Annotated in this window: 95 protein-coding genes and 7 pseudogenes (2 of these 102 cut by a window edge); 52 read left to right on the forward strand and 50 right to left on the reverse strand. The window is 69.6% G+C overall.

Annotated elements, in window-relative coordinates; all coding sequences use genetic code 11:
- On the forward strand, positions 1 to 375 hold the 3' portion of the coding sequence (locus tag ACXKR8_RS24295) for a bifunctional phosphatase PAP2/diacylglycerol kinase family protein (RefSeq protein ID WP_458266686.1). Its footprint begins 1,128 nt before the window's first position; 375 of the gene's 1,503 nt are visible here — the last part of the coding sequence; its start codon lies beyond the left edge, outside the window; it ends in the stop codon at positions 373 to 375.
- Between the two features lie 42 nt (positions 376 to 417).
- Here ACXKR8_RS24295 and efeB read toward each other — a convergent pair whose 3' ends face one another.
- Both efeB and efeU read right to left on the reverse strand, forming a co-directional pair.
- Positions 418 to 1,734 carry an iron uptake transporter deferrochelatase/peroxidase subunit gene (efeB, locus tag ACXKR8_RS24300; protein WP_458266687.1) on the reverse strand — a complete coding sequence of 439 codons (1,317 nt, stop codon included), beginning with the start codon at positions 1,732 to 1,734 and terminating at the stop codon, positions 418 to 420.
- Positions 1,734 to 3,779, reverse strand: a complete 2,046-nt coding sequence (gene efeU, locus ACXKR8_RS24305; protein ID WP_458266688.1) for an iron uptake transporter permease EfeU — start codon at positions 3,777 to 3,779, stop codon at positions 1,734 to 1,736. Before efeU ends, efeB begins: the two co-directional genes overlap by 1 nt.
- 91 nt (positions 3,780 to 3,870) lie before the next feature.
- On the opposite strand from efeU, the gene ACXKR8_RS24310 reads away from it, so the two are divergent.
- The 8 genes and pseudogenes from ACXKR8_RS24310 (at position 3,871) to ACXKR8_RS24345 (ending at position 10,555) form a co-directional block, all read left to right on the forward strand.
- Positions 3,871 to 4,614 carry a phosphatase PAP2 family protein gene (locus tag ACXKR8_RS24310; protein ID WP_458266689.1) on the forward strand — a complete coding sequence of 248 codons (744 nt, stop codon included), beginning with the start codon at positions 3,871 to 3,873 and terminating at the stop codon, positions 4,612 to 4,614.
- Positions 4,615 to 4,732: 118 nt separating this feature from the next.
- Positions 4,733 to 5,392, forward strand: coding sequence for a response regulator transcription factor (locus tag ACXKR8_RS24315; RefSeq protein WP_458266690.1), 660 nt, complete (start codon positions 4,733 to 4,735; stop codon positions 5,390 to 5,392).
- Entirely contained in the window at positions 5,389 to 6,249 is an 861-nt protein-coding gene (locus tag ACXKR8_RS24320; RefSeq protein WP_458266691.1) for a sensor histidine kinase, read from the forward strand. Before ACXKR8_RS24315 ends, ACXKR8_RS24320 begins: the two co-directional genes overlap by 4 nt.
- 294 nt (positions 6,250 to 6,543) lie before the next feature.
- Positions 6,544 to 7,734 (forward strand): IS110 family RNA-guided transposase, encoded by a 1,191-nt coding sequence (locus ACXKR8_RS24325; protein WP_458266618.1) that lies wholly within the window; start codon positions 6,544 to 6,546, stop codon positions 7,732 to 7,734.
- Positions 7,735 to 7,782: 48 nt separating this feature from the next.
- Complete coding sequence (locus ACXKR8_RS24330; RefSeq protein WP_458266692.1) at positions 7,783 to 8,634, forward strand: IS5 family transposase; 852 nt, start codon at positions 7,783 to 7,785, stop codon at positions 8,632 to 8,634.
- A gap of 88 nt (positions 8,635 to 8,722) precedes the next feature.
- A pseudogene (locus ACXKR8_RS24335) lies at positions 8,723 to 8,896 on the forward strand (IS701 family transposase); the annotation flags it as partial.
- 198 nt (positions 8,897 to 9,094) lie between these two features.
- Positions 9,095 to 10,081 (forward strand): annotated as a pseudogene (locus ACXKR8_RS24340) (IS701 family transposase); the annotation flags it as partial.
- A 54-nt stretch (positions 10,082 to 10,135) separates the two neighbouring features.
- Entirely contained in the window at positions 10,136 to 10,555 is a 420-nt protein-coding gene (locus ACXKR8_RS24345) for an ATP-binding protein (protein ID WP_458275075.1), read from the forward strand.
- Positions 10,556 to 10,572: 17 nt separating this feature from the next.
- Here ACXKR8_RS24345 and ACXKR8_RS24350 read toward each other — a convergent pair whose 3' ends face one another.
- On the reverse strand, positions 10,573 to 12,183 hold the full coding sequence (locus ACXKR8_RS24350; RefSeq protein WP_458266693.1) for a phospholipase D family protein: 1,611 nt from the start codon (positions 12,181 to 12,183) through the stop codon (positions 10,573 to 10,575).
- Between the two features lie 362 nt (positions 12,184 to 12,545).
- Here ACXKR8_RS24350 and ACXKR8_RS24355 point away from each other — a divergent pair, with 362 nt between their 5' ends.
- Positions 12,546 to 13,622: a sodium-dependent transporter gene (locus ACXKR8_RS24355; RefSeq protein ID WP_458266694.1), complete on the forward strand. Its 1,077-nt coding sequence runs from the start codon at positions 12,546 to 12,548 to the stop codon at positions 13,620 to 13,622.
- Here the strand turns inward: ACXKR8_RS24355 and ACXKR8_RS24360 are convergent.
- Positions 13,594 to 15,606, reverse strand: a complete 2,013-nt coding sequence (locus ACXKR8_RS24360) for a hypothetical protein (protein ID WP_458266695.1) — start codon at positions 15,604 to 15,606, stop codon at positions 13,594 to 13,596. The two genes, ACXKR8_RS24355 and ACXKR8_RS24360, sit on opposite strands and share 29 nt — an antisense overlap.
- 221 nt (positions 15,607 to 15,827) lie before the next feature.
- Here ACXKR8_RS24360 and ACXKR8_RS24365 point away from each other — a divergent pair, with 221 nt between their 5' ends.
- Positions 15,828 to 16,628: a COG4705 family protein gene (locus ACXKR8_RS24365; RefSeq protein WP_458266696.1), complete on the forward strand. Its 801-nt coding sequence runs from the start codon at positions 15,828 to 15,830 to the stop codon at positions 16,626 to 16,628.
- 73 nt (positions 16,629 to 16,701) lie between these two features.
- On the opposite strand, the gene ACXKR8_RS24370 is transcribed toward ACXKR8_RS24365, so the two are convergent.
- From ACXKR8_RS24370 to ACXKR8_RS24380, 3 genes are all read right to left on the reverse strand, one after another.
- The gene (locus ACXKR8_RS24370; protein WP_462099833.1) at positions 16,702 to 18,285 is read right to left on the reverse strand and encodes an alkaline phosphatase family protein; all 1,584 of its coding nucleotides are present in this window, start codon (positions 18,283 to 18,285) and stop codon (positions 16,702 to 16,704) included.
- An 807-nt stretch (positions 18,286 to 19,092) separates the two neighbouring features.
- Entirely contained in the window at positions 19,093 to 19,302 is a 210-nt protein-coding gene (locus ACXKR8_RS24375) for a hypothetical protein (RefSeq protein WP_458266698.1), read from the reverse strand.
- Positions 19,302 to 20,060 (reverse strand): COG4280 domain-containing protein, encoded by a 759-nt coding sequence (locus ACXKR8_RS24380; protein ID WP_458266699.1) that lies wholly within the window; start codon positions 20,058 to 20,060, stop codon positions 19,302 to 19,304. The genes ACXKR8_RS24375 and ACXKR8_RS24380 overlap by 1 nt, the downstream gene beginning before the upstream one ends.
- Before the next feature lie 315 nt (positions 20,061 to 20,375).
- Here ACXKR8_RS24380 and ACXKR8_RS24385 point away from each other — a divergent pair, with 315 nt between their 5' ends.
- Together ACXKR8_RS24385 and ACXKR8_RS24390 are read left to right on the forward strand one after the other, a co-directional pair.
- Entirely contained in the window at positions 20,376 to 21,704 is a 1,329-nt protein-coding gene (locus ACXKR8_RS24385; protein ID WP_462099834.1) for a putative hexosyltransferase, read from the forward strand.
- 97 nt (positions 21,705 to 21,801) lie between these two features.
- On the forward strand, positions 21,802 to 23,511 hold the full coding sequence (locus ACXKR8_RS24390; RefSeq protein ID WP_458266701.1) for an MFS transporter: 1,710 nt from the start codon (positions 21,802 to 21,804) through the stop codon (positions 23,509 to 23,511).
- A 157-nt stretch (positions 23,512 to 23,668) separates the two neighbouring features.
- Here the strand turns inward: ACXKR8_RS24390 and ACXKR8_RS24395 are convergent, their stop codons facing one another.
- Together ACXKR8_RS24395 and ACXKR8_RS24400 are read right to left on the reverse strand one after the other, a co-directional pair.
- Positions 23,669 to 24,523: a DUF1206 domain-containing protein gene (locus ACXKR8_RS24395; protein WP_458275076.1), complete on the reverse strand. Its 855-nt coding sequence runs from the start codon at positions 24,521 to 24,523 to the stop codon at positions 23,669 to 23,671.
- A 144-nt stretch (positions 24,524 to 24,667) separates the two neighbouring features.
- Entirely contained in the window at positions 24,668 to 25,813 is a 1,146-nt protein-coding gene (locus ACXKR8_RS24400) for a hypothetical protein (RefSeq protein ID WP_458266702.1), read from the reverse strand.
- A gap of 341 nt (positions 25,814 to 26,154) precedes the next feature.
- Here ACXKR8_RS24400 and ACXKR8_RS24405 point away from each other — a divergent pair, with 341 nt between their 5' ends.
- Positions 26,155 to 26,553 carry a hypothetical protein gene (locus tag ACXKR8_RS24405; protein WP_458266703.1) on the forward strand — a complete coding sequence of 133 codons (399 nt, stop codon included), beginning with the start codon at positions 26,155 to 26,157 and terminating at the stop codon, positions 26,551 to 26,553.
- Here the strand turns inward: ACXKR8_RS24405 and ACXKR8_RS24410 are convergent.
- The 5 genes from ACXKR8_RS24410 to ACXKR8_RS24430 form a co-directional block, all read right to left on the reverse strand.
- Complete coding sequence (locus ACXKR8_RS24410; protein ID WP_458266704.1) at positions 26,550 to 26,933, reverse strand: BlaI/MecI/CopY family transcriptional regulator; 384 nt, start codon at positions 26,931 to 26,933, stop codon at positions 26,550 to 26,552. The two genes, ACXKR8_RS24405 and ACXKR8_RS24410, sit on opposite strands and share 4 nt — an antisense overlap.
- Positions 26,934 to 27,391: 458 nt before the next feature.
- On the reverse strand, positions 27,392 to 27,718 hold the full coding sequence (locus ACXKR8_RS24415; protein WP_458266705.1) for a hypothetical protein: 327 nt from the start codon (positions 27,716 to 27,718) through the stop codon (positions 27,392 to 27,394).
- A 310-nt stretch (positions 27,719 to 28,028) separates the two neighbouring features.
- Positions 28,029 to 28,241: a hypothetical protein gene (locus tag ACXKR8_RS24420; RefSeq protein ID WP_458266706.1), complete on the reverse strand. Its 213-nt coding sequence runs from the start codon at positions 28,239 to 28,241 to the stop codon at positions 28,029 to 28,031.
- Position 28,242: 1 nt separating this feature from the next.
- Positions 28,243 to 29,016 carry a hypothetical protein gene (locus tag ACXKR8_RS24425; RefSeq protein ID WP_458266707.1) on the reverse strand — a complete coding sequence of 258 codons (774 nt, stop codon included), beginning with the start codon at positions 29,014 to 29,016 and terminating at the stop codon, positions 28,243 to 28,245.
- A gap of 213 nt (positions 29,017 to 29,229) precedes the next feature.
- Complete coding sequence (locus ACXKR8_RS24430; protein ID WP_458266708.1) at positions 29,230 to 29,424, reverse strand: hypothetical protein; 195 nt, start codon at positions 29,422 to 29,424, stop codon at positions 29,230 to 29,232.
- 227 nt (positions 29,425 to 29,651) lie between these two features.
- On the opposite strand from ACXKR8_RS24430, the gene ACXKR8_RS24435 reads away from it, so the two are divergent.
- The 5 genes from ACXKR8_RS24435 (at position 29,652) to ACXKR8_RS24455 (ending at position 35,255) form a co-directional block, all read left to right on the forward strand.
- Positions 29,652 to 30,002 (forward strand): DUF3159 domain-containing protein, encoded by a 351-nt coding sequence (locus tag ACXKR8_RS24435; RefSeq protein ID WP_458266709.1) that lies wholly within the window; start codon positions 29,652 to 29,654, stop codon positions 30,000 to 30,002.
- A 25-nt stretch (positions 30,003 to 30,027) separates the two neighbouring features.
- Positions 30,028 to 30,603: a PadR family transcriptional regulator gene (locus tag ACXKR8_RS24440; RefSeq protein ID WP_458266710.1), complete on the forward strand. Its 576-nt coding sequence runs from the start codon at positions 30,028 to 30,030 to the stop codon at positions 30,601 to 30,603.
- Complete coding sequence (locus ACXKR8_RS24445; RefSeq protein ID WP_458266711.1) at positions 30,600 to 31,328, forward strand: ABC transporter ATP-binding protein; 729 nt, start codon at positions 30,600 to 30,602, stop codon at positions 31,326 to 31,328. The genes ACXKR8_RS24440 and ACXKR8_RS24445 overlap by 4 nt, the downstream gene beginning before the upstream one ends.
- Complete coding sequence (locus ACXKR8_RS24450; protein ID WP_458266712.1) at positions 31,325 to 33,721, forward strand: FtsX-like permease family protein; 2,397 nt, start codon at positions 31,325 to 31,327, stop codon at positions 33,719 to 33,721. Before ACXKR8_RS24445 ends, ACXKR8_RS24450 begins: the two co-directional genes overlap by 4 nt.
- Positions 33,722 to 33,956: 235 nt before the next feature.
- Complete coding sequence (locus ACXKR8_RS24455) at positions 33,957 to 35,255, forward strand: COG4705 family protein (RefSeq protein ID WP_458266713.1); 1,299 nt, start codon at positions 33,957 to 33,959, stop codon at positions 35,253 to 35,255.
- A gap of 346 nt (positions 35,256 to 35,601) precedes the next feature.
- On the opposite strand, the gene ACXKR8_RS24460 is transcribed toward ACXKR8_RS24455, so the two are convergent.
- From ACXKR8_RS24460 to ACXKR8_RS24475, 4 genes are all read right to left on the reverse strand, one after another.
- Positions 35,602 to 36,987, reverse strand: a complete 1,386-nt coding sequence (locus ACXKR8_RS24460; RefSeq protein ID WP_458266714.1) for an ABC transporter permease — start codon at positions 36,985 to 36,987, stop codon at positions 35,602 to 35,604.
- Positions 36,984 to 37,928, reverse strand: coding sequence for an ABC transporter ATP-binding protein (locus ACXKR8_RS24465; RefSeq protein ID WP_458266715.1), 945 nt, complete (start codon positions 37,926 to 37,928; stop codon positions 36,984 to 36,986). The genes ACXKR8_RS24460 and ACXKR8_RS24465 overlap by 4 nt, the downstream gene beginning before the upstream one ends.
- 125 nt (positions 37,929 to 38,053) lie before the next feature.
- A complete protein-coding gene (locus tag ACXKR8_RS24470; RefSeq protein WP_458266716.1) occupies positions 38,054 to 40,774 on the reverse strand; it encodes a PKD domain-containing protein in 2,721 nt (906 codons plus the stop codon).
- 262 nt (positions 40,775 to 41,036) lie between these two features.
- Positions 41,037 to 41,270 (reverse strand): hypothetical protein, encoded by a 234-nt coding sequence (locus ACXKR8_RS24475; RefSeq protein WP_462099835.1) that lies wholly within the window; start codon positions 41,268 to 41,270, stop codon positions 41,037 to 41,039.
- 366 nt (positions 41,271 to 41,636) lie between these two features.
- Between ACXKR8_RS24475 and ACXKR8_RS24480 the strand changes: the two genes are divergently transcribed.
- The 3 genes and pseudogenes from ACXKR8_RS24480 to ACXKR8_RS24490 all read left to right on the forward strand — a co-directional run bounded on the left by ACXKR8_RS24480 (position 41,637) and on the right by ACXKR8_RS24490 (position 44,203).
- Positions 41,637 to 41,993 (forward strand): PRC-barrel domain-containing protein, encoded by a 357-nt coding sequence (locus tag ACXKR8_RS24480; RefSeq protein ID WP_458266718.1) that lies wholly within the window; start codon positions 41,637 to 41,639, stop codon positions 41,991 to 41,993.
- A gap of 119 nt (positions 41,994 to 42,112) precedes the next feature.
- Positions 42,113 to 42,829, forward strand: coding sequence for a hypothetical protein (locus tag ACXKR8_RS24485; RefSeq protein ID WP_458266719.1), 717 nt, complete (start codon positions 42,113 to 42,115; stop codon positions 42,827 to 42,829).
- A 203-nt stretch (positions 42,830 to 43,032) separates the two neighbouring features.
- Positions 43,033 to 44,203, forward strand: a pseudogene (locus ACXKR8_RS24490) (IS3 family transposase).
- Here ACXKR8_RS24490 and ACXKR8_RS24495 read toward each other — a convergent pair.
- The 5 genes from ACXKR8_RS24495 to ACXKR8_RS24515 all read right to left on the reverse strand — a co-directional run bounded on the left by ACXKR8_RS24495 (position 44,146) and on the right by ACXKR8_RS24515 (position 50,613).
- Positions 44,146 to 44,712, reverse strand: coding sequence for a DUF1996 domain-containing protein (locus tag ACXKR8_RS24495; protein ID WP_458266720.1), 567 nt, complete (start codon positions 44,710 to 44,712; stop codon positions 44,146 to 44,148). The pseudogene ACXKR8_RS24490 and the gene ACXKR8_RS24495 sit on opposite strands and share 58 nt — an antisense overlap.
- A 68-nt stretch (positions 44,713 to 44,780) precedes the next feature.
- The gene (locus ACXKR8_RS24500; protein WP_458266721.1) at positions 44,781 to 45,032 is read right to left on the reverse strand and encodes a hypothetical protein; all 252 of its coding nucleotides are present in this window, start codon (positions 45,030 to 45,032) and stop codon (positions 44,781 to 44,783) included.
- A 261-nt stretch (positions 45,033 to 45,293) separates the two neighbouring features.
- Positions 45,294 to 47,813 carry a discoidin domain-containing protein gene (locus ACXKR8_RS24505; protein WP_462099836.1) on the reverse strand — a complete coding sequence of 840 codons (2,520 nt, stop codon included), beginning with the start codon at positions 47,811 to 47,813 and terminating at the stop codon, positions 45,294 to 45,296.
- Between the two features lie 1,045 nt (positions 47,814 to 48,858).
- Positions 48,859 to 48,981, reverse strand: a complete 123-nt coding sequence (locus tag ACXKR8_RS24510; protein WP_462099837.1) for a hypothetical protein — start codon at positions 48,979 to 48,981, stop codon at positions 48,859 to 48,861.
- A 546-nt stretch (positions 48,982 to 49,527) separates the two neighbouring features.
- A complete protein-coding gene (locus ACXKR8_RS24515) occupies positions 49,528 to 50,613 on the reverse strand; it encodes a LacI family DNA-binding transcriptional regulator (RefSeq protein WP_458266724.1) in 1,086 nt (361 codons plus the stop codon).
- An 87-nt stretch (positions 50,614 to 50,700) separates the two neighbouring features.
- Between ACXKR8_RS24515 and ACXKR8_RS24520 the strand changes: the two are divergent.
- Positions 50,701 to 51,099: pseudogene (locus tag ACXKR8_RS24520) on the forward strand (IclR family transcriptional regulator domain-containing protein); the annotation flags it as partial.
- A 108-nt stretch (positions 51,100 to 51,207) separates the two neighbouring features.
- On the opposite strand, the gene ACXKR8_RS24525 reads toward ACXKR8_RS24520, so the two are convergent.
- Positions 51,208 to 51,822, reverse strand: coding sequence for an NIPSNAP family protein (locus ACXKR8_RS24525; protein WP_458266725.1), 615 nt, complete (start codon positions 51,820 to 51,822; stop codon positions 51,208 to 51,210).
- Positions 51,823 to 51,868: 46 nt separating this feature from the next.
- Positions 51,869 to 54,225: pseudogene (locus tag ACXKR8_RS24530) on the reverse strand (transketolase-like TK C-terminal-containing protein).
- A gap of 192 nt (positions 54,226 to 54,417) precedes the next feature.
- Here ACXKR8_RS24530 and ACXKR8_RS24535 point away from each other — a divergent pair.
- The 3 genes from ACXKR8_RS24535 to ACXKR8_RS24545 all read left to right on the forward strand — a co-directional run bounded on the left by ACXKR8_RS24535 (position 54,418) and on the right by ACXKR8_RS24545 (position 56,714).
- Positions 54,418 to 55,110 (forward strand): GntR family transcriptional regulator, encoded by a 693-nt coding sequence (locus tag ACXKR8_RS24535; protein WP_458266727.1) that lies wholly within the window; start codon positions 54,418 to 54,420, stop codon positions 55,108 to 55,110.
- Between the two features lie 125 nt (positions 55,111 to 55,235).
- The gene (locus ACXKR8_RS24540; RefSeq protein WP_458266728.1) at positions 55,236 to 56,081 is read left to right on the forward strand and encodes a fumarylacetoacetate hydrolase family protein; all 846 of its coding nucleotides are present in this window, start codon (positions 55,236 to 55,238) and stop codon (positions 56,079 to 56,081) included.
- A 63-nt stretch (positions 56,082 to 56,144) separates the two neighbouring features.
- A complete protein-coding gene (locus tag ACXKR8_RS24545; RefSeq protein WP_458266729.1) occupies positions 56,145 to 56,714 on the forward strand; it encodes a VOC family protein in 570 nt (189 codons plus the stop codon).
- A 100-nt stretch (positions 56,715 to 56,814) separates the two neighbouring features.
- Here ACXKR8_RS24545 and ACXKR8_RS24550 read toward each other — a convergent pair whose 3' ends face one another.
- On the reverse strand, positions 56,815 to 58,020 hold the full coding sequence (locus ACXKR8_RS24550) for an amidohydrolase family protein (RefSeq protein WP_458266730.1): 1,206 nt from the start codon (positions 58,018 to 58,020) through the stop codon (positions 56,815 to 56,817).
- Positions 58,021 to 58,427: 407 nt separating this feature from the next.
- Between ACXKR8_RS24550 and ACXKR8_RS24555 the strand changes: the two genes are divergently transcribed.
- The 4 genes from ACXKR8_RS24555 (at position 58,428) to ACXKR8_RS24570 (ending at position 63,248) form a co-directional block, all read left to right on the forward strand.
- The gene (locus ACXKR8_RS24555) at positions 58,428 to 59,339 is read left to right on the forward strand and encodes an alpha/beta hydrolase (RefSeq protein ID WP_458266731.1); all 912 of its coding nucleotides are present in this window, start codon (positions 58,428 to 58,430) and stop codon (positions 59,337 to 59,339) included.
- Complete coding sequence (locus ACXKR8_RS24560) at positions 59,332 to 60,900, forward strand: FAD-dependent monooxygenase (protein WP_458266732.1); 1,569 nt, start codon at positions 59,332 to 59,334, stop codon at positions 60,898 to 60,900. The genes ACXKR8_RS24555 and ACXKR8_RS24560 overlap by 8 nt, the downstream gene beginning before the upstream one ends.
- A gap of 216 nt (positions 60,901 to 61,116) precedes the next feature.
- Positions 61,117 to 62,256, forward strand: a complete 1,140-nt coding sequence (locus ACXKR8_RS24565; protein ID WP_458266733.1) for an amidohydrolase family protein — start codon at positions 61,117 to 61,119, stop codon at positions 62,254 to 62,256.
- Positions 62,253 to 63,248 (forward strand): amidohydrolase family protein, encoded by a 996-nt coding sequence (locus tag ACXKR8_RS24570; protein WP_458266734.1) that lies wholly within the window; start codon positions 62,253 to 62,255, stop codon positions 63,246 to 63,248. The genes ACXKR8_RS24565 and ACXKR8_RS24570 overlap by 4 nt, the downstream gene beginning before the upstream one ends.
- Before the next feature lie 68 nt (positions 63,249 to 63,316).
- Here the strand turns inward: ACXKR8_RS24570 and ACXKR8_RS24575 are convergent, their stop codons facing one another.
- Together ACXKR8_RS24575 and ACXKR8_RS24580 are read right to left on the reverse strand one after the other, a co-directional pair.
- Complete coding sequence (locus ACXKR8_RS24575; RefSeq protein WP_458266735.1) at positions 63,317 to 63,688, reverse strand: nuclear transport factor 2 family protein; 372 nt, start codon at positions 63,686 to 63,688, stop codon at positions 63,317 to 63,319.
- Positions 63,685 to 63,885 (reverse strand): nuclear transport factor 2 family protein, encoded by a 201-nt coding sequence (locus tag ACXKR8_RS24580; RefSeq protein ID WP_458266736.1) that lies wholly within the window; start codon positions 63,883 to 63,885, stop codon positions 63,685 to 63,687. Before ACXKR8_RS24580 ends, ACXKR8_RS24575 begins: the two co-directional genes overlap by 4 nt.
- Before the next feature lie 103 nt (positions 63,886 to 63,988).
- Here ACXKR8_RS24580 and ACXKR8_RS24585 point away from each other — a divergent pair, with 103 nt between their 5' ends.
- Positions 63,989 to 64,615: a TetR/AcrR family transcriptional regulator gene (locus ACXKR8_RS24585; protein ID WP_458266737.1), complete on the forward strand. Its 627-nt coding sequence runs from the start codon at positions 63,989 to 63,991 to the stop codon at positions 64,613 to 64,615.
- Between the two features lie 31 nt (positions 64,616 to 64,646).
- Here the strand turns inward: ACXKR8_RS24585 and ACXKR8_RS24590 are convergent, their stop codons facing one another.
- Both ACXKR8_RS24590 and ACXKR8_RS24595 read right to left on the reverse strand, forming a co-directional pair.
- Positions 64,647 to 66,101, reverse strand: coding sequence for an aldehyde dehydrogenase family protein (locus tag ACXKR8_RS24590; RefSeq protein ID WP_458266738.1), 1,455 nt, complete (start codon positions 66,099 to 66,101; stop codon positions 64,647 to 64,649).
- Between the two features lie 74 nt (positions 66,102 to 66,175).
- The gene (locus ACXKR8_RS24595; protein ID WP_458266739.1) at positions 66,176 to 67,135 is read right to left on the reverse strand and encodes an amidohydrolase family protein; all 960 of its coding nucleotides are present in this window, start codon (positions 67,133 to 67,135) and stop codon (positions 66,176 to 66,178) included.
- Between the two features lie 128 nt (positions 67,136 to 67,263).
- On the opposite strand from ACXKR8_RS24595, the gene ACXKR8_RS24600 reads away from it, so the two are divergent.
- Positions 67,264 to 68,778: a bifunctional 3-(3-hydroxy-phenyl)propionate/3-hydroxycinnamic acid hydroxylase gene (locus ACXKR8_RS24600; RefSeq protein WP_458266740.1), complete on the forward strand. Its 1,515-nt coding sequence runs from the start codon at positions 67,264 to 67,266 to the stop codon at positions 68,776 to 68,778.
- 39 nt (positions 68,779 to 68,817) lie between these two features.
- On the forward strand, positions 68,818 to 69,609 hold the full coding sequence (locus ACXKR8_RS24605; RefSeq protein ID WP_458266741.1) for an IclR family transcriptional regulator: 792 nt from the start codon (positions 68,818 to 68,820) through the stop codon (positions 69,607 to 69,609).
- A gap of 100 nt (positions 69,610 to 69,709) precedes the next feature.
- Here ACXKR8_RS24605 and ACXKR8_RS24610 read toward each other — a convergent pair whose 3' ends face one another.
- The 5 genes from ACXKR8_RS24610 to ACXKR8_RS24630 form a co-directional block, all read right to left on the reverse strand.
- Positions 69,710 to 69,874 carry a hypothetical protein gene (locus tag ACXKR8_RS24610; RefSeq protein ID WP_458266742.1) on the reverse strand — a complete coding sequence of 55 codons (165 nt, stop codon included), beginning with the start codon at positions 69,872 to 69,874 and terminating at the stop codon, positions 69,710 to 69,712.
- A 587-nt stretch (positions 69,875 to 70,461) separates the two neighbouring features.
- Positions 70,462 to 70,878: an SRPBCC family protein gene (locus ACXKR8_RS24615; RefSeq protein WP_458266743.1), complete on the reverse strand. Its 417-nt coding sequence runs from the start codon at positions 70,876 to 70,878 to the stop codon at positions 70,462 to 70,464.
- Between the two features lie 63 nt (positions 70,879 to 70,941).
- On the reverse strand, positions 70,942 to 71,703 hold the full coding sequence (locus tag ACXKR8_RS24620) for an SDR family NAD(P)-dependent oxidoreductase (RefSeq protein WP_458266744.1): 762 nt from the start codon (positions 71,701 to 71,703) through the stop codon (positions 70,942 to 70,944).
- A 68-nt stretch (positions 71,704 to 71,771) separates the two neighbouring features.
- A complete protein-coding gene (locus ACXKR8_RS24625; RefSeq protein WP_458266745.1) occupies positions 71,772 to 72,389 on the reverse strand; it encodes a QsdR family transcriptional regulator in 618 nt (205 codons plus the stop codon).
- 7 nt (positions 72,390 to 72,396) lie between these two features.
- On the reverse strand, positions 72,397 to 73,881 hold the full coding sequence (locus ACXKR8_RS24630; RefSeq protein ID WP_458266746.1) for an aldehyde dehydrogenase family protein: 1,485 nt from the start codon (positions 73,879 to 73,881) through the stop codon (positions 72,397 to 72,399).
- Positions 73,882 to 74,038: 157 nt separating this feature from the next.
- On the opposite strand from ACXKR8_RS24630, the gene ACXKR8_RS24635 reads away from it, so the two are divergent.
- From ACXKR8_RS24635 to ACXKR8_RS24675, 9 genes are all read left to right on the forward strand, one after another.
- Positions 74,039 to 74,482: a hypothetical protein gene (locus ACXKR8_RS24635; protein ID WP_462099838.1), complete on the forward strand. Its 444-nt coding sequence runs from the start codon at positions 74,039 to 74,041 to the stop codon at positions 74,480 to 74,482.
- Entirely contained in the window at positions 74,479 to 75,111 is a 633-nt protein-coding gene (locus ACXKR8_RS24640; RefSeq protein WP_458266748.1) for an SDR family NAD(P)-dependent oxidoreductase, read from the forward strand. The genes ACXKR8_RS24635 and ACXKR8_RS24640 overlap by 4 nt, the downstream gene beginning before the upstream one ends.
- A 25-nt stretch (positions 75,112 to 75,136) precedes the next feature.
- Positions 75,137 to 77,245, forward strand: a complete 2,109-nt coding sequence (locus tag ACXKR8_RS24645; protein ID WP_458266749.1) for an MFS transporter — start codon at positions 75,137 to 75,139, stop codon at positions 77,243 to 77,245.
- 101 nt (positions 77,246 to 77,346) lie between these two features.
- Positions 77,347 to 78,396: a phosphotransferase family protein gene (locus tag ACXKR8_RS24650; protein WP_458266750.1), complete on the forward strand. Its 1,050-nt coding sequence runs from the start codon at positions 77,347 to 77,349 to the stop codon at positions 78,394 to 78,396.
- Positions 78,397 to 78,766: 370 nt separating this feature from the next.
- Positions 78,767 to 80,314, forward strand: a complete 1,548-nt coding sequence (locus tag ACXKR8_RS24655) for a long-chain-fatty-acid--CoA ligase (protein WP_458266751.1) — start codon at positions 78,767 to 78,769, stop codon at positions 80,312 to 80,314.
- Positions 80,315 to 80,640: 326 nt separating this feature from the next.
- Complete coding sequence (locus tag ACXKR8_RS24660; RefSeq protein ID WP_458266752.1) at positions 80,641 to 80,853, forward strand: hypothetical protein; 213 nt, start codon at positions 80,641 to 80,643, stop codon at positions 80,851 to 80,853.
- Between the two features lie 465 nt (positions 80,854 to 81,318).
- The gene (locus ACXKR8_RS24665) at positions 81,319 to 82,491 is read left to right on the forward strand and encodes a zinc-binding dehydrogenase (protein WP_458266753.1); all 1,173 of its coding nucleotides are present in this window, start codon (positions 81,319 to 81,321) and stop codon (positions 82,489 to 82,491) included.
- A complete protein-coding gene (locus tag ACXKR8_RS24670) occupies positions 82,488 to 83,123 on the forward strand; it encodes a hypothetical protein (protein ID WP_458266754.1) in 636 nt (211 codons plus the stop codon). The genes ACXKR8_RS24665 and ACXKR8_RS24670 overlap by 4 nt, the downstream gene beginning before the upstream one ends.
- Positions 83,123 to 83,563 carry an AMP-binding protein gene (locus ACXKR8_RS24675; protein WP_458266755.1) on the forward strand — a complete coding sequence of 147 codons (441 nt, stop codon included), beginning with the start codon at positions 83,123 to 83,125 and terminating at the stop codon, positions 83,561 to 83,563. Before ACXKR8_RS24670 ends, ACXKR8_RS24675 begins: the two co-directional genes overlap by 1 nt.
- Before the next feature lie 119 nt (positions 83,564 to 83,682).
- Here the strand turns inward: ACXKR8_RS24675 and ACXKR8_RS24680 are convergent, their stop codons facing one another.
- Together ACXKR8_RS24680 and ACXKR8_RS24685 are read right to left on the reverse strand one after the other, a co-directional pair.
- Positions 83,683 to 84,723, reverse strand: a complete 1,041-nt coding sequence (locus ACXKR8_RS24680; RefSeq protein ID WP_458266756.1) for an NAD(P)-dependent alcohol dehydrogenase — start codon at positions 84,721 to 84,723, stop codon at positions 83,683 to 83,685.
- Between the two features lie 34 nt (positions 84,724 to 84,757).
- On the reverse strand, positions 84,758 to 85,048 hold the full coding sequence (locus ACXKR8_RS24685) for a DUF3533 domain-containing protein (protein WP_458266757.1): 291 nt from the start codon (positions 85,046 to 85,048) through the stop codon (positions 84,758 to 84,760).
- A gap of 35 nt (positions 85,049 to 85,083) precedes the next feature.
- On the opposite strand from ACXKR8_RS24685, the gene ACXKR8_RS24690 reads away from it, so the two are divergent.
- Positions 85,084 to 85,395, forward strand: a complete 312-nt coding sequence (locus tag ACXKR8_RS24690) for a hypothetical protein (RefSeq protein WP_458266758.1) — start codon at positions 85,084 to 85,086, stop codon at positions 85,393 to 85,395.
- Here ACXKR8_RS24690 and ACXKR8_RS24695 read toward each other — a convergent pair.
- From ACXKR8_RS24695 to ACXKR8_RS24720, 6 genes are all read right to left on the reverse strand, one after another.
- The gene (locus ACXKR8_RS24695) at positions 85,392 to 85,967 is read right to left on the reverse strand and encodes a YhgE/Pip domain-containing protein (RefSeq protein WP_458266759.1); all 576 of its coding nucleotides are present in this window, start codon (positions 85,965 to 85,967) and stop codon (positions 85,392 to 85,394) included. The two genes, ACXKR8_RS24690 and ACXKR8_RS24695, sit on opposite strands and share 4 nt — an antisense overlap.
- 216 nt (positions 85,968 to 86,183) lie before the next feature.
- Positions 86,184 to 87,620, reverse strand: coding sequence for an MmgE/PrpD family protein (locus ACXKR8_RS24700; protein ID WP_458266760.1), 1,437 nt, complete (start codon positions 87,618 to 87,620; stop codon positions 86,184 to 86,186).
- Between the two features lie 31 nt (positions 87,621 to 87,651).
- On the reverse strand, positions 87,652 to 88,149 hold the full coding sequence (locus tag ACXKR8_RS24705; protein ID WP_458266761.1) for a flavin reductase family protein: 498 nt from the start codon (positions 88,147 to 88,149) through the stop codon (positions 87,652 to 87,654).
- A 15-nt stretch (positions 88,150 to 88,164) separates the two neighbouring features.
- Complete coding sequence (locus tag ACXKR8_RS24710; protein WP_458266762.1) at positions 88,165 to 88,491, reverse strand: DUF4387 domain-containing protein; 327 nt, start codon at positions 88,489 to 88,491, stop codon at positions 88,165 to 88,167.
- The gene (locus ACXKR8_RS24715; RefSeq protein WP_458266763.1) at positions 88,488 to 89,864 is read right to left on the reverse strand and encodes an acyclic terpene utilization AtuA family protein; all 1,377 of its coding nucleotides are present in this window, start codon (positions 89,862 to 89,864) and stop codon (positions 88,488 to 88,490) included. Before ACXKR8_RS24715 ends, ACXKR8_RS24710 begins: the two co-directional genes overlap by 4 nt.
- Complete coding sequence (locus ACXKR8_RS24720) at positions 89,861 to 91,243, reverse strand: LLM class flavin-dependent oxidoreductase (RefSeq protein WP_458266764.1); 1,383 nt, start codon at positions 91,241 to 91,243, stop codon at positions 89,861 to 89,863. The genes ACXKR8_RS24715 and ACXKR8_RS24720 overlap by 4 nt, the downstream gene beginning before the upstream one ends.
- Before the next feature lie 148 nt (positions 91,244 to 91,391).
- Between ACXKR8_RS24720 and ACXKR8_RS24725 the strand changes: the two genes are divergently transcribed.
- Positions 91,392 to 92,243: an IclR family transcriptional regulator gene (locus ACXKR8_RS24725; RefSeq protein WP_458266765.1), complete on the forward strand. Its 852-nt coding sequence runs from the start codon at positions 91,392 to 91,394 to the stop codon at positions 92,241 to 92,243.
- A 279-nt stretch (positions 92,244 to 92,522) separates the two neighbouring features.
- On the opposite strand, the gene ACXKR8_RS24730 is transcribed toward ACXKR8_RS24725, so the two are convergent.
- The gene (locus tag ACXKR8_RS24730) at positions 92,523 to 93,410 is read right to left on the reverse strand and encodes a LysR substrate-binding domain-containing protein (RefSeq protein WP_458266766.1); all 888 of its coding nucleotides are present in this window, start codon (positions 93,408 to 93,410) and stop codon (positions 92,523 to 92,525) included.
- Between the two features lie 81 nt (positions 93,411 to 93,491).
- Here ACXKR8_RS24730 and ACXKR8_RS24735 point away from each other — a divergent pair, with 81 nt between their 5' ends.
- Positions 93,492 to 94,079 carry a nuclear transport factor 2 family protein gene (locus ACXKR8_RS24735; protein WP_458266767.1) on the forward strand — a complete coding sequence of 196 codons (588 nt, stop codon included), beginning with the start codon at positions 93,492 to 93,494 and terminating at the stop codon, positions 94,077 to 94,079.
- A complete protein-coding gene (locus ACXKR8_RS24740; RefSeq protein ID WP_458266768.1) occupies positions 94,076 to 95,104 on the forward strand; it encodes an amidohydrolase family protein in 1,029 nt (342 codons plus the stop codon). The genes ACXKR8_RS24735 and ACXKR8_RS24740 overlap by 4 nt, the downstream gene beginning before the upstream one ends.
- Positions 95,105 to 95,183: 79 nt before the next feature.
- Here the strand turns inward: ACXKR8_RS24740 and ACXKR8_RS24745 are convergent, their stop codons facing one another.
- From ACXKR8_RS24745 to ACXKR8_RS24755, 3 genes and pseudogenes are all read right to left on the reverse strand, one after another.
- Positions 95,184 to 95,987, reverse strand: coding sequence for a ricin-type beta-trefoil lectin domain protein (locus ACXKR8_RS24745; RefSeq protein ID WP_458275077.1), 804 nt, complete (start codon positions 95,985 to 95,987; stop codon positions 95,184 to 95,186).
- Positions 95,988 to 96,026: 39 nt separating this feature from the next.
- Positions 96,027 to 98,369 (reverse strand): annotated as a pseudogene (locus ACXKR8_RS24750) (AbfB domain-containing protein); the annotation flags it as partial.
- A gap of 303 nt (positions 98,370 to 98,672) precedes the next feature.
- The gene (locus ACXKR8_RS24755; protein ID WP_458266769.1) at positions 98,673 to 101,426 is read right to left on the reverse strand and encodes a ricin-type beta-trefoil lectin domain protein; all 2,754 of its coding nucleotides are present in this window, start codon (positions 101,424 to 101,426) and stop codon (positions 98,673 to 98,675) included.
- 870 nt (positions 101,427 to 102,296) lie between these two features.
- Here ACXKR8_RS24755 and ACXKR8_RS24760 point away from each other — a divergent pair.
- From ACXKR8_RS24760 to ACXKR8_RS24785, 6 genes and pseudogenes are all read left to right on the forward strand, one after another.
- On the forward strand, positions 102,297 to 103,409 hold the full coding sequence (locus ACXKR8_RS24760) for a ricin-type beta-trefoil lectin domain protein (RefSeq protein ID WP_458275078.1): 1,113 nt from the start codon (positions 102,297 to 102,299) through the stop codon (positions 103,407 to 103,409).
- A gap of 130 nt (positions 103,410 to 103,539) precedes the next feature.
- Positions 103,540 to 104,967: pseudogene (locus ACXKR8_RS24765) on the forward strand (RICIN domain-containing protein); the annotation flags it as partial.
- A 163-nt stretch (positions 104,968 to 105,130) separates the two neighbouring features.
- On the forward strand, positions 105,131 to 105,493 hold the full coding sequence (locus tag ACXKR8_RS24770; RefSeq protein WP_462100698.1) for a ricin-type beta-trefoil lectin domain protein: 363 nt from the start codon (positions 105,131 to 105,133) through the stop codon (positions 105,491 to 105,493).
- Positions 105,494 to 105,703: 210 nt separating this feature from the next.
- Entirely contained in the window at positions 105,704 to 107,746 is a 2,043-nt protein-coding gene (locus ACXKR8_RS24775; protein WP_458266771.1) for a ricin-type beta-trefoil lectin domain protein, read from the forward strand.
- A gap of 172 nt (positions 107,747 to 107,918) precedes the next feature.
- Complete coding sequence (locus tag ACXKR8_RS24780; RefSeq protein WP_458266772.1) at positions 107,919 to 108,575, forward strand: TetR/AcrR family transcriptional regulator; 657 nt, start codon at positions 107,919 to 107,921, stop codon at positions 108,573 to 108,575.
- Positions 108,576 to 109,603: 1,028 nt separating this feature from the next.
- Positions 109,604 to 110,557 (forward strand): transposase family protein, encoded by a 954-nt coding sequence (locus tag ACXKR8_RS24785; protein WP_458266773.1) that lies wholly within the window; start codon positions 109,604 to 109,606, stop codon positions 110,555 to 110,557.
- A gap of 437 nt (positions 110,558 to 110,994) precedes the next feature.
- Here ACXKR8_RS24785 and ACXKR8_RS24790 read toward each other — a convergent pair whose 3' ends face one another.
- The 3 genes from ACXKR8_RS24790 to ACXKR8_RS24800 form a co-directional block, all read right to left on the reverse strand.
- A complete protein-coding gene (locus tag ACXKR8_RS24790; RefSeq protein ID WP_458266774.1) occupies positions 110,995 to 113,115 on the reverse strand; it encodes an MFS transporter in 2,121 nt (706 codons plus the stop codon).
- A gap of 412 nt (positions 113,116 to 113,527) precedes the next feature.
- On the reverse strand, positions 113,528 to 114,565 hold the full coding sequence (locus tag ACXKR8_RS24795; protein WP_458266775.1) for an alpha/beta hydrolase: 1,038 nt from the start codon (positions 114,563 to 114,565) through the stop codon (positions 113,528 to 113,530).
- Positions 114,562 to 114,837: the final stretch of an MmgE/PrpD family protein gene (locus ACXKR8_RS24800; protein ID WP_458266776.1), read on the reverse strand. 1,110 nt of this gene lie beyond the right edge of the window; 276 of the gene's 1,386 nt are visible here — the last part of the coding sequence; its start codon lies off the right edge, out of view; its stop codon occupies positions 114,562 to 114,564. The genes ACXKR8_RS24795 and ACXKR8_RS24800 overlap by 4 nt, the downstream gene beginning before the upstream one ends.

The following is a 114,837-nucleotide window of genomic DNA, read 5'->3' on the forward strand; positions in this document are numbered from 1 at the left end:
AGGCCCACCCGCGCGGTCATCGACGGCAAGGAGCGCAGCCTGTGGCTGCTGTTCGCGGGCAACGGACGCTACGACCCGCCCGGCTTCGCCCCCAGCTTCCGCCGCAGCCTGGACGACGGAACCCTCGACATCCGCGTGGTCGACGGCAGCCATCCCATGGCCCGTACCCGGCTGGTGGCGGCCTTCCTCACCGGCACCCTGGCCCGGTCCCGGGTCTACCAGGCCGCCGCCGTCTCCCAACTGCGTATCGACGGCATCCACGACACCGAGCACTACGCCCGCGACGGAGAGATAGACCCCGCCGCCGAGACCCTGATCCTCGACAAGGCACGCCACGCCCTGACCGTCTACCTCCCGCACCACGACGAGGGCTGACACTGCGTCCAGCGGTCCTGGTGGCCGTCGTGGCAGTGGCCGTTAGGCGGTGAACAGTCCGCTTCCCAGCCAGTCCGCGTCGTCGGTGACGCCGGGCAGGACGTAGAAGTAGCCGCCGCCGGTCGGGGAGATGTAGTCGACCAGCGGTTCGTCGATCAGGCGGGTCTGCACGGCTTCGAACTGGCGCTTGACGTCCTGCTGGTAGCAGCAGAAGGCCAGGCCCATGTCGAGGTTGCCGACCGTATCGATGCCGCGGTCGTAGTTGAAGCCCCGGCGCAGGATGCGGGAGTCGTCGGTCCTGGCGGTGCGCGGGTTGGCGATGCGGATGTGGGCGTCCAGCGGGATCGCGTTGCCCTGGGGGTCCTTGGTGTAGTCGGGGATGTCGGTCTCGTTGGCGCCGTCCAGAGGGGCGCCGGTGTCCTTGCGGCGGCCGAACATCTTCTCCTGCTCGGTGAGCGAGACCCGGTCCCAGAACTCCACCAGCATCCGGATGATCCGGATCACCTGGTAGGTGCCGCCGGTGGCCCAGGCGGGCTCGCCGCCGCCCGCGTCCACCCACACGAGTTTGTCCATCTCGCGGGCGGAGGTGGTGTCGGGGTTGGTGATGCCGTCCTTGAACCCGAGCAGGTTGCGTTGGGCCCCGGTGGGGCGCGGGGTGTTCTGGAAGCCGTCGATGCGCCACTTGATCTGCATCTGGCCGCGGGTGTGCTTGGCGATGTCGCGCAGGGCGTGCAGCACGGTGTCCTGGCGGTCGGCGCAGATCTGCAGCGAGAGGTCGCCGTGCGACTGTGCGGCCTGGAGGTTGTCGTTGGGGAACGTCTTCATCGGGGTGAGCCGGCGTGGCTTTCGCGCAGCGAGTCCGAAGCGGTCGTCGAACAGGGATGCGCCTGCGCCGACCGTGACGGTCAGGCTGTCGGTGGGCACGACCGGGCCCAGGATGCCGTTGTCGGACGGGGGTGCGCCGACGCCCAGGTCGGGTGGGGTGCCGCCGGAGGTCAGGAAGCGGATCCGCTCGGTGAGGGTTAGCAGCAGCTTCTGGAGGTCTGCCCGGTCGGTGGCGATGACGTCCAGGGCGAGGAAGGCGGCGAAGCCCGGGGCGGGGGTGGTGATCCCGGCTTGGTGGATCCCGTGGAAGGCCACTGAGCCGTTGCCGGGCGCGGCCGATGCCTGTGCGGTGGCGGCCGAGGCGGAGCCGCCGCCGAGGGTGAGTGCGCCAGTCGCTATCGCCGCTCCGGCTGCTCCCGCGCCGAGCGCGGACTTGACCACGGTGCGGCGTGAGGTCCCGGCCGCGGTGGCGGAACCGAATCCGAAGGGGCAGCTGCCCGTCGAAAGCGTCGAGGGCTGGTGCTGATCAGTCATCAGGCGGACTTCCGGATCTCAAGGAGGTCGGGGACGGGGGCGAGGTCTTCCAGGAGTTGACCGGTGGCGCCGTTGATCGCGGCGTGGGTGGCGGGGGCCAGTTGCTCCACGGGGGTCCAGGTGCTGCCCCGGTGCTGGGTGTTCAGCAGTATCGAGAGCCGGTCGCTGTCGGCGTCTACGGTGCTGATCAGGGCCGGGTTGCGCTGGATGATCAGGGGGCGCAGTGCCGAGAGCAGTTCCTTTGTGCCGGCCAGGTTGGCCCCGGCGGTGGCCAGGTTGGTGCCGCTGCCCTGGTCGGTGTCCGCGGTCAGTTCGAACTGGAGGGTGTTCTCGAGGATCTCGTGGGTGCGCAGCGGCAGGTTGGTGGGGTCGAAGTCCTGGGTCGGGAAGGCCTTGCGCAGTCCGGCCGTATCGGCGGAGAGCGTGTCGGCGACCGGGGCCAGGCTGGTGGCCGGTTCGCTGTGCCACAGGCCGTATTCCAGGCGGTGGAAGCCGGTGAAGTCCTTGTCGTGGACGCCGTCGGGTAGTCCGTCGGCGCGTCCGTTGATCTTCTGGTCGAAGTCGGCGAAGGTCCCGTAGGCGGCGCCCAGCGAGGAGTACTGCAGGTGCGCGGTGAGCCAGTCGGTCCTGGCCTGGGCCAGGCTGCCGCTGTGCAGGTCGGCCTTGAGCTTGTCCGTGTCGGTGACCAGCACGGCCAGGCCCGTCTCGACGTAGGCCTTGTAGGCGGCCAGCGGTGCGTCGAGGTCGGCTGCGGCGAGCGGCAGCACGGGCTTGGCGGCGGCTCCCCTGCCGGTGACGGTGACGGCTGCGGAGGTGACGGCGGTGCCGCCGGTGGGTACGCAGCGCCAGGCGTAGCTGCCGCTGCCGATGGTGGCGGTCAGGGCGCGGGTGGTGCCGGGTGCCAGGCCTTCGATCTCGCCGAAGACGGCGTTGCTGGCCGGGTCGATGAGGTAGACCTCGGAGGTGGCGTTGCCGGTGTTGTGCATCTGGAAGGTCTGCTGGCCCAGCTTGGGCGCGGTGAAGCCCGTGCCGCAGGCGGTGGGCGAGACGCTCACTGTCGCGGCGGCCGCAGGTTTCCCGCCGCCTGCGGCGATCACCGTACCGGCGACAGCGGCGGGCACGGCCACCACGGCGACGGGTACCAGCCAGCGGCGTCGCCTGCCCCGGGACTCGTGCGGTGTGGTCATCGGGGCAGGGGCTGCTGCATGCGGCTCGGCGGCCGGCTCGGCCTTGGGTGCGCGGACCCCGCGCAGGAACAGGGCCATCACCGCGGCCAGGTAGACCACGTAGGCGGTGATCTGAAGCCAGGTCCTTTGGGTCGTCAGGTTGAAGACGCCCTGGATCAGGGTGGCGTACCAGGAGTTGGCGTCGATGCTGCCGCTGAGGTCGACGGCGAAGGCGTGGACGCCGGGCAGGACGCCGCCCTCCTGGAGGTCGCGCAGGCCGTAGCCGAGCACTCCGGCGGCGATCACGATCAGCCCGGCGCCGGTCCAGGTGAAGAAGCGGGTCAGGTTGATCTTCCGGACCCGCCGGTAGAGCGCCAAGCAGAGCACCGCGGCCAGGACCAGTCCCAGGGCCGCGCCGATCAGCGGGCCGGTGGACTCCCCCGCTGTCTGCGCGGTGGTCCAGATGAACAGCGCCGTCTCAAGGCCCTCGCGCCCGACGGCGAGGAAACTGGTGAGGACGAGCATGCCGGAGCCGACGGCCAGCGCGGCTCCGACCTTCTCCTTCAACTCCCCGGACAGGTTGCGGGCGTTGCTCCGCATCCAGAAGACCATGGCCGTGACGAAGGCGACCGCGATCGCGCTCAGTGTGCCGCCGAACGCCTCCTGGGCGGTGGCGGAAAGACTACGGGCGGTGAAGGTGAGCACCGCGCCGAAGCTGAGCGACAGCGCGATCGCGGCCAGCACTCCGGTCCACAGCGCCGGCAGGCGGGACTTCTGCCCGCTCCTGACCAGGGTGGCGACCAGGATGGAGACGACGAGGCCGGCCTCAAGGCCCTCTCTGAGCCCGATCAGGAAGCTCGGGAATGCGTCGTCCCACATGGATAGTCCTTCAGATCGGCCGACTTAGCTTAGGCATACCTTATCTGGCCCGGTCGGTCTTATTGTCTACAACGGAGTAGACAATGGGGGCATGGCATCGAGCGAGCGAGCCCGGCGCAGTGCGCCGGGTGCACGGATCATGGTGGGACTGCTCGCAGCGGCCCTGCTGGCAGCACTGGCGGTCGCCGTGCTCGCCCACGGCGGAAGGCCGTTCGGCCTCGACCGTGCGCTGCACCACTGGGCGCTCGTCCACCGCAGCAGCGCGCTGACCGATGCCGGGGTCGCCCTGGCGGACACCGGCACCGGAGCTCCCGCCTACGCCCTGGCGGCACTCACGGGGGCCGCGGCGACCGGCAGCCGGCTCTGGTGGTGGCGCGGCGCACTGGTGGGAGTGGTCGCACTGGCATTGGCGGAGGCACTGCGGATCTCCCTGTCCACGGTGATCGGCCGCGCCCGTCCGCCCCGGGAGGACTGGGCGGCCTCGGCTTCCGGCTATGCGTTCCCGTCCGGGCACACCACCGCATCGGCACTGATCGCCATCGCCCTGGCAGCCGCCCTGCTGGCCCGGTTCCGCTCCCCGGTGGTGCGCATCGTCGCTGTGGCCGTGCCGGGTCTGTGGGCGCTGGGCGTCGGGGTCGACCGGGTGTATCTGCGAGTGCACTGGCCCACCGACGTCCTCGGCGGATGGCTCCTGGCCGCGGCGCTCGCCTCCTTCCTGCTCCCGGCGCTGGGCCGGTTGCTGCACGGGCTCAGCCAGTCGCCTGCCCAATGGCCCCCCAGGCGATGGCGACCACGACAGGGGGCTGCCGAACCGGCACCGGATGCAGACCGGTGACCACCAACTCGGCACCTGTTCCCGACGGGAAGGACCCGATGGCGTGGCCCGGTCCATCACGCGTCAGAACCGCCCTGGTCGCGGCTTCTGCCGCCGGGCGTCAGCAAGGATGGGGATCATGAGGATCCTGGTAGTGGAGGACGAGGTACGGCTGGCGGCGCGGATCGCCGAGGGACTGCGCGACCAGGGCATGGCGGTGGACGTCTGCCACGACGGCGCCCAGGCCCTGGCCAAGATCGCCGCCACCTGCGGCTACGACGTCCTGGTGCTGGACCGCGACCTGCCCGGGCGCAGCGGGGACCAGGTCTGCCGGGAGCTGACCGGGGTGTCCGGGGCGCCGATGGTGCTGATGCTGACCGCGTTGTCCGGCCTTGATGACCGGATCGACGGGCTGTCCTCGGGTGCTGACGACTACCTGGGCAAGCCGTTCTCCTTCGCCGAACTTACCCTGCGGATCCAGGCCCTGGGTCGCCGGGGCCGCTCGCATGCGGCCGTGCTGACGTCCGGCGACCTGACCATGGACACGCTGCGTCGAACCGTGCATCGCGACGGGCGGCTGGTGGCGCTGACGGCCAAGGAGTTCACGGTGCTGCAGATCCTGCTGGCCGCCGACGGGGCGGTGCTCAGCCAGGAGCAGTTGCTGGAGCGGGCCTGGGACGAGCACGCCGATCCGTTCACCAACACCGTGCGGGTGACGGTGAACCGGCTGCGCCGTAAACTGGGGCCGCCCGAGCTGGTGCAGACCGTGGTCGGCGCCGGCTACCGGATCAGCGCGTGAGGGCTCTGCGCGGGCCTGCGCTGACGATCCGGGCCCGGCTGACCCTGACCTTCGCGGCGCTGTTCACGGTGGGCGGCGGCGTCCTGGTCCTGGGTCTGACCACCGCGTTCTACCACTTCATCTTCCAGCCCCTGCCCGATGACCAGATCCCGAGCAGCCTGGATCCGGACCACGGCCACTTCGTCGGACTGAGCGACCAGATCCGCGACGCCGCCGCCTCCCACCTGCTCCAGGTCGCGCTGGTGCTCCTGGTCGCGGTCGTGGCGACCTCCGCGCTGGTGGGCTGGTGGGTGGCCGGCCGACTGCTGCGGCCGATCGCCGCCATCACCGAAGCGGCACGCGGGGCCGGCCGGACCACGCTGCACCGGCGGCTGAACCTGACCGGGCCTCCGGACGAGCTGAAGGAACTCGGCGACACCTTCGACCGGATGCTGGAGCGCCTGGACGCCGCCTTCGCCGCCCAGCGCCGCTTCGTCGCCAACGCGAGCCATGAGCTGCGCACCCCCCTGGCGCTGACCCGGGCCGCCGTCGAGGTCACGCTGGCCAAACCGGAGCCGGACCAGGGCCAGTGGCGCAGCATGGCAGCCGATGTCGCCGATTCCACCGCGCGGGCCCAGCGGTTGATCGACGCCCTGCTCACCCTCGCCCGCTCCGAGCAGCGGGTCATCGATCCGCAGGAGGACGACTTGGCCGACATCGTTGCCGAGGCGATGGACCGGATCTCCGTCCGCTGCCGTGAGCGGCAGCTGCGGGTGGAGGCGACGCTGGGCGCCGCGCCGTTGCGCGGCAATCTCGAGCTCTTGGCCATCGCCGTGTCGAGTCTGCTGGACAACGCCGTTAAGACCGACCGGCAATAGGCAGTCGCTGTCGAGTGATCGGGTGGGGTGGATGCAGTGCGGGCACGGGTCCAGGTGATCATGGAGTCCTACTTTTCAAGAGGGTTCGAACTGGTCACTCGTAAGATCGGTGGGCCCGGGGGCTCTGGGTATGGCTGTCATGGAGGAGCCGATCGGATGGCTCAGAGAACATGGCCGCCCGGAGCCCCGCGACGACCCGACCGCCAATTGGGATGTGCGACTTGATCGCTCTGTAGGACTACGTCGGCGAGGTCGTCTGCGGGATTTGTTGACGACAAGCTGACGGAGGTAGCTGTGCCGCAGGTCTGGGCCGGAGTGGACATCGGCAAGGAGCATCACCACTGCGTGGTGCTCAACGAGCGGGGCGAGCGGCTGCTGTCGCGTCGTGTCCTGAACGACGAGCCGGCTCTGCTGGAGTTGATCCGCGACGTCCTGGGCATCGACGGGGATGTGCTGTGGGCGGTGGACATCAACCACGGCGGCGCCGCGCTACTGATCGGCCTGCTGCTCAACCACGACCAGCCGATGGCCTACCTCACCGGTCTGGCCGTCCACCGTGCCACGGGCACCTACCGCGGCGAGGGAAAGACCGACGCGAAGGACGCCTTCGTCATCGCCGACCAGGCCCGCATGCGCCGCGACCTGGGCCGGCTGCGGCCCGGCGACCCGATAGCGGTCGACCTGCGCATCCTCACCACCCGCCGCACCGACCTGGTCAGCGACCGCACTCGCCAGATCAACCGGCTGCGTGCCCAACTGCTGGAATACTTTCCCGCATTGGAACGCGCACTGGACCTGACGAACAAGGGTCCGATCGTCCTGCTGACCGGCTACCAGACCCCGGCCGCCATCCGCCGCACCGGGGCCAAGCGCATCGAGTCCTGGCTGCGCAACCGCAAGGTCCGCAGCTCCGAGTCGTTGGCGAAGACCGTGCTGGAGGCGGCCCAGGCCCAGCAGACCGCACTGCCCGGCGAGAAGCTCGCCGCCGCGATGGTGATCCGGATGGCCAAGGCTGTGATGGCCCTGGACGAGGAGATCGCCGAGCTCGACGCCCTCACCGAGGCGAGGTTCCGCGAGCACCCGCACGCCGAGGTGATCCGCAGCCTGCCCGGGATGGGCAGCCAGCTCGGGGCCGAGTTCCTTGCGGCCACCGGCGGTGACATGGATGCCTTCGCCAGCGCCGACCGCCTGGCCGGCTACGGAGGCGTGGCCCCAGCTCCCCGGGACTCCGGACGGGTCAGCGGCAACCTGCACCGCCCCCGCCGCTACCACCGCGGCTTGCTGAGGGTCTTCTACCTCTCCTCGATGGCCAGCCTGAAATCCTGCGCGGCTTCGCGGATCTTCTACGACCGAAAGCGCGCCGAGGGCAAGGGGCACAAGCAGGCCCTGATCGCGCTCGCGCGACGACGGGTGAACGTGCTGTGGGCGATGCTCCGCGACGGAGCGTGCTACCAAGCAATACCGGCAGTCACGGCGGCTGGTTGACAACGGCATTGGGATGTTCTCTACGCTCAGTGATCACGAAGGACGGCCGTGCCCGCGTTGCCATCTTGCCTGCTCGAACCCCTCTGGGACCAGTTCGCTGCGCTCCTGCCCGCCCGTGGCGAGTTCGCCGCGGACCATCCGCTGGGCTGTCACCGACGCCGGGTCCCGGACCGGACGGTCTTCGAGCACATCGTGCTCGCGCTGGTCCACGGCTCGGGCTACGAGCGGATCGCCACGCCCGGATGCTCCGACCGTACGATCCGACGCCGCGTCAAGGAGTGGGCCGGACTCGGGATCGCTGAACAGGTGCACGCCCTGGCCCGGGAGGCGTACGACCGCATGATCGGTCTCGGGCTGAGTAAGATCTCGGTGGACGGCTGCATCACCAAGGCCCCGTCCGGCGGAGACAAGGCGGGGCGATCGCCGGTCGACCGGGGAAAGCAGGGATTGAAGCGCTCCGTCGCCTCCGACGCTTGCGGTGTTCCGCTCGGGATCGTGTCCGACGGGGCCAACCGGCACGACTCGCCCCTGCTCGGACCGACCCTGGAAGCGGCGAAGGAGCAGGTTGGCGCGCTACCGGAAGCGGTCAACGTCAACCTCGACCGTGGCTACGACAGCGCCAAGTCCCGCGCACTGATAGCCGAGTTGGGGTTCACATCCGAGATCGCACGCAAGGGTGTGCCGGCACCGATCCAGGCCGGAAAGCGCTGGGTGGTCGAGCGCACCCACTCATGGATGAACGCCTACGGCAAGCTCCGGCGCTGCACGGAGAAGAGCGGCAGCGTCGTGGACTTCTACCTCTACCTCGCCGCCGCACTCGTCACGCTCCGCATGCTGATCCGCCGAGCGGCGAGCCGCTATCGCTGGGACGGACGCCCAACCACCCGTCGCCTCAAGTGATCCATTTGCCGGTCGGTCTAATACTGCAACCGCATCTGGGCGTGACTTTGAGCGTGGGTGCTCGTTGGTCTGACTGTGTGCCAATGAGTTGACGGTTGAGCAGGTCGAGTCGTGGTCCGAGGGGATAGCCGGGTTTCATGCCCGGTTCGCCCGTCATTTCGGTAGGTCGGAGCCCCGCGAGCGGGCGTTGGACTACCTGAACGGGTTGCTCGCGCCCCTGGAGCGGAAGAACGGCTGGACGGTGGCCGAGCAGGTCGGGCAGGTGCGTCCCGACGATGGTGTCCCACCGAGTGGTGTAGCCGATCTTGAGGTCCGAATCGGCAGGTCGCAGGCGGTCTGATGCCCCATCGGACCGTCAGACCCCCGCCACCAGCGGGGAACCGGCCCCGAGCCGTCCGGGCTGTCGCGCGTACCCAAGATCCAGCCCGCCGGGCTGCATGATCGGCTACACCACTCGGAGGGACATGACCGTCCCGACGGCGTCCAGCGGTTGCTCAACCACTCCGAGTGGGACGCGGATGCGGTGCGCGATGACGTGCGCGGCTTCGTTGTGGAGAGCATCGGCGCCAGGGACGCCGTGCTGATCGGCGACGACACCGGATTCCTGAAGAAGGGCACGAAGTCCGCAGGCGTCCAGCGCCAGTACACCGGAACCGCGGGCCGCACCGAGAACAGCCAGATCGGGACGTTCCTGGCCTATGCCTCGAGCAGGGGGCGGGCGTTGATCGACCGCGAGCTCTACGTCCCCGTCTCGTGGACTGATGACCGCGCACGCTGCCGGGCCGCGGGGATCGGGGACGAGGTCCCCTTCGCGACCAAGAACGAGCACTTCAAGTGGATGCTGCAGCGCGCCATCGACGCCGGCATCCCCTTCGCATGGGTCACCGCCGACGAGGCGTTCGGGCAGGTGAGGCACCTGCGCGCCTGGCTGGAGGAACGATCGGTGGCGCACGTGCTGGCCACGAAGGTCAACGACATCGTGACCACCGCCCACGGCAGGGCCGCGCAAGTGGACCAACTGATCGCCGACCTGCCCCGGCAGGCGTGGAAGCGCCTGTCGGGGGGCCGGGGCGCACACGGCGAGCGGATCTACGACTGGGCCAGGGTCGCTGTCCGCGAGACCTGGGAGAACGGGTTCGGGCACTGGGTCCTGACCCGTCGCAGCGTCAGCGACCCGAGCGAACTGGCCTACTACGTCTGCTACGGACCGGTCGCCACCCGACTGAAAGACCTGGTCAAGGTGGCTGCGGCCAGGTGGGCGGTGGAGGAGTGCTTCCAGACCGCGAAGGGCGAGTGCGGCCTGGACCACTACCAGGTACGGCTCTACCGGGCCTGGTACCGCCACATCACCCTGTCCATGGCCGCCCTCGCCTACCTGACCGCCGTCCGCGCCGAAGAAGCCCAAAAAGGGGAAGCGCCGACAATGCGGACGAGCTCATACCGCTGAGCGTCCCGGAGATCCGCCGGCTGATGGGGCACATCGTCGTTGCAGCCCACCACCATGCCACCGAACACCATCTGCACTGGTCACGCTTCCGACGACGAAGCCAGGCCCGCGCCCGCAACTCCCACTACAAACGCCGAGGACACAACCCCCAGATGCGGTTGCAGTACTAAGTACTCCGCTCTGGGTGGGCTGGTGCAGGTCACCACCGCGCAAGTGTCTCCCGGCTGGGTTTCGCTGATCGTGGGCAACGGCGGCGAGGTGCTGACCGCGGACCAAGTTGAGCTCTTGTTCGAGCCCTTCCAGCGTGGCAGGCGCACCCGTACCGGCTCAGCTGACCCCGCTGCTGTGGCCGGTGCCGGGCTGGGGCTGTCGATCGTTCGCGCAGTGACCACGGCCCACGGCGGCCGCGCCACCGCCACGGCCCGTCCCGGTGGCGGCCTGACGCTCAGCCTGCTCCTGCCAGCCAGTGGCTGATACGGGCTGGTGCGGTTTCAGAAGGCGTCCGTACGGCGCATCGCGCGTGGGCGGCCGTCCGGGTCGGCGATCAGCCGTTGCAGCGGAGTGCTCAGCAGGGTTGTCGTGCGTGACAGGGCCGGCGTGCGGTAGCGACGCAACCGTCCGGACGGGCGCGGGCCCGCGCGCCCGGCGGTGTGCCACGCGTCCAGCGCTGCGGCCGATTCGTCGAAGGCGCGAAAGGCTGCGGCAGGGTCGCACAACACTCCGGCTGCCTCCGTATCACTGTCCAGATCAAGGTGTTCGCGGCCCAGAGTGAGACGCAGGTCGCGTGCGTAGATCCTGGCTCGGTCACCCAGGCCCCCTGGGTCCTGCGGCTGGCGCAGGTCGGGGGCGTCGTCGAGGACCGCGCAGCTGAGTTCGGAGTCGTGGGTCCAGGAGCGGCGGTTGACGTTGTCGGAGCCCACCGTCGCCCAGACGTCATCGATCACGCAGACCTTGGCGTGGACATAGACAGGGGTGCCCGCGTGGTTCTCCACCCCGTAGACCGCGAAACGGTCACCGCCCGCCTCGCGCAGCAGCCGCAGCGCCTCGATCCGGCCCAGTACGTTCATCGGTCCGGCCAGCCTGCCGTCCTGGTCGGGGTGAAGCGGGACGACGGCGACCATCCGCAACTGCGGCCGTGCAGTCAGGGCCTCGGCGAAGCTCGCCACGATGGGTGCGGACCACAGGTACTGGTCCTCCAGGTAGACCAGCGCCCTGGCCCGGGCCAGGGCCTTGCGGTAGGCGCGGGCGATACTGCGCTCGCCCTGCGGGGCGAAGGGGTAGCCGCGGCGCATCGCCGGGTAGGTGCGCAGCAACTGCACCGTGTGGGTGCCGCCGGGAACCGGGGCGGGGTCGGCGGGCTGCGGCGGGAGCGGGCCGGCGACGATGTCCTGGCGGTGGATCAGCTGGCGCAGGCGACCTGGAAAGCTGCGGCTGAGCGGGGCGGGGTCCTGCCAGCGTTCGCGGAAGACGGCCTCGACGTCGCCGACGGCGGGGCCGCAGACCGCGAGTTGCAGGTCGTGCCAGGGTGGTCGGGGGCCGTAGGCGGCGGACATCGGCTGGGCATGCGGGTCTCCGGCGTGGTCGGCGTCGTCGCGGCGGCTGTGGCACAGGTCGATGCCGCCCACGAACGCGACATCGTGTTGCGGGCGGCCCGGGTGGCGCAGCACCACGAACTTCTGGTGGTGCGAGCCGCCGGGCCGCACCCGCATGTCGAGCAGGCACTCGCCGCCCGCGTCCTCGATCTCCTCGCCGAGGTGGCGGTTCTCGCGCTCGCTGAACTGAAGCCGGTCCAGGTGCGAGCGCCAGACCAGGCCCTTGACCACCACCCCGCGCTCCGCCGCCCGGCACAGCACCTCGCCCACCGAGTCCTCCTCGTCCAGGGGCTCGTCCGGGTCGCCGCGCCAGTCCGTGAAGAAGAGGAGGTCACCGGCCTGCTGGCGGCGTACGGTGGCGATCAGCTCAGCGAAGTAGCTGCGGCCGTGCACCAGCGGGCGCACCAGGTTGCCCTCGGACCACGCTGCCCCGTCGGCGTGCCGGGCGTCGATCAGCGTCGCCGGATTGCCCCGCTCGGCAGCGGTCAGCAGCCAGTCCTCGCGTCTCATCCCTTGCCCCTTCCCCGTCCCGCTGGGGGCAGGCGCTCAGGAGGGCCAGCTCGCCCAGAACCACAGGACGACGGCCTGCGCCAGGAAGAGCACGGCCTCCTCACCCCGCGGCGAGCACAGCCAGGACCACGCCTGCTTGGTGTGTTGCATGGGCCGTCCCCTTCCATTCGTCTACAAGAGTGTAGACATGCCTCGGTAGGGGACGCATAAACCACCCCGTCAGGTGATCATCCGCTCTGTGACGTGACATCAGGACCGCAGCCGTGATGCGGTCGTAGCCCTCTGCGGGAATCGGCGCCGACGAACGGGGGCCAACCGTGGCCGCGCAACCAGACCACCGAAACAGCCCTCTCCAGCAGGTCGTGAGGGCGCTTCAGCGCCAACTGCTGTGGATCATGATGGGGGCGTATCTGCTCGCCGGACTACTTCCAGGCCCCGGCCAAGTGCTGCGCGCGGTGCCCCTGGCCCGCTTCGGCACGGCCGACTTCCCCCTCCAGGCCGGCCTGTTGTCCCTGGTGGTGTTCAACGCCGGGCTCACCGCCAAGGCGGAACACCTGCCCGCGCTGCTTCGCCGGCCCGGACCGCTGGCCCTGGGGGTGGCGATCAACGCCCTGCTGCCCACGCTGCTGCTGGCCTTGGCCTCGGTCGGCGCCCAGGGCTGGCACAGTGCGCGCGAGGCGCAGAGCCTGCTGGCCGGACTGGCGCTGGTCGGGGCGATGCCGGTAGCGGCGGGGGCCACCGTCTTCGCCCAGGGCAGCGAGGGCAGCACCACGCTCAGCCTGGGCCTGGTCCTGGGCTCCACCCTGCTCAGCCCCTTGACCATCCCGCACGGCCTGGGCCTGGGTGCCCTGCTGACCACCGGCTCCTACGCGGCCGAACTGCAGGGTGCCGCGCAGTCGGCCGGGAGCGTGTTCGCCGTCCTGGCGGTCGTGCTTCCCTGTCTGCTGGGCCTGGTGGTCGGCCGACTGCTCAGCCTGCGCGGCGACCTTCTGGCACCGGCCCTGCCGGTGATCCGACTGGCCAACCTGGCTGTGGTGGTCACCCTGAGCTACACCAACGCCTGCGGCGCGCTCCAGCAGGTCATCAGCAAGCCCGACCCGGACTTCCTGCTGCTGGTCGTACTGGCGGCCGCGCTGATGTGCTCCTTGTCCTTCCTGTGCGGGTGGGTCATCGCGGGGCGGCTGAACTGCGGCCGCGCGGACGCCGTTGCCGTCACCTACGCCTCGGGGATGAACAACAGCAGCGCCGGCGGCGTCCTGGCGGCGACCCGGATAGCGGACCACCCGGCGGTGCTTCTGCCGATCCTGGCCTACAGCCTGCTCCAGAAGATCCTGGCCGGCTCCGTGGGCCGGGTCCTGCCACCCGAGCGGGCGGCAGGACCTGAACAATTCGTCGACCGGCCGGTGCCGGTCAGCGGGTCCACTGGGGACGCAGGGTGACGCTGAGGATGGTGCGGTATTCGGCCCGCTGCGCGGCCGGGACGGTGTAGAGGCCGGCGGGATCGGTTCCCTGGACTGAGCCGGTGACCGGCAACGGCTTGGGCGTGGAGTAGCCGGCGAACAGCATGGTCAGCGTGCCGTTGCTGTTCTGGACCACGGTCGGGTCGTAGACCCGGCCCGAGTAGTAGCCCGACAGGCCCAGTGCACCGCCGCCGGTGGCCTGCTGGGCCAGGGCGGAGAAGGTGTAGTCGGTGCCGATGAGCTTCTGCGGGGCGCTCCAGTTCTTTCCGTCCCTGGAGGAGGAGTAGAAGATCTGGTTGAAGGCGTCGCTGTCGCCGTCAGAGGCGTAGGCGCCGGACAGGAACAGTCCGTAGCTGCCGTCCGGGTTGGTGATGATCGTGCCGCGCGAACCGACCCACCGCAGCACCGAGTCGCTGGTGGAGGCCGGGCCGTTCAGGCCGGAGACCTGGCCCAGGTCGGTGAAGTGCACCCCGTCGTAGGTGTAGGCGGCGCGCACCACGGAGTAGTCCTCGTTGTTGCCGTACAGCGACTTGGGCTTGTTCTTGCCCTCGCCGATCGCCGCCAGCTGCGCGTAGGGGACGGTCGCCGCGCCGGGGGCGCCGACGTTGCTGCCCTTGGCCACCGCACCGGTCCCGCCGGTGCAGCCGGTCAGGTCGGTCGCGTCCGCGCCGGTGCAGCTGACCTGGACGATGCCCGCAGCGGTGCCCAGGCTGACCGTCACCGCGCCGGTGGCCGTCTTGAGGCCCGAACTGTCCGCCACCGGGATCGTGGCAGCGGGCAGCGTGACCGCTGCGGTGGTGGTGGTCGGGGTGAAGTAGTTGACGATCTTCTCGGTGTAGAGGACGGCGACGCTGCCGCGCGGCGCCCCCTGGTAGTGCGGCAGGGTGCTGATGATGCCGTCCGGGGCGATCAGACCCGAGGTCTGCGCGGCGGCGGTCGCCGGGATGACGGCATCGGCCTTCACCGCGTCGCCGACGGCCACCTGCACGCCGGCCGCGTCGCGGGTGGTGCAGCCGGTCAGCGCGGTGGTGGTCGCGGCCGCGTCGTTGCAGTCAACGGTGTGGCCGTCGACGGTGAAGTGGCCCGGCTGCTCGAAGTTCGCGGTCGAGCCGACGCTGACGGTGACGCCGGCGCCGGTGGGGCCGGCCGGGATGCTGACCGCGGCGGTCGCTGTGCTGCTGCCGCCCATGCCGACCGGCTCGACGGCCGGGAGCCCGGCCAGCGGGTTCCCGCCCTTGGGGGTGAGCTTGTGGACGATCATGTTGACGCCCAGCGCGTCCCCGGTGGGACGGCTCAGGGTGTAGAGGACCTGGGCCCGCTTGCCGCTGCCCGCCTGCCCGTTGCCCCCGTAGCCGGGGACCGTCAGCACGAAGGCGTGGCCCTGGCCGTCGTCGTCGGTATTGCCCGTCGCGCACAGCCCCGGGTTCTGCTCCAGCGCCTCGCCGGTGTACTTCCAGGTCCGGCCGTGGTCGGTCGAGGTGGCCGAGACCACCGCCTCGTCGGTGTCCTTGGGCCGGTAGTCGAACAGCCCGGTCAGCGTGCGGCCGCCGTCGTCACTGGTGACGAAGGGGAAGTAGTAGGGCTGCATCGGCAGCACACTGCCCTTGGGCTGGCGCAGCACCGTGCCGGTGGCGGGGCCGGTGCCGTTGTCGGTGGAGCAGTAACCGGTCAGCGGCCCCGGCGTGCCGGTCACACCGCTCTGCGCGGGGACGGCCCCGGTCCCGGCGGGGTCGACGGCCGCGTTGGGGTAGGTCACCCCGCCGACGGAGATCGAGGAGCCGAACGCGGAGTCGCCCTGGGCGAGGGTCCACGGGCCCCCCTTGACCTGGTCCACGACCGGGGTCCCGATCGAGTAGGTGAGGTGCCCGCGCGGGTGCCAGTGGCTGCTCTGCGGGACGGCGGCGACGCAGGAGAGCGCGGCCACGCCGACAGCTGCTGCCGTCGCGATACGGCGACGAGTCATGGGGAGCCCTTCGAAGGGGGGTCGGAACGGGGAGTCGGCGTGATCCTGACCCCTGCGCGGGGCCGGCGGCAGGGCCCGCAGACAGTGTTCACCGCGTGTTCCGGGGAACGACGGCATCCCGGCACCGGGGCGCTGACAAGTTGAGCGTGTTACCTGGGTGTTAGGTCCCTCATGCGAGGCTGGGACGGCCTATACCAGCGCGAGAACGGTCTCCTGCCCCCATGTCCTTGTCGACAGGCCAGATGTCCCACCGCAGGACAGGAGTGCCCGCCCGGCACGCCCTGAGCAAGGTCCCCGAGGTGACCCTGTTCTTCTGGATCACCAAGGTCCTGACCACCGGCATGGGCGAGACCACCTCCGACTTCCTCGCCTCGCACATCGACCCGGTGATCGCCGTGGGCCTGGGCTTCCTGGCCTTCGCCGCCGCGATGGCCCTGCAACTGCGCGCCCGCGCCTACAGCGCCGCGATCTACTGGACCGCGGTGGTGATGGTCAGCGTCTTCGGCACCATGGCCGCTGACGTCCTGCACGTCCAGTTCGGCATCGCCTACACGGTCTCCACCGCGTTCTTCGCCGTGGTCCTGGCCGTGGTCCTGGTCGCCTGGTACAAGGTCGAGGGGACGCTGTCGATCCACAGCATCCACACCCGCCGCCGTGAACTCTTTTACTGGGCCACCGTGCTGACCACGTTCGCGCTGGGCACCGCGGCCGGCGACTGGACCGCGATGACGCTGCACCTGGGCTACTGGGCCTCCGGGGTGCTGTTCACCGTGCTGATCGCCGTTCCCGCGGTGGCCCACTGGCGCTTCGGCCTCAATCCCATCACGGCGTTCTGGTTCGCGTACATCATCACCCGCCCGCTCGGCGCCTCCTTCGCCGACTGGATGGCCGTCTCCCACTCCCGCGGCGGCCTGGGCTGGGGCACCGGGCCGGTCAGCCTCGCCTGGGCGGCGGCCATCCTGGGCTTCGTGGTCTACCTGGCCGCCTCCCGCAAGGACGTGGCGCAACCCGAACCCTCCTGACTGACGGGGTGAAGTACGGCGGAGCCGGGCCCGCGAGGGGCCCGGCTCCGCCGTACCTGCGTGTTCCCTGGCGTCAGCGCACCGGCAGGACCTGGGTGCCCTCCTCGCGCACGGCCTTGAGCTGCCGCGGGTTCAGACCGAGCAGGGCCAGGATGGTCGGGGCGATCTGTGCGGTGTGCACCGGTGCGGCGTCGGTGACCTGGCCCGGAGTGCCCGCGCCGGAGACTACCAGCGGCACGTTCAGGTCGTCGCCGTGGTCCCCGCCATGCTCGGCGACCTTCTTGGTGCCGCCGGTGTACACCACGCCGTACTGGGCGATGCCGAACAGGTCGGGCACCCGCGCGTCGCCGGGCTTGACGCCGAAGTAGCCGGCCGCGTCCGCGCCGGCGTAGAGCTTGGCCAGGCCGCTGTGGTCGTACGGCTTGGCGGCCTTGTTGATGTCGGTGCCGGTGCCGCTCTGGGCCAGGAGGTACTTCTTGGCGAAGTCGCTGGCGGCCTTGGAGCGGTCGGAGAGCCAGATCAGCATGGCGTCGTCGTCCACCGCGTGCACCACCAGGGCAGGGGCCTTGGGGTGGAGCTTCTTCCAGGCCGCGTCCAGGCCGTCCAGCAGCGGCCCGTCGTCGATCCGGTTCAGGGCCTTGGGGTCGGTGGGTGACTGGCCGTGCTTGGCGGAGAGAATGACGGTGGTGCTGGCGTCCAGGTGCTGCTTGTGGATCTCGGCGGTCAGCGCGCCGATCTGGGCGTTGACGTAGTCCAGGTTGTTCTGCAGCAGCGGCCCGGGGACGCTGCTGGCGGTGTAGCCGCCGGCCAGTCCGTCCGAGCTGGGCAGCTTCTCGGCGGTGGAGACCGACTGGAAGTTCAGCCCGAAGATCCCGGGGGTGCCGACCTTGTGGGTGCGCGCGTGGTCGTAGCCGTCGATCTCGTTGAGGACGGCCTGGACCTTGTAGGTGTCGTACTGCTGGGTGGCCTTGTTGTCGGTGGTCCAGTCGTTGCCGGCCGGGTAGCCCAGCGCGTCGGAGTTGATCTCGGGGGTGAACAGGTCCTGGACGCCGGTGCCCGAGGGGCCGTCGAGGATGTCGTAGGCGGCGTGCTTGTCGGACCAGGCGGTGCGCAGTCCGGCCTGGCGGGCGACCTCGAAGATGGTGTTCACCTGGAGGTACTGGTTGGGGTAGACCGGCTTGCAGGTCTTCGGGTCCACCGGCAGCTTGGCCGGGTCGATGAGCTTGGTGGGGTTGCCGGTCATCGACAAGATGCCGCCGGGAAGGTTCTTCAAGCCCTGGCCTGCGTCGATGGACGCCTTGTTGAGGTCCAGGTCCTCGGTGAGGTCCACCTCCACGCCGGGCTTGGCGCCCTTGCAGTCGGTGGTGCCGGCCGGGAGCAGGGCGGCGTTGTAGGTGTCGTCGTAGTAGATGCCGGTGGTGCCAGGGCCGCCGCCGGTGGCCTGGGCGACCATGCCGGGGAAGCTGTCGGAGGGGTTGGTGGTGGCCGCGTCGGTGTACTGCACACCACCGCGCACCAGCCTGGCCAGCGCCGACTGCGGGTGCCGGGCGGTGTACCAGGCCAGGTCGGACTGGTGCAGGCCGTCGACCGAGATCAGCAGGACGTGCTTCGCAGCGGCGGTCCTGGCCGGCGCCGGGGGTGTGCCGGGGAGCCGCACCGGCCTGAGCGAGAGCAGCTCCGCTGAGCAGCCCGGTGGCGCTCAGGACGGCGGCAAGACGGAGGTGGCGACGCTTCACGGGTACTCCAGGGGTAGGGGCAGCGACCCCGCTTGACGAAGGGGACGCCGCGATCCTGTCCCCGCAGGAACGCCAATGGCACAGCCCGGCGGGACAGTTCACGCGCTGTTGGGAGTTCCGACACGGCCAGGCCACCGCCGCGCTGACAAGTCGCGCCTGTTATCCGGGCGTTAGGTGCCCTCGTGCATAGTGGTCTGATCGCACAGGCCACTCGCAGGCTCGGTGAGACCCAATGAGACCGGATCGAGAAGCGGGACCCCGATGGTTTGCCCGGGCATCGCTGGGGAGTAGGGAACGGCCGACGCGGACGAGGTGTTCGCGGGTCACTGCACTGGCCCAGGCCCAGCATCGCGGCTGCAGTAGATCATCCAGCTGGTGCGCAGACACTTCATGGAATGCCCGCTGTCGCCCGGGCGACGACGGACACGCACACGACGATGTGCTCAGGGCGGCGACGGCGAAGACGACGGCGCGGAATTCGTCAGCAGGTGGTGGCCGGCGCTGGGACGAGCTGGCGATGCACATCTGACGAAAGGACCGGACATGCCTCAGTTCGCGCTCGCTGATCACCCGGCCCCGTTGGGCGTACTCCTGATCGTGCCGCTGCTCATCGTCATCGTCGCCATCGGCTTCTACTGGAACCGGCAGCCGTGACGCCTGCCGCCATTCCAGCAGGACCGCGCCAGCGGTCGGTAGGACCGGCTGGTCCTACCCGACCGCCCTGTCCTTCAACTGCGGCGGTGGACGGACAGGGCCCGTCGCAGAGAAAGCCCCAGAAGAACGGCGGCCACGGCCGGAGGCAGCCACCAGGCGTTGATCCCGGTGTGGGCGAGTGCGCTGGTGGCAGCCAGCGCCAGGACCACGCCCACCGCGACGCGCCAGTCGTCGCCGACGACGAAGTCGTACCAGAACGCGGCCAGGGCGCGCAGGCGGGTCATCACGGGTTTCCTTTCGCAGGGCCGAGCGGCGTCGGGGCTGTGCGTCGGAGCAGGGCGGTGAAGGCCAAGGCAGTCAGGACCACGGCGGGCACCAGCGCCAGCAGTGCGGCGTCCGAGCCGGGCCAGTGGGCTCCTGCGCCCTCCGTGGACCAGAACAGCCCGAAGGCGGTGAGCATGGCGCCCACCGCGAACTTCAGTGTGTTCTCCGGGACGCGTGCCAGCGGGGTCCGGATTGCGTAGCCGGCAGCGGCGACCAGGACGACGGCCGCGGCAGCCCCGAGGGCGGCTGCGGGCAGGTCGCGCTGACCGTTGCCGAAGGTGACCACGATGAACACGACTTCGAGCCCCTCGAGCAAGACCCCCTTGAAGGAGAGCGTGAAGGCGTACCAGTCCCGCACCCGGCCCCGGCCTCCGGCCGGGGCCGCGGCGGCTGCCGCGACCTCCCTGTCATAGGCGCCGGCCTCGTCGTGCCGGGCTTTGATCCCCGAGGCGCGAAGGACTGCTTTGCGCAGCCACTGCAGTCCAAAGACCAGCAGGAGCGCGCCGACGATCAGCCGCAGCGCACCTAGGGGAATCACGCCGATGGCCGGACCCAGCGCCACGACGGTGACAGCGAGAGCGGCCAGGGCGACCAGGGCGCCCTGGAGGGTGGATCCCCAGTGCCGTGCAGTACCGGCGGCCAGGACGATGGTAAGGGCTTCGACGGCTTCCACGGCACTGGCCAGGAACACCGTGGTGAACAGGACCCAGGCGGTCATGCCGCGGTGCTTGCGCGCGGTGAGGTGTGGGCGGCTGTGAACGCGTCGTGCGGGTGGGTGCCGTGGAGTCGCCGAACGCGACTGTCTACATTCATGTAGACGTCATAACCGGAAACCGGGTCCTGCCGCAAGGGCGGCCGCTAGGTTGCTGCAGTGGCCACCGCGTTCCAGCCCACTGGCCGCCGCACTGGCACGCGCACGATGAAGGGGAACCATGTGACGGCCTCTGGCGCCGCCGCTTCGGAGCATCACTGGGTCGAGCCCACTGACCATGCTCCCCCTGTTCTCGATGGGCCCTTCACTTGGCGTCTGCGTGTGCCGGCTCCGCGGCGCGCCGGGCGGTACGTGGAGTTCTGCGCAAGATCGGTGGGCCGCCCGGTCGTCGCGGTCCCACTCGCCGTGCTGGGCGTGGTCCTGACGGCCCTGGTCGGTGCATGTGCGCCGAACGATCACACCGTTGCGGTGCGGCTGCCGCTGTCCGTGCTGCCGCCGCTGTCGGCGGGGGCTTCGACGCTGGTGATGTGCGGTTCCATCGCTGCGCAGGCGCTGGGTCTGCTGGGCATGCTCGTAGCCCTGCGCCGAGGATGGCAACCCGGTGTCCCGCGGTTGTTCGCAGCCGGCACCGCAGCTGTGCTGCTGTGCAGTTCCTTGACGCCAACCGGCTCGGCGGATGTCGCGAGCTATGCCGCTTACGGACGCCTGGCCGCACTGGGCGCCGATCCCTACCGCGCCGACCCGGCGGCCGTGGGTGCAGCTTACGCGCGCCTGGTCAGCCCGAGCTGGCTGCACACCCCGTCGGTGTACGGGCCGGTGGCGACCTGGCTGCAGGAGGCGGCTGCCGCGCTCGGCGGCGACCGGCCCTGGCTGACGATCTGGCTGCTGATGCTCGCCAACGGCGCCGCGTTCCTGGCCACCGGGCTGCTGCTGGTGCGCGTGGCCGGCGACAGGACCCGCGCTGCCGTCCTGTGGGTGGCCAACCCCGTGCTGGTGGCCCAGCTGGTCGCCGGCGGTCACCTGGACACCTTCGTGGCCGGGCTTGCCATGGCGGCCGTGGCGCTCTCCGTCCGGGCGGGCACCTGGCGTCGGGATGCGGTCGTGGGCGTGCTGATCGGGCTGGCCTGCGGGGTGAAGGTGAGCGCGGGCCTGGTCGGCGCGGGTCTGGTTCTCGTGCTGCTGCGCGAGCACGCCTGGGGCCGGGCGCTTCGCCAAGGCGCCGCCGCGCTGGCCAGTATCGCGCTGCTGTACAGCGGATACGGCGTCCACGCCCTCGCGCCGCTGGGTACTGCTGCCCGCCTGGTCTCCGTTCCTTCGCTGTGGCAGGCCGTCCGCTACCTGGGAGACGCGACCGCGGGTGCGACCGCGACGCAGGCCGGCATCGGGCTCACCTGGCCCCTTGCGGCCCTGGCCATCGCCTGGCGGCTTCGGGGCCGCCTTCCGCGGGTGGCGCCTGCCGTCCTGGCCATCCCCTTCGTCCTGACGCTGGCCTGGGTGCTTGCCGCTCCGTGGACGATGCCCTGGTACTGCGCCGTCGGGTGGTCCTGCGCAGCCCTGCTCCCGCGCAGTGCTCTGGTGGGCTGGCTGCTCGCCGCCACGACCCTGCTGGCCCTGGTGCACAACACCAGCGGCCGGGGATGGGCCTGGTGAGGCCACAGCACAGCACCCGACTTCCTGTCACCACTCCCCCTTCTTCCCGGGGCGCTGCACCGGCGTCGACCGACGATCAAGAACCGAAGCAAGGCTGATGATCCAAGAGCTGCCCGCGCTGATCGCCCCTCACCCGTGTCCGCGCCCGGAGGGGACCGCCGAGGCGCCAGGCGCCCCGCCTCGGCGCGAACGCACCCGCCGGCTGCTGTCCTCGCTGTATCGGCATCCGGTGGTGGTGTCCGCCCTGCTCGCGGCCCTGCTCCAGCTGGGGTGGGCCTTGTGGCTGGCCACCAACGGCGGCGACATGGCTGCCCAGTACGCCTGGGCGCAGTTCGCCGCCGCCCACCCTGGTTCGGCCTACGACCTGGCCTGGTACGGGGGCATGCACCCGGTCTCCTACAGCGTGCTCACCCCCTACCTGATGGCCTTCGCCGGGGTGCGCGCGACCGGAGTAATCGCCGGCACCCTCGCCGCGGCCCTGTTCGCCAGGCTGCTGACGCGCTCCGGCGTCTCCCGGCCGATGCTGCCGGCGCTCTGCGGTGCGGTGGGCCTGGCCTGCAACACGGCCTCGGGGCGCATCACCTTCGCGGTCGGCACCGCCCTGGCACTCGCAGCCGTCCTCGCCGCCCTCGGAACAACTGGACGTTCCGCGCGCAGGGCCACCGCGGTCGGAGTACTCGCCGTCCTGGCGACGCTGGCCAGCCCCGTGGACGGATTGTTCCTGCTGGCCCTGGCCCCCGCACTGTTCGTGACCGGACGCCGGGCGGCCGCCTGTGTGCTGGTCGCAGGGCCCGCCCTGGTGGTGGGGAGCACGGCCCTGCTGTTCCCCTTCTACGGCGTGCAGCCCTACACCCTTATCCAGATCTTCCTGGTCCTGGCCACCACGCTGCCGGTCGCGCTGCGCGCACCGGCCACCTGGCGCGCGGTGCGGATCGGCGCGTGGACCTACGCCTTCGGCAATCTGCTCACCGTCCTGATCCCCTCGCCCATCGGCAGCAACGTGGAGCGGCTCGCGCTGCTGTTCGCCGCATCGGTCCTGCTGGCCGCGGCCAAGGCCACCGCAGGGCGCCGGGCCCGTGCGCTGTGGGTGGCGTTCGTTGTCGCACTGTCCTGGCAGGGCGTCCAACTGCTCATCGACACCGCCGTCTCCGCGCCCGCTGCAGGCTGGACGCAGTACGCCAAGCCCCTGGCCTCTGAACTGGTCCAGCTAGGCGCCCAACACGGCCGCGTCGAGGTCGTCGGGACGCGATCACACGTCGAGGCATCGAGCCTGGCCGCCACTGTGGAGCTCGCGCGCGGATGGAACCGCCAGGCCGACCTCTCCCGCGATCCACTCTTCTACCAGGCCACCATGGCCGCAAACGCTTACCACGCCTGGCTCCGGGACTGGGCCGTGGGCTACGTCGTGCTGCCCGACACGCCGTTCGACTACGCCTCAGCCGCCGAGGCCCGCATCGTGGCAGCCGGTCAGCCCTGGCTCACACCCGTGTGGAGCGATGCGCACTGGAAGGTCTACCGGGTCACGGACCCCCTCCCGCTGGCTGATGCACCGGCCGCGGTGATCGACGCGGGGCAGGCCGAGCTGACGCTGCGTGTTCCCTCGGCCGGCACCGTGCTGGTGCGGATCGCCTGGTCACCGTGGCTGTCGGTACTCGGCGCCAACGGGGGGTGCCTGGCCCCCAGCGGCCCCTGGACCCAGCTGACCGTGAACGCCCCGGGAACAGTGCGCATAGGCACCAGTTACGCCCGCTCGCCAGGCAGCTTGTGCCCAGGAACCCGTGCGCACAACGCACAGAATCCGCCGTGATGAGCTCATCGACGACTCGGCCAACGAGCCTGTCCCTATGGCGAATGGGACGGCCATCTCAGTGGGGCGAGCACGCCCCGGCACCGATGGACGTGGCGGACAGGGCGAGACATCCGTCCCGCCTCGCCCCGGTGTCGCAGGACGTAGGAGCAATCGATCAGAGCTTGCGCCAGCGGGCGGAGGCGAAGGAAAAGGCTCCGAAGAGCACCAGGCCCAGCGCGATCAGTACGAGCAGCCAGGGGCCGACGGGGGTGTGGGCGAAGCTGCGCAGGGTGGCGTCCATCCCCTTGGCCTGGTGGGGGTCGAAGCGGATGGCGGCGATGACGATGAAGACTCCTGCGCCGGCGAAGACGGCGCCGCGGGCGGTGTTGCCCCCCATGCCCAGTGCGGTCACCGTCTTGCGGGTGCGCGCGCTCATCGTCGCAGTGTCCAGCTTCTTCAGGAACTTGCGCCGGATCGCGCTGACCGCGATACCCACCCCGACGCCGAACAGCACGACGCCGGCGATCGCCACCAGCACCTGGCCGCCCGGGAGCTTGAGCGCGGACGAAGTCCAGTCCTGGGACTTGGCGTTGCTGCCCGACTGGCCCCCGTTGCCCGCGGCGTAGGCGGCGGTGCCCCAGCACACGGAGGCGTAGAACACCGCGCGTGCGGCACTGAGGACCCGGCTGCCGGTCTTCTTCCTGCCGCCCTCGCCGAACACCGCCAGCGAAGCGCGCCACAGGGTCATGCAGGCGAAGCCAACCACCAGGATCCACAGCATCGCCAGGCCGAAGGGCTGGGCGGCTACCTGGTGCAGGGCTCCCTGGCGGTCCGCCTCCGCACCGCCCTTGCCGAACGCTATCTCCATGGCGAGCACGCCGATCAGGACGTAGACCACCCCTCGCGCCACGAACCCCGCCCGCCCCGCGGTCCGCAGCGCACCCTTCTCACTGGGGCGCGGAACTGATGAGGACGGCGTGCGGCTCGCCGCCCCGGTCCGCCCTCGGCTCGCTTGCGACGAAGCCACGATGACCCTCCCTCAGACACGGGTGCGCCGCGCGCACCGCCTCCCCTCCCGCCTGCCCACAGGCCTGCGGCGCACGCCGGTTCCACCGTCCGCGTATTCGATCCCGGTGGGAGGATCCAGCACTCAGGGTGGACACCGGTGACACGGTTACGCCTGCCCTGTCTCGGAGCCTGCCAGTTCGGCGCACCACCGCTGTGGTAGCAGGAGCACCCCCCCAACCAGCACGAGGACCAGCCATAGGCGAAGATTCCCCAACAGCGCCGCGTCGTTGGTCAGGCGCGGTGCCAGGTAAAGGGCGACGAAGCAGCCGAGCGTCCAATAGGGGGTCGGGTGCCGCAGTCCGAGCAGTTCCCAGCACAGGGCGCCGAAGAGGATCCCGGCCGTGTAGTAGTCGTAGACGCCGGGGTCCAACACGATGCGCGCACCGATGCCCAGCAGCAGCACGGCGGGCCAGCGGTGGCGCAGCACCGCCAACAGGCCCAGTGAGCAGCCCAGCACCAATTGGGCCATGCGGTCCCAGGAGGGTGTCCCCGCCGTGGCCACGCCCAGCGCCCGCAGCGCGGAGGAAGGTTCGTTGACGATGGCGTACTGCGCCGCCCCCAGCGTGCCCGGGTCGGCGACCACGAAGGGCAGCCACGACAGCAGCACCGCGGCCAAGGCATAGACGGCCACATAGCGGCGCCGGGTGCGGCCGGCGACCAGGACCAGCGGCAGGAAGACCAGGGCCCAGGGCTTGGAGTCCGCGGCCAGTCCCAGGCACAGTCCGCACAGCGCCGGCGAGTCAGCGGCCAGGGCCCGCACGGCGAGGGCGGCGAAGAGCAGCGCCAGCACATCGTCGAGGTGCCCGTAGTGCACCGCCAGGGACTCCCACAGCACAAGGAACGCCGCACCGGCTACCAGCAGGGTGCGCAGCAGCGGCTGCGGCCTACGCGCCAGGTCCGGGTTCAGCAGCACCGCGGAGCGCTCCAACAGGTGCAGGACCATCAGGCCGCAGGCCGACATTGCGAGTTGGGCGGCCAGGAGTCCGTTCGCGGGGCCCACCATCCGCAGAGCCTGTGCGCAGACCAGGGCTACCGGGCCTATCTGCAGGTCGGGGTAGTTGGCGTAGAGGTGCATCCCTCCCGGCGGCAAGGCTCTCGAGCCGTCGAACAGCAGGGCGCTGCCGTGGGCGAAGTAGTGCCAGGAGTAGCCGCCTCCAAGCAGGTCCAGCAGGAACCACAGCCCCGCCCATCCGGCGAGCACCCAGCGGTACTTGTGGCCGAGGCGCGGTTCCTGGGTCGCGGGGTTCCCCATGCCTGCCTCTCCGTGCGGTTGCCGTTGGTCCGTCGCAAGGCAGGGACGCGTCGGACGGAGGTCGGGTTGCCGTCTTTGTACGGGAACAGCATGAATGGTGCTCTTACTGGCCTCTTTCTTTGCTTTCCGGCCCGGGGAGGGAACCTCCCGGAACTCTACAGCGTGTAGTAGTTTGAGTGGGGCGGTCGCCGCTCCACAGCCCGCCGTTCCGTGCGATGTTCGCCCTTCCCCAGGGCGCACCGCCACGAGCGGGGCGAGCGGCGGCCGCACGACCGCGGTTGATGCCGCTTTACGGCTCAGGAAGGAACCCATGCCGTACCTGCGCAGCACCAAGGTGAGCTATGACTGATCGTGTATCCCTGCGCCCCGGTGGACACATGGAGCGCCTGACACAGGAGCTTGAATCGGCAGTCCGTAGCGGCCGCACCGACGGGCTTCTCGCGCTGACCAGCACTAGCGCGAGCGGGCACGGTCGGGCGGCACGCCTGACCACTGCGGTCTCAGCACTGGCGCAGGGCATGGAGCACGCCCGGGAGCATGAGCGCCGGTCAGCCTCGTTCGCAGCCCAGGGACTTCGCGAGGTACTCACCGCGATCAGGGCACACATGCAGGTCCTGCAGCAGGTGCCCGAACTGCCGCAGCAGGCGCGCACAGCACTATTGGCGGACCTGGACGGCGAAGTCGCCCGGCTCTCGGAAAGGCTCGACGCCTTCGCCGCTTCTATCGACAGAACGGGCTAACGGCCCTCGACGCCTCGCAGCAATCGCTGCAGCAGCATCTCGTCCTCACCACTGAGAGTGGAGACGAACCGGGCCAAGACGGCTTGGCGATCAGTACCTTGATCGAGCAGGGAAACCATCCGCTGGGCGGTGTCGGAGGCCTGGTCACGCACCGGCGCGAAAGCATACCCCCGCCCGCACCGCTCCCGGGTCAACTGCTCCTTCCCCACCAGTCGCGACAAAATGGTCAGCACCGTGGTGTACGCCAGCTCACCGTGCAACCGCTCACCGACCTGCGCTGCCGTCAACGGGCCGCCGGCGGCCCACAGCACAGCCATCACATCCGACTCCAATGCGCCGGCCGGCCGCCGACCTGTCGTGCTGCGCCCGACATGCGGCACCCTGAGCCCCTTCCCGTATGCGGAGGTACGCCGGACGACTCTTCCGGAAGTCCAAGTCGCCCACCGATCCCAAACTACTACGTGGTGTAGCAGCAGTAGGAGTGCTCCGTTGGCACCGCGGGGTCGCGGGACTACGCGAACAGCGACGCACCAGTGCGCCCGGGCCGCTCAGCATCGGTCGGACCAGCGGCGTCCCCTCCACGGAGGCGAGGCCGTAGGCGAATCGCGGCGCCCGCCAGAACACCACCCCGGGCCGGCCCCGCAGCACGCCCTGGGCCCGGCGGTACCGCGCTACTCGCCCTGATCGCGCGGACCGCGCGCTGCGATGAGAGCGGCCCCGACGGCGAGGGCTGCCCCCGCGCACAGGGAGGCGCCCAGGTCGTGGCCGGGGCGCGCGGGCCAGATCCACGGTGTACGCCAGGCCTGCATCAGGGCGAACTCGGCGACCACGGTATGGCTCAGCGGCCCGACCCAGGCGAGTGCGCCGCCGAACAGGACGGCCGACAGCAGGCCGATGCCGCACAGGCCCGCGACGCCGCGCAGCAATTGTCCCGGACCCCTGGGAGTTCTCCGCCGGTCGCCCCGACAGCCAGTGCACCGACCGCGACCGCCGTCAGGGCCAGGGCGGTGAGCAGCCGCAGATACGCCAGCCGGCTGCCGGTGCTGCGTTCGCTCTCGCCGAAGGGACTGCGGGCCGCGACCGCGACCACCGAGGCGGCCGCCGCCTGGACCAGCAGCACCAGCTGCTCGGCGGTCGCGCCGTCGCCCCTGGCCCAGGGCAGCACGGGACGACCCGCAGCGCGATCCCGCAGCCGGCCAGCGCCGCCAGCGCTCCTGGGACCTGGCGGCTGAGCAGGTGCAGCAGGACCAGCCGGGCAGCGCTCCCCCAACGCCGGTCACGGCCGACGGTGGGGCCCGCGGTGGTCAGTGCGGTCACGGCAGCTGCTCCAGGGTGATCCGGCCGGCGCGGAGGTCGGCGAGGTGGGCGGCCAGCCAGGCGTGCCGGGCTGCGGCCGGCAGGGCGGCGAAGCGCTGCCCCGCGGCGTAGACCAGGCCACCGGGGCCGGGCAGGTCGGCCGGTGCGGTGTGGACGGCCTACAGCACGGCCAGGCTCTCGGCAGAAACGCCGGCCGCTGCCAGCAGGCCCTCGGACACCGCCTGCTGTGCCTGCCCGGCATGGCCGATCAGGCTGTCGACCACCGGCGCCGCCACCAGCGGCAGCACCTCCGCGCCGAGGTGCGCGGTGCTGGACCACAGCTGGGCCGAGGAGCAGCAGGATCCGGGCGGCCCCTGGGGGGTCCCAGCCACATCACGCCGTCGTAGCCGATGTCGAAGGAGACCTGCGCCACCGGGGGCGTCCCGGTGATCTGGACCGTGGCCAGGTCGGTGTGCTGTCCGGAGTCGGCGACCTGGCTGAGTCGTACGGGCGCGCCCGGCAGCCCGGAGACTTCGCGCAGCAACGGGTCCAGGGCTGCGCTGATCGCCGGGAGGTAGCGGCGGTAGACCGGGTGGAGGCAGACCGGGACCTGGGTGACGGAGCAGAGGGGGGTGTAGCGATGGGACGGTCATCAGCGGCGTCGTGCAGGGCCGGGACGGACACTCCGGTGGCGGTCGCCTTCGCGGTGGCGACCAGGACGGAGGCGGTCGCAGAGGCGGCCAGGCCGACCGCGACCAGAACGGCTGCCGCCCGGCGCAGCCCCGGGCTGCCGCACACCCGCTGCACCCCCAGTAGTCCCAGCGCCACCACGGTCAGGCCGCCCAGGAACAGGATCCTGGTGATCGACAGATCAGGCAGGTACGGGGAGAAGACACCCGCGTCGGGCCGGAGCGCCTCCAGCGAGTACGCGGGCGAGGTGGTCGGCGACAGCAGGGCGTAGGTGCCGCCGTTTCGTAGGGTCTGCCGCAGCACCAGGGCGACCACGATCGCCGCGAGTGGCGCCGTGAAGCGGCTGGGCCGCAGCACCCCGGCGGTGAACCCCACGGCGCCGAGCGCGACCACGGCGACCTCGCTCACCGCGACCGGCCACCACTGTGGATCGCCCGACGCCCCCTGTGCGGCGGTCACCGCGTAGAGCACGCCCACGCAGAGCAGGTTGCCCAGCAGCGCTCAGCAGATGCTGGCCGCGCAGGCGGTGAGCCGGGCCGCCCAACGTGGCAGCGCGGTGATGTCCACCTGCTCGGCGTCGTCGTCCATCACCACCCCTATTGCGCCGTAGCCGCATTCGGTTCACCACTACACGACGAAGCCGGACTCCTGAGGAAGTCCGGCTCCAGCAATGATGCGGTGCGAGCTGAGTCAGTGCACCGGCAGCACTTTGACGTCATCCACGCGGACGGCATTCAGCGACTGGGGGTTGAGGCCGAGCAGGGCCAAGAGGGTGGGCGCGATCTGAGTGGTGCGGACCGGGGTGGAGTCGGTGACCTGGTCTGGGATGCCGGCGCCTGAGACGACCCGGGAGACGTTCAGTCGCCGCCGTGGTCGCCGCCGCACGCGGCGCCCCTGCCGATGCCGCCGGTGCAGACCACCCCGCACCCCGAGCGCCACCTGGGCTTGACGCCGGAGTAGTGCACCAAGACCGCGCTGGCGTCGACCTGGTCAGGCCGCCGAGGGTCTAGGACTGACCGCCTTGTCGATGTCGGCGCCGGTGCCACTCCGAGCCGCCGGATGCCTCTTGGCGAAGTCGGTGGCGGCCTTGGACGGAGTCTGCAGAGGTAACTGTGTTCGACCACCCCGTATACGTGCTGTGGGAGCGGTCGACCCGGTTCCGGCGGATCTGGCGGGTGTCCACCGCGATCTGGGCTGCGGCGATGCTCCTCGACGGCGCGGCCCGGGTGGTGATGGCCTACACCCTGCCGGTGGACGCCGTCCCCGCCCTCGGAGCAGTGCTGTGGCCGGTCACCCTGGTCCTGCGCCAGGTGGTCAACGGGGTGTACTACGAGGTGGCGGGGCTGTGGCAGATCACTCGCCCGCAGCCGCTGGCCCCCCGACATCCGGAGCCTGACCCGTCTTTTCCGGCGCTTCCTGTCAAGGCCTTGCCGGGCTCACTGTTATACCCAGTATATTACTGAGTATACAATCAGATGGAGGGGAGTCATGAGCATCCGGCACGCCCTGTTGGCCCTGCTCAGCGAAGGGCCGAAGTACGGCCTCCAGCTGCGTCAGGAATTCGAGGACAGAACCGGCGACGTCTGGCCACTGAACGCCGGTCAGGTCTACACGACCGTGCAGCGCCTGGAGCGCGACGGCCTGGTCGAGTCGGAGGACGACGCCGAGCCCGGCCCGCAGAAATGCTTCCAGATCACCGCCGGGGGGCGGCAGGAGCTGTCCACCTGGCTGCGCACCCCGCCGGACGACGGTCCCCCGCGCGACGAACTGGTGATCAAGGTGCTGGTCGCACTGCGCGTCCCGGGCGTCGACCTGGCCGAGGTCTTCCAGGTCCACCGCCGCCACCTGATCGAGACGATGCGCCAGTTCTCCCGCCTGAAAGAGGACGCCGCCGAGAACGACGTCAGCCTGCTGCTGGTCGCCGACGCGGAACTGTTCCGGCTGGAGGCCGCCGTCCGGTGGCTCGACGCCGCCGAGGCCCGCCTGGGCCGGCTGGAGCTGCCGGTCACCGCTCCGGCTCCTGCAGCTCCCTACGCACGACCCGTCAGGAAGGCGAGAAGATGAGCACCGTTCTGGAACTGAGGGACGTCACCAAGGTCTACGGCACCGGCCCGGGTCAGGTCCGCGCGCTGACCGGGATCGACCTGGCGGTGCGCACCGGCGAGATGATCGCCGTGATGGGCCCCAGCGGCTCGGGCAAGAGCTCACTGCTGACGATAGCGGGCAGCCTGGAGGAGCCCACCAGCGGCGAGGTCCTGGTGGAGGGCCGCTCCCTCGCGGGCACCTCCCGCGACGAGCGGGCGGGCCTGCGCCGCCGCAGCATCGGCTACGTCTTCCAGGACTTCAACCTGCTGGCCGGGTTTACCGCGCTGGAGAACGTCGCCCTCCCGCTGGAACTCGACGGCCGCAGCGTGAGGAAGGCCCGCGCCGCCGCCCTGGAGGCGCTGGCGGGCATGGACCTGGCCGACCGCGCCGCCTCGTTCCCCGACGAGCTGTCCGGCGGTCAGCGTCAGCGAGTGGCCATCGCCCGCGCCCTGGTCGGGGAGCGCCGGCTACTGCTCGCCGACGAGCCCACCGGCGCCCTGGACTCCCTCAGCAGCGAGTCGGTGATGCGGCTGCTCAAGGCCGCCTGCAAGCGCGGCGCGGCGGCGGTCGTGGTCACCCACGACGCCCAACTGGCCTCCTGGGCGGACCGAGTGGTCTTCCTGCGGGACGGCACGATGATCGACCAGACCTCGCCCCTGGCCGGCCCCGAGTCGCTGATCAACGGAACACAGGCCCGCTCATGAGCGCGGGCGGCGGCCTCGGCGCGCGCCGGGTGGTGCTGCGCTGGGCCTGGCGGATGTTCCGCCGCGAGTGGCGTCAGCAGATCCTGGTCCTTGTGCTGATCTCCGTCACCTCCACGGCCACGGCCTTCGGCGTCAGCGCCGTCTACAACGCGGCCGCCTCTGACACCGCCGCCTTCGGCACCGCCACCGAGTCGACCACCCTGACCGGCCAGCGGCTGCGCGACCTGGCCACGACCATCGCCGACTTCCGCGCGCACCTGGGCGCCACCGAGGCCGTCGGGCACCGGCCGATCCCGATCCCCGGCGCGGTCAACACCCTGGACCTGCGGTTCCAGGACCCGCACGGGCCCTTCGGCGCCCCGCTGCTGCGACTGCGCTCCGGCGCCTACCCCACCGGGGCCGCGCAGGTCGCCCTCACCCGCGGCGTCGCCAGCGCCCAGAACGCAGCCGTCGGGTCGAAGGTGGAGCTCGACGGGCACTCCTACACCGTCACCGGGATCGTCGAGAACCCGCAGAAGCTGAACGACCAGTTCGCCCTGGCCCCGCCCCAGGACATGGCCGCGGCGACCTCCGTGACCCTGCTGACCGCAGCCCCCGTCGCGGTGTTCGAGGCGTTCCGCAGGGGCAAGAACCTCCAGTACAGCGAGCGCGGCACCGACACCCGCCCGCTGGCCGCCCTGGGCACCCTGGGCTTCGCGACCGTGGCCATGCTGCTGGTCAGCCTGGTCGCGGCGGCCGGCTTCGCCGCCGTCGCCCACCGGCGGCTGCGCCAGATCGGCATGCTCGCCGCCGTCGGCGCCCGTGACCGCCACCTGCGGCTGGTCCTGGTCGCCCACGGCGCCATCGCCGGAGCCCTGGCCGCCGCCGTCGGCACCGTCGCCGGCCTGGGGCTGTGGCTGGCCACCGCCTCCAGCTTCGAGACCCACGCCGGCCACCGCATCGACGCCTGGAACATCCCCTGGCCGCTGATCGCCCTGACCGCCCTGGTCACCATCGCCACCCCGGCCCTCGCAGCCTGGTGGCCCGCACGCGCCATCGCCCGGATCCCGACCACCCAGGCGCTCTCGGACCGCCCCCCACGTCCCACCGCCCCGCGCCGCTCCGTCGCCGGAGGACTGCTCCTGCTGACCGGCGGCGTGCTGGCCCTTGTCTTCTCCTCCCGCGACAGGCCCGCCCTGATCGTCACCGGCATCGTCGCGCTGGTCGCCGGCATGCTGCTGGTCAGCCCCGGCGCCATCCGTGCCGTCGCCGTGCTCGCCGCACACACCCCGGTGGCCCCGCGCCTGGCGATGCGCGACCTCGGCCGCTACCAGGGGCGGTCCGCGGCCGCGCTCGCCGCGATCAGCCTGGCGCTGGGCATCCCGGTCGCCGTCATGGGCGTCTCGGCCATCGCCCAGGCCCATGTCGGCGCGGGGACGCTGCCCGCCACCCAACTGCTGATCAGCACCGGCATCGACCCGGGACTCGTCCACGACACCACCCCGGACCAACTCGCCCGGATGCAGCAGGCCGTGACCACCTACAGCGCCACACTGGACCACGCCACCACCGTCCCCCTGCAGGTCGCCTACGACCCGGGCGCCCCGATCGAGTCGGGCCAGGCCGGCGGACCGGGCGGCCGACCCGCCGTCCAACTCGGCGCCCGCACCGGGTCGAACACCTACAAGGGCTACGTCCTGTACGTCGCCACCCCCGCCACCGCCGCCCACTTCGGCCTGCACCTCTCCCCCAGCGACAAAGAGGTCCTGACCCCGCACACCGGCACGCTGTACCTCATCGGCACCACCGCAGGCATCCCGGTCGCACGGACCCAGGCCATCCCGCGACCGGTCTACAGCTCCGACCCCGACTCCTTCCTCACCGAGGCGGCAGTGGCGCAGCACGGCTGGCAGACCGCCCAGACGGGCTGGCTGCTGCAGAACTCCCAGCCACTGACCGCCGCCCAGATCAACGCCGCCCGCGCCATGGCCATCGACGCGGGACTGGTCATCGAGTCCCGCGACATCGCCGGCTCACTGCTGCCGCTGCGCCTGGGCGCGGTCGGAGCCGGAACCCTGCTCGCGCTGGCCGTGCTGGGCATGACCGTCGGCACCATCCGCGGCGAAGCCACCGCCGACCTGCGCACCCTGACCGCCACCGGCGCCTCCCGCCGCATCCGCAGGCAGCTGACCGCCACCACCTCCGGCGCCCTGGCCGGGACGGGAACCGTGCTGGGAACCGCCTGCGCCGCCCTGGGCCTGCTCGGCGTCTACCACGACGACCTCGGCTCACTGCGCCAGGTCCCGCTCGGCACACTGGCCGCCTTCGCCGTGGGCGTCCCCCTGCTGGCGCTCCTGGCCGGCTGGCTGCTGTCCGGCCGCGAACCGGACACCATCGCCCGCCGGTTCGAATGACCCCCCTCCGCCCAACTCCGTCCGCCGGGGCGGAGGACGGGACGCCCTCCGCCGGGGAGGAGTCCGGTGAGAGTCGACTCGCGCGCGGTGCGGCCCACTGCTTCCGGCCGCACAGGCTTCCCCGCTGGTAGTGCGCGCAGGCCAGGGGCCTGTGCCGTGGTCGGCACGGTATCCAGAGACCAGGAGGCTGCGGTTCCGCCACTGTCTACATGCTTGTAGACGATAGTCTCCCGGCATGACGACATCGACGACGACCACCACTTCCAGGGGCGTCCCCGGAAGCCGCCTGCTGAACAAGGTGCCCGAGGTCACGCTCTGGTTCTGGATCATCAAGATCCTCTGCACGACCGTGGGCGAGAGCTTCGCCGACTACATCAACACCACGCTGGGCTTCGGCCTGACGAACACCATGCTGCTGTTCACGGCCGTCTTCGCGGTCGTGCTGACCGTCCAGGTCCGCACGAAGCGCTACAGCCCCTTCCCGTACTGGCTGACCGTGGTGGTGGTCAGTGTCACCGGCACGCTGTACACCGACATGCTCACCGATCAGCTGCACGTCCCTCTGTGGCTGAGCTCGACGGTGTTCTCGGTCCTGCTGGCCCTGGTCTTCGGGGTCTGGTGGTGGCGCGAGAGGACCCTGTCGATCCACAGCATCACGACCTTCCCCCGTGAGGCGTTCTACTGGCTGACCGTTCTGGTGACCTTCGCGCTGGGCACCGCCACTGGTGACTGGACACTGGAGCTGACCAACTGGACGCCCGCGCAGTCGGTGTTCCTGCCGCTGGGCCTGATCGTGTCGATCACCGCGCTGTGGAAGTTCGGCGCCAACCCTGTTCTCTCGTTCTGGCTGGCCTACATCCTGACCCGCCCGCTCGGTGCCAACATCGGTGACTGGCTCGCCTCCCCGAAGGTCGCGGCCACCCCCGGTGACCCGGTCGGACTGGGCCTGGGCACCTTCGCCACGAGCCTGATCTTCCTCGGCGCGATCCTGGCGACGGTCACCTACCTGACGATCAGCCGCAGCGACGTCGCCGAGACCTACGAGGTGACGCACGAGCCGTCGACCACCACCAACACGCGCAAGGAGCGCATCGCGCTAGGAACCTTCGGCGTGATCGCCGCCGGTACCGTCGCGCTGATGATCTGGGCCCACAACCAGCCCCACGTCACCTGCGACCCGACCGGGCAGAGCGAGACGATGCCGGCCTGCCCCACCGCGGCCCTGACCGGCAACCAGACCACCGCGGCAGTGGCGAAGTACGAGAACCTCACCCAGACCGCGATCACCCAGGACCGGACCGCAGCGGCAGCAGCATCCCATACCACCGTGCAGAAGATGCGCGACGACTGGGACGCCGACTCCACCTCCCTGCAGGCGGTCAACCACACGACCTGGACCCTGCTCGACGACCAGGTGGACGCCGTCCTCAAGGCGTACGCCATCGACCACGGCAACATCCAACCCGCCTCGGCAGTGGAGCAGGAGAAGCAACTCAGCCTCCTGCTGGGCGACTTCCAAAGCCACCGCTTCTGAGCCGCCCGTCCCCGTCCAGGATCTCGCGAGACCTCACACATCTGCCCGGGAGAAGCGGCCCGGCGCCGGCCTCTGCAAGGCGCCTGGGGATCCCTCGCTGCACTCGGGGGGCAAAGGGAAGTGGGGGTCCTGCTCGACCTTGGTCAGGACCCCCACCCCTCAAGCCTACTGGCCTGCCACGGCAGGCCGGACTGCTGTGTTCGGACACCTCGCGGTGGCCAGGTGCTGCTCAGCGGCTGTAGCGGTGAACGCTACTGCTTGCCTGCTGGCTCGCCGTGCGATGCGGTCGAAGCTGATGGACGGCCGCTGGTTGGGCCTCAGGGATGCCGCCGCCGCCACGCGGTGTTCATCCGGGGAGCAGGTCGACGTTGCCGTCGAACTGCCAGAGCGGGTTCGGCACCGCTCTTCCCCCGCTGACGATCAGGAAGTAGCCGTTCACCTGCACGGGGCCGTCTCCGTCGGCGGTGTACCGCCCGTTCGCGGTGACGTTAAGCTGGTAAATGGCCTGGGCGGTGGCGTTGTAGCCGGGGACGTTCCAGGAGACCGTGCAGCGCCAGTCGTTGCCCGATCCCTCCTGCGCGCCGAGTCCTTCGCTCTTGTCGCAGGCAGCTGATGTCTGCAGCTGCACTTCGGTGACCGGCGGCTGGCGCATCTGCACCTGCTGCATCCGGTAGAGGTGGGCGAACGTCGTGGCCACCGACCGTTGCACCTTGGGCTGGTCGATGCCGGAACCGCCCGCCCCGGTCGTCACCTCGACAAGACCGACCGTTGTGGCCAGTACGCCGACCAGCGGCAGGATGCCCAAGCTCAGCGCCCTGCGTCCGGTGCCGTCGTTGTTGAGGTTGGTGAAGTTCCGGCGGAGGAAGAGCAGGTAGGCCGCTCCCGTCGCGACGACCGCCCAGACGAGACTGACCCCGACGCTGATGAGCAAGGGGCCGAGTTGCCGGGGATCGGCGAAAAGGCCGTTCCAGGAGATGAAGGCGTATCCGGGCAGTGCCAGGCGTACCGGGACCGGCAGTGGCAGCAACTGCGCCACCTGCATCCCGAGGGCGGCGAGCATGGGCAGGATCAGGCCCATCGGGGATCGGCCCAGGGTGACGGACCCGAGCAGCCCGATGGCGGCCAGGGCGAGTGTCGGCGCCAACACGCAGACCCAGGCCAGCAGGACGTTTCCGGCCGCGTCCCCGCCGGAGAGCAGGTGACCGTCCAGCCCGACCAGCGGCTCGTTCCCCTCCGCGAGCAGTCCGCCGAACACGCTGGAGGCGGCCAGGCCTGCCACCAGCAGTCCAATCACGGTGACGCTGGCGATCGCCTTGGCCGCGAAGATACGCCGGTGCGAGCGGACCGCGATGAGCAGATGGCGCCAGGTGCCCAACCGGTCCTCGTAGGCGAACACGTCGCCGGCGACCATCGACGTGATCAGTGGTAGCGCCCACGTTCCGGCGAAGCCGAGCACCACCAACGACCCGGCCCAGCCGGTGGCGTGCATCCACCGGCCGAACAGGGTGTCCGAGGGCAGAGTGCTCTGCTGGTCGACCGCGAGGACCAGGAGGCCAGGACCGATCCAGCACAGCCCGATCAGCAGACGCACCCGCAAGGCGGAGAACTGTTTGACCAACTCGAAGCGGAGGATGCGGGCCACCGGGACCGGGCGCGCGCTCGCTTTCCCAGTCCCGGACCCAGTTCCAGACCCGGCGGCGGGGGCGGGGGTGTCGGCGACAGTCGTGGTCATCGGTCGGCCTCCTGCTGGGTCAGGGCGAGGAATGCGGCTTCCAGCGGTGACACGACGGGGGTCAACTCACGCACCGCGATGTCGTCGCGCGCCATTCGGGCCACGAGTTCGTCTACGTCCGCCACCCGTGCGCGGATGACGATCACGTCGGTGTCCGGTCGGGCCGGGGCGTCGTAGCCGTCGATGATGCTCACGCGGGGCGTTCCGGCCGCGACCGCGCGAGCGCCGGACGGATCCGAGGCGCGCAGCCGGTAGTCGAGTTCCCGACTGTCGTCAGAGAGCTTCGACACCGGTCCGGAGAAGACCACGCGCCCGGCGGCCAGGATGGTGACCTCGGAACACAGCGCCTCCAGATCGTCCATCCGATGGCTGGACAGCACGACCGTGACGCCTTCGGCGGCGAGGCGGCTGAGCACACCGTGCACGTGCTTCTTGCCGAGCGGGTCCAGTCCGTTGGACGGCTCGTCGAGCACCAGCAGCTGTGGCCTGGTCAGCAGGGCTGCGGCCAGCCCCAGCCGCTGGCGCATGCCCAGGGAGAAGCCGCGAACCTTGGCATCGGCGACGTCGGCGAGCCCGACCTGCTCCAATGCCTCTTCGACACCCGTGGCTGGCGCGTCATCAGGGCGCAGCGTGAGGAGTGCGGCAAGGTTCTGCCTCGCGGTGAGAGTGGGGTAGAGGCCGGGACCGTCGACGAACCCGGAGACACCGTCAGGCGCGGCCGGCACGCGTCCCACCGGAGTGCCGAGAATCTCCAGACTCCCTTCGTCGGCGACGGCCAGGCCCAACAACAGGCCGAGGAGCGTGGTCTTTCCGGCACCGTTCGGGCCGACCAGGCCGTGGATCTGACCTTGCGTCATACTCACATCGATATGGTCGAGGGCGAAGACATCACCGAACACTTTGGTGATGCCGCGGCCTCTCACCGCGACGGGTGTGTCCATCCGTTCATCCATTCCTCAGCCGGCGCACCCAGCTGATCCTGAAGAACCCGATCCTGAAGAAACCAACGCGGCGCCGGATGATGCACCGCAGTGCACCATCCGGCGCGTCGTTTGACCAGTCAGCCTCAGTTGACGTTCAGCGCGGTGTCGTCGAGTACGAACGAGGTCTGGTACGAGGCGTCCTCGGCGCCGGTGAACTTCAGGGTCACCTCCTGGCCGGCGTACGCGCCGAGGTTGAAGGTGTGCTGCGTGTATCCGGTGTTGTGGTTGAGGTTGGAGTAGGTGGCCAAGGTGCCCAGGACGGTCCCGGAGTTGTTGAGCACCTGAACCTTGAGGGTGTCGTAGGCGACGGTTTTCGAGGTCTCGGCGGTGTTGATGTGCAGCCAGAAACTGAAGCTGTCGTTGCTGCAGCCGCTGGGCAGGGTGACGGTCTGGGCCATGGTGTCGGTGGTGGTCTTGCCCCAGCCGTCGAGCCAGGCGTCCCAGGTGCCGCTGTGCGGCGGTTCGGTGCTGCTGTTGCCGATCACTTGGACGGGGGTGTGCGTCGAGGTTACGGTCCAGGGCGCGGGGTTGGAGCTGCCGTTCTCGAAGCCCGGGTTGCCGAGCAACTGCTGTGCCTGGCAGCCGGTGCCGGTAGCGGTGGCCGTCGCCTCGTTGCTCGCCGGCCCCTCGCCCACGCCGTTCAGCGCGGTGACGGTGTAGTAGTAGGCCTGACCGGCGGTCAGCCCGGTGTCTGTGCAGGTGTTCACCGCGCCCAGGCCGCTGCAGCCGCCGCTGGTGAGCAGCGTCTCGCCGCCGCTGGTGGTGCCGCGGTACACCTTGTACGAGGTGATGTTCTCTCCGCCGGTGCTGGATGGCGGAGTCCAGCTGAGCCCGACCTGCCCGGTTCCGGCGCTCGCCGTCAGGCCGGTGGGCGCGCCCGGTACCGTCGCTGCGATCGGGGAGGCCGTGATGGTCACCGTCGAGGATGCGGACTTCGCCGGCGAGGCGCTGTCAGTGACGGTCAGCGTCGCGGTGTAGGTACCCGGCGTGCTGAAGGTGTGACTCGGGTTCTGCGCCGAGCTGCTGGTCCCGTCACCGAAGTTCCAGGTGTAGCTGTACGCCGGGGTGCCACCGGTGCCGGTGCCGGTGAAGGCGACGCTCAGCGGCACCTGACCGGAGGTCGGGGTGGCCGAGGCACTGGCCGCCAGCGGGTTGCCGACTGCGCTGACCGTGGTCGTCACCTGCGACGTGGCGGAGTTCGCCGGAGAGGCGCTGTCGGTGACGGTCAGCGTCGCGGTGTAGGTACCCGCGGTGCTGTAGGTGTGGCTTGGATTCTGGGTCGTGCTGGTGGTCCCGTCGCCGAAGTTCCAGCTGTACGTGTACGGGGCCGTGCCGCCGGTGGCAGAGCCGGTGAGGTTCTCCGTCAGCGGTGCGTTGCCGGTGGTCGGGGACCCCTTCGCGCTCGCAGACAGGGGGGTCGAGCCCTGGACCCAGAAGTCCTCGAGCGGGTCGCCGAGCGCGGACTGGTCCGCAGTCGTCATCGGGAAGGTGGACGAGCCCAGGTTGTCGTTCGGGTCGATGACGCCGGAGTGTACGTTCTGCATCGTGCGTTCCATCGCCGCGATCACGTTGCCCGTGGTGTACGCCACGTGCGAGACGTAGTGCTGCTTGACGTAGGTCGGCGACCCGATGACCAGCAGCGGCACGCGGTAGGTGTTGCTGACGTGGTCCGGGCCGTTGTTGCCGTTCTGGGTGTCGTCCTCGGTGACGATGATCAGGGTGTTGTTCTTGTACGTCGGGTTGCTCATGATGGAGTTGACGATGCTGTTCGTCGCGGTGTCGTTGCCGGGGATGTCCTGGTAGGTGCCGGGGTGGTCGTTGAACAGCTCGACGTAGTTGTAGGCCGGCATCCCGTTGGCGTTGATGAAGTTGAGGTAGTCGTTGGAGATCGTGCTGTCGGGGAGGCTCTGGTTCTGGCAGGTGTACTCGTTGGTGTGCAGTTCTTCGGGGATGGTCGTGCCCGGGCGGTTGGGCGGTAGGACCTCGGCCTTGCCGTCGGCGGGGTTCTTCCAGTAGCCGCTGCCGCTGTTGAGCATCCAGTAGATGTCGCCGTTCATGATGAACGTGTACGGGCTGGTGCCGCTACTGGTGCCGGTCGGAGCCGTGCAGGCGTTGGTGCCCTCGTCGGTGGGACCCGAGTCGCTCTTCAGGAAGCGGTCGAACTGGGTTCCGTTCGACGGGTATGACTGCTGCTGGCTGCTGGACGAGGACTGCCCCGAGAACATGAACCAGTGGTTGGGGCCGGACGGTGGCTGGACGCCGGTGCTGTAGGAGTCGGACAGCGAGTAGGTCTTGGCAAGTTGGTGCAGGTTCGGCACGGAGCTGATGTGGTTGGTGCTCTGCACCTGGCCGTTGCAGGTGGGGCTGATGGTGGTTGCGCAGTCGCCCAGGTAGTCGTCGAAGGTGTGGTTCTCCCGGTAGATGACCACGAAGTGCTGGAACGGCGGGAAGTACGGCGCCAGCGGGTTCACCGCGGTGGCGGGCTTCGCCACGACCGTCTGATGGCCACCGGCCTTCCGCACGACGCTCTTGTTGGTGATCTTGAGGTTCTTCGGCTGTGGGAACTTCGCGAACTCCACGCCGGGCGCGGCGAATACTGCGCCGGTGCAGTCGAAGTCGTCGGGTTTGTACGCCTGCGGCCGCTTTCCGACCGGCAGGTTTCTGGCGTTCGTCGGGCTCGTCGCCGGGTTCCATCCCTTCAGCGTGCACGAGCCGACGCCGGTCGTGGGGTGCTTACCAGCCCCCTCGGCCGTGGCCAGCGAGGCCCCCGCCAGTGTGACGGCGGCGACCAGGGCCACACTCACCGATCTTTTCTTCCATTTCCTCATCGACACCCCTCCGCGCATGACCGTACATGGACAGATGAGACGGGTCGTATGGTCCCTGCGAAACGGACGCCGAGCAAGTAGATGCGCGTAGATTCACACCTTGGTGGAATCGGCCCTTCGAGGGAATGCCCGCTGCCGCAGGTTGGCAGCGCGATCATGTTCGGCATAAACGCGCATACCGAAGGGCCGAGGACGGGGACACGCTCCTGGACCAGGACGGGCAGAGCGAACGGCCCTGTCACGTTGTCGAGTGGGGGTCTCTTACCGCGATATGCAGCACCTGATGCTGGAACGAGGCACCGTCGCCGCCTCCGAGGCCGTCTACCGAGCTGAAGTACCCTGCGGCGTGAGCTTGTTCCGCTTTAGCGGACACGTTGCGTGTGTCGGTCAGCGCGTCCGCGCCGTCCAGGTCCAACTCGCCTTCCAGCGCCAGCACGGCGCGCGTTCCCTGCTGCTGTGCCTGGATAGTCAACACTGGGGGCATGGTCCAGGCTCCGTCAAAAGTAGGGAACAGCCTGAGTCGGAGGTGACCCCGCGCTGGTGAGCGGCATGGGACCACAGCATGTCTCCGGAAGCGAACAGGCATGCCCCACCAGCCGATTCCCCCGGCCGATTCCCCCGGCCGGCTGCAGCCCCTTTACCCAGCCGCCGCTTCGGGCGGGCCCTCGACCGGGTGCCTCTGCCGACTCGCCGGGTCCGGCGTAGGAGGTTGTTCAGTGGCGATTCTCGCAGCGGGTGGCATGAGCCGTCCGGAGTGGGACAGGAGACTCACCGAGGCAGCAATCCTACTGTTTCAGTTGATACCAGGTGCTTTCACCTACCGGCGAAGGGTGTTTCCGTGGAGAACGGCATGTGGGCCCACCAGGCGAACTCCGGCTACCAGACCGGCACCGACCTGACCGGCTACAAGGTCGAGGCGACCGACGGCCACATCGGCAAGGTCGACAAGCACTCCCAGGACGTCGAGGCCGGATACATCGTCGTCGACACGGGCCCGTGGATCTTCGGCAAGCACGTCCTGCTTCCCGCCGGCACCCTCACCTCGGTCGACACGCAGAACCAGACCGTCCAGGTCGGCCGCACCAAGGACGAGATCAAGAACTCGCCGGAGTTCGACAAGGACAAGCACACCGGTGACGCCGACTACCACCAGCAGGTCGGCGCCTACTACGACAACGGCATGCCCCACAGCTGACCCACCCGCACATACAGCAGGCGGCGGTCCGCACAGCTCGACTGTGCGGGCCGCCGCCTGCCATCCGCGCCCACCCACACGCCGAACACGTCTGACTGCGGCAGAGGAGACCAACGATCATGGTGCAGGCGCGCGCGACGGCACGAACCAGGCACCCGCGCCACGAACGCCGCGGAGAGGTCCGGTATCCCGCCGTGATCGCCACGCTGGTAGCCATCGCCCTCTACCTGCTGCTGCCGCAGAACCTGCTGTTCGCCCCGCGCTTCGTCCTGCCCGGCCTGGAACTGCTCCTGCTCATCCCCTTGGTCGTGATCAACCCCAAGCGGATGACCCGGCAGACCAAGGCCTCCCGGGCACTGTCCCTGGCGCTGGTCGCGGTGATCGCGGCCAGCAACCTGTTCTCCCTGGGCATCCTGGTCCACGCCCTGGTCACGGTCGGCGTGAAGAACGGCAGCTCCCTGCTCGTGGCCGCACTGCAGGTCTGGCTCACCAACGTCATCGTGTTCGGCCTGGCCTACTGGGAACTGGACCGCGGCGGCCCCGTCAGCCGCACCCAGGCACCACGCGAAGAACTGCCCATGGCCGACTTCCGCTTCTCCCAGGACGAGAACGACGACGCCGTCCAAGAAGTCGCCGACGGATCCAGCATCACCGCAGACTGGGTCCCCACCCTGACGGACTACCTCTACGTCTCCGTCACCAACTCCACCGCCTTCAGCCCCACCGACACCATGCCCCTGTCCACCCGCGCCAAGCTCATGATGAGCATCCAGAGCATCGCCGCCCTGCTCACCTCACTCCTGGTCATCGCCCGCGCCGTCAGCATCCTGCACTGACCCAACCTCCGATCGCCCAACAGCCCCGGCGGCCAACCAGGTCAGGGCCACGCACTCGGTTCGGTTCGCGCAGATCACGGATGACGGCAACATGAGGCACCGGCCGCGCCACGCGGCCGGCCTCGTATGGTGGACTGAGCCGCCCCGAGGTTCACAGACTGCCGCGATGCAAGAGATACTTATCCCGACCGAAGGATAGGTAAGTGGTAAAGCGAACAAAGCCGTACAGTCCGGAGCTCAAAGAGCGGGTAGTGAGGGAGGTTCTCGACAACTCCCCTCCGCATGTGGCTGTGGCGAAGGAATTCGGCATCACTGAGAGCTCGGTCAGTCGGTGGGTCCAGCAGTACCGGAAGACGCATGCAGCCGGTGGCTCGGTGGCCGATTCCGTCGAGACTGACGAGCGCGTTCAGGAACTGGAGAAGAAGCTCCGGGAAGTTACCGCTGAGCGAGACTTCCTAAAAAAAGCCGCAGCTTTCTTTGCCCGCGACCATCGGTGACCGAGAAGTACGAGTTCATCGACGGCGAGAAAGCTGAATTTCCTATATCGCGCATGTGCGACTGGCTGGGCGTTTCGATATCTGGATTCTACGCCTGGCGGACGCGCCCGGCTTCGGCCACAGCCGAGCGCCGCGAGGAGTTGAAGCTGATTGTCCGTCATGTCTTCGACGAGTACGACGGCACCTACGGCTATCGGCGAGTGCATGCCGCGCTCGCCCGGATGGACATCACGGCCAGCTCCGAACTGGTCCGTGCCCTGATGCGGGACCTGGGGCTGGTCCCCTGCCAGCCGAAGCCCTGGCGCCGCACGACCCTCCCCGACCAGGACGCCGCAGAGGTTCCGGACCTGGTGAAGCGGGACTTCACCGCTGCGGAACCCGGAGTGAAGCTGGTCGGTGATATCACCTACATCCACACGTGGGAGGGATTTCTCTTCCTGGCGACCGTCATCGACTGCCGCACGAAAATGGTGGCGGGTTGGTCGATGGCCGATCACATGAGGACGTCACTGATTTCAGACTCCTTGGACATGGCTGCGGGACGGTCCCCACTGCAGAAGAACTGTATTTTTCACTCAGCCAGGGGAAGTCAATATACTTCTACCGAGTTCCGGGGAAACTCGCAAAGATGCAGATTCGGGCATCGGTCGGCCGAACCGGAGTCTGCTGGGACAATGCGGCCGCCGAGTCCTTCTTCTCCACCCTAAAGAATGAGCTGGTCCAGCGGACTACCTTCCCTACGCGTGAGCATGCCCGCAAGGCGATTGCGCGGTACATCGAAGTCTTCTATAATCGCAAACGACTTCACTCGGCGCTGGGCTACAAGACCCCTGCCGAAGTCCACCTCGAGCACGAGACTATGCAGATCGCAGCGTAAGTATCTCGCGAAGCAGCAGTCCAAAATCCTCGGGGCAGCTCACTCTTGTGGTCCGAGCTGTCCAGGTGGACGCCGTCCCAGCAGGTCGGGAAGTTCAGGTAGGTCTGGAGCGGCTCGCCGTCGGGGCAGTCCATGAAGTCCTGGCTGGAGTCGGAGCTGCCCAGGCACGACCAGCGCGCGATCGGATTCTGGTCCGGGCTGGTGGCCAGGGCGTTGCCGGCGACGTAGCGCAGTCCGAACGGGAGGGGCTGGGCGTGGTCGTGGTCGGTGATGCCCTGGTAGTAGATGGTCACCCGGGAGGGGGAGACCGGGACGCCGTTCTGGAAGAGCGTCGGCGTCCAGTAGGCGGACTTGTCGCTGGCCGGGTCGCAGGTGGTCTTGGTCAGGTAGAGGCTGTCGGAGGTGGAGTTCGCGTCGGTGGAGAAGTTGCCGTAGAACTCGTGCAGGTGGGAGGCCCCCGGCTTGCCGGGCAGCACGATCGGGTCGTCGTTCGCGCGGCGGGTGGGCAAGCATTCCGCGGTGAATTCCGAGCCGCGCGCGTACTCGTCGCTCGGGCTGGGGCTGGGTGCCGGAGGCGTTAGTCCTTGGCCTGGGCTGCGGCCACGGCAGCTTGCGCCGGGGGCAGGGGCGAGCTCATGGCGGCCATCTGCGCGGCATCCATCGGTACCGCAGGCTTGGGAGCTGGTGTTCCGGCGGCGGTGCTGGTCCCGGTGAGGGATAAGAGGCTGGTGAGGGCCAGGACGGCGGCGAGGATCGCCGCGGTCGCCACGGAGCGGGTGGGCCAGGTGTTCGTGGGACCGTCGCTGCTGTGCGGTGTCGGTACGGGCATGGGAACTCCTTGCGGTGTGGATGCGGGGCCGGGCTCGCCCGGGAAGGAGCCCTGGAGCAAGCCTGTTCCAAGGGGGCCCTGTGCGGTGGCCGCTGGGGCTGGCGGGAGGTCGTCGGCAGCGGAAACGGACGGCTCCCCTGCCTGTCCCTCGGGAGCCGTCCGTGGTGAGAGTGTTCGTGTTGATGGTGTGCGCCGGGCCGCCCGTCGGGGGAGGTTCGGGCGGCCCGGAGCTTAGGGGCGGGTCAAGCGGTCAGGGATGGGTCAGGGGTAGTTGACGACGTCCTGGGGGCCGGGGGTGGTGGCGCTGTCGGCTGGTCCGACTCCGTTGATCACCGAGTCGATGCTTCCGGAGCCGTTGAGGAAGCGGGTGAACAGGTGGGTGAACTGGACTCCGGGTTTGTTCGGTGCCAGGAAGGCCATGGCGCTGTGGATGTCGACGCCCTTGCTGTAGTAGTTGTACGAGCCCATCGCGTAGCCGTTGAACGTGTTCACGGTGTCGGCGACGCGCAGGGCCGGGTAGCCCTTCTGGGTGGGGCTGTACATCCACTGGGACTGGTCGGTCATCTCGTAGGGGTTCTCGTTCTGGAAGAACACCAGGCGTCCGCCCTGGCCGTTCCAGATGGCGGCTTCCTTGTTGGTGTGCTCGTCGAACAGGCCGTAGGCGTTGACGTTGTTGCCGTTGACGATCAGGCCGTTCTGCAGTTGGTCGCAGGTGAAGCAGCCCACAGTCGCGCTGGCCACGTCGCCGCCCTGGCCAGCGCCGTGGTCCGCGCGCCAGACCCACAGGTTGGAGATCTGCGCGTTGTTCTGGTTCAGTACCAGGCCGGTCTGGGCCTGGCCGGCGAACTGCCCGCCGACGCGGATGGTGTCGTCGTGCAGGGTGCTGGGGTCGGCGGAGAAGTCGCTCGTGGAGTTCGGGGAGCCGAAGTTGACGATGCTGCCCTGATTGGTGCCGCCCTCGAGGATCAGGCCGCTGATGTCGACGCCGGGGACATCAGCTACGTCGACGGTGGTCTGGTTGCTGCTGGGGTATAGGGAAGAGAAGCCCAGGCCGATGAGCTTGGTGTCGGGCTTGGTGACCCGCAGGGTCTGGTCGAGCTTGTAGATGCCGGGGGTGAACAGGATGCTCTTGCCGGCGTCCAGGGCCGTATTGATGTCGGTGGAGGTGTTGCTCGGGGAGGCGACGAAGTACTGGCTGATGGGCTGCGAGGTGCCCGGGGTCTGGCCACTGTGCCAAGAGGGGCCGACCTGGCCGGTGACCACCGAGGGCACCCACACGGCCAGGCCGTTCGCGGACTGGTAGAGGTAGGGCATCTCGCGGGTCGTCCCGCAGGTCGCCAGGTTGGTGTAGTGGTCACGGATGTTGTTGTTGTCGTTGGGGGTGGCGGTGAAGTTGTCGGCCGGTGCGCCGGTGGTGCCGCAGAATGCCTGGTTCCACAGGCTGTTGGTCCAGAACCCGACCTTGGAGGTGGAGGTCATGAACTGCTGCTGGCAGCCGTTGAGGACGTGGCCGACCTGGCTGTCGGACATCCAGCCGCCGCTGCACCAGGCTGGGGTGGAGGTGTTGTCCATGAGGTTCAGCTGGCCGTTCATGTTCAGCCGGCGCAGCGGGGCTTCCTGTGAGGTGGCCCAGAAGTCGGCGCCGTTGTCGAAGCCGCAGCCGTTGACGGTGTCACCGCACCCGGGGGTCTGGGTGATGGTGCCGACGGAGTCGACGTTGATGGTCAGGTTGTAGATCGAGCGCCAGAAGTTGTTCGTGGCATAGCAGGTGTTCGGCCCGTTGGAGCACTGGTTGTAGGAGTTGACGACGCCGTTGATGACGACGTCCTTCGGGTTCTGTCCCAGGCCGGCTACTTCTTCGTAGTAGCCGACGTCCACGGTCAGCGGGTTGTCGGCGGTGCCGTAGGTGCCGGGCATGAACAGCAGGGCGTAGCGCTGGGTGCCGAACTGGTTGGTGTTCTGCTGCACGAACAGCTGGTTGACGGTGTTCTGGATCTGGGCCTGCGGCATGCTCGGGGTGAACACGTAGGTGTTCGCGCCCAGGTTGGGCATGGTGCCACTGGTGGTGCCGGTGCCGTTGTTGAAGACGGAGAACGTGTTGATCGACCACCACCACGCCGGGTTGGCCTGGGTGAGGGTGACGCGCAGGTAGCGGGCGCTCTGCGAGGTGAAGCCGGCCGTCTCGGTCGCGCCGGAGCCGGTGCAGCTGGCCACCGGTGTCCAGGTGGTGCCGTCGGGTGACACTGAGACGTCGTAGCCCGGTGCGTAGTCGTTGGGAGAGGCGGGCACGGCCAGTTGCACGGTGTCGAAGGTCTTGGCCGAGCCCAGGTCCACCTGGTACCACATGCCAGCTGCCTGCGGAGCGCCGCTGCTGTAGCGGAGGCCGCTGGTGTTGTTGACGACGTTGGTGAGGGCGTTCTGGGGCGGGTCGCCCGCGGAGGTCGCGCTGGCCGAGGCGGTGAAGCCCGACTCGTCCAGCCGGGTCGCAGCCGAGGCGGTGCCGGTGCAGTCCGCGGACGCCGCCGCGGCCGTCCGGGAGGCTGCGATCTTGGCCTTGCCGGTGGAGCGGGGCACCGCTGCTGGGACGGCACTCTTGGCGAACAACGAAGTCGAGGCATGAACTGGGCTGCTCGCCCCGCCCGCGACCACGCCATGGGCGGCGGTGATGCTGTGCGCGGCACGGGCCGCATCCGCTGCGGTAGAGGTAGGCAGGCCCGCGGTAGCGGTCAGGGACGCGGCCAGGGTGGCGACCGCGGACAGGGCCACCAGGCGGCTGCGCACCCTGGGGGTGCGCGCCGGCCTGCGTGGCAGGATCGGGGGATTCTCACGGTTCCTACTTCCACTCGACGAACCGGGCATGAGCAGCGAGGGCGGGGGCACAGGGGCCTGTCCGGCATCGCCGTTTCGACGTGCAGGGACGAGCAGGGTGGGGCAAGTCCGAGAGCGCCCGCACGCGGAGCAGCAGCTCGGGAGACGACGGCTCGGCGAAAGGAGAATGCGGGCCGCGGTCTTGGATGTTGTGGCTGATCTAGCTGCCACAAAGGTGTGCCGGTAGGGGGAAGACCACCGGGTCTCACCCCGGGGAAATCGCTCCTGCCTCACTCCGCTAAGTGAACGGGTGGTGAAGCCAGTCGTCAATAGGGGCGAACAAAATTGGTGGAGCGCTCCATCGATATTCGCGCGCCAGACACTCTCATTCACTGGCCGCGCCGGGGATGCGTCGGGAAGCTGCCTCCTCGCGGACTCCGGCAGCAAGGATCCCTGGCCCTGGCAGGCGCTCTACCTGCACCTTTTACCAGCGCCTAGCGACGACACGCGGATCTTCCACCCTGCACGCCGCCCCGTGCGACGCTGTGCGCAGTGTGGGATAACAGAAACCTGACAGAGGATTCACCTTTTTTCCGGGACGAACGCGATACTGTCACGCCCTTGACGGGGCGTGAATCCGCTCGCAATATAGTGAGCTTGATGGAGCGCTCCATAGTCTCCGCTGCTGGGGCGCTCCATCAATTGCACAAGCCTGCGGCCTGCTCGACTCCGCAGCGATTTAGGGGGCGATGTCCTACGGTGGACCTGGCAGTTTTCACTGCCGCAGTGCGACCCGGCGTCTTCACGGGCGGGTGGTCCGTCTGCGGGGCTGATGGGTTCTCAGGTGGCGCGATGAGCGATCTGCTCGGCCGTAGTGGAAGAGGGGCGAACACCGACGATAACCGCGACCTGACGCCGTTGGGCTGACAGGCGGAGGAGTTGGACAACCCGCAGCAGTGGCGAGTCCCGCGATGGGCACAGGGCAGAGCCGTGGGTTGGGCCGAACTGAGCGGGAGGGTCACAGTGCGGTGCGATAGGCCTCCAACTGATCGGCCAGTTCCTTTGGGTGGCCGAGCATGGGACATTGGTCGCCGCGCATCTCGTCCGGCTGGAAGCCAAGGCTGTCGGCGACGATCCCCACATGAACTCGGGCGGGAAGAAGCGGTCGTCGGACGACAGCAGGAACTTGGCCGGCACATGCGGCCATGCATCCAGCGGCCACGGTTCCACGAACGGTGTCGGCGCCTGGTTTCGCTGGTGCTCCGCCACGAACTCGGCGGCCAGGTCGGCCGGAGTGTCATGCAGCACAAGGGAGAGCACGGCTTCGTCGGTCCCATCGGCGACACCTCTGCGGCGGTCGAGCGGGCCGGTGAAGCCACCGAACGAGTGGGGCGACGACGAGATCGGTTTGTTCGCTGATCGCCGTGACTCCCGCATCCGCGTACTGCGCGAGTCCAGCCGACTCGTCATCGCACGGCAGGTTCGGCGCGACCACGTCGTGGCCCGGTCGCGCAACTCGGCAGACAACGGCCCCCAGTACCCAGATCGATGGCCGCCATCGCCCGCTTCGCCGCCGCAACCGACCACTACCGATCACGCCCCGAGCACGCCAACGCCCTGCTCGATCCCACCGCCTGAGAACGCATTCGCCCTGGGTCCGTCTCACCGGCACCACCCATAGGTCAGGTCAGGAGGAGTCTCGCACGATCAGCTCGGTTTCCAGCAGGAGCTGCTGCGGCTCGTTCACCTCGCCGGCGATGCGCGCCGCCAGCAGCGCCGCCATCCGGCGGCCCATCTCGATGTCGTCCTGCCGCACCGTCGTCAGGGGCGGGTGGGCGTGCCGGGCCGCCTGCGCGTCGTCGAAGCCGACCACGGCGACGGCCGTCGGCACCGCGACGCCGCGCTCGCGCAGCAGGTCAAGGACACCCATCGCCATCGTGTCGTTGGCCACGAACACCGCGTCGATGTCCGCCGCAGCCTCCAGCATGCGGCCCATCGCCGACCGGCCGCCCTCGTAGGCGAAGTCCCCCTCCTGAACCAGGCTGGGATCCCAGAGCCCGGCTTCCTGCACACGGTCCCGGAAGCCGGCCAGCCGCGCCACGCCCACCGAGGTGTCCAGCGGCCCGGTGACCGTGCCGATCCTGCGCCGCCCGCGCCCGACCAGGTGACCCGCCGCCATGGAAGCGCCCACCGCGTTGTCGAAATCGACGCAGTACGTGCCCGACACCTCCCCGCTCAACGGCTTGCCCCCCAGCACGTACGGCACCCCGGCGCGGTCCAGGACACTCGGAAGCCTGTCATCGCCGTGCTGCGACAGGAACAAGGCACCGTCCATGCTGCGTCCGGCCAGATACCGTTCGGTGTCGGCCCGCTCCTGGGGAGTCTTGGCCATCATCAGGATCTGATGCAGTCCGTGCGGAGCCAGACCGTCCATGATCCCCAACAGGACCCGCGAGTAGAACGGATCGGAGAACAGTCGATCCGTACTCTCCCCCACGATCACCGCGACCATGCTGCTACGCCCGCTCGCCAGCGCGCGCGCCGCACCGTGGGGCACGTAGCCGACCGCCGCAATCGCCCGCTCGACTGCCTGACGCAGGTGGGGAGCGACGTCGGGGGCACCGTTGATCACGCGTGACACGGTCCCGCGCGCCACGCCCGCAGCCATCGCAACCGTCTCCAACGTGGGCCGCCGGGCACTGGCCATCGTGATCACCTCCCGGCAGAAGTATAGGCAGGCCGCCCTCCAACTCCGCCGTGCAGACGAGTACATCTGTGTCGACGGCGCGCCTGATCGCGTGGCGGGTCCCGTGTCCCGGGAGCAGGTGGCCTACGTGGTCTTGGACCCCGCCCCGCCCTGATCCAGCGCACCCGCCCGGTCCTGACCCGCCTGGCGGAGACCACCCGCGAGACCGCCACCCTGCACCTGCGCTCCGGCAGCCACCGCGTCCTGGTCCTGGGCGCCGAACCCTCCAACTGGGACCTGCGCCACGTCGTGCGCCCCGGCGAACGCGCCCCCCTGACCACCGGATGCACCGGTACCGTCATCCTGGCGCACCTGCCCCCCACCGAAGCCCAGGCCATCCTCACCAGTCGGCCCGCCCGCGAACAACCCACTGCGCAGGTGCTGGAGCGGATCCGCACCGACGGCTACGCCATCTCCCGCAACACCAACCACTCCGGAGTGGCCGGAATCGCCGCCCCGCTCCTGGACCCCGACGACGGCTACCCCCTGGGCTCCCTGGCCATCGCCGGACCCGACCACCGCCTGCCCGACCCCGGCCACTGGCCTCGTCACCCAGGCGCAGTGGTGGTTCCTGGCGTCCGCGAGGCTTGGTGCTGCGTCGGTTCATTGATTCGGCCCAGATCAGGAGAGGGGGGAGAAAGCGGTGGGGAAAGCGATAGTCGAGATGGCACTGGCGACGTACTGCGGGCCCTGCGCGGGTGGCCAGATCCCGAGCTCCTTGGCCTGGGCTCGGATGGCGAGTCGTTGGTCGAGACGGGAGTAGGGCCAGATGTGGGTGATCCGCGGGCGGCCGTCCAGGGCGTAGAGGGCGGTGGTCAGCGGGGAGAGTGCCACGCGGGCGGGGAGCGATTGCTGCCAGCCCGCCATGGTCGGGCTCAGGCCACCCACCGTGAGGTGGTAGGTGCGGATCTCGTACATGCCGCCGTAGCTGCCCGGCTCGATCGATGGCAGGTAGGGGAATTGGGCGTGACTTGTCGCTTCGAAGCCCTTCAGGTGCTCGCCGATCCCGTAGGGGTTGGATCCGGTCAGGACTCGCCGGCGTTCATGATCCTGTTCCGAGGCGTCAGCGAAGGAGCGCAGGACGATGACGCGCCCGAAGATCTCGCCGTGCTCGGTCTCCCAGCAGCCGAGCAGTTGGCCGGCTGCTCGGGGACCAGTGGTGTAGTGCTCCAGTTCGGCGAGGGCTTTGGGCAGAGCGAACGGGTCGATTGACAGGAAGGCGAGTTCGTAGAGCATCGGGTGGTTTCTTCCTCGGTGGTGCGGACGCCTGCGGGGCGCGGTCTTAACGGGTGAGGTCCAGGGCTGCCCGGATGATGCTGTCGGCGTCGATGCCGTGGTAGCGGTAGACGTCGTCGAGGGTTCCGCACTGGCCGAAGCGGGTGACGCCCAGGGCCCGGTGCGGGACGTGGTTGACGGTGGCGAGGAAGGCCAGGGTGTGGGGGTGGCCGTCCAGCACGGTCACCAGTGGGGTGGCGCGGGACGCCGGGAGGACCGCGTCCAGGATCCAACTGCCTGCCGCGTCGGCGGCGTCCTGACCATTGCGTGCCTGCAGGGCCCGGAAGAGCAGGTCCGGACTGGTGACGCAGACGACGTCGGTGGGGACGCCTGCCTGCTTCAGCCGGTCCGCTGCCGCGAGGGCTTCGGTCACCATGGCGCCCACGGCGGCGATCGTGACCGAAGCCGCGGGTACGGAGGCGGTGCGGCGCAGGGTGTAGGCGCCGGCGACCACCTGTCGGCGGCGATGTTCGCGCGCCGCCGGGTCGGCCGGGACGTCGGCCAGCGACTGGTTGACCGGTCGGGTGGAGAGCCGCAGGTAGGCGGACTCTCCGCCGGGGCGGCCCAGTCGTGACAGGGCGGCCAGCAGCGTCCACTCGGTGTCGATCGCGAACGCGGGCTCGTAGGTGGTGCAGCCGGGCTGCTCGATGCCGATCGAGGGGGTGGTGATCGACTGGTGCGCGCCGCCCTCGTGGGCCAGGGTAACCCCGGAGGGGGTGCCCACCAGGATGGACTGGCCGCCTGCGTAGATTCCGAAGGACCAGGGTTCCAGGGCGCGTTCGACGAACGGGTCGTAGAGCACGCCGATGGGCAGCAGGGGTTCGCCCCAGCGGCTCCAGGTCGCGCCGAGTTCTCCCAGCAGGCCGACCAGGTTGGTCTCGGCGATTCCCAGTTCGATGTGCTGTCCTGCGGGCTTCTCGCGCCAGTGCAGGATGGTCTCGGCGTCGTCGGCGAACCAGTCCGTCCGCTCGGACGCCGACCAGACGCCGACCTTGTTGACCCAGCCGCCCAGGTTGGTCGAGGAGCTGACGTCGGGGCTGACGGTGACCACCCGGGCCGCGGCCTGGGGAGCGGCCCGGGTGAGGTCGAGCAGGGTGCGCCCCAGCGCCGCCTGGGTGGTGGCGGTACCGCTGGGAGTGCGGCCGATATCGGTCGGCAACTCGGGCGGGGCTGCCAGTGGCGGATTCCGGCGGCGCAGCTGTGCCCGCGTTCGGCGCACAGCCGTCCGGCTGCCGAGTCCGGGGCGAACCGGGTCCAGGGCTGCCCGGGGTCGACGCCGACCTGTTCGGCGAGTGCCAGCAGCTGCTGGTCGGTCAGCAGCGCGGAGTGGTTCTGCGGGTGGCCCGCGGTGGGCAGGCCGCGGCCCTTGACCGTGTAGGCGAAGATCACGGTGGGGCGCGTGTCTTCGATGGCGGCGAAGGCCCCGTCCAGGGCGGCCAGGTCGTGTCCGCCCAGATTGCGCAGGGCATCCACCAGGCTGGCATCGTCGAGAACGGCCAGCAGTCCGGCGATCGCCTCAGCGCCAGTGTCCGTGCCGGGGAGCCGGTGGCGCAGTTCGTCGGCGCTGCAGCGGAGCAGGCGCTGGTACTCGGGGTTGGGCATGGTATCGAGGCGCCTGTGCAGCTCCGCGCCGCCGGGGCGGGTGAAGAGCTGCTCCAGGGTTTGCCCGTACTTGAGGGTGATGACCTGCCAGCCAGCTGCGGCGAACATGCCCTGGAGCCGGCCTGCGGCGATGTTGGGCACCACCCGGTCCAGTGACTGCCGGTTCAGGTCGACGATCCAGACCAGTTCGCCCAGTTCGGCGACTTGGGGGTCCAGTACGGCCTCCCAGATCGCGCCCTCGTCCAGTTCGGCGTCGCCCACCAGCGCGTACTGCCGCCCGCGTGGCTCATCGATCCGGTCCTGGCGGGTTTCGTCGGCCGTAGGGATCGCATAGCGGCGGGCCAGGGCGCCCCAGATCGTGGCGGTGGCGCCGATGCCGACCGAGCCGGTGGAGTAGTCGACCGGATCGGGGTCCTTGGAGCGGCTCGGGTAGCTCTGCAGCCCGCCGAAGGCGCGCAGGGTCGTCAGCCACTCCTCGTCGAGTTCACCCAGCAGATAGTTGATGCCGTGCAGGACCGGGGAGGCATGCGGCTTGACCGAGACCCGGTCTTGGGACCGCAGGTGCCGGAACCAGAGGGACGTCATGATCGACACCATCGAAGCGCTGGAGGCCTGATGGCCGCCGACCTTGAGCCCTGACGGGTTGGGGCGGATCCGGTTGGCATGGTGCACGATCGCACTGGCCATCCACAGCACCCGCAGCTCGATCTCGGACAGCGCCTCGGGAAGAGCCGCGGGCAGGGTAGGGACGGGGCTGGTCATCCTGGAGATACCTCCATCAGCACAAGTTGTTAGATTTGATAACACCAGCCCAGACCAAGCCGCACAAGTCCTCGGGAAAGCCCAGGTCCCGGCGCCGTTGCCCGACCGCACCTCGAAAGTGCGTCGCTATCGCTGATATCGTGGCCGCCTGGCGGCGCCCACCAGCGGGCGGAGTCATGGAGGAGGAAGTCCATGGGGGAACCGACCACGGCACCCTTCGTCCGCCCGGTGGAGTCCGTCTCCGTGGTCGACAGTGTGATCAAGGAGATCCGGCGGGCCATTCTCAGCGGATCGCTCCGTCCCGGCCAGCCGTTCTCCCTGCGCGAGATCGCCGAGCAACTCGGCGTGAGCTTCATTCCGGTCCGCGAGGCGCTGCACCACCTCGAGGGCCAGGGTCTGGTGCTGACCAGCCGGGGCAAGAGCGCGACCGTCGCCCCGCTCAGCCATGAGGACCTGCGAGCCGTCTACAGGCTGCGGCGGCAGATCGAGCCCGAGCTCATCGGTCGCGCCAGCCTGCTGCTCACTGATGCCGACCACCATCGGCTGGCTGGCTACCTGCCGGTCTTCGCCGATGCGGCGTTGGGCATGGACGAGATCTACGAGGCGCACCACGAGTTCCACCTGGAGTTGCTGCGTCCTGCGGCGACGCCGTGGGACCTGCGCACGCTGGAGATGCTGGGCCGTGCGGCCGAGCGCTACATCCGGCTGAGCTTCGGCGGCCTGGACACCGATCCGCATGAACCCCGCCGCCGGGAGCAGGCCCACAGCGTGCTGCTGGAGGCGGTGCGGCGGCGCGATCCGGGGGCGGCCGCGCACGCTCTGCTCGAGCACCTGGACACCAACGAGCGCATCGCCCAGCGGGGCATCGACGCCGTCGTGGACTGACGGACCGCGTCGCTGAGGGGCCTCCCACCAGCACGGGAACAGTTGGCTGTGTTCGATCCCTTGCTGTTATCACATATCGCGCCATACTCTCGGCAGTCAGCTCACCTCTGCTCCAGGAGTTCCCCGTGCGCATCGCCAATCTCTCCGGCCGCCTGAGTCTGATCGTGGACGGGCGGGCGGTGGACGTCGAGCAGGCCAGCGGCGGCCGCTTCGCGGCCGACCCGCAGGCGGTCTACGACCGCTGGGCCGAGTTCCGCACCTGGGCCGACGAAGCTGCCGATCTGCCCGAGGGCTCCGCCTTCGCCGCCGCCGATCTGAGGGCTCCGGCCCCGGCCCCGCGGCAGGTCGTCGCGGCCGGTCTCAACTACCGCGACCACGCCGCCGAAGCGGGACTGGCGCTGCCGGACGAGATGCCACCGGTGTTCACCAAGTTCGTCAGCAGCATCACCGGCCCGGTCACCGACGTCGAGCTGCCCCGCGGTGGCCACACCGACTGGGAGGTCGAGCTCGTCCTGGTGATCGGTACCCTGGCCCACCGCGTCTCCGAGGGCTCGGCCTGGAGCCATGTCGCCGGTCTGACCGTGGGCCAGGACCTGTCCGAGCGGATCATCCAGCTCGCCGGACCCGCACCGCAGTTCAGCCTGGGCAAGTCCTACCCGGGCTTCGCGCCCATCGGCCCCTGGCTGGTCACCCCCGACGAGTTCGAGAACCCTGACGACCTGGAACTCCAGTGCAGCGTCAACGGCGAGCAGATGCAGAAGAGCCGCACCAGCGAACTCATCTTCCCTGTGCCTGATCTGATTGCCCGTCTGTCAGCGGTCCTGCCGCTGCTGCCCGGCGACGTCGTGTTCACCGGAACTCCGGCCGGCGTGGGCCTGGGCCGCAGCCCGCAGAAGTGGCTGGCCGCCGGCGACGAACTCGTCACCAGCATCGAGGGCATCGGCGAACTGCGCCAGCGCTTCACCGACTGAACCCCGACCGACCCGACCCGCTCCGCTCGTCCGACGTCCCAGGTTCCGATCAAGGAGGATCGCGTGACCAGTACGCCGAAGTTCGCCCATGTCGTGTTCCAGACCAGCCAGCCCACCCTGATGCGGGACTGGTACTGCGCCGTCCTGGACGGCCACACCGTCTACCAGGACGACGCCCTGTGCTTCGTCACCTACGACGACGAGCACCACCGGGTCGCCCTGATCACCCCGCCCGCGCAGCTGGTACGGAAGACCGCCACCACCGCTTCGGTGCACCACGTCGCCTACACCTTCGGCCACTTGGACGACCTGCTGGAGCGGTACGAGCTGCTGTTGGCCAAGGGCGTGGAGCCGGCGGTGTGCATCGCGCACGGGGTCACCACGTCGATGTACTACCAGGACCCGGACGGCAACTTCGTCGAGATGCAGATCGACAACTTCGACAAGCCCGAGGATGCGACCGCCTACATGCACGGCCCCGAGTACGCGGCCGACTCGGTCGGCCCCGCCTTCGACCCGGCGGCACTGCTCGACGCCCGCCGTGGCGGCACCCCGGTCCAGGAGCTTACCGAACGCTCCTGGGCCCTGCGGAGCGAGCTGCCCGATCCCATGCACGTGCTGCTCGGCGGCTGACGGCTCCGGCGCGGCCGGCCCCCTGCGGAGTCCTCCGCCCCCTGCGCCGGCAGTGGGCGAAGGACTCTTCTCGTGCCGGTACTCGTCGGCGCAGCTCGGCTCAGGCTGCGGGCGGGTACTCGATGCCGTGCACCCAGATGCGCTGGATGTTGCGGGTCGCCGTGATGTCGGTGGTGGGGTCGCCGTCGACGAGGACCAGGTCGGCCCGACAGCCGGGAAGGACGGCTCCGCGGTCCCTGAACCCGAAGGACTGGGCCGGGAGCAGGGTGGCCGCGCGCAGGGCCTCGACGGGGGACAGGCCCGCGTCCACGAGGAGTTCGAGTTCGTGGTGCAGGCTGCTGCCGTAGGCGGGCTGCACCGGGATGCCGGGCGTGAGGTTCGAGTCGGTTCCGGCGAGGATCCGGACGCCGGCCTGGTGCAGGGCGGCGACGCTGCCGCTGGCCGCGGCGTAGCTGAGTCCGGGGATCCCGAGGCCGGCGAAGCCCTCCATGATTGTCAGGGTGGGCACCGAGACGCGGTGCCCGGCGACGTACTGCGCGGCCGCGGCGGCGGTCAGAGCCGTGTCGAGGGGCACGTGGTGGATCATGTCGATGCCCGCGAGCAGTGCCTGGGCGACGTCGGCGGCGGTGGTGGCGTGGGCCATGACCTGCTTGCCGAAGGCGTGCGCCGCGCTGGTGACGGCGGTCAGCGTGGGCTGGTCCAGGCCGTCGGCGCCCGGGGTGCCAGTGATGACCTTGATGTAGTTCGAACCCTCGGCGACGCGGCCGGTTACGAAGCCGGTGGCCTGGCCGGGGCCGGTCAGGATGCCGGAGGCCGGGAACCCGGGGAGGTGGGCCTGCAGGCTTCCCGGCGCCACGGCGGGGATCCCCGCGCTCTGGATGTCGGTCAGCCCGCTCTGGTTGCGCAGCGATGCCACCAGCGAGGGCGGCCAGCAGGCCATGTCCAGGGCGGTGGTCACCCCGTAGCCGGCCAGCTGCTCCAGCGTGGTCACGTCCTTCAGGTGCACATGGGCGTCGATCAGGCCTGGCAGCAGGGTGGCCCCGGCGCAGTCGATCGTCCTGGCCCCCAGCGCGGCGATGCCGATCACGCCGTAGTCGATGACGACGCTGCGGGGCGCGGTGAGCTTCTGGCCGTCGAACACCCGCACGTTGGTCAGCACCACCCGCTCGGGTGCGCCGACGGCGGCGGTCCGTTCACTCGCCCGGGCCGCCTCGGGCTTCAGCAACGCGGCGGCGCCGGCCAGTGCCACCCCGGTTCCGGCCGCGGTCTGCAGGAAGGAGCGCCTGGTCCACTCAGTAGTGCACATAACATCGTGTCCTCTCTCGGCATTTCTCGTTCGGAGGCGCCCGTGGGGGTACTCGACGGGCGATGGGATCCGCCTGGAGGCGGACGTGGCAGAAGCTCTCCTTCGCCGAGACGGGGCGGCGGCGGGGAAGCGTGCGCGAGGGTGATGGAGAGCTTCGGGCCGACCGGCTCGTCGGCTCGGTCCAGCGCCCATCACCTAAGCAGTCATATGTGATAACAGCAAGAGGTCGAACCGGACTCATCCGCGAACTTCCAAGGTGCTGCGGAATACTGTGAGTTCAACAAATTTGAAGAGTTGGCCATGGTCAGGGCGGGGCGCTGACACGTCTGACCGGATCTGGTGTGAAGTCTTGTTGTTATCACATATCGCAGCTACTTTGAGCCCACCCGCGCTCAGAGGAGGCTGCCATGGCGGACCAACCCACCCCTGTCACCTATGCAGTGGACGAGTTCACCCTTACGGGCATCACCAAAGGGACCGCCCGAGCGGGCATTCCGCTCATCGTCACCCTGCCCGGCGGCACCTACGGCGCCCGCTACTTCGATGTCGCCGGCTCCGGCCAGGAGTCCTTCATGGACCTCGCCGCAGCCAACGGCTACCAGGTCGTCAGTCTCGACCGGCCCGGCTACGGCGGCAGTACGCCCTTCGATCCGCAGGAGAACACCTTCGAGCACCACGCCCAGGTGCTCAGCGCCGCCATCGCCCAGGCGGCCGGAGACCGTCCGGTGCTGCTGGTCGGCCACTCCATCGGCGGCATGATCGCGCTCATGATCGCGGCGAGCAGCCCGGACTTCTGGCTCATCGGCGCCTCGGTCACCGGAATGGGCGCGGTGATCCGCCGCGGTGGCCCCGCAGAGGCGCTGGCCTCCCTGCCGGCCGACGCGACCGTCGACCTCCCCTACGAGGAGCGCGACAAGGTGATGTTCGGGCCGCCGGGGACTTTCACCGGGGACGGGCTCAAGCGGGCCCATGACTCCTACGCTCCGGTTCCGGTGAGGGAGTTGATCCAGGCCCCGCGCTGGCCGGAGGACATCCTCCCCGGAATCGCCCCGCTCCTGGACGTGCCGGTCCACAACGTCCTCGGCGAGTACGACGCCCTGTGGGACAGCACTGCGGAGAACGTCGCCCGTTTCGCCGGGCTCCTCACCGCCGTCCCGTTCGTCGAGGCGGGCATCGCCCGTGGGACCGGGCACAGCATCGACCACCACACCCTCGGTCGCGCCCTGCACCTGCGGCAGCTGGCCTTCGCAGAGGAGTGCACCTCCTGGGCGCAGCAGCAAGCCGCGGCGAGGACCGGGAACGAAGGCAGCAATGCCTGACTACCAGGTCGTCATCGCCGGCGGCGGCCCCGTCGGGCTCGCCACCGCCGTCGAACTCGGCCGGCGCGGCATCAGCGTCCTGGTGATCGAACCGCGCGCGACCGTGTCCCACGCCCGGCCCCGGTGCAAGACGGTCAACGCGCGGTCGATGGAGCACCTCCGGCGCTGGGGGATCGCCGATGAACTGCGCAAACGCGCTCCGCTCTCCACCGACTGGTCGCAGGACGTGGTCTTCTGCACCTCGCTGACCGGCCGCGAACTGTCCCGCTTCTCGGGCGTGCTGGGACTGGTCGCCGAGGGAGACAGGTTTCCCGAACTCGGCCAGCAGGCCCCTCAGTTCGTTCTTGAGGAACTGCTGCGCGACACCGTCCGTGAACTGCCGACCTGCGAACTGCTCACCGGTCTCGCGGTCACCGACCTCCAGCAGGACGACGCGGAGGTGACGGTGACGGCAGCCGACACCCAAGGGGCGTCCAACACGGTCACCGCCGACTATGTGATCGGCTGCGACGGACCGCGCAGCGCCGTCCGGTCGCTCATCGGGGCGACGTACGACGGAGAGCACGCGCTGCGTCCCAACTACGGCATGGTGTTCGAGGCGCCGGCCCTGTCGGAGCTGGTGCCGCACGGCCCCGCGGTGCACTACTGGGTCATCAACCCCGAGGCCCCCGCGCTGCTGGGCCCCCTGGACCGGGACGGGACCTGGTGGATGATCGCCTTCGGGGTCGATGCCGAGACCGGATCCCGGGATGCCGGAAAGCTCATCGCCGCCGCCACCGGCACGACCACCGGGGCGGTGATCCTGTCGACGGACCCGTGGACGGCGCGGATGCAGATCGCCGACCGGATGCGCGACCGCCGGGTCTTCCTCGCCGGGGACGCTGCCCACCTCAACCCGCCGCTGGGCGGTCACGGGCTGAACACCGGTCTCGGCGACGCCGTCGACCTGGGCTGGAAACTGGCAGCGGTCCTCGACGGCTGGGCCGGCCCGGCCCTGCTCGACAGCTATGTCGCCGAACGCCGCCCGATCCAGGAACGGGTGATCCGTGAGGCGACGGCCAACATGGCGGTCACCTCGGCCGAACTGCTCGCCAACGACCTGGACGCGGCCGACGAGGCCGGGGACCGGGCCCGGCGCGCCGCTGGGGAATGTATCCAGGCGACCAAGCGGGCCGAGTTCCACTCCCTGGACCTGGTGCTGGACATTCGCATCGAGGAATCGCCGGTCATCGCGCACGTGCCCAACACTCTGGTGGGCAGCAGGCTGCCGCACGCATGGCTCAACGGCCGTTCCCTCTATGACGGCCTCGGCCCCGGCTACACCTTGCTGGTCCTGACCGACCGGGCAGCGTGCGAGGCGGACCGGATCGGCCAGGCCGCACACAGCCGTGGCGTCCCGCTCAGCACCGCGATCCTCAGCGACCACCACCTCAGGGACCGCTACGCCGCCGACCTCGTCCTGGTCCGCCCTGACCAGTACGTGGCCTGGGTCGGTGACCTGGCCCCGGAGCCAGCCCGGCTGATCGACCTGCTGCGCGGCGAAGTCCGGGCCACCCGGTAGGGGAGGGGCAGTCGGTTGGGCCAGGCGGCGGTAAGCCGCCGCCTGAGTGGCAGCAACGGCCGGATCGGCGGATGGTCGCTGGGACGGGGCCCCATGCCGCTGCAGCCCGCGGTGCTGGCCTGAGGTGGGCGGGGAGTGGGTGTAACGTGACCTTAGAGGACACAAGTGTTCTCTAAGTTAACGCCCGTGCCGGTCGGCCGAGTGAAGGAGAGCGCAGTGGCATCTGATCAGTCGCCCGCCGCGAACAGTGGCCCGGCCGAGGGCAGGACCGCCCTCACCAACGTGCGGGTCTTCGACGGTGAGAGGTTGCTGGAGCCGAGCACGGTCGTCATCACCGGTTCCGTCATCGGCACCGCCGCCGATGCGGCGAACGCGCGGGAGATCGACGGACGCGGCGGTGTCCTGCTGCCGGGGCTGATCGACGCGCACATTCACCTCAGTGACCTGTCCACGCTCCAGGTGTTCGCCGGTTACGGGATCACCACCGCCCTGGACATGGGGACCTGGCCGTCTAGCCTGGTCGACTCGCTGCGCGGCAGGCCCGGGCTCACCGACATCCGCAGCAGCACGGTGGGCGCCACCTCGCCCGACAGCGGCCATGCGCAGCGCCTGGGCCGCCCGGCCGGTGGCCTGGTGGCCGGGATGGGGGACGCCGATCGGTATGTCGCGGAGCGGGTCGCCGAGGGCGCCGACTACATCAAGATCATCATTGATCTTCCCGGGTTCGACCAGGCGACCGTGGACGCCCTGGTCGCGGCGGCTCACCGGCAGGGGATGCGCACCATCACCCATGCCTCGTCCCTGGAAGCGGTGCGGATGGCCCAGCTGGCGGGGGTGGACGTGCTCACCCACGCGCCGCTGGACCGGGCACTGGCCGCGGAGGACGTGGCACGGGCGGTCGCCGACGGGCGTGTGATCGTCCCCACTCTGGCGATGATGGAGGGCATCGTCGCCAAGGTCGGCCGCCCCGGCTCGCCCGGCCCCTCCTACGAGGCGGCCCGCGCCAGCGTCGAGGCGCTGCACCGGGCGGGCGTGCCGGTCCTGGCCGGCACGGACGCCAACAACGCGCCCGGAGTCCCCGCCTCGCCGCCGTTCGGGGACAGCCTGCACCACGAACTGGAACTGCTCGTCAGCGCGGGTCTGACCAACGCAGAGGCGCTGCGGGCGGCCACGGTGCTGCCGGCCAGGCACTTCGGGCTCGCCGACCGCGGGGCGATCGCGCCGGGCCTGCGCGCCGACCTGCTCCTTCTCTCCGGCGACCCGGTCGCCGACATCCGTGCCACCAGGACGATCGAACGGGTCTGGTGCGCGGGCATCGAGTACCAGGCAGTGACCACGAAGGGTGCGACCAAGTGAAGATCATCGCTCTTGAGGAGCACTTCCTCGACCCGGCCGTCAGCAAGGCCGCCGCCCCGGCCTCGAACGTGCTGAGCCCCGACTTCGGGCTCGCCTACTCCCCGGCCAGCGGCCTGCCTTACTGCCCGTCCTTCGAGGAGCTGACGGACCTGGCCGAGGGGCGGATCGCCGCCATGGACGCGGGCGGCATCACCATGCAGGTGCTGTCCTGCCTCAATGCCCAGCAGGTCCCGGCGGACGTGGCCCCCGACCTCATTCGCGCCGCCAACGACAGGTCCGCTGCCGCGGTGAAGGCCCACCCCGACCGGTTCGCCGCGTTCGCCGCGCTGCCGACCACCGCGCCCGAGGCCGCCGCCGCCGAACTGGACCGCTGTGTCAGCGAACTGGGCTTCGTCGGCACCATGATCCTGGGCCGCACCGAGGGAGAGTTCCTCGACGCGCCGCGCTTCGACCCGATCCTGGCCAAGGCTGCCGCCCTCGACGTCCCGGTCTTCCTGCACCCCGGCGTGCCGCCGCGCGAGGTCACCGAAAGCAACTACGCGGGCGGCCTGTCGGCCGTGGTCGCCACCCGCCTGCAGACCAGCGCCTGGGGCTGGCACCAGGAGACCGCGGTGCACTTCCTGCACCTGGTCCACTCCGGCGTCTTCGACCGCTACCCGGGCCTCCAGGTCATCCTGGGCCACTGGGGCGAGATGATCCCCTTCTACCTGGACCGCGTCAACGAAGCCCTCCCACGGCACGCGACCAAGCTGGAGCGCTCGTTCCAGGAGTACTTCCGGGAGAACGTCTACATCGCCCCCAGCGGCCTGTTCAGCCAGGCCCAGCTCCAGTTCTGCCTGGAGGCGGTCCCGCTGGAGCGCATCGTCTTCGCGGTGGACTACCCCTTCGTCGGCAACGAGGGCGCCCTGCCCTTCCTCGAAGGGGCCAACCTTCCGGAGGAGTCCAAGCGCAAGATCGCCCACGAGAACGCCGAGCGTCTGCTGCGCCTGTGACGACGGGTCAGGAGATCAGCCCGGGGGCCTTGGCGTGGGAGTCCTTCGGGGCCTGAGGGGGGTGGGTGTCAGTTCTCGTTGAGCCAGGCGACGCCGGCGGCCTCGGCCTCCAGGGCGCTGTCGCGGGTGGGGAACTCGCGCACGATCGGAAAGCCGGAGTTCTCCAGCAGGTAGGCCAGGGCCGCGTACTCGCGCGGGAAGCGGCGTACCTCCTTCTCGTCGATCTCCGGGACCTGGGTCAGGAAATTGAAGTAGCTCATGTCGTAGAAGCTCTGCCGCTTGGCAATACGCCACACGCCGTCGCGCTTCTCCACCCGGTCCCAGAAGCGGTTGTGCGTGGTCGACCCCAGTTCCAGGCCGGTGTGCTCGGCGAAGACCATGGCGTTGGTCGGAGCCAGGGCGCGGTCGCCGATGAAAGTGATCGACGGACTGGTGATCACGTGCTTGGTGCGCAGGTCGGAGGCGCCCGGGCCGATCCCGCGACGAAGTCGGTGGCCAGGCCGTCGAACCAGGTGATCTCGACGGTGGCGCCGGGGTGGAACAGGCCGCGCAGCTGGTCCCACTCGCTCAGGTCGCGGTGGATCCAGGCGGTCATCAGATCGGCGATCGCGGCGCAGTCCTCAAGGCGTGCGTCCATGGCGTGAAGCTCCGCCAAATAGAGGACAGTATCGTTTCTTAACTTCACGGTACACCGCTCCGTCAGTCGACGCGAACCGGTGGCGGCGGCTATAACGGGAAGGGTGACCGCCTCCTCCGCAACACCTTCCCCGCGGCTCCAAGCCCCCACCGCCGGCCCGGCGACCCGCCGCCGGGGTGCGGAACTGACCCAGGCGATCTACTGGGCGACCCTGGAGGAGCTGGCCGCGACCAGCTTCGAGGAACTGAGCTTCGAGAAGATCGCCCCGAGGGCGGGCACCGGGAAGTCGGTGCTGTACCGGCGCTGGAGCACCACCGCCGAACTCGTCCTGGCCGCGCTCAGGGACGAGGACGCAGGCCTGGGCCGACTCACCGCGCCGGACACCGGCACGCTGCGCGGGGATCTGCTGGTCCTGCTCACCAAGTTCGCCCGGCTGCTGGAGGAGCCGCGTGGGCGTGCCCTGCGGCCCCTGCTGACCCAGCGTCCGCGTCATCCCGAGCTGTTCGCCCAGGTCATGGAGCAGGTCATCGATCCGCACCAGGTGGTCCTGCTGGACTGTATCCGTACCGCGGTCGACCGCGGCCAGGCCGCCCCCGAGCGCGCCACCACCCGCACCGCGGCCATCGGCCCGCGACTGATCGTGGCCGAGTCCATCGACCGCGGCCCTGTCCCCGACGAGGAGGTCAGGGCCGTGGTCGACGAGGTGCTGCTGCCGCTGCTGTCGCTGTGAGCAGCGGGGGCAGTGGGGTGACCGGCGCGGCTCAGCCGTAGTTCTGGGTGATCTGCTTGTACTCGGTGAAGTCGTCGAGGCTGGCGACCCCGCCGAGTCTGCCCAGGCCGCTGCTCTTCCAGCCGCCCTCCTCGGTCTCCACCGCGAGGTTGGCCCAGCTGTTGACCGAGATCAGCCCGGCCTCCAGACGCCGGGCGACGCGCACGGACCGGTCGGCGTCGCGGCTCCACACGCAGGCGCTCAGGCCGTACTCGGTGGCGTTGGCCAGGGAGATCGCCTCGTCCTCGGTGCTGAAGCGCTGGGCCACCTGCACCGGGCCGAAGACCTCCTGCTGGACGATGGGGAGCGAGGTGTCGGTGACCTCCAGCAGGGTGGGGTGGTAGAAGGCGCCGCCGGCCAGGGCGGGGTCGGTGGCCGGGCCGCCGCGTACTAGTGGCTTGGCGCCGGCCGCGATGGCGTCCTCCACCAGGGCGTCCACCCGGGCGACGGCCGCCTTGTCGATCAGCGGGCCGATCTGGCTTTCGGCGTCGTCGGCCGGGCCGGGCGTGATCTGGCTGAGTCGCTGGGAGAGCCGGTCGAGGAAGGTGTCGGCGATCTCGTCCTGCACCAGGATCCGGCTGCCGGTCATGCAGAACTGGCCGGCGAACACGGTGCAGGAGGCGATCACGGTCTCCAGGGCCAGGTCGAGGTCCGCGTCGGCGAAGATCAGGTGCGGGGTCTTGCCGCCGAGTTCCAGGCCCACCCGCTTGAGCAGTGGCGCGGCGTTGCCCAGGATGATCCGCCCGACGGCGGTGCTGCCGGTGTAGCTGAGGACGGGCACCTGGGGCGAGCTGACCAGCAGGGCGGCCCCCGCGCTGCCCGACTCGATGAAGATGTTGACCAGCCCGCGCGGCAGTTCCTTCACGGAGGCCAGGATCTCGGACATCACCCGGGCGGTGTGGGCGGCCTGGGCCGGCATTTTGAGGACGACGCTGCACCCGGCTGCCAGTGCGGGGGCTACCGAGCGGATCGAGAGGTAGGCGGGTGAGTTCCAGGGGGTGATGATGCCGGCCACGCCGATCGGCTGGCGGATGGACATGGTCTGCTGGCCGGGGTTAGCTGTGGTCACCCGGCCGAAGCTCTGCAGGGCCAGGCCGGCGGCGAACCGCAGGGCGCGGGGTATGAAGTGCACCTCGTAGCCGGCTTCGCCGCGCAGTTTGCCGTTCTCCAGGCACAGGGTGTCGACAAGGTCGCCGGTGCGCGCCTCGTAGGCGTCGGCCAGGTGGTGCAGGGCGGTGGTGCGCAGCATGGCGTCCTCGCGCCAGCCGCTGGTCTGGAAGGCGCGGACGGCGGCGTCGATGGCGGACTGGGCCACGGCCCGGTCGCCGTCGGTGTAGCTGCCGATGGTCTCGCCGGTGGCGGGGTTGATGCTGGGCGAGCCGAGGCTCTGGGCATCGGCCCACTCGCCGTTGATCCAGTGCCGTGCCTGCTCAAACTGCAGTGACATGCGTACGCTCTCCGTTTCTGATGGCCCGGCCTGATCCCGGTCGGTGAGGGTCTGCGGCGTTACGAGGCTGTGCGTCAGAGTCGCAGCAGGGCTTCGGCGTTGCCGCCGGCGATCTTGTGGCGGTCGGCTTCACTGATCGGCGCGGTACGGAGGAACTCCGTGGCCGTGGCCATCTTCTCGAACGGGTAGTCGGTCCCGAAGAGGATCTTGTCCGCGCCCAGCGCCAGCAGGGCGCAGAGCAGCGGTGGGGCGTCGCAGACGCCGCTGGTGGTGATGTAGAGGTTGTGCCGCAGGTACTCCGAGGGATTGCCCCGGGCCAGCTCGACGCCGTGGTGATTGTGGAAGCCCCAGCGCGAGTCCAGCCGCCACATCACGTAGGGGAGGCCCTCGCCCATGTGCCCCAGCAGCAGTTTCGCGTCCGGGAAGTCGTCGAAGACCCCGCCGAAGATCAGCCTCAGCACGTGCGAAGCGGTGTCGGTGCCCCAGCTCCACATCGGGCCGACCATCTCGGGGTGCCCGGACAGGACGTGTGCGGTGTCGGCGCCGTTGGCCGGGTGCAGGTAGAGCGGGACGTCGAGCCCGGCGGCCTGCTCCCACACCACCCGCAGGATGGGGTCGTCCAGGTAGCGGCCCTGGGTGTGCGCGTTGACCAGCGCACCCTTGAGGCCGAGCTGGGTCACCGCGCGCTCCAGCTCCTTGGCCGCCGCCTGCGGGTCCTGCAGCGGCAGGGCGGCGAAGCCGGAGAAGCGGTCGGGGTTCTCGGCGATGGTCGCGGCGAGTAGGTCGTTGACCGCGGCAGCCTGCCGCACGGCGACCGCCGGGTCCTTCTCCGCCTGAATGCCCGGCGAGTTCAACGACAGCACCTGAACGTCAAGACCGGCGGCGTCCATCGCCGGCAGCCGCTCCTCGGTGAGGTCCAACAGCAGCCGCGAGGCCGCAGCCCAGCGGTCGGGCTGGGCGATCGACGCCGATCCGGCGCCGTAGGCGGCAAGGCCCGAGGTGACGAAGTGTTCTTCAAGGCCGATCGTGCGCATCGTGGCCCCTTTGCCCATATGCGTTTCACCATTATGCATTGACTTTACGGATGATGGAACTTACTGTCCCGCATGTCAACAGCGACGACAGGAGAGGCAGAGCGATGCCGGTGATCGGGACCAGAGACGTGGCGACATCAACGGACGTGGTGGTGATCGGCTATGGGCCGGTAGGCATGGTCACAGCCGCGCTGCTCGGCCGGGCGGGCCACCGTGTCGTAGTGCTTGAGCGCTACGCCGGGCTCTACAACCTGCCCCGGGCGGCGAGTTTCGACGACGAGACGATGCGGACCTTCGCCCGCCTCGGCATCGCCGAGGAATTGCTGCCCAAAGTCCGGGTCCAACGGACCTACGAGTGGACCGGCGCCTCCGGCGACCTGCTGATCGAGCAGCACTTCGATGAGCAGGGAGCCAGCGGCTGGGCGGAGTGGTATATGATGTATCAGCCCGATCTGGAGGACGCCCTGGACCGGGCCTGCCGAGCCCTGCCAAGTGTGGAGGTCCGGTTGGACTCGCCGGTTGTCGGCATCACCCAGCACGAATCCGCCGCCGTGGTCACCGTCGAGGGTAGCGCGACCGTGACCACGCGCTATGTGATCGCCTGCGACGGGGGCAAAAGCTTCGTTCGCGGCGCCCTGGGCATCGGCCAGGACGACTACGGCTTCTCGGAGCCGTGGATGGTGTGCGACTTCCGCCTGCGCGGACCCTCGTCCGTCCCCGCCGCGCGTCAGGTGGGCGATCCGCTGCAGCCGACCTCGATCATCTCCCTGGGGCCCGACCACCACCGTTTCAGCTTCATGCTGGACTCGGTCGAGGACTTCGAGGTCGAAAGCGCCCCGGAGCGGGTGTGGGAACGCGTCGCGGAGTACTTCACCCCGGAGGACACCGAGCTGATCCGCGTGGCCACCTACACCTTCCGCTCGCTGATCGCGCACCGCTGGCGCAGCGGACGCGTGCTGCTGGCCGGGGACGCCGCGCACCAGATGCCGCCCTTCCTGGGCCAGGGCATGTGCTCGGGCATCCGTGACGCCCAGAACCTGGCATTCAAACTCGACCGGGTGCTGCGGCGGGGGGCGGACCCTGATCTGCTCGACACCTACCAGGCGGAACGCGAGCCGCATGTGCGCGCCGTCACCGAGAAGGGCATCGAGCTGGGCCGGTTGCAGACCACCAGGGACCCGATCGCGGCGACGGAACGAGATCGCAGGCTGCTCGTCCAACGTTCGGCCGGACAGGAACGGGAGAAGATCCTCTTCCCCGCGCTGACCTGCGGACTGCTGGCCGAGCAGTCTCTGCGGGGCCGGGGCGGCCTCTCCCGGCAGGGCGTCGTGGACGACGGCACCACCCGGGGCCGGTTCGACCAGATCGTCGGCGACGGATTCGCCTTCCTGGCAACCCCAGAGGTCATCGCGGACCTCGGCTCCTTCGCCGGAGGGCTGGAGCGCGCCGGGGTGAGGGTCGCAGCGATCTCGGCGGAAGGACCGCTGGCCGACATCGACGGCACCTACCGGCGCTGGTTCGCCGAGAACGGCTGGTCCGCCGTGGCCGTGCGCCCCGACTTCTACGTCTACGGCGCCGCCGGCGGCGCCCTGGACCCACGGGCACTGGCCCAAGACCTTCTCGCCGCACTCGCCCCCCGCTGACGCTGCCCGGAGCGTCAGGGCTGGCCTATAGTGCGGTTCATGGCCGCAGACGAAGTGGACGACGCACGCCAGGGCATCCAGTCCGTCGAGAACGCCATGACGGTGCTGCTCGCCCTGGAGGAGGGAATGGGGCCGATGAGCCTCACCCAGATCTCGGCCGCCAGCGCCATGGCACCGAGCAAGGCGCACCGCTACCTGGTCAGCCTCGGCCGGGTCGGCCTGGTGTCCAAGTCAAAGAACACCGGCCTGTACGACATGGGCCCGTCCATGCGCCGCCTGGGCGCCGAGTCGCTGCGGCGCATGGACGAGGCCGGACTTGCCTCGGAATACCTACCCGGGCTCCGAGACCGCACCGGACACGCCGTCAACCTTGCAGTCTGGGGGGACCACGGGCCGGTCATCATCCGCTGGGACTACGGGTCCTACGCGCTGCCGATCACGGTCCGGGTCGGCGCGACCATGCCGCTGCTTACCTCGTCGGTGGGACGCGTCTTCTTGGCCCATCTGCCAGCTGCCATCACCGACCCAGTGCTTCAGAGCCAGGCCGAGACCACCGATCAGACCGGCCTCAGCCACACGGAGATCGAGGCGATCAAGGCCGCCGCGGTTCGCGACGGCTTTGCCTTGACCTCCGGCGGTGTGCTTCCCGGGGTCTCCTCGGTGGCGGCCCCAGTGTTCGCTGCAGGCAACGCGTTTTTGCTAGTCGTCGCGATCGCCCTGCCCACCAGGCACGCCACTGCGGAGGTGGTGCAAGAACTGGCCAAGGAGGTCTGCGCGACCGCCCTGGCCATGTCCGCCGAGATAGGGCACCGCAATGCGCCGCCGTACTAGTAGACCGTCGCAGCTAACGACTACCTGCACGTCTCGGTCACCAACTCCACCGCCTTCAGCCCCACCGACACCATGCCGCTGTGCACCCGCACCAAACTCCTCATGAGCGCAACTCCGCATCCCGCGCAGTCTGCCGGTCCAGGTCCGGGGCGCAGCCGGCCAGGAACGTCCGGGTGTGCTCCAGCGCCTCGCCGGCAGTGCCTGGTTGCCCGTCGAGGTCGTACAGGGACTCACAGAAGTCTGCGTCGTGGTGCTTGTGGTCCATGGGACGCGCTCGTCACTGAGAGCTGGCCATTCACCCAATGACGCCTTCCCCCAGCAGGCTTCACCAGTTGGTCAACGGTCTGGGTCTGGGCCAGGAATTCCTCGCCGAGGCGAACAAGACCACCTCGGGCCATCGGTTCCTCAGCGCGATCCTGCTCTCCGGGCGAGTGCGCGTCGACGCGGAGGGGGCTGACCGTACGCGCCACCTCCCGTGCTCGGATGGGCTAAACTCAGGCTTCCCGGACGGCACGGGAAGCTGTTGGGGCTCCGCAGCATCCACTTCGCGCCGGTGCACAGTCATCCGCCGTCCCCGACGGGGATCCGCTCCATGGCGCTGGCCTCCTGCGAGACCTACGGGTCGGCCCGGCGCAGGGCCACCCCGTTGTAGCGGGTCACGTCCGCGCCCAGCGTGGTGTAAGGGGTGCAGGACCGTCTCGATGCCCCGATGGAAGACCTTCAGCCCGGGCCGGTCTCGGCCGCCGCCGGGACCTCCAAGCTTCCCGCCTTGCGGCGCGGTGCACCGTTGACCCCGAGCTGCTGGTGGAGCTGGAGGACACCAACCGCAGTGTGGTTAGGGGAACGTCAATCTCAGCGTTGCGCCAGTTCGACGAGTTTGGCCACGGTTTCGGGAAAGCCGGCGGTGATTCCTGGGCCGATGAGCGGACCCGCCTGGTCGGCGGCCTCGCCGGTGATCTCGGCGCGGTACGTCACGCGTGTGTGGTTGTCGTCCAGTGCATCCAGCCGGTGGACGATACGGATAAGCAGGCCGTCTACCTCGATCACTTCGACGAACCGTTCGTTCTCCACAACGTCGGCCAGGCGCATGGCGACCGGCTCACGCCCCGGCGGCTTCATGGAGAACTCCGTGCCTGAGGCAAAGGGGCCGAGCATTTTGATGCTTTCGATGCCCTCGTTCCAGGACGCGGCGCTGTCCACGTCCGACCAGATGGTCCACACGGCCTCGGGTGTGACCCGGGCGGTAGTGCTGTGTTCGTATTCCCACACGTGGTGTCCTCTTGATCGGTCGACGAGGTGGCCGCGTCGCGCCGTGGCCCGCACGGGCTGTCGTCAGGTGATGGTGACGCCGCCGTCGACGGCGATGGTCTGGCCGGTGACGTAGCCGCCGGCGCTACTGGCCAGGAAGATGACGGCGGCGGCGAGTTCCTCGGGGTCGCCGAACCGGCCGCACAGCACCCTGGAAGCGGTGGCTTCGAGGTAGCCGGCCGGGTAGGCGTCGGTCATCTCCGTGGCGAAGAAGCCCGGCGCGAGGGCGTTGACGCGGATGCCTTTGCGGCCGGTCCACTGTGCGGCCAGGTCGCGGGTCAGGCCGATGAGTCCGGCTTTGCTGGCCGCGTAGGCGGCCTGCGGCAGCCCAGCGGTCGTGATGCCCAGGACGCTGCTGATGTTGATGATGCTGCTGCCGGGTTGCATGACCCGTCCGCAGGCCTGCGCCATCCAGTAGCAGCCGTTCAGGTTGACATCGACGACGGCGCGGAACTGTTCGGGGGTCTCCCGGCTGGCCGGGACGGCCGTGGCGACGCCGGCATTGTTGACCAGGACGTCCACATGGCCGAATTCCGCCATGGCCGCGTCGACCAGATCCTGGCAGTCTTCCGGCCGGGTGACGTCGGTCGCGACCGCGATCGCGCGACGTCCCGCCTTCTCGACGAGTTTGCTCGTCTCGGCTAGCCGGTCGGCGCGCCGGGCGCCGAGCACGACGTGGGCGCCGGCTTCGGCCAGGGCCACAGAGAAGGCGACGCCGAGGCCGGAGGAGGCCCCTGTGACGATGGCGATTTTGTCATCGAGGCGGAATCGGTCCAGGACGGTCATGGTCTCTCCGGATCGGTCAGGGCGGGTCCGTACCTGTGGGTGGCGGGTTCATCGTGGGGCAGGGCGTGTCAGGTTCCGTGGCGGAAGCCTTCGATGAGTGTGGCCTGCAGTCGGTTGGCGACCTCGACGTCCGGCTGTCTGGCGGACAGCACGTCGGCGTACAGGAACGACTCTCCGAGCCGCACCAGCGCGTAGGCCACGGAATCAGGCTCGGTGGTGAGTACCAGGCCGAACTCGTCCATGTCGCGGCGCAGTAGCCGCTCGATGAAGGCGACGGTGCCGGTCTGGACCTGGCCGCGGGGGTCGGTCAGCAGGCGCATGGTCAGCACGGGTTCGTCGTCCAGCAGCCGGCGCAGGCCCTTGGACTGGGAGACCAGTTCGTTGATGTAGCGGCCGGTGCCGACGCAGTGCAGCGCGTCGGCGGGGCGCTCGGCCTCCCAGCGTTGTTCGGCCATGGCCAGGGTGCGTTCGGTGAGCAGCCACAGGGCCTTGCCCAGCAGTTCCTCCCGGCCCCCGACGCGCCGGAACAGCGTCGTGCGGTTGACGCCCAGGTCGTCGGCGAGGGCTTGCATGTCCAGGCGGCGCCCTTCGTCGATCCAGCGTGCCGCGCGGTGCACGAAGCGGGCGGCGGTCTGTTCGATCGGGGCGGGCCCCTGGCGGGCGGGGACGTCGGGGCGTTTTGTCATCGGCTGGTCAGTGGCCGTCGTGGACGGCTTCGGACCCGGTCGCGGTTTGGAAGACACTGTCCACGATAGCCTGCGCGACCGGGCCGTCGGGCGGCAGGAAGGCCTCGGCCAGGTCGCCGGTTCCGCGTACGACCACGCCTCGGGGGTTGGAGAACTCCCGGAATCCCTCGATGCCGTGATGGCGTCCGGACCCGCTGTTGCCGATGCCGCCGAAGCCGAGTGAGGGCAGGGCGCCCTGCACCGCGCACACGTTGACGCACGCGCCGCCGGAGGTGGTCCGGTGCAGCACGTGCTCCGCGAGGGCCGGATCCTTGGCGAACACGTATAGACCTAGCGGGCGCTCGCCTGCGTTGATCGCCTCGATCGCCTCGTCCAGATTGTCGTAAGGAATGACGGGAAGGATCGGGCCGAAGATCTCCTCGGCCATGATCCGCAGGTCGTTCGGCGGGTCGATGACCAACATCAGAGGCAGGCGCCGGGTCGCTGGATCCCCCTCGCCGCCCAGGGAGATCACGCGGGCGCCGGCGGCGCGGGCCTGGTCGGCCATCTCAACGATCCGCTCGCGGTGGCGCTCGGTGATGATCCCGGTGTTGTGCGCGGACGACGCGTAATCCGGCATCTCCTGGTCCAGGTACCGCTGGGTGTGGGCGATGAAGTCCTCGACCTGGCCGCGCGGTACCAGGGCGTAGTCGACCGAGATGCACATCTGGCCGTTCTTGACGAGTTTGGTGCCCACGACGCCGCGCACGGCGTCGGCGTCGACGCTGTCGTCGGTCAGGATCGCCGGGCACTTGCCGCCGAGCTCCAGCGTGACCGGGACCAGGTTCCGTGCTGCGGCGACGGCGATCTCCCGGCCGATCGCCGGGCTGCCGGTGTACAGCAGGTGGTCCCAGCGCACGGTCGGGAACTCCTTGGCCAGCGCCAACCCGCCCACGGACACGGCCACCAGGTCCTGCGGGAACGTCGTGGAGATCATCTCCTGGAGCAGGTCCGCGCAGGCCGGGGTGTAGTCCGACGGCTTGATGATGACGCGGTTGCCGGCGGCGAGCATCTCCACCAGCGGCCCGAGCGAGAGGTCGAACGGGAAGTTCCAGGGGACGATGTTGCCCACGACGCCCTTGGGCTGCTGGCGGACCGCCGCCCGGGCGGTGCCGTAGAACGCGGGGTCGGTGTACCGCTGGTCCTCGGCCATCCAGCTGCCGAGCTGCTCGGCGGCGAAAGCGGCACGCCCGGCCACGCCGAGCACCTCCACCAGGTCGGTGAACAGGTCCGGGTGGGCCCCGAAGTCGGCGGCCATCGCGGCCCGGATCTGCTGGCGGTGGCCCAGCAGCATCGCGGCCAGCGCCATCAGGCGGCCCTGCCGGCTCTCGAGGTCCGGGTACGGGTCGGCGAGGAACGCCTGCCGCTGAACGGCGTGCAGCCGGTGCAGTTCGGCGATCGCCGCCGCGTCGCCCGGGGCGGCATCGGGGAGCGTGGATACGAGGACTGTCATAGGGATCTCCTGAACCTCGTGTGGTGACCCGGGTCGACCGCCGCGTGAGCTGCGAAGGGAGCCTCTGTGCATCATATTTCGAAAGTGTTGCACAGTTCGCCGCAGGGTGCCATCCTGGCGGCCACCAGCCACCGCGAGCATCCCGAGGGGGAGAACCGTGAGTCCCAGCGCTGCATCCGAAGACGTGGACGTCCTGGTCGTCGGCGCCGGTCTGTCCGGCATCGGCGCCGCCTGCCACCTGCGGCAGCAGGCCTCCGGTAGCTTGCCGAACCCGGCCTTCGCTATCGGCTGTACCAACGCGCCGTGGACGCTGAAGGTCGACCTCGTGTCCGAGCACGTCGCGCGGCTGGTTGCGCACATGGAGGAGCACGGATACGTCGCGGTCACGCCGCGGCTGCCGCCCGACCCGATGGCGACCTCGCCGTTCATCGACATGACCTCCGGCTGCTTCCAACGATCCCGCACCACCCTGCCGCTGCAAGGGGACCGGGCGCCGTGGCGGCTGCGCCAGCACTTCGGCAACGACGCGGCCCTGTTCCGTGGACCGGTAGCCGCCCAGGACCTGCAGTTCACCCCTGCCGACGCACGGAGGACCGCATGAGCGGAACACTTGCCCGCATCGAGGCCCGGCACCTGCGCGGGAAGACGGCGGTCACGGCCGTCGCCGACCGGCGACGGCTGATCGACGTCAACCTGATGGGCGTCGTGCACGGGCTGGACGCGATCCTGCCCCGGCTGCCGCCCAGGACAAGACCGACACATACCGTGAACACCGCCTCAATGGCCGGGCTGGTGCCGACAGCCGGGTTGACCGCCTGCTCAGCCGCCAAGGCCGCGGTCGTGGCCCGGACTGAGGCCGTGGACATCGAGTTGATCGGCACCGGCGCGAGGGTCAGCGCCCTGTGTCCCGGCGTCATCGGCACCGGGATCATCGACGCCACCACGATGCGCGGCGACTGGCAGGGCCGCCGGGCCCGCGCCGTGGACTTCTGCGCCAAACGCGGCATGTCCCCGGACGTCGTGGCCGCCCAGGCCCTTTCCGCGTCGGCGCGCGGGCGGCGCATCATCCCCACACCCCGCTACCAGGTCGTACCGCACTGGTGGCTGCGTCGGGAGTTCCCGCGCGCCGGACGCGGGCTGTCGAAGATCAGCTTCCGGTTCTTGAGCCGGGACGAAGAGCAACGCCCAGCGGGGGCACGGCACGACGAATCCGATCCCATCCACAGATAAGGCATCCGACATGTCATCAAGTGCGTTGGCTGAACCCGGTTCACCTCCCATCACGGCCAGCGGGGGCATCTGGGGCCGCCAGCTGGGCCGCTACCCGGCCAACGGCCCGCGGGCGGCCTATCTGGCCATCGTGGTGTTGGCCACCATCACGCTGTACTACGAGCTGTACGTCTCGGGGTCCGTGGCCACCCAGATCGCAGCCGACCTGCACATGACCCTGGTCTACCTGATCGGCGTGTCGATCGTCGGCAACGCCGTCGGCGCACTGGCATCGGTGGCCGCCGGGCTGGCCGACCGGTGGGGCCGGGCCAACCTGGTCGTGTACGGGCTGGGCGTCACCGGCGCGCTGGTGCTGTTCGGGCTGCCCAACGCCCAGACCAAACTCCAATACCTGATCCTCTTCGCGTTTGTCAGCTTCGTCGAAGGCACGATCCTGGTCGCCACCCCCGCGCTGATCCGCGACTTCTCCCCGCAGCTGGGACGGGCCTCGGCGATGGGCTTTTGGACCCTGGGCCCGGTGATCGGCTCCCTGGTCGTCTCCGAAGTGTCCAGCCACACCCTGGACACGCACACCGACTGGCAGTTCCAGTTCCGAGTCTGCGGCGTCGTCGGCCTGGCCGTGTTCGTGATCGCGTTCCTCGGCCTGCGGGAGCTGGCCCCCAGGCTGCGGGACCAGCTGATGGTCAGCCTGCGGGACAAGGCCCTGATCGAGGCCCGGGCCCGCGGCATCGACACCGAGGCCGCCCGGAAGGGCCACTGGCGGCAGATCCTGCGCCTGGACATCGTCGGCCCGGCGTTCGCGATCAGCGTGTTCCTGTTGTTCTACTACATCGCGGTGGGCCTGTTCGTGGTCTTCTTCGCCACCATCTACGGCTACAGCCTGTCCCGCGCCAACGCCCTGTCCAACTGGTACTGGGGCTTCCAGGCCGTCGCCCTGATCATCACCGGGGTGCTGTCCGACCGCTTGAAGGTGCGCAAGCCGTTCATGGTCGTCGGCGGTGTCATGAGCGGCGTCGGCGTGGCGCTGTTCGCCCTGGCCACCACGGACGCCACCACGTCCTACTACCACTACGTGTGGATCATCCTCCTGATATCCATCGGCGGCGGGATCACGTTCGCCGCCTGGATGGCCGCCTTCACCGAGACCGTCGAGAAGCACAACCCGGCGGCCACCGCCAGCGGCCTGGCCGTGTGGGGCTCGCTGCTGCGCACCGTCGTCGTGGTCGCCCTGATCGCGCTGATCCAGGTCATCCCGGCCGCCAGCACACTGGTCGACAAGGGGCCGGCGCTTGCGGCGGCGGCCTCCGGCGCCGACCCGACGCTGACCCCGTCCCAGAACGCGATCGTCAAGGCAGTCGCCGGCGATCCCACGATCGTGCCGAAGGTGCAGTCCCTGGCCGCACAGTACTCCGCCCAACTCTCCACCGCGGCGAAACTCACCCCAGCGACCCAGGCCGCGCTGGCCGCCACACCGAACGACCCGGCCACCCAGGCCCAGGCCCTGGCCGAGATCTCCGGACTGTCCGCCGCCGACGTCGGCAAAGTCATCACCCTGAGCACGGCCGACAAGGACCAGCTGGCCACCGCCGCCACCATCGACCCGGCCACGCAGCAGGCGCTGGCCGCCAACCCGGCCGACACCGCCGCCCAGACCAAGGCGGTCGGGGAGATCGCGACCGGGTTCGGGATCCCGCCCGCCGCCGCGATCGCCAAGCTGCAGGCCCTGGGCCAGGTCCCGGCCGCCGACCTGGCGTTCCTGACCACGAACGGCAAGCAGGTCCAGGACGCGGTGACGAAACTGACCGCCCTGGGCGCCGTGCCGGCCGCCGACCTGGCGTTCGTCGGCAAGTACGGACCCGGATTGCAGGACCCGAAGGTCGCCGCCGCGCTCACCACCCTGGGCAAGCAGGCGCCGATCGTGGCGCAGGCCGCCAAGGACGCCCCCGGGCAGTGGCAGACCTGGTGGTGGATCTGCCTGGCCGGACAGATCGTGTTCCTGCCGTTCATCTGGCTGATGACCGGACGCTGGAGCCCGGCCAAGGCCCGCGCCGACGCCCAAGAGCACGACCAGGCACTGTCGAAGGAACTGGCGGCGCTGTCCCACGACGGGTCCGGCCCCGCCCCGGCGATCTGACGGCGGTTCGGCCCTCCCCTCCGGGTCCGGACCGCCGGTGACCACCACACCCCGGCGGTCCGGACCCACCACGACCCACACCACCACCGCAGGAGCTGATCGTGCTCACCGACGACCCGCCGGGCCTCGACCTTCCCCGGCTACGGTCCCACCTGGACCGAGAGGCTCCCGGACTGGTCCGCGGACAGCTGACCGCACAGCTGCTGCCCGGCGGCCGCTCCAACCTGACCTACCTGCTGGCCGACGACGCACACCAGTGGGTGCTGCGCCGCCCGCCCCTGGGGCACGTGCTGGCCACCGCGCACGACATGGCCCGCGAACACACGGCGCTGACGGCACTGGGGCCGACCGGAATCCCGGTCCCGGCCACGGTGCTGTACTGCGCCGACCCCCAGGTCCTCGGAGCGCCGTTCTACCTCATGGAGCACGCGGCCGGAAACATCTACCGGACCGCGGCCCAGACCCGGGGCCTTGGCCCGGAGCGGTCGGCTGGCATCGCCCACGACCTGGTCGACGTCCTGACCCGCATCCACCAGGTGGATCCGGCCGCGGTGGGCCTGACCGGATTCGGACGCCCCGAAGGATTCCTGGCACGGCAGGTGAGCCGGTGGAAGCGGCAGTTCGACGCCTCGACCACGAGGTCCCTGCCAGACGCCGACCGGCTGTGCACCGCCCTGGCCGCACGCGTCCCGGACCATCCGCGCACCGCCCTCCTGCACGGCGACTTCCGCCTCGACAACGTGGTGATCGCCGACAACGGCCGGATCTCGGCGGTCCTGGACTGGGAGATGTCCACCCTGGGCGACCCCTTGACGGACTTCGGCCTGTTCCTGGTCTACTACGCCGCACTGGGCGGGGCCGAGCCCGGCCGGGCCGAAGTATGGGCCTCGCCGCAGGCCGGGTTCCCCAGCGGGGCGGACCTGGCAGCCCGCTACGCCGAGCGCTGCGGGGCCGACCTGGAGCGCCTGGACTGGTACGTGGCGTTCGCGTTCTACAAACTCGCGGCGATCACCGAGGGCATCCACTCCCGATACCTGGCCGGACAGACCGTGGGAGCCGGATTCGACCAAGTCGGCGCCTCGGTGTCTCCGCTGATTGCCGCCGGGGCGGTGGCGCTGGACCGTGACACCGCGCGGGCCGCACTGCGATGAAGGACCGTGACAAGGTCGGGCAGAACGCCATCCGGCTCCTGATCGCGGTCGGCGACCTGGTCATCGGCTGGCCGCCGCCATCGCGTGGGCGGCGCTGGACGCCGACGCGGACGGCGGCCTTTGCACAGGCACGGCCGCTGCCGCCCGGTTCTTCACCGCCGAGGTGCTGCCGAAGCTGGCAGCCCGCCGCACGGTGGCCCTGGGACGGACCGACATCGCCCTGATGGACATGCCCGACGCTGCGTTTCGGCGGCCGCCCGCCGACCGAGGCCCGCCACGGCGCGGACCGCCGGCGGACAGTGTCAGGGGAACCGAAGCATGACCGGGCCGCCGGACGCGGCACGGACACCGAACAGGACAGGAGTAGACCGTGAGCTTCAATCTGGCCACCATGCTCAGGGAGTCGGCCGCTGCGTCTCCGGCGAAGGCCTGCTGCCGGATCGGCGAACAGACCATGACCTATGCCCAACTCGACGAGAGCTCCGACCGGGTCGCCGCCGGACTGCTGGCCCGCGGCCTGGTCCGGGGCGACAAGGTGGCGGTCCAGCTGCCGAACATTCCGGAGTTCCTGCAGGCGTACTTCGGGATCCTGAAGGCCGGGCTGGTGATGGTCCCGCTCAACCCGCAGCTCAAGGCGTCCGAGATCGCTCACCAGGTGACCGATTCCCAGGCTCGGGTAGCTATCTGCTTCGGATCCTGCGTCCCGGAAATGGCCGTCGCGGCCGAGGGCATCGACGGGTTCTTCCTCTACGAGGTCGAGCCGCCGGACGGTCGCGGCGTCACCGAAGGGTTCACACCTTTCGTCACCTTGACCTCACCGCAGGCCGATCGGCCCGCGTCCATGGCGACCACCGCGGCCGACGACACGGCCGTCATCATCTACACCTCCGGGACCACCGGGCGCCCCAAAGGCGCCGAGCTCACCCACTTCCAGCTGTACATGAACTGCACGATCTGCGCCGACCTGTTCGGCATCGAGGCCGAGGACGTGTCCCTGGCGGTGCTGCCGTTCTTCCACATCTACGGCCTGTCCTCGGTGCTCAACGCGGCCGTCCGGTACGGCGGGACCCTGTCAGTAGTCCCGCAATTCGGGGCCGAGGCGGTTGTCGACGCCCTGGAACGGCACGGCGTGAGCGTCATGGCCGGTGTCCCGACGATGTACCAGACACTGCTCGCCGCCGACATCGAAGGCCGGGACCTGTCGCGGCTGCGCATCGGCTCCTGCGGCGGAGCGGCGATGCCCGACGTGCTGTTGCAGGCCTTTGAGAAGAAGTTCGGCATCGTGGTCCTGGAGGGCTACGGCCTGTCCGAGACCGCCTCGGCCGCGGTGTTCAATCGGAGCGCCGAGGACCGCAGACCGCTGTCGATCGGCAAACCGATGTGGGGCGTGGAGGTGAGCATCGTCGACGGCGACGGCGCCGAGCTCCCGCCGGGGCCCGACCAGGTCGGGGAGGTGGTACTGCGCGGTCACAACGTGATGAGGGGCTACTACCGCAACCCAGAGGCCACCGCCGGGGCTCTGCGCGACGGCTGGCTGCACACCGGCGACCTGGCCTACCGGGACGAGGACGGCTTCCTCTACATCGTCGACCGGATCAAGGATCTGATCATCCGCGGCGGCTACAACGTCTACCCGCGCGAGGTCGAAGAAGTCCTCTACGCCCACCCGGCCGTCGCCGAAGCAGCCGTCATCGGCCGCCCCGACACCCGGCTCGGCGAACAGATCGTCGCCTTCGTCGCACTGCGCCCCGGCGCCGAAGCCGACACCGACGCTCTCATCGCGCACTGCCGGCAACGCCTGGCCGCCTACAAGTGCCCGCGCGAAATCAGATTCCTGCCCGAACTGCCCAAGAGCGGCCCCGGAAAGCTCCTCAAACGAGAACTACGGCCGATGCTGCCGGGACAAGCCGCCGACTGAAGCAGGCCTGTTCGAGGACCGTCGGCCGCCTTCCTCAGCGGGCGGCCTGCTCCTTGATCCTGCTCAAGGCCGCTGACGGGGCCTAGTAGGCGTGTGACGGTGCCTATGCCGCCGCCCCGTTCACATCCATGGAGAACAACTCCGAGGAGTACCGGCGCTGAGTGGAGGTTTCCTCACGGGATCAGATGCTACGTACCTCCCCCCAAGACGCGCGGCCGACTGATCTGCCGTGCCCCGCGCGACGCGGATGGAGCTGATCGACGGAGCCTGGGCCCAGATCGAGGCAGCCCAGGCCGCTGGCCGCGGTTGTCGACATCCACACCGCCGTGGCCTTCGCGCACGTCGCGGAATACGGGTGGGACGCGTCCTGGGCCGCGCATGGCGCCGGCGCCCCCTCTGCCGAGATCCGGGTCGGCAGGCGACTGGCCCGGATCGTCAACGGCCGGTCGGCCGACGACGCCGACGACCTGACAGCCGTCGCCAAGGACACCGGACTGACGCCGATCCTCAGCCGCCCCGGCCCCCGAACCCCGGCTTGAGAAAGCCGCACAGCAGCGCCTGCTGACGGAGGTTGGCGTTGCCAGAGACCGGTTGGCGGTCGGCGAGGACGTCGGCGTAGATGAACGACCCTCCCATCCAAACCAGGGCGAAGGCCAACGCTTCCGGCCCGATCGACATGGTCGCTCGCATGGCGCCGCTGCCCGACGAAGCCACTCTCACGACTAGTGCAACATTTTCTCCAGATGTTGCACAAGGTTCGTTCGGCGTGTCATCGTGGCGGCGACAGCATGCGTCGTGTCCGCTGATGGGAGTGTCATGACCGAGATCTCAGCTCGTCCGGACTTGGAGCGCCGGCCCGTCGACGCCCTGATCCCGGGCTCACCGCCAGCAGGTGGAAAACCGCGAACCACCGAGCCGGTTCGTCCCTCCAGACGCCGACCATCGGGGCGCTCCCGCTGCGCGCGGCCTTTGAGGCCCGTGTTGAAGCCGTCGGAGGCGCGCCGATGAAGGCGGTGGTGTGCCAGCGCGGCATGCTGCAGGTCGTTGAGCTGCCCGATCCCGTGCCCGGACCGGGGCAGGTGCTGCTGGACGTCGCCCGGTGCGGCATCTGCGGCTCCGATCTGCACGCGCGCCACTTCGCCGACCAGCAGGCCGACGTTCTGGCCGAGGCCGGATACCACTCCGCGATGCGCTCGGAGCAGCGTGTCGTGTTCGGGCACGAGTTCACCGGCACGGTCGTCGAGTACGGACCGAAGTGCCGCCGCACGCTGCCGGTCGGCACCGGCGTGGTGGCCATGCCGTTGCTGCGCACCGACAACGGATTCGACGCGATCGGTATATCGGCCGCCGCACCGGGCGCCTACGCCGAACAGGTGGTCGTCGAAGAGTCGTTGATGTTCGCGCTGCCCAACGGCCTTTCCCTCGAAGTCGGCGCGCTCACCGAACCCATGGCCATCGGCTGGCACGCGGTCCGCCGGGCCGATGTGAACCGCAAAGACACCGCGATCGTCATCGGCTGTGGTCCTGTCGGGCTGGCCGTCATCTGCATGCTCAAAGCGCGCGGGGTGCGAACCGTCGTAGCCGCCGATCTGTCGGCCGGGCGGCGTGCGCTGGCGAAGGCGTGCGGCGCAGATCTGGTCGTCGACCCGGCGGAGCAGCAGCCGTACCAGGCCGCGGGCGAGCGCGGGTTCCTGACCTCGCTACCCGCCGCCGTCGCCCTCGGCGTCGGAACCTTGGAGAAGCTCAAAGGCCTGCCGGTGCCGTGGCACCACGTCTGGCGCGCCGCCGAAAAGCTCGGCGCCGCCCCGAAACGACCCGTGATCTTCGAATGCGTCGGCGTCCCCGGCATGCTCGACAGCATCATCACCAGCGCGCCGCTGTACTCCCGCGTCGTGGTCGCGGGCGTCTGCATGATCCCGGACACCATCCGGCCCGTGATGGCCGTGAACAAGGAGGTCGACCTTCGGTTCGTGGTCGGCTACACGCCGCTGGAGTTCAGCGACACGCTCCACCGGCTCGCCCGCGGCACGATCGATCCCACCCCGATGATCAGCGCGACGGTCGGCCTGGACGCCGTGGCCGGCGCCTTCGACGCGCTGGCCGACCCCGAGAAGCACGCCAAGATCCTCATCGATCCACACCGGCCCCTGGCCCCAGCAGAACAGGAACTCACATGACAGCGATCGACACGACCTGGTTCGACATCACCCAGACCAACCGCGCCGTCCGCGAGTTGATCGAGCGCACCGACAACCCCCGCCACCGGCATCTTCTGCGGGCCTACGACCGGCACCGCAACCTCGAACACGCCGGGCGGATCGAGGAGATCTTCGCCCCGGAGATGACCGTCGAGCACCCGGTGTACCGCTTCCACATGGGGCCCGCGGTACAGCTCGAAGGCCGCGAGCAGGTCGAGGCGGTCTACCGGTACTGGGCCCAGACCAATCAGTCAGCGTTCTACATCGTCAGCGAGACGATCGCGGTGGGCGATTGGCTGGTCGTCAGCTCGACGCTGGGCTACCAGCAGGTGCTCGGCTCCGATCTGGCGGCCGGCGGCTTCGAGGTCGACGACCCCGAGGCGATGTACCTGCGCAAAGGCCGCGTTGCGATGGTCTGGCCCTATGACGAACGGTGCCGGCTGATCGGGGAGAATGTGTGGGAGTTCGACGACTCCGAGCGCGAGCTGATCAAGCTTGATCCGGCCGACGTCCTGACCACCGAACGCGCCGCAGAACTCCTGGCGCCGCTGATCGAGCCGCTGCCGCCGTTCGACGAATCCCTGCTGCCCAGCACCGAACAGCCGCTGTAATGACCTCCAGGTGTCCAGGCGCCAGCGAGGCGGGGCGCGATGGCCGAAGCGCCGAGGAGCCGGCGGCTGCGATCACCGGCCCGGACCGTGCCGCCGTCATACTCGATGACCAACTGCTGACCCACCGGGACCTCGACCGGGCCATCGGCCGGTTCGCCGGCGTGCTGAGCGCCATGGGCGTCGCCGCCGGTGACCGTGACAGTCTGCACCTGCCAAACGTACCGGCCTTCCCGGTCGGCGAGGCCGACGAGCTCCTGGTGCGCGGACAGTTCGTGATGGCAGGCTGCTGGAATCGACCCGTCGCCAGCGCAGAGGCTACGGATCAGGTTCTGCATGGTCATCCCGATCCCGATGCCGATCAGACGACGGCCTGTATGCCTCCGCCTGCGCTGACCTCGACACACTGCTCGACGTCGATTTTTGGCCAGGCGGTCGGGTGAGGGTCTCCTGCGGGAAATAGGGGAAAAGGCGTGGGGCCAGGTCAGGCATCGGGACAGGATGTCCCACGCTCGGTTGAGCTTTCCCAGGTGGTGTGTCGGGACGGCTCGGGCCTTCTGGATCACGGGTGGGGGAGGATGACCGCGCGGCCGGTGATTTTTCCGGCGTGCAGGCGTTCGTAGGCCAGGGGGGCCTGGTCGATGTCGTAGGTTTCGACTTCGATGGCCAGGGCGCCGGTGCGGGCGAGGTCCATGACTTCGATGAGTTCGGCGCGGGTGCCCCAGTAGGGTGCGGTCACCGATACCTCGTAGGGCAGGCTGCCGAAGCCGACGGGCAGCGTGCCGCCGCCGATGCCCACGATCGTCACGTCGGCTTCCACGGCTGCTACAGCGCCGGCGGTGGCCAGGGTGGGCGGGGCGCCGACGAAGTCCAGCACGAGCTGGGCGCCGGCCCCGGCGGTGAGCGCGCGAACCTTCTCGGCCGCCCCGGCGTCGGAGATTACCGTCTCGTGCGCGCCGACAGAGCGGGCGAAGGCGAGTTTGTCCTCGTTCACGTCCAGGGCGATGACGCGGGTGGAACTCATCGCACGCAGGAGCTGAATCGCCACGTGGCCAAGGCCCCCGGTGCCGATGACCACCGTGGTGCTGCCGGGCAGCAGTTTGCCCAGCGAGCGTTTGATCGCATGGTAGGGGGTCAGGCCGGCGTCGGTCAGCGGCACTGAGCGCACCGGGTCCAGGTCACCGAGTGGAACCAGGTGTCGGGGGTCGTCGACGAGCATGTATTGGGCCATGGCGCCGGGCGCCCCGAGGCCTGGAGGGAAGATGCCCAGTTGTGCGGCACGGGTGCAGTAGTTTTCCTTGCCCTGGGCGCACATGTGGCAGGTGCCGCATCCCCAGGGACCGTAGATGGCCACGGGGTCGCCTTCGTTCAGGCCGGTGACGCCCTGGCCGAGGGCGGCGATGGTGCCCGCGCCTTCGTGGCCCAGGGTGAGTGGCAGCGGGAAGGTGATCTTGTCGGTGGTCAAACTCATGACGGCGATGTCGGAGTGGCACACCCCGGCTGCGGTGATCTTGAGGAGGACCTGGCCCGGGCCGGGTTCGGGGTCGGGCACGGTGACGACCTCGGGTGCGCTGCCGGGGGTGCGGTACTGGACGGCTTTCATGACGCGGTAGCTCCTTGGCTGTCGGTCAACGGGTTCAGGGGGTCAGGTGGGTTCGGGTTTCCTGCGGTGCAAGCCCCTTGCGGTCGTAGGAACGGGTCATCGCCAGGCCGAAGAGCAGGGCGACGGCTACGCCGATCGCGATCATGGTCCAGGCACTGGCCACGCCGGCGTTGGCGCGGGCGTCGAAGAAGAGAATCGCCCGGATGCCGCCGCTGAGCTGGCGCATGGGTTCGAAGATCGCCAGGAAGCGGTAGAAGCCGGGGACGGCCTGCAGGGGATTGGTGGCACCGGAGGAGGGCAGTGCCAGGACGATGAACACGAACATGGCCGAGTTGGCCGATGCTGCCGAAGGCGGCGTTGATGGCTTGGACGCCCCAGCCGACCGCGACGGTGGCGCAGAACGAGAAGATCCACAGCAGCGGCAGGTGGGAGGCGTCCATGCCGAGGACCGCGATCGCGGCGACCATGATCAGGGTGATGGGTAGCACCGCGATGGCGGCGGTCATGGCGCGTTTGAGCAGGAGGGTCTGGGTGCGGCTGATATGTACTGTGGGGCGGCGGGTGTGCCAGGGGCCGATCTCGGTGTCGGCATACCCCAGGGCGGAGTCGACGCCGCTGCTGATGATGTTGGCGCCCATGAACCCGGCCAGGACCAGCAGCAGGGTGTATTAGAACGCGGTAAGGCCCAAATCGCTGTGCGCGCCGATCGGATGGCCGACCTGGGTGGTGACGGTGACCGGGTCGGCCAGCAGGAGACGCGTCGCAGAAGGGGCCCCAGCCGCGGCGGGTGCGGCGCCCAGTTGCCGCCCCAGGCCAGGGATGACTGGTGGGCAGCCTGCTGGGCGATCGAGGAGACCAGAGAGGAGCCGAGACTGCCCACGCCGGGGGTTGGTCAGCACCGTCATGGTGAGCCGTACGGGATGGGCGGCGGTACTGGACAGGGCGGCGATGGAGGGGGTGAAGTCCGCGGGAATCTCCAGCACGCCGTTGACCTTCGCGGAGGCGAGTTCCTGTTGGGCCTGCTGCGCGGTCATGACCTGCCAGCGGGCCGGCTGCCCGGAGGTGTCGGCGGTGGTGATCTGGCGGGTGATCTGGGCGCCCAGGTTCTCGCTCTGGCCGGGCAGCGGTGGGCTCTGGTCGGCGTTGACGATGCCCAGGGGAAGGTGGTGCAGGTCGCCTTGGGGGTTGATGGTGCCGCCCAGGTACGGCAGCGTCAGCAGTAGTGCGAGCAGGCCGGACAGCACCGCGGGGGAACAGCCACAGCTTCGGGTGGCGCAGGAGCTGCGTGGCGCGGGCCAGGCTGGCGGTCGAGCCGGGGGATGTCATCGCTCTCCTCTACGGGACACCTGCCACGTTAGGGGTCGCGGGCACCGGTGACCTGCGGTGGTGCTTGCGGTGCGGCCGGGCGGGTGATGGTGCTTCCCGCCCGGCCGCGGCCGGGGCGCGCAGGTGTCTGGGTGTCAGGAGGGCGTCGGGGCGGCCTGCAGGCGTTCCGGGGTGACGGTGGTGGCCTGGAGGAGAGTGGTGATCTCCTTGGCCAGTTCCAGGCCGGCGATAAGGTCCGCGAGCTGGCGTGCCTGACTGCCGGTCAGGGTGCGGGTGGCGTTGGCCTGGTACTTGGCACGAATTTCAGGGTCGGTCATGGGGTCGTCGGGGGTGCCGTGACTGGCGGGGATCTTGCGGCGCAGGGTGCGTCCGTCGGTCAGGTGCAGGACGACTTCGCCGGGGAAGTGGTGGGGGAAGTCAGTGCCGGGGTCGGGGGTGCAGGTGACGGTGGCGGCCAGCGCGAGGGTGTCGGGGTCGTCCAGGGGCTGGTCGTAGAAGGTGCCCAGGTCCACGGGGCGCCCGGCCAGGGCGGTGGCGACGACGTACTGGACGGAGAACAGGGCGTCGTAGATCGTCTTCGGGGCGATCTTGGCGGCGGCGGGTTCGGTGACTAGCGGGATCAGCGCCGGTGCGGTGGGGCACTCGATGCGCTCCACCTCTTCGGGACTGAGCCGCTCGACGCCGAGGTCGGTGAGCAGGGCGCGGGCGGCGTCGGCGAAGGCGTGGGTGAAGTGGCAGCACGGGTAGGGCTTCAGCGCGATGTCCAAGGTCATCCACCTGGTGCCCAGATCGGCCAGGCCCAAGTCCTCGGAGGTGACCTGCTCGCCGAGGTGGCTGGCGTACAGGCCCCCTGATCCTTCGAAGACGGTGGCCGGTCCGCGGAAGCCGGCTTCGGCCAGGGTGACGGCGATGATGCCGGCGTGGGCGGCCCAGCCGGGGTGCATGCGCTTGAGCCAGGATCCGTGCAGCTCCAGGATGCCCGCGGCCTGGCTGCCGCACAGCCCCAGCGCACTGGTCAATGTGGGGGCATCCAGGCCACGGAGCTTTGCAGCCACGCAGGCGGCGGCGAAGGTTCCGGCGATGCCGGTGGGGTGGAAGCCGCGGGCGTGGAACTTGCCCGCACCAGCGGCGGCCAGCCGGCAGCCGACCTCCAGCCCGGTCACATACGCCAGCAGGATGTCGGGACCGGTGGCGTGCTGCTCCTCGCCCACGGCGAGGGCGGCGGCCAGGGCGGGCGCGGTGGCGTGGTAGATGGCGCCGATGTGCGTGTCGTCGAAGTCCAGGCCGTGGATCAGGGTGCCGTTGGCCAGCGCGGCGGAGGCGGTGGGCAGTGCGGTGCCGAACCCGATGACGTGGGCCTGGTCGCCGTCGCCGAGTCGGGTGGCGGCGTGGTGGACGGCGTGGCCGAAGTCCATGCCGGTGGCTGCGACCGCAAGGCCGAGGGCGTCCAGGAGGTGGGCTTTGGCGACGGCTCGCACCGGTTCGGGGACCTGGTTCCAGGTCAGGGAAGTGACGGCGGCGGCCAGTTGGGGGGCCAGTGCCGATGAGGGCTGGTGTTTCTTGGTGGTCATGTGCGGCTCCAGGGGGATCGTGCGGGGGGTGTCAGCAGGGTTGCAGGCGGCGGAAGCGGCTGGCGTGGAAGACCAGGGGTTCGCGGTCGGGCTGCGCGGACAAGGCGTGGATGCGCAGGAGAACGATCTGGTGGTCGCCTGCGGGCATCGCGTCTTCGATGGTGCAGTCCATCCACAGCACCGCGTCGCCCAGGAGCACCGCGCCGTGGTCGGTGGCGTGCCAGTCGATGTCGGCGAAGCGGTCCTGGGTGCGGGCGGCCAGGGCCCGGCAGGTCTCGTTCTGGTCGTCGGCCAGGACGCTCACGCCCAGGCGCGGCAGGTGGCGCAGGCGCGGCCAGGTGGTGGAGGTGTGCGCCATGGCCACCGAGATCAGCGGCGGGTCCAGGGAGACGGTGGTCAGGGAACTGGCGGTGATGCCGCGCGGGGTGCCGCTCTCGTCCAGGGCGCAGAGCGCGGTGACGCCCTGGGGGATGCACGCGAACGCGGCGCGCAGGGCGGCAGGCTCGGCCGGAGTGGGGATCAGGTCCATCGGGGGTTCTCCGTTTCATACGGGGATGGGCAGGTCCAGCAGGGGGGCGTGCTGCTGGGCGCCGAAGGTGTCGCGTTCGCCCACCCCGCCCTGGTCGCCCTGGCGGATCAGGGTGAACTTGAAGGCCAGGGCGGGTTCGAAGAACGCGAAGTAGGTGATCTGCGTGTCATCGACTTGGTAGAGGGCGGCGATGCCCTCGCGGGTGAGTGCACGGCTGTCCCGGACGTGGGCGTACACGGCGGGGTCGGTGAACATGACGTCGAAGGTGATCTCGTAGGGACCGGCGTTCTTGCTGCGGATGACCTGCGCGAGGTCTTTCAGCGGCCGGGTGGGAGTGCTCATGCGCGGCCGACCTCCTGGAAGGTGAGGGGGAACAGGTCGTCCAGTCCGGTGGCGTCCATGACGTGGTAGACCGTGAACGTGGAGACTGGGCCGATGGGGGTGTCCATGGGGTTCAGCGGCAGGGCCAGGTTCCCGGCGGTGGCCAACTGCCCGGGGTAGGGGGCGTGCAGCACCGCGACACGGGCCGTCGTGGCGATGGCCTTGGCCGCCTCGGGGGTGGGGGCGGTGACGGTGCCAAGGACGCCGACCTCGTGCGGCACCCGGGTGCAGGGTTCCAGGGCGCCCATGACCGCGTCGCGGCCGTAGACCTGGAAGTGCAGGCGGGCCGTGCCGTCGGCCAGCTGCGGGTGCAGACTTCCGGTGTACTGGCGGACCAGGTCCAGCAGGTGGTCCAGTTGGCCGATCAGGATCGGGTCGCGGACCCCGCCGATGAACGCCGCGCGGTGCCCGGCCACGGCCGCGCCCTCCAGTTTGATGCTGGCCGCCCTGTCGTGGTGCACGCTGCCGGTGACACGTACCGTGCGCTCATCGACGGGGATGTAGGTGCAGGCGGTGACGTCCAGGACGCCGTCGGGGCCCGGCAGCAGGTCCGGGCGGGCCTTCTCGTACAGGGTGTGGGCGGCCACCGACAGCGGGGTGCAGGCCTGCTTCGGGCTCATCGGGGTCAATTCAAAGGCGTCTGCCCAGTAGGTGGCCAGTACGCCGCCGCCCTTGGGCTCGGCGCACGCGCCGCCGCATTCCAGGATCTTCCCGGCGTGCCAGGCGATGCCGGACTGAACTCCACGGCTGATCGCCCAGGCTGCGTGCGGGGCCGGGTCGTAGGCGCGACCGGCGACGACGACGTCGAACGGCTCACTTCCCTCGATGAGCATGGTGAAGGGGGCTGCGCCCATCTGCCCCACCAGGTGCGCGGTGCCTTCGATGTCGGCCGGCGTCGGCAGCTCCCCGCGGACGTTCGCCGCGATCCTGCCCTCTGCGAGTCGCTGGGTCGCGGTGGCGGGGTCGATGTCGGCGTAGACGGTGGCCACGCGCAGGGTGAAGCCCTCCTCTGTGGCGATCTTCGCGATCAGGGCGGTGAGGTGGTCGACCTGGGCGCGGGTGCCCGCGCCGCCGGCGGAGCCGATGAACAGTGGGATGCCGTGCCGCTTGACGGCCTGCAGCATCGGGCGCAGGTCGCGCAGGTAGGACTCGTCGGAGACCAGGGTGGTGCCCAGGGCCAGGAGGTAGGGGCCGGGGTCGGTGGAGCCGGAGTCCACCACGATGGCGTCCACCCCGCGCTCCACCGCTTCCCAGAAGTCGGGTTCGGGGTAGCCGTAGCCGAGCATTCCGGTGGGGGTCAGGATCCGCGTCAGCACCGGAGCTGTGGCGCTCATGAGGCCACCGCCGCGGTGTTTGCCGCGTTCTGTCGAGCGGTGAGGGCGACCGGGGGGAGGGCGAGGTTCTCGCGCAGGGTGCTGCCGGTGTACTCGTGCTTGACCAGGCCGCGGCGCTGCAGTTCGGGGACGACCAGGCGGGCGAAGTCCTCGTAGGAGCCGGGCAGGCTGCCCGCGGCGAGCACGAAGCCGTCGCAGCAGGCACCGAACCAGTCCTCCATCTGGTCGGCGACCTGCTCGGGGGTGCCGATGAACATCCCGGCCTCGTCCAGGGTGCCGCGGCGCGAGTAGTGGACGAAGTCGCGCACCGACGGGTTGGGTTTGCCGCTGGCCTTCAGCACCCCGTCGCGCAAGCCCTGCCAGGACATGCGCGCCAGGTCCTCGTCGGAGAACGGGGCGTCCAGGTCGCGGCCGGAGAAGTCGACGTTCAACCCCTCGCACAGCAGCGCCAGCCCGTCCTCCTCCCGCGCCAGTCCGCGCAGCAGCGCCTCCTTGAGCTTGACCTGCTCGGGGGTCTCGGCGACGATCACGCCCACCGCCGGGGTGACCTTGACCTGGTCGGGGTCGCGGCCGGCGTCGGCGACGGCCTGCTTGATGTTCCGGTAGACCGCGATGCCCGCGTCGCGGTTCTTGAACGCGGTGAACACCACCTCCGCCCACCGGCCCGCGAACGCCAGACCGCGTCCGCTCATCCCGGCCTGCAGCAGCACCGGGTGGCCCTGCGGTGAGCGCGGAACGGTGAACGTCCCCTCGACCTGGAAGTACTTGCCCCGGTAGCGGGTGGGGTGGACCTTGGCCGGGTCCGCGAAGCGCCCCGACTCCTTGTCCAGGATCAGGGCGTCCTGTTCCCAGGAGGTCCACATCCGGGTGACCACGTCCAGGAACTCGTCCGCCCGGTCGTAGCGCTCGTCGTGGCCCAGGTGCGCGGTGCGGCCGAAGTTCGCCGCCTCCGTGTCGTTGAGGGAGGTGACGATGTTCCATGCCACGCGGCCGCCGCTCATCTGGTCCAGGGTGGCGAACAGTCGTGCGACGTGGAACGGCTCGTAGTACGTGGTGGAGTAGGTGGCGCCCAGACCCAGGTGGGTGGTGGCCATGGCCATGGCCATCAGCACCGCGGTCGGGTCCATCTTCACCGCCCGGATGCCGTGCTCCACGGCCAGGTCCGAGGAGCGGCCGTAGATCTCCGGCATTGCCAGGCGGTCGTCGAAGAACGCCATGTCGAAGCGGGCGTCCTCCAGGGTGCGGGCGATGCGCTGGTAGTAGCCCGCGGTCAGGAAGTCCGGGGTGGAGGCAGGGTGGCGCCAGGAGCCGACGTAGTTGGAGCAGTTCTGGGCCTGCAGGAACGCGATCAGGGCCATCTGGCGGGTGGGGGAGGACATGGGGCGGCTGCCTTCACTGGGGGGTGGGCCACGAGGCTCCGCGTTCCGCAACGAGGGCCTTCGTTGACATCTGCCACCACAACAGTCGACCGTTGAAGACACCTCCCGCAATCAGAGTTGCAGGATATGAAACTTAGGAGCGGAACTCGTGACCCCAGACCCGGCAGCCGGAACCAATGACGCGGGTGCCAGTGCCGACGGCCCGGTGCGGGCCGTCTACGTGCTGGAAGTCCTGGCCGGCATGCGGCAGCCCGCCTCCCTGCCCGACATCACCACCCGCACCGGCCTGCCGCGCACCAAGGCCTACCGCGCCCTACGGGCCCTGCAGGACATGGGCTATGTCGACCACCTGGGCCGGCACGGCTACCGGATCGGCAGCCGCGCCATCAGCCTCGCCGTCCTGATCGGACCCCGCCCCGCCCTGATTCAGCGCACCCGCCCGGTCCTGACCCGCCTGGCGGAGACCACCCGCGAGACCGCCACCCTGCACCTGCGCTCCGGCAGCCACCGCGTCCTGGTCCTGGGCGCCGAACCCTCCAACTGGGACCTGCGCCACGTCGTGCGCCCCGGCGAACGCGCCCCCCTGACCACCGGATGCACCGGTACCGTCATCCTGGCGCACCTGCCCCCCACCGAAGCCCAGGCCATCCTCACCAGTCGGCCCGCCCGCGAACAACCCACTGCGCAGGTGCTGGAGCGGATCCGCACCGACGGCTACGCCATCTCCCGCAACACCAACCACTCCGGAGTGGCCGGAATCGCCGCCCCGCTCCTGGACCCCGACGACGGCTACCCCCTGGGCTCCCTGGCCATCGCCGGACCCGACCACCGCCTGCCCGACCCCGCCCTCCAACGCATGGCCGGCCCCCTGGCCGCAGCCGCCCGCGAACTCGCCCCCCAACTCGCCGCGCTCCTGGGCCGCCACGCCTCCATCCGCCAAGACGCCCTCGACGTCACCATCCATGACTTCCTCAACACCCCACCGCCAGAGCCACAGTAGAGCTCGCATCCCGAGCTGCAGCGGTCACAGGCTGCGCTACGGCAACGCCCTCAATCTCACCCGGTTCCTATGGCTGCGCCCGTCCACGAGGGAGGGGAATCTGTTGCTCATTGGGAAGGCTCCTGGGGCAGGACGCGCACGCGAGCGGCAAGCGACGCAACGCCGAGGCCGTACGCCCCGAGGAGGCGGCCGCCGGGCATCGGTAGTGAAATGGTTGGCCGGGGCGACCAGACTGCGCAGCGTCGCGGAGTGCGGCGCATAGCGTCGCGCGCCCCCCGGTCAGGTCTGCGACGCCGTCGCGCAGCAGTGCACGAATGCGCGCACGGGGCCTGACAGTTCGTCGGGCCTGCTGATGAGCATGATGTCGAGTCCGGTGCCCGCGCCGCGCAGGGGGAGATAGGTGATGTCCGGAAGCGCGATGAGGCCGGTGACGGTAGGCACGATGGCCACGCCCACCCCGGCGGAGGCGAGGGCGAGCACGCCGAGCGTGCCGGTCACCAGGGTCACGCGGACGTGGTGCTCACCGGAGGCCGTCCCGAGTCTGGCGAGGACGCTCTCGTCGTCCTGGTCGGCTGCGAACACCACGAGACGCTCGTTCGCGAGATCGGCCATGGTGACCGACTGCGCGCGGGCCAGCACGTGGTCGTGCCGTACAGCGATCGACAGCGCGCTTTCCGCGCGCCGGACCAGGGCCAGGTCACCCACGTCGTCAAGGCCGACATCGGGGCTGTAGCCGATGTCCAGGGTTCCCTCCCGGATCGCGTGGACCTGCGCGGCCGGCGGCAGCTCGACCAAGGAGAGCTCCACCTCGGGTCGGGCCAGGTGGAAGCGGCGCAAGTCCCCCGCCAGGACTCCCTCCAGCACGGCGACGCCGGAAAACCCGACCCGCACGGCTCCGATCTCGCCGCGGACGGACTTCCGGGCGACGTCCAGTGCGCGATCGGCCTGGGCCAGCGCGCGGCGTGCCTCGAGCAGCAGTAGCTCCCCGGCCTCGGTCAGCTCCACCCGGCGGCTGGTCCGTACGAAGACCGGGCCGCCCACCTCGCGCTCCAGCCCCTGCACCTGCGCACTGAGCGTGGACTGCGTGACATGCAGCCTCCTCGCGGCCCGCCCGAAGTGCCGCTCCTCGGCAACCGCCACGAAGTACCGCAGATGGCGCAGCTCCATGACCACTCCATTCGGTCCAACCGATCGATTGATCGTATCAATGAGTTGGACCGATCGGCATGCGGGGCAGACAGTGGAGGCATGGAACCGACGCTGCAGGACCGCCAGGACATCGCCGACCTCATGACAGGGTGGATTCACCGCGACCTGGGTGAGTGGGACCGGCTCCGTGAGCTGTTCCATGCGGACGGGCAGATCGAGATCACCTGGTTCGAGGGGCCGGCCTCGGACTTCGTCGACGCCTCCGCCACGATGGGTGCCTCCGACTTCCGCACCAAGCACCTCATCACCTCCCCCGTGGTCGCCTTCAGCGCCGAGGGCACCCGCGCGGTCAGCGAGACCAACGCCGTCATCATCGGCGAGAACATGCGCCTGGGCCTGGGCTGCAACGGACACAACCGCTTCATCGACCGCCTGGAGAAGCGCGAGGGGGTGTGGCGCATCGTGGACCGCAAGAGCGTGTACGACTTCGGCTCCTTCACCTTCCCGGCAGGAGTGGTGGAGATCGACCGCGAGAAGGCAGCCGCCTACCCGCGCGAGTACGCGGCACTGGCATACCTGCTGGACCTGAGCGGGTTCCCGGTCCAGCGCGTCTTCGCGACCAGGGGCAGCGAACTGGAGCAGATCATCAAGCGGTCCGCCCACAACTGGCTGCACGACCAGGCATGAGCGGCAGCAGCACCGAGGAAGGGACCACCACGAAGCTGATTACCATCGAGGAGCACACACTCGACAACGCGGTCGCCCGGGCGGGCGCCACGCGCTCGGCCGAGGTGAGCCCTCATTTCGGCGAGGCCTACGCGCCGGATGGCGGCCTGCCCTACAGTCCGACCGCGCAGGTGCTGGAAGACCTCGACGAGGGCCGGATCGCGGACATGGACGCGCACGGCATCGACATGCAGGTGCTGTCCAACCTCACCACGCAGTACCTGCCCCGCGAGGTGGCACCCGAGCTGGTCCGCGGCGTCAACGACCGGCTCGCCGCGGCCTGTACGCGCCACCCCGACCGGTTCGCCGCCTTCGCCTCGGTGCCCACCACCGCACCCGAGCACGCCCCGGCCGAGCTCCGGCGCGCGGTGCAGGAACTGGGGCATGTCGGCGCGCTGATCCACGGTCGTACGGACGACGAGTTCCTGTCGGCCAAGCGGTTCGACCCGGTCCTGCGCACGGCCGCCGAACTCAGGGTGCCGATCTATCTCCACCCCGCCCCGCCCACCCGCGGCACCAGCGCCGCCAACTACGAGGCCGGGCTCTCCCCCGTGGTCGCGACCCGGTTCGCGACCGCCGGATGGGGATGGCACAACGAGTCGGGCATCCACTTCCTGCACCTGGTCCTCAGCGGTGCCCTGGACCGCTACCCCGACCTGCATTTCATCCTCGGGCACTGGGGCGAGATGGTCCCCTGGTTCCTCGACCGCCTCGACGAAGCCCTGCCCCCCAAAGCCACCGGCCTGGAGCGGACCATCGGCGACTACGTGCGCCAGAACACCTACTTCACCCCCAGCGGCATGTTCACCGAAGCCCACCTGCGCTTTTGCACCGACGTCCTGGGCACCGACCGCATGATCTACTCGGTGGACTACCCCTTCGTCGGGAACGACGGCGCACGGCAGTTTCTGGAGAACTGCGACCTGTCAGCCGACGCCAAGCTCGACATCGCCCACCGAAACGCCGAACGGCTACTCGGGGTGTGAACGGAAGGGACATCTTGTTCATGCACATGCCGTGTGTGGTGCCGCTCCACTGCGGAGCGGCACCACAGGACGGCTCGGGCTACCGGCCGGACGCGGTGGCGGAAGGTGCGGCTGCGCCGGGCTGCGACCAGTGCTGGCCGGAGCTGCCGTTGCAGTCCCACAGGTCGAGCACCGCGCCGTTGTTGGAGGTGCTGCCCGGATCGTCCAGGCACCGGCCGGAGACCGGGTTGCGGTACCCGGCGTTGTAGGGCACCCACTGCTGGTTGGGGGTGCCGGTGCAGTCCGAGAGCTGGATCCTGGTGTTGTTGGCGGTGGCGGAGCCAGCGGTTTCCAGGCATTTGCCCAGGGCGCGGACCGTGCGGTCGGTGTAGGTGGACCAGGTCTGGTTGGTGCCGGTGTTGCAGTCCCACAGGTCTGCTGCGGTGCCGTTGGCGGTGTTGCCGCCGGTCACGTCGGCGCATTTGCCCGCGATCGCGGACCGGATCGCGCCGGTGGCGCCGGGCGCGGGGGTGACCCCGGGCAGTGACCACACCTGGGCGACGGTGCCGTTGCAGTCCCACAGCTCCGTTTGGGTGCCGTTGGCGCTGCTCGCTTTCGGGTCGTCCAGGCAGCGGTTGGAGATCGGGTTGCGGTAGGCGCCGTTGTAGGGCTGCCATTGCTGGTTGGTGCCGCCGTTGCAGTCCCACAGCTCCAGCAGGGTGCCGTTGGCGGTGGCGCCGCCGGTGGCGTCCAGGCATTTGCCCAGCGCGCGCAGTGACCCGTCGGAGTAGGCGGTCCAGGTCTGCGCGGCGGTGCCGTTGCAGTCGTAGAGCGCGGCCGGGGTGCCGTTGGCGGTGTTGGCGCCGGTCACGTCGAGGCACTTGCCGGCCAGGCCGGACTTCACCGCGCCGGTCCTTCCGGCCAGGGGCGCCGGGGTGCCGGTGGCGAGTGGGGCGGTGATGTTCCAGGTGGTGTCGGCCGTGTACCCGCCTGCGTTGTCCTGGGCGGCGGGCGAGGTGCCGCCGCCCTCCTGGCTGAGCCATACCTGGCCGCCGCTGTTGCGCAGGAACTTGCCGGGCTGGGCCCAGGACAGCAGCGAGAGTCCGCTGCCGGTGTTGCCCAGGGCGGGGCAGAAGGTGGCGTCTGCCGCGAAGGTCGAGGTGCCGTCGCCTGCGGCCTTGCCGACCCTGGAGTTGGTCTGGTGCAGGTAGTCGCCGGGGTAGTTGAAGGACTCGAAGGAGTAGCAGGCGCTGTTGGCCAGGCCTGCCCGGACGATGAAGGTGGCGTCCTGCTTGTCGAGGTCGGAGGTGATGGTCGAGGTGACGGCCAGTCCGCTCTGGTGGCGCAGATAGTGGTCGGTGGCCGCTGCGACCTGGAGGGACACGGCTGTGTTCAGCGGCAGGCCCACTCGCCGCGCGCCGAGGTTCTTGGATGCGGCGATCAGTTCTTGGTTGGCGCCGCGCACCGCGTTGGCGTCGACCTTGACGACCTGGCGGTCGTAGGTCATGAAGCCGTTGCTCTCGTTCTCGACGTCGGTGGGCTCGGTGTAGACGGCGGCGTTCAGGCCGCGGGTGACCATCAGGTTCTCCAGCGCCTTGGTCTGGCCAAGGAACCGGTTGGTCAGCTCGGACGAGCTGGTCTGCATCTCGTAGGCGAAGCCGCTGCCCGGATGGTACTCATGGCCCGAGACGATCAGGCCCAAGCCGCCGTACTCGCCCAGCACGTTGGCCCGGGCGTTCGGCGCCGGGGAGTCGGGGCCGGGATAGGTGTGGTAGTCGAGCACGTCGCCGTTGCCCCCGTCGGTGCCGCAGCAGTTCACGCCGCTCATGTTTTCCACCAGCCGGCTGGGGTCCCAGCTCTTGACCAGGGCGGCCACGCTCGCCGGGTCGTAGTAGCCCATGTCCTCGTTCTCGTCGACCCACATGACGATCGCCGGGGAGCTGAGGTGCTGGTCGACCATTGCGTGGAACTCGTTCTCCCACTGTGTAGCGGCCGCCGCGTCCGGGCTCTTGGCCATGGCCGGCATGTCCTGCCATACCAGCATGCCGAGCTTGTCCGCCCAGTAGTACCAGCGCTGGGGTTCGACCTTGATGTGCTTGCGGATCAGGTTGAAGCCCCAGTTCTTCTGCTGCGCGATGTCGGACTTCAGGGCGTCGTCGGTGGGCGCGGTGTAGATGCCGTCGGGCCAGAAGCCCTGGTCCAGCATGCCGCTCTGGAACAGGAAGCTGCCGTTGAGGACGATGCGCGGCACACCGTCGACCGTCGTGACGGCAATGGAGCGCATCCCGAAGTAGCCGCCGACACCGTCACCGCCGCCCGCACCGGTCAGCGTTACTTTGATGTCGTACAGGAAGGGGTCGTCCGGGCTCCACAGGTGCGCGTTGGGCACCGGTACCCGGATGGTGGCGTCGATGCTGCCGGTGGCCGTGCCGACCACGGCGCCGCCGTTCGGCAGGGATGCGGTCACCTGCACGCTCTGGCCGCTGGTGCCGGCCCCGCGTACGACGACGTTCAGCGCCGCGCCGGGGACGTCGGGGGTCATGTCCAGGCGGGTGATGTGCGCGGGCGCGACCGGCTCCAGCCATACCGTCTGCCAGATCCCGGACGAGGCGGTGTACATGATCCCGCCGGGGCTGGTGCGCTGCTTGCCCACCGCGCCGCTGCCCGCGTCGGTGGGGTCGTACACCCCGACGATGATCTCGTTGGAACCGCTGTGCAGGTAGGAGGTGATGTCGAAGGAGAACGCGTCGTAGCCGCCGGTGTGCGCTCCGACTTGGGTCCCGTTGATCCATACCGTGGCCTGCTGGTCGACCGCGCCGAAGTTGAGCATGGTGTGCCGCCCGTTCCAGGCCGCCGGGACGGTGAAGGTGCGCCGGTACCACATCCGGTCCTGGTGGCGTGCGATGCCGGACAGGGCCGACTCGATCGGATAGGGCACGTTGATGCGCTCGCCCAGCGTCTGGTTGACGGGTGGAGCCTGCCCGGCGGTCGCGTTGGCGAACTGCCACTCGCCGTTCAGGCTCTGCCAGTCGGTGCGGGTCATCTGCGGACGCGGGTACTCCGGCAGCGGGTTGGCGATCGCGGCGGTTGCCGCGGCGGTCCACGGCGTGGTCATCGGCGCGGGCTTGGGAGCCACCGCCGGCGCGTCCTTCAAAGTCGGTGCATCCGCAGGCTGCGCGACCGGGGCGGCCGCAGTATCTCCGCGCTGCACCGGCGCGGTCACCGCTGCCTTCGGGGACGCCGCACGTGCGGCACTGGAGGACTGCGCCTGGGCTGGCGCCGCCAGTAACAGGGAGGGTGCCACTGCGGCCAGCAGAGCCACGGTCAGCGCACCAGCACCTGTCCGCACAGCTCGCCGTCGGCCCTGCAAGTGGAATCGTCGGTGGAACACCAGGGATCGTCCTTTCAGACATGGTTCTTCAACAGGCCAGCTGCCCTGCGCAGGGTGGACCGGTGCGGCCAACTGGTCGGTGAGTCGTCCGGCTTTCGCGCTGTCGAGGAGGCGGGGCACCGCAGGGGATCCCTGCTGGGGCCGCCAGAGACTGAACGCTGGCGGCCCCGGCAGGCAGAGGAACGAGATGGTGGTGGCTTACATCCGCTGCCACTGCTGGTTGGCTGCTCCGGTGCAGGTCCAGATGTCCAGTGCGGTGTTGTCGGCGGTGCCGTGGGCGACGGCGTCCAGGCATTTGCCGGAGCCGACGTTGATCACGCTGCCGTCGGCGCGGACCCGCCACTGCTGGTTGGCACCACCGTTGCAGTCATAGATCTCGACCGGGCTGCCGTCCGCTGTGGCGCTGCCGGTGACCTCCAGGCACTTGTTGTCGTAGACGGTCAGCAGGTTGTTCGCGGTGGACGTCCAGGTCTGGTTCCCGGCGCCGTTGCAGTCCCACAGGGCCGGCTGGGCGCCGTTGGCCTGGCTGCCGGCGGGCACGTCCACGCAGCGGCCCGACTCCTGGCCTTTCAGGGGGCCGGACTGGGCGCCGCGAATCCAGGCCTGGTTGGTTCCGCCGTTGCAGGTCCAGATCTCCAGCAGGGTGTTCAGTGTCGTACCGGCGGCGTCGAGGCACTTGCCGGAGGCGGAGTTGACCACCGTGCCGTTGCTGTTCAGTGTCCACTGCTGGGCGGGGGTGTTGTTGCAGTCGTAGATCTGCACGGCGGTGCCGTCCGCTGTGCCGGCGGCCCGCACGTCCAGGCACTTCGCGCCGCCGTAGACGGTGAGCTGACCGGTGGGCGACAGCGTCCAGGCCTGGTTGGTCTGGCCGTTGCAGTCCCACAGGGCGACCTGGGTGCTGTTGGCCTGGGTGGCGCCCGGCACGTCCGTGCACAGGCCCGACCCGGAGCCCTTGAGGATGCCGGCGCGGTAGCCCGGCGGGTTCGCGGTGACCGACAGATTGTCGAACTGGTCGGTCTGGTAGCCCACGACGCCGACGCCGACCTGGCCTGCGGGGTAGGTGCTGTCGTTGACGGCGCCCAGGGCGCTGCCGTCGACGGTGGCGGTGATGCGGTCCCCGGAGAACCCCAGGGCCAGGGTGTGCCAGGCGTTGGTGCCCAGCGCGGTGCGGGTGCCCGAGGCCAGCGTGGTCAGCGTGCCGGCGGTGGAGCTGCGGACGATCGACCAGGCGCCGGTGTCGCTGACGCGCAGTTCGTAGGCGGCCTGGTGGCTCTGCGGGCGGTTCTGCGGGCCGGCGCGTCCCAGCAGTTCGACGGTGCCGGCCTGCCGCAGGTTCACGTCGGACTGGACCGTGTAGTCGCTCCAGGTGGTGTCGCCCATCAGGGAGAAGGCGTCCGAGTCGTCCTGCCATTCGATGGGCTTGACCGGTGCCATCTGCTGCAGGCACTGCCCGGAGCGGCCCGAGCACGGCTGGGCCTCGAAAGCGCCCTGCATGTCGGAGAAGTACGCCGCCTCGGCACCGCTGGCCGTGTTCTCGAAGGTGTCGCTGTACGGCAGTGCCAGCCCATGGGCGGCAGGACCGGTGGCGGTGCCCTTGCCCTGCCCGGTGGTGGTGGACACCGTGTAGATGTAGCCGGGCTGGAGCGTCAGCGAGTAGGAGCCGCCCGAGGGGGTGACGTCCTGGGTGTGGACGAAGTCGGTCGCGGCGCTGGGGGAGTTCACCCGGGTCGCCCACACGTGCGCGGTGCCGGTGGACAGGCCGCCCTGGACGTGCAGGTTCACCGTCTGTGCGGCCGTGGCGGTGGTGGTCTCCAGCACGGTGGAGTAGTCGCTGCCGTTGGGTGACTTCAGGCTCACGTAGGCGCCGTTGGACTCCGCGCCGCCCAGGTATCCGGAGGCGGAGTCGATGAACTTCCAGCCGGGCTGGGCGAACTGGGTGACCTGCGCGGTGGCCCAGGTGTCCTCCCCCACGCTGTACTGGCCCGACCACGGTGAGGGCGCGGTGATCAGTCCGACGGTGGCGTACGGCAGGTTGGGGTAGATCGACGCGATCAGTGGCCAGTTGAGGTAGGCGGTCAGTTTCGCGTCGGTGTAGCCGCGCACGATCGAGCGGATCAGCGCGGGCGCGCCGGTGTTCATGTCCTGCGAGCCGTTCTCCGAGGCCCACAGCGGCTTGCCGTTGTTCTGGGCGGTGGTGGTGCTGGAGCAGCTGGTCGCCGGTCCGCCGTCGCCCTGGCAGGGGTAGTGCGCGCCGATGACCGACACCGCGTTGTTGAACGCCGAGTTGCTGGCCATGTCGTCGGCCGTGTCCCAGCCGCTGTCGTCGGCCACGATCTGCACGCCCGAGTAGCCGGCGCTGTTCAGCGCGGAGCGCAGCTGGATGTACCAGTTTATGTCGTGGCCGCGTTCGTTCCAGCCGCCGAGGTATTTGATGTTCAGGCCGTGCTGCTTGGCGCAGCCGAGCCAGGAGACAAGGTAGTTGATGGTGTCGGTGGACCAGAAGCCGCCGTTGATCCAGCCCGGCGCGGCCCAGGCCAGACCATACAGGCCGATGTTCGGATTGCGCTTGACCGCCTGCTCGCCGAGCCAGAACTCGTAGCCCGCATTGCAGTTGACGACTCCGCGGCTGTGCTCGATGGAGGGCTCGGAGCCGTCGGTGGAGTTCGCGTCACCGCCGATCTCCAGCTTCAGCAGCTGCAGGTTCGCCCCGTAGCCGGGCTTGAACAGGTAGTCCAGGATCTGCGACTGCTGCGCGGCCGGGTAGTCCCGCAGCAGACGCGAGTTGCCGCCGCCGCCGCTGATCGCACCGATCCCGTCGAACGTCCGGCCGCCCTGCGAACCGTCGACCGTGATGGACGACGTCGCCGCCTGCGCCGGGGCACTGCTGATCGCCAGGACTGTGGCGAGCAGCGCCAGCACCCACAACGGGGCCAGCCACCTGAATCTGGTCATCATGACACCTTCCAGTCGGGGACTGGCATAGTGTGTGGTCGTGTTGAGTTGAGGGTCAAGACTCCTGCAAATAATGACAGAATCAAACGGTCGACCTCGTGATGTCTATGGCTATTCACAAGGCACCCCGGATCCGGACGCCTCGATCCGCACACCTCCCCCGTACCGGCCGACTCCCTGTCGGCAAGCCGGACCGCCCGCGCGCGAGGCGCAGCCCGCCCCCATGGACACTTGGCAGCGTCAGAAGGAATCTCCTGAATCAGGGGGAGCTCTGGCACCACACCCACGTGCTCGACCTCCCTGCCCTCCACCATGGGGGATGACCCTGGGTTCATCCGGCTGCGGACAGCGGCTCCCACCAGCTGCACCCATCGAGCGTATCCGTCGCACCCCAGCATGGGAACGCCCAGGTTCCTACATGTCCAGTCCACCCGCCTCGGATTTCGTTGGATCCTGTGCGCAATGTTTGTCCGTGCTATTGACATGGCGCACGCAAGGGGCCTTTGCTGGCAAGCGTTCAGCAGCGTCGGCCGCGGCACCACCACTGCCCGGCCAGGGGACCTGAGCCGAGAAGCGCACGCATCACCCTGCGCGCCGCAGCCCGGCCCACGGGGTCCTTGGCCGCCTATGCGAACTGCGCCGGATGGCCCGTCCGCCAGTCCGTGCGATCCAGACAACGTTGTCCAGAATCCCCGGCTACACGTCCTGCGGCCTGCGCGTGGCCGCACGACGGCTACCCCGCGGGATTCGAGGCAGTGATGTCAGGACGCGCTCCGCGATGGAAACCCGGTCTCCGCCCACGAGTCGGCGCAGCTCTTCGTGCACCCCGCCCTCCCCCACCCGTGAGGAATGCCGATGAAGACCCACGTGATGAAGAAATGTGCGGCACCTTTAGTCGCCGCCACCCTGGCAGCAGTCGGACTCGGCGCTGCTGTGCCCGCTGCCGCCTTGAGCCCTGCGGCCGCGCAGCCTGCCTCTCTGCGGCTGATGCCGCTGGGCGACTCGATCACCTGGGGCGTTGGCAGCCCGTCGGGCAACAGCTACCGCGGCTTCCTGTGGAACGAACTGGCCGCCGAGGGCCATACGTTGGACTTCGTGGGCTCGGGGCGCAACGGCCCGATGTCCGACCCGGACAACGAAGGCCACTCCGGATGGCGGATCGACCAGATCGCCGGTATCGCCGACTCGGTGCTGGCGACCTTCCGGCCCAACGTCGTCACCCTGGAGATCGGCACCAACGACCTCAACGGCAACTACCAGCCCACCACGGCCACCGACCGCCTCTCGGCGCTGATCGACCAGATCACCCGCGACGCCCCCGACGCGACCGTCCTGGTGGGCACCCTGATCGTGTCCACCGCCACCACCGAGGAGCAGTACCGGGCGGACTTCAACGCCAAGCTCCCCGCCATCATCGCGGCGAAGCAGGCAGCCGGCCAGCACGTGCGCCTGGTGGACATGGGCGCACTGAACGCCTCGGACCTGTCCGACGCCCTGCACCCCAAGGACAGCGGCTTCAGCAAGATGGCCGACGCCTTCAACGCCGGTATCCAGAGCGCCGACGCGGCCGGCTGGATCAAGGCCCCCTCGGCCCTGGCGGCACCGGTGCAGTCCGGGATCTCCGGCAAGTGCCTGGACGTGAACACCGGCAGCAGCGCCAACGGCACGAAGGTACAGATCTGGGGCTGCAACAGCACCCCCGCCCAAGCGTGGTCCGCCTCCGGCGACGGCACGCTGCGCGCCCTGGGCAAGTGCCTGGACGCCACCGCAGGCGGCACGGCCAACGGCACCCCGGTCGAGCTCTGGGACTGCAACGGCGGCGCCAACCAGGTCTGGCAGCCCTACAACGGCGGCTACCGCAACCCGGTCTCCGGCCGCTGCCTCGACGACCCGGCCTCCTCCACCACCGACGGCACCCAGCTGGCACTGTGGGACTGCAACGGCGGCGCCAACCAGCGGTGGACCGCAGCACCGCAGTCCTGACCCGGCCCCGACCCGGCCAACGCACCCGCGCCCCGCTCCGGGGGGCGAGGCGCGACGACGACTAGGCCATCGCCGGGTGACGGGGCGGGACCACTTCCCCCATGAACGCCAACAGAACGGCTCACCGATCATGAAACGACCGGCCTTCCTCGTCGCGACGGGTGCCGCTCTGGCGCTCGCCGCCACCAGCTTCCTGGTCAGCCCGACCGCCCACGCCGACACCGCGCTGCCCTCGCCCGACAGCGTCTTCGCCAGCTGGAACGACAACTTCCTGGTGACCGGCGGCAGCACCGGCACCTACTACACCGACCAGCTCAAGAGCAAAGGCACCGAACGGGCGGGCACCTGGATCGGCGCGCTGGACATCGCGGTCGCCGACGACGTGTACCTGCGCACCCGCGCGCCCTCGGACCGGCAGCGGGTCAGCGACCTGGTCAGCACCTTCCTGAACAAGGAGGGGACCAACTGGACCTCGTGGGACGGCTGGAACGACGACGTCGCGTGGATGATCACCGCCACCCTCGAAGGCTACAAGGCAACCGGCAACACCAGCTGGCTGAACACCGCGGCCGACCAGTGGAACAAGACCTACAACCGCGGCTGGACCGGTGACGGCGGCGGCGGGATCTGGGAGAACGACACCGACTACAGCAAATGCGCGCTGAGCAACGACCCCATGGTCAGCACCGCGGTGGGCCTGTACGAGATCACCGGCGACGGCGGATACCTGACCAAGGCCGAGCAGATCTACTCCTGGATGCGCGGCCACGTCGTCAACGCCTCCAGCGGCGTCGTCAACGAGTGCATCGCCTTCCCCAACGGCAAGAGCGGATCCACCACCCTTCAGGCCTCCGACAACGCCTACAACGCCGGAACGTGGATCAAGGCGGCCGACGACCTGTACCGGGTCACCGGGAACACCTCCTATCGGGACGACGCCCAGCGCACCGCCGACCACTTCCTCAACAACGTGCCCGTCGTGGCGAACAACGGCACCCGCGGCAGCTCCTACCAGTACTGGCTGTTCAAGGGCATTAGTGAGTTCTGCACCGACGCGAACCTGTGCAGCCGCTACAGCACCTACGTGAACGCCAACGCCGCCCAGGCCTGGAGCATGCGCAACAGCGCCAACCTCACCTGGAACGACTGGACCAGGCCTACCAACGACGCCAACCCCGACGCGTTCGAGATGAACGGCATGGTCGGCCTCTTCCAGGTCCTGCCGACCACCGCCGCCTCCCCCTTCTCGGGCGACTACCAGATCAAGAGCGCCACCAGCGGCCTTACCCTGGCGGCGCAGAACAGCTCCACCGCCAACTCCGCCCCCATCGTGCAGGGGACGGACACCACCGACGGCAGCGCGTCCTGGTCCCTCGTCCCCCAGAGCAACGGCTACTACGAGATCAAGAACACCCGCAGCGGCCAGGTCCTCAACGTCAGCGCCGCGTCCGGGAAGCCCGGCGCTCTGGTCGTGCAGTGGCCGGCCGGCAGCATCACGCAGGGCAACGACCAGTGGAAGCCGGTCCGCAACGCCGACGGGACCTGGTCCTTCTACAACCGCAACAGCCAGTTTCGCCCTGGACGACCCGGCCGGGAGCACCGCATCCGGCACCCAGTACGAGCAGTGGAACCCTACCGACGGCAGCAACCAGCGGTTCACCCTGACCTCACGCTCCACCGGCACCGGACCGTCGGGCAGCACCGGCCCCGTGCGGTCGGGCGTGGCGGGCAAGTGCCTGGACCTGACCGGGGGCAACGCCGCCAACGGCACCAAGGCCGAGCTGTGGTCCTGCAACAGCGGCACCAACCAGTCCTGGTCACTCGCGCAGGACAACACCCTACGCATCTCCGGCAAGTGCCTGGACGCCACCGCGGGCGGTACGGCCAACGGCACCCTGCTGGAGGTCTGGGACTGCAACGGCGGCGGCAACCAGGTCTGGCAGCCCTTCAACGGCGGCTACCGCAACCCCGCCTCCGGCCGCTGCATCGACGACCCCGGCGCCACCACCACCGACGGCACCCAGGTGGAACTGTTCGACTGCAACGGAACCGCCGCGCAGGTGTGGTCAGCCCCGGGCGCATGACAGGCGAGAGAAGCCGCTGCCCTAAACGGCCGGACGATCCGCGCACCGCCGACGGCGGCGCCAACCAGACGCCGAGCCGGGTCCAACCGCCCGCTCGACGGCCAGCACATCCGCTCCTGCCGTCCGACACCAGTCGAAACGAGGTGCCGACGACCCCCGGCACCTGGAGCCTCGACCCCAGACGGGCAACGTTTCGAAGGAGAAGTGCACATGATCAGACGTCACTACCCGCGATCACCCCTGATGCCAGACGACCTCAGTCATGCCGATGAGGACGGTGGCCGCCCCCAGCCGTTCGGCGTCCCGCAGCGGCGCTCACGCCTGCTGGTCGGCCTGGGCGCACTGGCGCTGGTGGCAGTCGGTGCATCCGGCGTAGGACCTTCCGGAGCGACCGCGTCGGCCGCCACCGGCGCCCCTCGCCCGACCCTGACCTTCGCCAAAGGGACCACCCAGTCCACGCTGGGTGCGGCGTACACCAAGGCACTGGCCAATCTGCTGGACACCAACACCATCAGCTACGATCCTTCGGTCTACAACTCCTCCGGTCTGATGACCAACAACCCGCAGACGTTCATCCGGGCCGGCGGCGGTTACAGCCAGCCCTGGACACGGGACGCGGCGGTCAACTCCTGGAACGCCGCGAGTCTGCTGGAGCCCAAGCAGGCCGCGAACACGCTGTGGGCGGCGGTGGTCAAGCAGTCCAACGGTCAGCTCATCGTCCAGCAGGACAACGAGCAGTGGGACCAGGTCGTCTGGGCGATTGGCGCCTGGAACCACTACCTGGTGACCGGTGACCAGAGCTTCCTGACCAACGCCTACCAGGCGACGGTCAACACCTTGAACACCCGCAAGAGCCAGAACTACAACTCCTCCTACGGTCTGTTCCAAGGGCCGGCGTTCTTCAACGACGGCATCGCCGGGTACCCGGCCCCGCCGGCCGACGCCACCGAGAGCCACGGCGGCTACGTCGGGGACTACCCCGCAACGTCCACGATGATGACGCTCAGTACCAACGCGGTGTACTACCAGGCCTACCGCAGCGCCGCCCTGATGGCCTCGGCCCTGGGCAAGTCCACCAGCGAGGTCGGCGCCCTCAACACCCAGGCCGATAGCCTGAAGACCGCGATCAACCAGCGGCTGTGGAACCCGGGCAAGGGCTTGTACGGCTACTTCGTCCACGGCAACGACAGCATGTCCGGCCAGCTCGACCCCACCGAGGAGGGCACCGGCCTGTCCTTCGCCATCCTCTTCGGCATCGCCAGCCCCAGCCAGGCCCAGTCCATCCTGCAGAACGCCCACATCCAGCCCAACGGTATCGTCGACACCTACCCGAACTACGCCCGCTACAGTGACAGCCAGCCCGGCCGCCACAACGTCGTCGTCTGGCCCATGGTCGAAGGCTACTGGGCCGATGCCGCCGCCCAGTCCGGCAACCAGCCGCGCTTCGCCAACGAGGTACAGAACCTCGCCCGGCTCGCCAACAACAGCGGCCAGTTCGCCGAGATCTACAACGCCCAGACCGGCGCCGTCGACGGCGGCTGGCAGACCGGCGGCCACTGGGGAGCCGCCCCCGACCAGACCTGGTCCGCCACCGCCTACCTGCGAATGATCGACACCGACCTGTTCGGCCTGAACTTCACCACCAGCGGCATCACCTTCAAGCCCACCCTGCCGACCGGCTGGGGCGACGCCACCCTCTCCGGCATCCAGTACCGCGCAGCGACCCTCAGCATCGCGCTGCACGGCGCAGGCAACCAGATCAGCTCGTTCAAAATCGACGGCACAGCGACGTCCTCCTACTCCGTGCCCACGTCGCTGACCGGCTCCCACACAGTGGACGTCACCATGACCGGGGGCCAGCCCACCCCGGCCACCGGCACCATCCTGTCCGACGTCAACAGCAACAAGTGCATCGACTACAGCAACGGCTCCAGCACGAACGGCACGCACGTCCAGATGTGGGACTGCGCCAGCACCCCCGACCAGATCTGGACCCGCCAGACGGACGGCACGATCCGCATCAACGGCGCCTGCCTGGACGTCACCGGCGGCAACACCGCCGACGGCACCCTGGTGCAGCTCTACACCTGCAACGGCACCGGCGCCCAGCAATGGACCCTCTCCAACGGCACCCTGGTCAACCCAGCCTCCGGCAAGTGCCTGGACGACCCCGGCGGCAACACCGCCAACGGCACCCAACTGCTGATCTGGACCTGCAACAACGGCGACAACCAGCACTGGGCAATCCCCTGAACCAGGCGCAGCACCCGCCAGTGGACCGGACCGAGAAATCCGGGCCGGACGCTCACACCGTGCGGCTGGCCCGGGGGCACCACCCCCGCAGTGGCACACCGGGCCACCTGCCGCGAAAGTCATGGACACAGCCCGGCACCAGGGGCTCAGCGCCTGGGCATAAGATGCAGCCGTGGACGCACCCACCCCTACCGCCCCCGCGCATGCTTCGCAGGCCACCTCCACGCACGGCACCTACCTCGGCCGGACCCGGGATGAACGCGTGGCGGACCGACGAGGGCGCCTCATGCAGGCGGCATTCGAACTGTTCGCGACACATTCCTACGAAGATGTCACCGTGGCCGATGTCTGCGCTCACGCCAAAGTGGCCAAACGCTACTTCTACGAGCACTTCACCGACCGAAGCACCCTGCTCCTCTCAGTGCAGAAGGAGCGCAACGACTGGCTGCTTGCCGGCCTCGAAGCCGCCGCCCCCCGGCAGCCCACCACCCTCCAGGCACTCCTGAGCCCGATGATGGCCGCGCTGACCACTATGCTCGCCGCCGACCCCCGCTCGGCCCGCATCATCTACCTCAGCGCCCCGCAGATGGAACTGCACCGCCGCAACGTTATACGCCAGGACGCCAAGCGCTTCAGCACCTTCATCACCACAGCCCTGCAACAGCACCCCCACGACCTGCTCCAGTACCACCGTGCGGTCCTCGCGCTGACGGCAGGCCTCTCAGAGGTGATCATCGAATGGCTGGACGAAGACATGCCCGACGACGCCCCCACCCTCGCCGGCCATCTGACCGGCACCGCGACGGCACTGCTCGCACCCTGCTTCTAGACCTTCGTCACCCGTACGGCGTTCTTGGCGAATCACCCAGCCCAGGACGACGCCGTACCAGCCACCGACGACGTGATCGACGGAATCCGGCGCCTGGCAGCCGCGCCCCCATGACGTGGTCCCGACACCAACGGGACCCCGCAGCACGGAGGAAGGGCCCGCACGGCAGACGGCCGTCGGCCGGACCGCCCGCTGCACCGTGCCGGGCCAGACCCCGGCGCCCGTGGGGGGTGGACGCCGGGGCTGCGGCACAAACCGCTCCCACGCCGGGCCGCCGACGGGACACCTCGACTTTCTTGCCCGCATCCGCGGGCGTGAAACGTCGCGACACTCGATCGGGTGAACTCAGTCGATTGCCGCACGGCAGAGCGAGGCTGGAACTTCGTCCTGGCACGGCGGGATCTTTCGATGTTTCGGTGCACGCGTTCCGATGCGGGGCGCTGACGCATCCGCAGGTCGGCGCCCCCACCAGAGGCATGGTTCCCGGCGACATCACCGCCGTCAGCGCGCCGCCCCGGGAGGGATGACTCTCAACCCGGAGCCACAGCGTGTCCCTGCAGCGGACTCGATGCCGGTATGGCGGTCCGCGTCCGCGAGGGGCGGCAATTCCGGTGTGGATGCAGCCGCTGGTGCCGTCGAGGCTGTCCGCGTCGAGGTCGTCGAACCAGTGGTCGCCCTGCGCCAGATAGCGGAATCGAACCTGGGTCTCGGCGGGAATGGTGACGCTGACGGAGCGCATGCCGTCCGCGCGGGGGTGCAGCGGGTGGGCGCCGGGCTCCCAGTCGTTGAAGTCGCCTACGACGCTGACGTGGCCCTCCAGGTGGTCAGCGGGCAGGGCGAAGGTGATCTCGGTGGCGTTCTTGCGCCGGGTGCGTTCCTGCATGGCGGACGACTCCTTAACGACAAGGGGGAGCGGATGCCTGTTTCCCCCGATCCTGGCCCCCTGTGGTGCGGGCGGCACGTGTAGGGCCGCGCTAATCACCCCTTACGGCGCGGTGTACGAATAACGATCGTGGTATTGCCCGGACATGAAGCAGGCCGTGCGGTGGAGTGGTGTTGTGACGCATCACCCGGGCCGCACGGCCTTGTCCAAGCGTATCTTCACCGGCCTCCAGCCGCGGCGACTCGGCAAACTCGTCGCCGAACTCGCCGGCGTCTGGACTGCTGCCGAGGAATCCCGGCTGCGTGAACGCCGAGGCCACGAGCGGTTGCGTGCGGCCGGGGCCGGCCCCGACCACGATCTGGTGTTCGTGGACCGGATCATCGTGACCCTGGTGGCGCTGCGCTTCCAGCTCCCGCACGCGGCCCTGGCCGAGCTGTACCGAGTGGACCGCTCCACGGTCACCCGCGCGATCCGTGAGATCAGACCGCTGCTGGCCGCACGCGGATTCGCCGTCAAGGACCATCCCGAGCTGCGGCTTCGCACCCTGGCCGACGTCTTCGCCTACGCGGCGGCCGAGGGCGTCGAGCTGCGATTCGACGGGACCGAGGTCCAGGTCCGCCGCCCGCGCGCCAACAAGCCCGGCCGACGTGCGTTCGTCTCGGGCAAAAAGAAGATGAACACCAAGAAGGCCACCGTCGTCACCGACGGCCAGGGCCGGACTCTGTGGGCCGGGGCGTTCCGCCCCGGGCGGATGCACGACCAGACGGCGGTGCGCACCGAGGGAATCGCCGACCTGTTCAGGCAGTTCCCACAGGTCAAAGCCAAGGTCGACGCCGGATACCGGGGCCTGGCGAAGGAGTTTCCCGACCAGGTCCAGGCTCCGCCGCTCAAACCGAAGAAGGACGCGACACCCCAGGAACTCGCGGCCTGGAACGCGGAACGCCACCAGCAGTCGTCGGAGCGCATCTGCGTGGAGCACGCCAACGCCGAGCACAAGCAATGGCGCACCCTGCAACGCTTCCTCGGCCGCCGCGAAGACTTCGACGAGACCTACACAGCCGTAGCCGGCCTGGTCTCCGACCGCGCTGCCGAGAGGTGATCACCCATCAGACAACCCGCCAGGCCGACACGCCCTGACCTCAATCGCACACAGCGCCGTTAGGTGCTTTCGAGTATCCGTGTGGAGCACGGCGCGGCCCCGACGCCCTGGACAACATCCCCGCTCCTGCCTCGGGGGACAGCTGTGCTCGAACCAGTGGTGGATGGCATAGCTCTCTTGTGTTTCGCGGACCGCGAAGAAGACGACCAACAGCCCGGCGAGCGGGTCTGCCCACCAGAATACGAAGGCCTGGTGGACCTGCTGTCTGAACTCATAGGCAAGGCCAACTTCGGGACAAGGCAGCGGAGGCGGCCGGGTGACCTCCTCGGCCCATGGACACGTGGGTCGAGGAGCTCCTCCCCGGGGGTCGGGCCTCGGTGTCAAGGCTGCGGATCGACCGACCCTCCGCAGCTCGACGCGTCACCGTCGTCAGTGGTTCATGCGGTGGTGCGGTCCTTGTCGGTGAGTGCGCGCAGTTGGTTCTGGAGCCAGGCTTCGTGTTCGGTCTCCTGGCGCTTGGCCTTGCGGGGGTCCCAGTAGCCGGCCATGACGAAGATCAGTGGGATGAACAGGAGCTGGCCGGCGACGGCGATCCAGAAGTAGCGCTGCCACTGCCGGGGAGAGTCGTGGTGTGCCTGCTGGACGGCGGCGGCGTGCTGGTGCAGGTAGGTCAGTGCCGCTATGGTCTTGGCGTCCTTGAGCCCGGGTCCCCAGGTGTGCAGGTAGGCCAGGTCGGCGGAGGGAACCGCGGCCAAAGCGGTGAGTTGGGCTGCCGCGTTCTGGACGGGCTTGCTGTGGGCGCTGAGGTAAACCAGGTCGGCTGCGGGGACCTTGGCCAGCGCCTGGAGCTTGACGGTGGCGGTGGTAGCGGTGACGTTTAGGCCGTTGGCGATCTCGGCGACGGCACGGGCGCCGGTGGCGCGGTCGGTGGGGTTGGTGAGCAGGGTGACCTGGGTGGTGGGGTCCAGGGTCGCGGCGGTGGCGAGCTGGTCCTGGAAGCGGGTGTGCAGTGTGGTGACCTTGACGACGTCGGCCGGGCTCTGACCGGATATCTCGCTGACTGCTTCGGCCTGTGCCGCCGGGTCGCCGGGGGTCGCTGTCAGGGCGGCCAGGGTGGCGGGTGCGAGGTGGGCGGCGGTGGCCAACTGCGCGCGGTAGGTGGTGGACAGGGCCTGCATCTTGGGGATGATCGCGGGGTTGGCGGCGACGGCTTTGACGGTGGCGTTCTGTGTCGCGGTCAGCGCGGGGTCCTGACCGGCGGCGAGTTGTCGGACGGCTGCGCCGTTCTCGGTCAAGGGGGTGACGGTGGTGACGATGTGGGGCAGCAGGAAGGCGGTGGCGGCGACGACCACGCGTAGGATCAGGCCCCACACTGCCAGTCCGGTGGCGGTCAGGGCCGGGTTGCGGCGCTCGACGGTCTCGGTGAAGCTCGCCATCCAGGGGGCGTAGGCCACGCCGACGAACAGGCTGATGCAGACCAGCAGGACCACGAAAGTGGTGTAGCTGGTGTGGGGGTTGGTGGTCTTGACGGCCAGGACCGAGGTGGCGGCGGCGGCGCCGATGCTGCCCAGGAGCATGAAGGGCTTGCGGACGCGGGCCTTGTCGGAGAGGTAGCCGATGGCGAGCAGTCCGGCGGCCTCGATGGCCCAGAACCAGTTGCCCAGGCCGTTGGCCTTGGTCTGGCTGTAGCCGAAGACGGTCTGGAAGAAGATCGGGAAGAAGCCGACCGCGAGGTAGTAGATGATCAGGAAGACGCTGATCGCGGCGGCGGAGGCGAGGATGTCGGGCTTGAGCATCTGGCGGAAGCGACGCTTCAGGGCTGCTTCGACGTCGATGCCCTGGGCGCGGGCCTGGACCAGGGCGCGGTCGTTGCGGCTGACCATCAGCTGGTCCCGCAGGCCGGGGGCCAGTTCCCGCAGCGCGAGCAGCGCCAAGAGGAAGACGGCCAGTCCAATGCCGCCGGCGACCATGTACTGGTCGCGCCAGGGGGTGCTGGTGCTGGTGCTGCTGACCAGGATGCTGACCAGCAGGCTGCCCAAAACCGGGCCAAGGCCCCAGAAGGCCATCGCGGAGGCGCGGCCCACCTGCGGGCTGAAGTCGCGTACCAGGGCCGGGGTGGCGACCAGGATGACGCCCTCGACCAGGCCGAGCAGCAGGTACACGGCGGTGAAGGAGGTGCGGTTGTGGCACAGCGGGAATCCGATGAGGCACAGCAGGCTGGAGACCAGCAGGCCGGCGGTGACGATGTTCGCGCGTCCGTAGCGGTCCGATATGCCGGTGGCGAAGGAGGCCCCGGCACCGAGGAGGTTGGCGAAGACCGCGAGGTAGACGTAGGTGGAGAACGAGAGGTGAAGGTCGGGCAGGATGCCGTTGCGGCCGCCGGTGCCGGCGGCCAGGGCTCCGGAGAGGTAGTTCTGGTAGTACAGGACGACGGTGGCGCTCACCGTGATGCCCAGGCTCACAAGGCGCGGGCCGGAGGCGGGGTAGTGGTGCAGTTCGCGATTCCAGAGCCGGTTCAGCGGCCCGGTGGTTCTGGTTGGGGTGGGTTCGGTGGTCATGTACGCCCTTCCTGATCTTCGTTGATGAGGACATAGGTGCGTCGCTGGTTGGCGATGGGGGTGGGCAGGGTGGTGCCCGGCGGTGCTGCCGCGGGCACAAGGGGTGGGTGCCTGCGGCAAAGAGGGGCTTCGATCGGCTCGGTTCAGCGGCAGGCGCTGGCGCGAGGCCAGGTCTTCGACAACATGGGTGCGCTCGCGGGAAGCTGCTGCGGACGCTCCCGCGCCGGTGGGGGTGTGTGGTGCGGTAATCGCGCGGGCGGGCGGTGCGGCGGTTGTCGCGTTCCGCGTGGGGCACGACAATCGGCCGCGGAGGGCATCTGCCGCAAGCAGAGTTGCAGGATGCGCAACTTGATGGTGTACCTCGGTGGCCCAGACCCGGTGTCTCCCGCTCTACGGTGCAGGTGTGCGCAGGTCAGCGGGAAGCTGTTGGTGGAGCACCGGTACTGCGGTCGGTGCGGCGCAGCCAGTCGCTGATGAAGCGGGCGATGTGGTGGTTGTTGAGTTCCATCGCCATCATGTGGCCGTTGCCGTGGATGCCGTGTTCGGCCAGGCGGGCGTGGGTGACTGGTACTCCTCGGCGCCGCAGGTAGTCGGCCGTCAGGTGGTCGTAGGTGGCGTGGTAGGAGGCTTCCGCGGTGATCAGGAGCACGGGGATGTGTGCCAGGTTCACCAGCAGCCGGGGTGCCGGGTCGTGCGGGTCGGCCGGAGCGTCTGGCTGGGCGGGGTTGCCGGTGGGTGGCCCCTGGGTGAGGGCGGTGGCGGTGATTCCGTGCGGGCGGACCACCGGTCCGGGCGTGTCGGCGGTGGTGGCGTCGCGGAACGGGGGGCCTTTGGGTTCCATGGCCACGATCGCCTTGACCAACTCCGGTCGCTGATCGGCGATGTGCCATCCGAGGGGTCCGGACTGGGAGTGGGTCAGCAGGTAGGCGGGGCCGATGCGGTCCAGCAGGGCCGCGCCGGCGGTGCGCATGGCCGACTCGGCCGCCGCGGGGTCCGCCAGGTGGCCGACCTGGGCGGCGTAGAAGGCGTCGAAGACGGGGTCGCCGACGCGTCCGGAGCCGGGCCACTGGGTGTGGAGCTTGGACTGGGGCCATCCTTCGTGGTCGGCCGTGGCGGTGAAGATCCACTGGAGCAGTTCCGCGCTGTAGTGGGTGAGCGGGCCGTGGACGGGCTCGTAGTAGCGCGAGCGCCCGATGCCGGGCTGGTCCACCAGATAGACCGCATGGCCTTGGGCGGCCATGAGTTCAGTCAGTCCGGGGCGCCCGTCGGGGGTCTCCAGGAAGGTGGCGCTGGACTGCGTGGAGCCGTGGATCATGACGATCGCAGGGCGGCCGGACAGGCCGGTGCTGACGCGGTGGACATGGCACTGCCCGACCATGATGCGGGCGCCGTCGGCGTCCTGGATGTACTGGCCGCCGACATGCATGTTCCGCGGCACAGGGGCGCTCACGCGGGGCCGCCGGGCTCGGGAACCTGAAGGAGGGCTGTGACAGAAGCGATGTCCTTGGCATCCAACATGGTTGAGAGGGCCTCGAATGCCTGGCCAGCGCAATCGGCGGGCAGGATCCGCAGGGCGCAGTCCTGGAACTTGCGCCACATCTCCTGCTCGGTCATTGGGTCTGCGGGTCCGCGCCCCAGCGATCCGGAGACCTGTCCGTGCAGGGTGGCGCCGTCGCGGGTGGTGACGGTGACCTGGGCAGCCATCTCGGCCCCCGGATCATC

The organism is Streptacidiphilus sp. PAMC 29251, from assembly GCF_054208735.2.

Coding starts and splice junctions, on each gene's coding strand:
- efeB (WP_458266687.1), bottom strand. CDS start 1,734: ATGACTGATCAGCACCAGCCCTCGACGCTTTCGACGGGCAGCTGCCCC.
- efeU (WP_458266688.1), bottom strand. CDS start 3,779: ATGTGGGACGACGCATTCCCGAGCTTCCTGATCGGGCTCAGAGAGGGC.
- ACXKR8_RS24310 (WP_458266689.1), top strand. CDS start 3,871: ATGGCATCGAGCGAGCGAGCCCGGCGCAGTGCGCCGGGTGCACGGATC.
- ACXKR8_RS24315 (WP_458266690.1), top strand. CDS start 4,733: ATGAGGATCCTGGTAGTGGAGGACGAGGTACGGCTGGCGGCGCGGATC.
- ACXKR8_RS24345 (WP_458275075.1), top strand. CDS start 10,136: ATGCCACCGAACACCATCTGCACTGGTCACGCTTCCGACGACGAAGCC.
- ACXKR8_RS24350 (WP_458266693.1), bottom strand. CDS start 12,183: ATGAGACGCGAGGACTGGCTGCTGACCGCTGCCGAGCGGGGCAATCCG.
- ACXKR8_RS24360 (WP_458266695.1), bottom strand. CDS start 15,606: ATGACTCGTCGCCGTATCGCGACGGCAGCAGCTGTCGGCGTGGCCGCG.
- ACXKR8_RS24365 (WP_458266696.1), top strand. CDS start 15,828: ATGTCCTTGTCGACAGGCCAGATGTCCCACCGCAGGACAGGAGTGCCC.
- ACXKR8_RS24375 (WP_458266698.1), bottom strand. CDS start 19,302: ATGACCCGCCTGCGCGCCCTGGCCGCGTTCTGGTACGACTTCGTCGTC.
- ACXKR8_RS24380 (WP_458266699.1), bottom strand. CDS start 20,060: ATGACCGCCTGGGTCCTGTTCACCACGGTGTTCCTGGCCAGTGCCGTG.
- ACXKR8_RS24390 (WP_458266701.1), top strand. CDS start 21,802: ATGATCCAAGAGCTGCCCGCGCTGATCGCCCCTCACCCGTGTCCGCGC.
- ACXKR8_RS24400 (WP_458266702.1), bottom strand. CDS start 25,813: ATGGGGAACCCCGCGACCCAGGAACCGCGCCTCGGCCACAAGTACCGC.
- ACXKR8_RS24405 (WP_458266703.1), top strand. CDS start 26,155: ATGACTGATCGTGTATCCCTGCGCCCCGGTGGACACATGGAGCGCCTG.
- ACXKR8_RS24440 (WP_458266710.1), top strand. CDS start 30,028: ATGAGCATCCGGCACGCCCTGTTGGCCCTGCTCAGCGAAGGGCCGAAG.
- ACXKR8_RS24445 (WP_458266711.1), top strand. CDS start 30,600: ATGAGCACCGTTCTGGAACTGAGGGACGTCACCAAGGTCTACGGCACC.
- ACXKR8_RS24450 (WP_458266712.1), top strand. CDS start 31,325: ATGAGCGCGGGCGGCGGCCTCGGCGCGCGCCGGGTGGTGCTGCGCTGG.
- ACXKR8_RS24455 (WP_458266713.1), top strand. CDS start 33,957: ATGACGACATCGACGACGACCACCACTTCCAGGGGCGTCCCCGGAAGC.
- ACXKR8_RS24460 (WP_458266714.1), bottom strand. CDS start 36,987: ATGACCACGACTGTCGCCGACACCCCCGCCCCCGCCGCCGGGTCTGGA.
- ACXKR8_RS24465 (WP_458266715.1), bottom strand. CDS start 37,928: ATGGACACACCCGTCGCGGTGAGAGGCCGCGGCATCACCAAAGTGTTC.
- ACXKR8_RS24485 (WP_458266719.1), top strand. CDS start 42,113: ATGGTGCAGGCGCGCGCGACGGCACGAACCAGGCACCCGCGCCACGAA.
- ACXKR8_RS24500 (WP_458266721.1), bottom strand. CDS start 45,032: ATGCCCGTACCGACACCGCACAGCAGCGACGGTCCCACGAACACCTGG.
- ACXKR8_RS24515 (WP_458266724.1), bottom strand. CDS start 50,613: ATGTACTCGTCTGCACGGCGGAGTTGGAGGGCGGCCTGCCTATACTTC.
- ACXKR8_RS24525 (WP_458266725.1), bottom strand. CDS start 51,822: ATGCTCTACGAACTCGCCTTCCTGTCAATCGACCCGTTCGCTCTGCCC.
- ACXKR8_RS24535 (WP_458266727.1), top strand. CDS start 54,418: ATGGGGGAACCGACCACGGCACCCTTCGTCCGCCCGGTGGAGTCCGTC.
- ACXKR8_RS24550 (WP_458266730.1), bottom strand. CDS start 58,020: ATGTGCACTACTGAGTGGACCAGGCGCTCCTTCCTGCAGACCGCGGCC.
- ACXKR8_RS24555 (WP_458266731.1), top strand. CDS start 58,428: ATGGCGGACCAACCCACCCCTGTCACCTATGCAGTGGACGAGTTCACC.
- ACXKR8_RS24560 (WP_458266732.1), top strand. CDS start 59,332: ATGCCTGACTACCAGGTCGTCATCGCCGGCGGCGGCCCCGTCGGGCTC.
- ACXKR8_RS24580 (WP_458266736.1), bottom strand. CDS start 63,885: ATGGACGCACGCCTTGAGGACTGCGCCGCGATCGCCGATCTGATGACC.
- ACXKR8_RS24590 (WP_458266738.1), bottom strand. CDS start 66,101: ATGTCACTGCAGTTTGAGCAGGCACGGCACTGGATCAACGGCGAGTGG.
- ACXKR8_RS24595 (WP_458266739.1), bottom strand. CDS start 67,135: ATGCGCACGATCGGCCTTGAAGAACACTTCGTCACCTCGGGCCTTGCC.
- ACXKR8_RS24605 (WP_458266741.1), top strand. CDS start 68,818: ATGGCCGCAGACGAAGTGGACGACGCACGCCAGGGCATCCAGTCCGTC.
- ACXKR8_RS24610 (WP_458266742.1), bottom strand. CDS start 69,874: ATGGACCACAAGCACCACGACGCAGACTTCTGTGAGTCCCTGTACGAC.
- ACXKR8_RS24620 (WP_458266744.1), bottom strand. CDS start 71,703: ATGACCGTCCTGGACCGATTCCGCCTCGATGACAAAATCGCCATCGTC.
- ACXKR8_RS24625 (WP_458266745.1), bottom strand. CDS start 72,389: ATGACAAAACGCCCCGACGTCCCCGCCCGCCAGGGGCCCGCCCCGATC.
- ACXKR8_RS24630 (WP_458266746.1), bottom strand. CDS start 73,881: ATGACAGTCCTCGTATCCACGCTCCCCGATGCCGCCCCGGGCGACGCG.
- ACXKR8_RS24640 (WP_458266748.1), top strand. CDS start 74,479: ATGAGCGGAACACTTGCCCGCATCGAGGCCCGGCACCTGCGCGGGAAG.
- ACXKR8_RS24665 (WP_458266753.1), top strand. CDS start 81,319: ATGAAGGCGGTGGTGTGCCAGCGCGGCATGCTGCAGGTCGTTGAGCTG.
- ACXKR8_RS24670 (WP_458266754.1), top strand. CDS start 82,488: ATGACAGCGATCGACACGACCTGGTTCGACATCACCCAGACCAACCGC.
- ACXKR8_RS24675 (WP_458266755.1), top strand. CDS start 83,123: ATGACCTCCAGGTGTCCAGGCGCCAGCGAGGCGGGGCGCGATGGCCGA.
- ACXKR8_RS24680 (WP_458266756.1), bottom strand. CDS start 84,723: ATGAAAGCCGTCCAGTACCGCACCCCCGGCAGCGCACCCGAGGTCGTC.
- ACXKR8_RS24685 (WP_458266757.1), bottom strand. CDS start 85,048: ATGTTCGTGTTCATCGTCCTGGCACTGCCCTCCTCCGGTGCCACCAAT.
- ACXKR8_RS24690 (WP_458266758.1), top strand. CDS start 85,084: ATGGCTTGGACGCCCCAGCCGACCGCGACGGTGGCGCAGAACGAGAAG.
- ACXKR8_RS24700 (WP_458266760.1), bottom strand. CDS start 87,620: ATGACCACCAAGAAACACCAGCCCTCATCGGCACTGGCCCCCCAACTG.
- ACXKR8_RS24705 (WP_458266761.1), bottom strand. CDS start 88,149: ATGGACCTGATCCCCACTCCGGCCGAGCCTGCCGCCCTGCGCGCCGCG.
- ACXKR8_RS24710 (WP_458266762.1), bottom strand. CDS start 88,491: ATGAGCACTCCCACCCGGCCGCTGAAAGACCTCGCGCAGGTCATCCGC.
- ACXKR8_RS24715 (WP_458266763.1), bottom strand. CDS start 89,864: ATGAGCGCCACAGCTCCGGTGCTGACGCGGATCCTGACCCCCACCGGA.
- ACXKR8_RS24720 (WP_458266764.1), bottom strand. CDS start 91,243: ATGTCCTCCCCCACCCGCCAGATGGCCCTGATCGCGTTCCTGCAGGCC.
- ACXKR8_RS24730 (WP_458266766.1), bottom strand. CDS start 93,410: ATGGAGCTGCGCCATCTGCGGTACTTCGTGGCGGTTGCCGAGGAGCGG.
- ACXKR8_RS24735 (WP_458266767.1), top strand. CDS start 93,492: ATGGAACCGACGCTGCAGGACCGCCAGGACATCGCCGACCTCATGACA.
- ACXKR8_RS24740 (WP_458266768.1), top strand. CDS start 94,076: ATGAGCGGCAGCAGCACCGAGGAAGGGACCACCACGAAGCTGATTACC.
- ACXKR8_RS24755 (WP_458266769.1), bottom strand. CDS start 101,426: ATGACCAGATTCAGGTGGCTGGCCCCGTTGTGGGTGCTGGCGCTGCTC.
- ACXKR8_RS24760 (WP_458275078.1), top strand. CDS start 102,297: ATGAAGAAATGTGCGGCACCTTTAGTCGCCGCCACCCTGGCAGCAGTC.
- ACXKR8_RS24775 (WP_458266771.1), top strand. CDS start 105,704: ATGATCAGACGTCACTACCCGCGATCACCCCTGATGCCAGACGACCTC.
- ACXKR8_RS24785 (WP_458266773.1), top strand. CDS start 109,604: ATGAAGCAGGCCGTGCGGTGGAGTGGTGTTGTGACGCATCACCCGGGC.
- ACXKR8_RS24790 (WP_458266774.1), bottom strand. CDS start 113,115: ATGACCACCGAACCCACCCCAACCAGAACCACCGGGCCGCTGAACCGG.